Origin of the sequence: Chelativorans sp. YIM 93263, assembly GCF_028767125.1 — a bacterium.
GTDB lineage: Bacteria > Pseudomonadota > Alphaproteobacteria > Rhizobiales > Rhizobiaceae > Chelativorans.
In genome coordinates this window covers 113,718-205,000 of sequence record NZ_JAKCWP010000006.1, presented here as the reverse complement: position 1 = coordinate 205,000, position 91,283 = coordinate 113,718, and the positions used below count along the sequence as shown (strand labels likewise).

Annotated in this window: 76 protein-coding genes, 1 tRNA gene, 2 rRNA genes, 3 pseudogenes and 1 riboswitch (2 of these 83 cut by a window edge); of the genes and pseudogenes, 51 read left to right on the top strand and 31 right to left on the bottom strand. The window is 61.1% G+C overall.

Going from position 1 to position 91,283, the window contains the following annotated elements; translation table 11 throughout:
- From LY631_RS14070 to LY631_RS14060, 3 genes are all read left to right on the top strand, one after another.
- Positions 1 to 2,080: ribosomal RNA gene (locus tag LY631_RS14070) — 23S ribosomal RNA — on the top strand (it extends 722 nt beyond the left edge of the window).
- A gap of 76 nt (positions 2,081 to 2,156) precedes the next feature.
- Positions 2,157 to 2,271, top strand: a 5S ribosomal RNA gene (gene rrf, locus LY631_RS14065).
- A gap of 92 nt (positions 2,272 to 2,363) precedes the next feature.
- Positions 2,364 to 2,440, top strand: a tRNA-Met gene (locus LY631_RS14060).
- A gap of 147 nt (positions 2,441 to 2,587) precedes the next feature.
- Here LY631_RS14060 and LY631_RS14055 read toward each other — a convergent pair.
- The 3 genes and pseudogenes from LY631_RS14055 to LY631_RS14045 form a co-directional block, all read right to left on the bottom strand.
- Positions 2,588 to 3,061, bottom strand: a pseudogene (locus tag LY631_RS14055) (recombinase family protein); the annotation flags it as partial.
- 39 nt (positions 3,062 to 3,100) lie between these two features.
- Positions 3,101 to 3,474, bottom strand: a pseudogene (locus LY631_RS14050) (recombinase family protein); the annotation flags it as partial.
- A gap of 98 nt (positions 3,475 to 3,572) precedes the next feature.
- The gene (locus LY631_RS14045; RefSeq protein ID WP_274426102.1) at positions 3,573 to 3,914 is read right to left on the bottom strand and encodes a transposase; all 342 of its coding nucleotides are present in this window, start codon (positions 3,912 to 3,914) and stop codon (positions 3,573 to 3,575) included.
- A 1,167-nt stretch (positions 3,915 to 5,081) separates the two neighbouring features.
- Between LY631_RS14045 and LY631_RS14040 the strand changes: the two genes are divergently transcribed.
- Positions 5,082 to 5,864, top strand: a complete 783-nt coding sequence (locus tag LY631_RS14040) for an IS5 family transposase (protein ID WP_274426101.1) — start codon at positions 5,082 to 5,084, stop codon at positions 5,862 to 5,864.
- A 14-nt stretch (positions 5,865 to 5,878) separates the two neighbouring features.
- Here the strand turns inward: LY631_RS14040 and LY631_RS14035 are convergent, their stop codons facing one another.
- Positions 5,879 to 7,174 carry a cation:proton antiporter gene (locus LY631_RS14035; protein ID WP_274426100.1) on the bottom strand — a complete coding sequence of 432 codons (1,296 nt, stop codon included), beginning with the start codon at positions 7,172 to 7,174 and terminating at the stop codon, positions 5,879 to 5,881.
- 455 nt (positions 7,175 to 7,629) lie between these two features.
- Between LY631_RS14035 and LY631_RS14030 the strand changes: the two genes are divergently transcribed.
- The 3 genes from LY631_RS14030 to LY631_RS14020 are packed head-to-tail and all read left to right on the top strand — an operon-like array spanning position 7,630 to position 13,134.
- A complete protein-coding gene (locus LY631_RS14030) occupies positions 7,630 to 10,752 on the top strand; it encodes a response regulator (RefSeq protein ID WP_274426099.1) in 3,123 nt (1,040 codons plus the stop codon).
- An 11-nt stretch (positions 10,753 to 10,763) separates the two neighbouring features.
- Positions 10,764 to 11,624, top strand: a complete 861-nt coding sequence (locus LY631_RS14025; RefSeq protein WP_274426098.1) for a CheR family methyltransferase — start codon at positions 10,764 to 10,766, stop codon at positions 11,622 to 11,624.
- Positions 11,584 to 13,134 carry a sensor histidine kinase gene (locus LY631_RS14020; RefSeq protein ID WP_338000437.1) on the top strand — a complete coding sequence of 517 codons (1,551 nt, stop codon included), beginning with the start codon at positions 11,584 to 11,586 and terminating at the stop codon, positions 13,132 to 13,134. Before LY631_RS14025 ends, LY631_RS14020 begins: the two co-directional genes overlap by 41 nt.
- A 224-nt stretch (positions 13,135 to 13,358) precedes the next feature.
- On the opposite strand, the gene LY631_RS14015 is transcribed toward LY631_RS14020, so the two are convergent.
- Entirely contained in the window at positions 13,359 to 14,990 is a 1,632-nt protein-coding gene (locus LY631_RS14015) for a PAS domain-containing hybrid sensor histidine kinase/response regulator (protein WP_274426094.1), read from the bottom strand.
- Between the two features lie 4 nt (positions 14,991 to 14,994).
- On the bottom strand, positions 14,995 to 15,810 hold the full coding sequence (locus tag LY631_RS14010; RefSeq protein ID WP_274426093.1) for an alpha/beta fold hydrolase: 816 nt from the start codon (positions 15,808 to 15,810) through the stop codon (positions 14,995 to 14,997).
- 324 nt (positions 15,811 to 16,134) lie between these two features.
- On the opposite strand from LY631_RS14010, the gene LY631_RS14005 reads away from it, so the two are divergent.
- The 4 genes from LY631_RS14005 (at position 16,135) to LY631_RS13990 (ending at position 21,687) form a co-directional block, all read left to right on the top strand.
- A complete protein-coding gene (locus tag LY631_RS14005; protein ID WP_274426092.1) occupies positions 16,135 to 17,301 on the top strand; it encodes an AI-2E family transporter in 1,167 nt (388 codons plus the stop codon).
- A gap of 75 nt (positions 17,302 to 17,376) precedes the next feature.
- Positions 17,377 to 18,432 (top strand): endonuclease/exonuclease/phosphatase family protein, encoded by a 1,056-nt coding sequence (locus tag LY631_RS14000; protein ID WP_274426091.1) that lies wholly within the window; start codon positions 17,377 to 17,379, stop codon positions 18,430 to 18,432.
- Between the two features lie 129 nt (positions 18,433 to 18,561).
- Positions 18,562 to 20,361, top strand: a complete 1,800-nt coding sequence (locus tag LY631_RS13995) for an alpha-amylase family glycosyl hydrolase (RefSeq protein ID WP_274426090.1) — start codon at positions 18,562 to 18,564, stop codon at positions 20,359 to 20,361.
- Positions 20,362 to 20,400: 39 nt separating this feature from the next.
- Positions 20,401 to 21,687 (top strand): DUF2254 domain-containing protein, encoded by a 1,287-nt coding sequence (locus LY631_RS13990; protein WP_274426089.1) that lies wholly within the window; start codon positions 20,401 to 20,403, stop codon positions 21,685 to 21,687.
- A gap of 277 nt (positions 21,688 to 21,964) precedes the next feature.
- Here the strand turns inward: LY631_RS13990 and LY631_RS13985 are convergent, their stop codons facing one another.
- Complete coding sequence (locus tag LY631_RS13985; protein WP_274426088.1) at positions 21,965 to 22,759, bottom strand: helix-turn-helix transcriptional regulator; 795 nt, start codon at positions 22,757 to 22,759, stop codon at positions 21,965 to 21,967.
- Between the two features lie 91 nt (positions 22,760 to 22,850).
- Between LY631_RS13985 and LY631_RS13980 the strand changes: the two genes are divergently transcribed.
- Positions 22,851 to 24,425, top strand: a complete 1,575-nt coding sequence (locus LY631_RS13980) for an MFS transporter (RefSeq protein WP_274426087.1) — start codon at positions 22,851 to 22,853, stop codon at positions 24,423 to 24,425.
- A gap of 11 nt (positions 24,426 to 24,436) precedes the next feature.
- On the opposite strand, the gene LY631_RS13975 is transcribed toward LY631_RS13980, so the two are convergent.
- Positions 24,437 to 25,546 (bottom strand): FAD-dependent oxidoreductase, encoded by a 1,110-nt coding sequence (locus tag LY631_RS13975; protein ID WP_274426085.1) that lies wholly within the window; start codon positions 25,544 to 25,546, stop codon positions 24,437 to 24,439.
- A gap of 602 nt (positions 25,547 to 26,148) precedes the next feature.
- Between LY631_RS13975 and aztD the strand changes: the two genes are divergently transcribed.
- From aztD to LY631_RS13955, 4 genes are all read left to right on the top strand, one after another.
- On the top strand, positions 26,149 to 27,435 hold the full coding sequence (aztD, locus tag LY631_RS13970; protein WP_274426084.1) for a zinc metallochaperone AztD: 1,287 nt from the start codon (positions 26,149 to 26,151) through the stop codon (positions 27,433 to 27,435).
- A gap of 177 nt (positions 27,436 to 27,612) precedes the next feature.
- Positions 27,613 to 27,804: riboswitch (cobalamin riboswitch) on the top strand.
- A 137-nt stretch (positions 27,805 to 27,941) separates the two neighbouring features.
- On the top strand, positions 27,942 to 28,955 hold the full coding sequence (locus LY631_RS13965; RefSeq protein WP_274426083.1) for an ABC transporter substrate-binding protein: 1,014 nt from the start codon (positions 27,942 to 27,944) through the stop codon (positions 28,953 to 28,955).
- Entirely contained in the window at positions 28,952 to 30,013 is a 1,062-nt protein-coding gene (locus LY631_RS13960; RefSeq protein WP_445082888.1) for a FecCD family ABC transporter permease, read from the top strand. Before LY631_RS13965 ends, LY631_RS13960 begins: the two co-directional genes overlap by 4 nt.
- Positions 30,010 to 30,819, top strand: a complete 810-nt coding sequence (locus tag LY631_RS13955; RefSeq protein ID WP_274426082.1) for an ABC transporter ATP-binding protein — start codon at positions 30,010 to 30,012, stop codon at positions 30,817 to 30,819. Before LY631_RS13960 ends, LY631_RS13955 begins: the two co-directional genes overlap by 4 nt.
- A 4-nt stretch (positions 30,820 to 30,823) precedes the next feature.
- Here LY631_RS13955 and LY631_RS13950 read toward each other — a convergent pair whose 3' ends face one another.
- Complete coding sequence (locus LY631_RS13950) at positions 30,824 to 31,450, bottom strand: TetR/AcrR family transcriptional regulator (protein WP_274426081.1); 627 nt, start codon at positions 31,448 to 31,450, stop codon at positions 30,824 to 30,826.
- Between the two features lie 148 nt (positions 31,451 to 31,598).
- Between LY631_RS13950 and LY631_RS13945 the strand changes: the two genes are divergently transcribed.
- Positions 31,599 to 33,008 (top strand): MFS transporter, encoded by a 1,410-nt coding sequence (locus LY631_RS13945; RefSeq protein ID WP_274426079.1) that lies wholly within the window; start codon positions 31,599 to 31,601, stop codon positions 33,006 to 33,008.
- A gap of 220 nt (positions 33,009 to 33,228) precedes the next feature.
- Positions 33,229 to 33,855 (top strand): methyltransferase, encoded by a 627-nt coding sequence (locus tag LY631_RS13940; RefSeq protein ID WP_274426078.1) that lies wholly within the window; start codon positions 33,229 to 33,231, stop codon positions 33,853 to 33,855.
- 76 nt (positions 33,856 to 33,931) lie between these two features.
- On the opposite strand, the gene LY631_RS13935 is transcribed toward LY631_RS13940, so the two are convergent.
- The 8 genes and pseudogenes from LY631_RS13935 to LY631_RS13900 form a co-directional block, all read right to left on the bottom strand.
- A complete protein-coding gene (locus LY631_RS13935; RefSeq protein ID WP_274426077.1) occupies positions 33,932 to 34,780 on the bottom strand; it encodes a universal stress protein in 849 nt (282 codons plus the stop codon).
- A gap of 13 nt (positions 34,781 to 34,793) precedes the next feature.
- Positions 34,794 to 36,275, bottom strand: a complete 1,482-nt coding sequence (locus LY631_RS13930) for a SulP family inorganic anion transporter (RefSeq protein ID WP_274426076.1) — start codon at positions 36,273 to 36,275, stop codon at positions 34,794 to 34,796.
- Between the two features lie 347 nt (positions 36,276 to 36,622).
- Positions 36,623 to 38,440, bottom strand: coding sequence for a glycoside hydrolase family 15 protein (locus tag LY631_RS13925; RefSeq protein WP_274426170.1), 1,818 nt, complete (start codon positions 38,438 to 38,440; stop codon positions 36,623 to 36,625).
- Positions 38,441 to 38,599: 159 nt separating this feature from the next.
- Positions 38,600 to 39,046, bottom strand: a pseudogene (locus LY631_RS13920) (gluconokinase); the annotation flags it as partial.
- Between the two features lie 96 nt (positions 39,047 to 39,142).
- A complete protein-coding gene (gene zwf / locus LY631_RS13915) occupies positions 39,143 to 40,702 on the bottom strand; it encodes a glucose-6-phosphate dehydrogenase (RefSeq protein WP_274426075.1) in 1,560 nt (519 codons plus the stop codon).
- A gap of 2 nt (positions 40,703 to 40,704) precedes the next feature.
- Positions 40,705 to 40,863, bottom strand: a complete 159-nt coding sequence (locus LY631_RS13910) for a hypothetical protein (RefSeq protein WP_445082887.1) — start codon at positions 40,861 to 40,863, stop codon at positions 40,705 to 40,707.
- 206 nt (positions 40,864 to 41,069) lie between these two features.
- Positions 41,070 to 41,996 carry a DMT family transporter gene (locus LY631_RS13905; RefSeq protein ID WP_274426074.1) on the bottom strand — a complete coding sequence of 309 codons (927 nt, stop codon included), beginning with the start codon at positions 41,994 to 41,996 and terminating at the stop codon, positions 41,070 to 41,072.
- Positions 41,997 to 42,082: 86 nt separating this feature from the next.
- Positions 42,083 to 42,700: a nitroreductase family protein gene (locus LY631_RS13900; RefSeq protein WP_274426073.1), complete on the bottom strand. Its 618-nt coding sequence runs from the start codon at positions 42,698 to 42,700 to the stop codon at positions 42,083 to 42,085.
- A 138-nt stretch (positions 42,701 to 42,838) separates the two neighbouring features.
- Here LY631_RS13900 and LY631_RS13895 point away from each other — a divergent pair, with 138 nt between their 5' ends.
- From LY631_RS13895 to LY631_RS13880, 4 genes are all read left to right on the top strand, one after another.
- A complete protein-coding gene (locus tag LY631_RS13895) occupies positions 42,839 to 43,732 on the top strand; it encodes a LysR family transcriptional regulator (RefSeq protein ID WP_274426072.1) in 894 nt (297 codons plus the stop codon).
- 273 nt (positions 43,733 to 44,005) lie between these two features.
- The gene (locus tag LY631_RS13890) at positions 44,006 to 44,527 is read left to right on the top strand and encodes an invasion associated locus B family protein (RefSeq protein ID WP_274426071.1); all 522 of its coding nucleotides are present in this window, start codon (positions 44,006 to 44,008) and stop codon (positions 44,525 to 44,527) included.
- A 60-nt stretch (positions 44,528 to 44,587) separates the two neighbouring features.
- A complete protein-coding gene (locus LY631_RS13885) occupies positions 44,588 to 45,319 on the top strand; it encodes a spermidine synthase (RefSeq protein WP_274426070.1) in 732 nt (243 codons plus the stop codon).
- A 68-nt stretch (positions 45,320 to 45,387) separates the two neighbouring features.
- On the top strand, positions 45,388 to 45,981 hold the full coding sequence (locus LY631_RS13880) for a class I SAM-dependent methyltransferase (RefSeq protein WP_274426069.1): 594 nt from the start codon (positions 45,388 to 45,390) through the stop codon (positions 45,979 to 45,981).
- Here the strand turns inward: LY631_RS13880 and LY631_RS13875 are convergent.
- Genes LY631_RS13875 through LY631_RS13860 form a run of 4 tightly spaced genes read right to left on the bottom strand, consistent with a single transcriptional unit; the run spans position 45,976 to position 49,863 of the window.
- Positions 45,976 to 46,746, bottom strand: coding sequence for an SDR family NAD(P)-dependent oxidoreductase (locus tag LY631_RS13875; protein ID WP_274426068.1), 771 nt, complete (start codon positions 46,744 to 46,746; stop codon positions 45,976 to 45,978). The genes LY631_RS13880 and LY631_RS13875 overlap by 6 nt on opposite strands.
- Positions 46,747 to 46,771: 25 nt before the next feature.
- Positions 46,772 to 47,341 carry an SIS domain-containing protein gene (locus LY631_RS13870; protein WP_274426067.1) on the bottom strand — a complete coding sequence of 190 codons (570 nt, stop codon included), beginning with the start codon at positions 47,339 to 47,341 and terminating at the stop codon, positions 46,772 to 46,774.
- 15 nt (positions 47,342 to 47,356) lie between these two features.
- A complete protein-coding gene (locus tag LY631_RS13865) occupies positions 47,357 to 48,751 on the bottom strand; it encodes a sn-glycerol-1-phosphate dehydrogenase (RefSeq protein ID WP_274426066.1) in 1,395 nt (464 codons plus the stop codon).
- Positions 48,752 to 48,753: 2 nt separating this feature from the next.
- A complete protein-coding gene (locus tag LY631_RS13860; RefSeq protein ID WP_274426065.1) occupies positions 48,754 to 49,863 on the bottom strand; it encodes an ABC transporter ATP-binding protein in 1,110 nt (369 codons plus the stop codon).
- Positions 49,864 to 50,054: 191 nt separating this feature from the next.
- Here LY631_RS13860 and LY631_RS13855 point away from each other — a divergent pair, with 191 nt between their 5' ends.
- The 12 genes from LY631_RS13855 to LY631_RS13800 all read left to right on the top strand — a co-directional run bounded on the left by LY631_RS13855 (position 50,055) and on the right by LY631_RS13800 (position 63,386).
- On the top strand, positions 50,055 to 51,398 hold the full coding sequence (locus LY631_RS13855; RefSeq protein ID WP_274426064.1) for an ABC transporter substrate-binding protein: 1,344 nt from the start codon (positions 50,055 to 50,057) through the stop codon (positions 51,396 to 51,398).
- A gap of 132 nt (positions 51,399 to 51,530) precedes the next feature.
- Positions 51,531 to 52,478 (top strand): carbohydrate ABC transporter permease, encoded by a 948-nt coding sequence (locus LY631_RS13850; protein WP_274426063.1) that lies wholly within the window; start codon positions 51,531 to 51,533, stop codon positions 52,476 to 52,478.
- A gap of 3 nt (positions 52,479 to 52,481) precedes the next feature.
- Positions 52,482 to 53,312 (top strand): carbohydrate ABC transporter permease, encoded by an 831-nt coding sequence (locus LY631_RS13845; RefSeq protein WP_274426062.1) that lies wholly within the window; start codon positions 52,482 to 52,484, stop codon positions 53,310 to 53,312.
- Positions 53,309 to 54,109, top strand: coding sequence for an HAD-IIB family hydrolase (locus LY631_RS13840; protein WP_338000436.1), 801 nt, complete (start codon positions 53,309 to 53,311; stop codon positions 54,107 to 54,109). The genes LY631_RS13845 and LY631_RS13840 overlap by 4 nt, the downstream gene beginning before the upstream one ends.
- Positions 54,106 to 55,092 (top strand): sugar-binding transcriptional regulator, encoded by a 987-nt coding sequence (locus tag LY631_RS13835; protein ID WP_274426060.1) that lies wholly within the window; start codon positions 54,106 to 54,108, stop codon positions 55,090 to 55,092. The genes LY631_RS13840 and LY631_RS13835 overlap by 4 nt, the downstream gene beginning before the upstream one ends.
- Positions 55,093 to 55,097: 5 nt before the next feature.
- Positions 55,098 to 56,588: a xylulokinase gene (xylB, locus tag LY631_RS13830; protein ID WP_274426059.1), complete on the top strand. Its 1,491-nt coding sequence runs from the start codon at positions 55,098 to 55,100 to the stop codon at positions 56,586 to 56,588.
- A gap of 234 nt (positions 56,589 to 56,822) precedes the next feature.
- Entirely contained in the window at positions 56,823 to 57,881 is a 1,059-nt protein-coding gene (locus tag LY631_RS13825; RefSeq protein WP_274426058.1) for a LacI family DNA-binding transcriptional regulator, read from the top strand.
- Between the two features lie 14 nt (positions 57,882 to 57,895).
- Entirely contained in the window at positions 57,896 to 59,176 is a 1,281-nt protein-coding gene (locus tag LY631_RS13820; protein ID WP_274426057.1) for an ABC transporter substrate-binding protein, read from the top strand.
- A 96-nt stretch (positions 59,177 to 59,272) separates the two neighbouring features.
- Positions 59,273 to 60,118, top strand: coding sequence for a carbohydrate ABC transporter permease (locus LY631_RS13815; RefSeq protein WP_274426056.1), 846 nt, complete (start codon positions 59,273 to 59,275; stop codon positions 60,116 to 60,118).
- Positions 60,115 to 60,963: a carbohydrate ABC transporter permease gene (locus LY631_RS13810; RefSeq protein ID WP_274426055.1), complete on the top strand. Its 849-nt coding sequence runs from the start codon at positions 60,115 to 60,117 to the stop codon at positions 60,961 to 60,963. Before LY631_RS13815 ends, LY631_RS13810 begins: the two co-directional genes overlap by 4 nt.
- 14 nt (positions 60,964 to 60,977) lie before the next feature.
- Positions 60,978 to 62,027 (top strand): ABC transporter ATP-binding protein, encoded by a 1,050-nt coding sequence (locus LY631_RS13805; protein WP_274426053.1) that lies wholly within the window; start codon positions 60,978 to 60,980, stop codon positions 62,025 to 62,027.
- A 60-nt stretch (positions 62,028 to 62,087) separates the two neighbouring features.
- Entirely contained in the window at positions 62,088 to 63,386 is a 1,299-nt protein-coding gene (locus LY631_RS13800; RefSeq protein WP_274426052.1) for an amylo-alpha-1,6-glucosidase, read from the top strand.
- A 2-nt stretch (positions 63,387 to 63,388) separates the two neighbouring features.
- On the opposite strand, the gene LY631_RS13795 is transcribed toward LY631_RS13800, so the two are convergent.
- On the bottom strand, positions 63,389 to 64,174 hold the full coding sequence (locus LY631_RS13795) for a helix-turn-helix transcriptional regulator (RefSeq protein WP_274426051.1): 786 nt from the start codon (positions 64,172 to 64,174) through the stop codon (positions 63,389 to 63,391).
- Positions 64,175 to 64,299: 125 nt separating this feature from the next.
- On the opposite strand from LY631_RS13795, the gene LY631_RS13790 reads away from it, so the two are divergent.
- From LY631_RS13790 to hisD, 5 genes are read left to right on the top strand one after another with little or no spacing between them, the layout of a single operon-like run.
- On the top strand, positions 64,300 to 66,348 hold the full coding sequence (locus LY631_RS13790; RefSeq protein ID WP_274426050.1) for a N,N-dimethylformamidase beta subunit family domain-containing protein: 2,049 nt from the start codon (positions 64,300 to 64,302) through the stop codon (positions 66,346 to 66,348).
- Positions 66,349 to 66,376: 28 nt separating this feature from the next.
- The gene (locus tag LY631_RS13785) at positions 66,377 to 67,336 is read left to right on the top strand and encodes an ABC transporter substrate-binding protein (RefSeq protein WP_274426049.1); all 960 of its coding nucleotides are present in this window, start codon (positions 66,377 to 66,379) and stop codon (positions 67,334 to 67,336) included.
- On the top strand, positions 67,333 to 68,136 hold the full coding sequence (locus LY631_RS13780; RefSeq protein WP_274426048.1) for an ABC transporter permease: 804 nt from the start codon (positions 67,333 to 67,335) through the stop codon (positions 68,134 to 68,136). The genes LY631_RS13785 and LY631_RS13780 overlap by 4 nt, the downstream gene beginning before the upstream one ends.
- On the top strand, positions 68,133 to 68,924 hold the full coding sequence (locus LY631_RS13775) for an ABC transporter ATP-binding protein (protein WP_274426047.1): 792 nt from the start codon (positions 68,133 to 68,135) through the stop codon (positions 68,922 to 68,924). The genes LY631_RS13780 and LY631_RS13775 overlap by 4 nt, the downstream gene beginning before the upstream one ends.
- Before the next feature lie 32 nt (positions 68,925 to 68,956).
- Entirely contained in the window at positions 68,957 to 70,303 is a 1,347-nt protein-coding gene (hisD, locus tag LY631_RS13770; RefSeq protein WP_274426046.1) for a histidinol dehydrogenase, read from the top strand.
- A gap of 11 nt (positions 70,304 to 70,314) precedes the next feature.
- Here the strand turns inward: hisD and LY631_RS13765 are convergent, their stop codons facing one another.
- Genes LY631_RS13765 through hemP form a run of 5 tightly spaced genes read right to left on the bottom strand, consistent with a single transcriptional unit; the run spans position 70,315 to position 74,393 of the window.
- Positions 70,315 to 71,103, bottom strand: a complete 789-nt coding sequence (locus tag LY631_RS13765; RefSeq protein WP_274426045.1) for a heme ABC transporter ATP-binding protein — start codon at positions 71,101 to 71,103, stop codon at positions 70,315 to 70,317.
- 8 nt (positions 71,104 to 71,111) lie between these two features.
- The gene (locus tag LY631_RS13760) at positions 71,112 to 72,203 is read right to left on the bottom strand and encodes a FecCD family ABC transporter permease (protein ID WP_274426044.1); all 1,092 of its coding nucleotides are present in this window, start codon (positions 72,201 to 72,203) and stop codon (positions 71,112 to 71,114) included.
- Between the two features lie 4 nt (positions 72,204 to 72,207).
- Positions 72,208 to 73,119, bottom strand: a complete 912-nt coding sequence (locus LY631_RS13755) for a heme/hemin ABC transporter substrate-binding protein (protein ID WP_274426043.1) — start codon at positions 73,117 to 73,119, stop codon at positions 72,208 to 72,210.
- A 10-nt stretch (positions 73,120 to 73,129) separates the two neighbouring features.
- On the bottom strand, positions 73,130 to 74,188 hold the full coding sequence (locus LY631_RS13750; RefSeq protein ID WP_274426042.1) for a hemin-degrading factor: 1,059 nt from the start codon (positions 74,186 to 74,188) through the stop codon (positions 73,130 to 73,132).
- A 7-nt stretch (positions 74,189 to 74,195) separates the two neighbouring features.
- Positions 74,196 to 74,393, bottom strand: coding sequence for a hemin uptake protein HemP (gene hemP, locus LY631_RS13745; protein WP_445082886.1), 198 nt, complete (start codon positions 74,391 to 74,393; stop codon positions 74,196 to 74,198).
- A 198-nt stretch (positions 74,394 to 74,591) separates the two neighbouring features.
- On the opposite strand from hemP, the gene LY631_RS13740 reads away from it, so the two are divergent.
- The 9 genes from LY631_RS13740 to LY631_RS13700 all read left to right on the top strand — a co-directional run bounded on the left by LY631_RS13740 (position 74,592) and on the right by LY631_RS13700 (position 83,331).
- Positions 74,592 to 76,625 carry a TonB-dependent hemoglobin/transferrin/lactoferrin family receptor gene (locus LY631_RS13740; RefSeq protein WP_274426041.1) on the top strand — a complete coding sequence of 678 codons (2,034 nt, stop codon included), beginning with the start codon at positions 74,592 to 74,594 and terminating at the stop codon, positions 76,623 to 76,625.
- A 382-nt stretch (positions 76,626 to 77,007) separates the two neighbouring features.
- Entirely contained in the window at positions 77,008 to 77,265 is a 258-nt protein-coding gene (locus LY631_RS13735; protein WP_274426040.1) for a hypothetical protein, read from the top strand.
- A gap of 367 nt (positions 77,266 to 77,632) precedes the next feature.
- Positions 77,633 to 77,965, top strand: coding sequence for an ArsR/SmtB family transcription factor (locus LY631_RS13730; RefSeq protein WP_274426039.1), 333 nt, complete (start codon positions 77,633 to 77,635; stop codon positions 77,963 to 77,965).
- Between the two features lie 11 nt (positions 77,966 to 77,976).
- A complete protein-coding gene (locus LY631_RS13725; RefSeq protein WP_274426038.1) occupies positions 77,977 to 78,486 on the top strand; it encodes an arsenate reductase ArsC in 510 nt (169 codons plus the stop codon).
- Positions 78,487 to 78,552: 66 nt separating this feature from the next.
- On the top strand, positions 78,553 to 79,590 hold the full coding sequence (gene arsB / locus LY631_RS13720; RefSeq protein WP_274426167.1) for an ACR3 family arsenite efflux transporter: 1,038 nt from the start codon (positions 78,553 to 78,555) through the stop codon (positions 79,588 to 79,590).
- Between the two features lie 3 nt (positions 79,591 to 79,593).
- Complete coding sequence (chrA, locus tag LY631_RS13715; RefSeq protein ID WP_274426037.1) at positions 79,594 to 80,820, top strand: chromate efflux transporter; 1,227 nt, start codon at positions 79,594 to 79,596, stop codon at positions 80,818 to 80,820.
- 186 nt (positions 80,821 to 81,006) lie between these two features.
- Complete coding sequence (locus LY631_RS13710) at positions 81,007 to 81,807, top strand: TIGR02587 family membrane protein (protein ID WP_274426166.1); 801 nt, start codon at positions 81,007 to 81,009, stop codon at positions 81,805 to 81,807.
- Positions 81,808 to 81,816: 9 nt separating this feature from the next.
- Entirely contained in the window at positions 81,817 to 82,266 is a 450-nt protein-coding gene (locus tag LY631_RS13705) for a TIGR02588 family protein (RefSeq protein ID WP_274426036.1), read from the top strand.
- 141 nt (positions 82,267 to 82,407) lie between these two features.
- Positions 82,408 to 83,331: a sugar kinase gene (locus LY631_RS13700; protein WP_274426035.1), complete on the top strand. Its 924-nt coding sequence runs from the start codon at positions 82,408 to 82,410 to the stop codon at positions 83,329 to 83,331.
- Positions 83,332 to 84,216: 885 nt separating this feature from the next.
- On the opposite strand, the gene LY631_RS13695 is transcribed toward LY631_RS13700, so the two are convergent.
- The 4 genes from LY631_RS13695 to LY631_RS13680 are packed head-to-tail and all read right to left on the bottom strand — an operon-like array spanning position 84,217 to position 88,378.
- Positions 84,217 to 85,017 carry a GntR family transcriptional regulator gene (locus LY631_RS13695; protein WP_274426034.1) on the bottom strand — a complete coding sequence of 267 codons (801 nt, stop codon included), beginning with the start codon at positions 85,015 to 85,017 and terminating at the stop codon, positions 84,217 to 84,219.
- Between the two features lie 2 nt (positions 85,018 to 85,019).
- The gene (locus LY631_RS13690; protein ID WP_274426033.1) at positions 85,020 to 85,850 is read right to left on the bottom strand and encodes an ABC transporter permease; all 831 of its coding nucleotides are present in this window, start codon (positions 85,848 to 85,850) and stop codon (positions 85,020 to 85,022) included.
- On the bottom strand, positions 85,847 to 86,800 hold the full coding sequence (locus tag LY631_RS13685; protein ID WP_274426032.1) for an ABC transporter permease: 954 nt from the start codon (positions 86,798 to 86,800) through the stop codon (positions 85,847 to 85,849). Before LY631_RS13685 ends, LY631_RS13690 begins: the two co-directional genes overlap by 4 nt.
- A gap of 60 nt (positions 86,801 to 86,860) precedes the next feature.
- Positions 86,861 to 88,378: an ABC transporter substrate-binding protein gene (locus tag LY631_RS13680; RefSeq protein WP_274426031.1), complete on the bottom strand. Its 1,518-nt coding sequence runs from the start codon at positions 88,376 to 88,378 to the stop codon at positions 86,861 to 86,863.
- 220 nt (positions 88,379 to 88,598) lie between these two features.
- On the opposite strand from LY631_RS13680, the gene LY631_RS13675 reads away from it, so the two are divergent.
- The 3 genes in view from LY631_RS13675 to LY631_RS13665 are tightly spaced (each overlapping or abutting the next) and all read left to right on the top strand, a layout consistent with a single transcriptional unit that may run on beyond the window.
- Positions 88,599 to 89,564, top strand: coding sequence for an ABC transporter ATP-binding protein (locus LY631_RS13675; protein ID WP_445082885.1), 966 nt, complete (start codon positions 88,599 to 88,601; stop codon positions 89,562 to 89,564).
- A complete protein-coding gene (locus tag LY631_RS13670; protein WP_274426030.1) occupies positions 89,561 to 90,517 on the top strand; it encodes an ABC transporter ATP-binding protein in 957 nt (318 codons plus the stop codon). The genes LY631_RS13675 and LY631_RS13670 overlap by 4 nt, the downstream gene beginning before the upstream one ends.
- Positions 90,514 to 91,283: the 5' portion of a serine hydrolase domain-containing protein gene (locus tag LY631_RS13665; RefSeq protein ID WP_445082884.1), read on the top strand. It continues 235 nt past the right edge of the window; the window shows 770 of its 1,005 coding nt (coding positions 1-770); the start codon lies at positions 90,514 to 90,516; its stop codon lies off the right edge, out of view. The genes LY631_RS13670 and LY631_RS13665 overlap by 4 nt, the downstream gene beginning before the upstream one ends.

Here is a 91,283-nt window from a genome sequence, read left to right as displayed (position 1 = left end):
GAGTGATCTAGCCATGAGCAGGCTGAAGGTACGGTAACACGTACTGGAGGGCCGAACCCATATCTGTTGCAATAGATCGGGATGACTTGTGGCTAGGGGTGAAAGGCCAATCAAACTCGGAAATAGCTGGTTCTCCGCGAAATCTATTTAGGTAGAGCGTCGACCGAATACCCTCGGGGGTAGAGCACTGGATGGGCTAGGGGTCCTCACCGGATTACCAAACCTAACCAAACTCCGAATACCGAGGAGTACTAGTCGGCAGACACACGATGGGTGCTAACGTCCGTCGTGGAGAGGGAAACAACCCTGACCACCAGCTAAGGTCCCCAAGTCATGGCTAAGTGGGAAAGGATGTGAGGACCCCAAAACAACCAGGATGTTGGCTTAGAAGCAGCCATCATTTAAAGAAAGCGTAACAGCTCACTGGTCTAAATAAGGGTCCTTGCGCCGAAAATGTAACGGGGCTAAAGCCATGCACCGAAGCTGTGGGTTCGTCGCAAGACGAGCGGTAGCGGAGCGTTCCGTAAGTCAGTGAAGGAAGACCCGTGAGGGCTTCTGGAGATATCGGAAGTGCGAATGCTGACATGAGTAACGATAAAGGGGGTGAGAGACCCCCTCGCCGAAAGTCCAAGGGTTCCTGCTTAAAGTTAATCTGAGCAGGGTTAGCCGGCCCCTAAGGCGAGGCCGAAAGGCGTAGTCGATGGGAACCACGTTAATATTCGTGGGCCTGGAGGTAGTGACGGATTGCGGACGTTGTCTTTCCTTATCGGATTGGAAGGGCAGCCAAGTGGTTCCGGGAAATAGCTCCTCCGTATAGACCGTACCCGAAACCGACACAGGTGGACTGGTAGAGAATACCAAGGCGCTTGAGAGAACTCTGCTGAAGGAACTCGGCAATTTGCACGCGTAACTTCGGGATAAGCGTGACCTCTTTTCGGGCAACCGAAGGGGGGTGGCACAGACCAGGGGGTAGCGACTGTTTATCAAAAACACAGGGCTCTGCGAAGTCGCAAGACGACGTATAGGGTCTGACGCCTGCCCGGTGCCGGAAGGTTAAGAGGAGGAGTGCAAGCTCTGAATCGAAGCCCCGGTAAACGGCGGCCGTAACTATAACGGTCCTAAGGTAGCGAAATTCCTTGTCGGGTAAGTTCCGACCTGCACGAATGGCGTAACGACTTCCCCGCTGTCTCCAGCAGAGACTCAGTGAAATTGAATTCCCCGTGAAGATGCGGGGTTCCTGCGGTTAGACGGAAAGACCCCGTGCACCTTTACTATAGCTTTACACTGGCATTCGTGTCGACATGTGTAGGATAGGTGGTAGGCTTTGAAGCCAGGGCGCCAGCCTTGGTGGAGCCATCCTTGAAATACCACCCTTGTCGTCATGGATGTCTAACCGCGGCCCGTTATCCGGGCCCGGGACAGTGTATGGTGGGTAGTTTGACTGGGGCGGTCGCCTCCTAAAGAGTAACGGAGGCGCGCGATGGTAGGCTCAGAACGGTCGGAAATCGTTCGTCGAGTGCAATGGCATAAGCCTGCCTGACTGCGAGACAGACAAGTCGAGCAGAGACGAAAGTCGGTCATAGTGATCCGGTGGTCCCATGTGGAAGGGCCATCGCTCAACGGATAAAAGGTACGCCGGGGATAACAGGCTGATGACCCCCAAGAGTCCATATCGACGGGGTTGTTTGGCACCTCGATGTCGACTCATCGCATCCTGGGGCTGGAGCAGGTCCCAAGGGTATGGCTGTTCGCCATTTAAAGCGGTACGTGAGTTGGGTTCAGAACGTCGTGAGACAGTTCGGTCCCTATCTGCCGTGGGTGTAGGAATATTGACAGGATCTGTCCCTAGTACGAGAGGACCGGGATGGACGTACCTCTGGTGGACCTGTTGTGGCGCCAGCCGCATAGCAGGGTAGCTATGTACGGAAGGGATAACCGCTGAAGGCATCTAAGCGGGAAACCCACCTGGAAACGAGTATTCCCTGAGAGTCGTGGTAGACGACCACGTTGATAGGCCGGGTGTGGAAGTGCGGCAACGTACGAAGCTTACCGGTACTAATAGCTCGATCGGCTTGATCATTCTCATTGCTTGTGTCCACTCGTCGTTCGGGTGGCAGAAGAGAACAGCTTCTCGATAGAAACATGCGTTTCGCCGACCTGGTGGTTATGGCGGGGTTGCTGCACCCGTTCCCATTCCGAACACGGCCGTGAAACGCCCCAGCGCCGATGGTACTTCGTCTCAAGACGCGGGAGAGTAGGTCGCTGCCAGGTCTGCTAAGCGCATGTTTTTCTTCTCTTCATGAGCTTTGCCGTGAACGGCGAAACTTAACAAACTGTCCGGTGCAATCGGGTCCTTTTTGTGACGCGGGGTGGAGCAGCCCGGTAGCTCGTCAGGCTCATAACCTGAAGGTCGTAGGTTCAAATCCTACCCCCGCAACCATTGATAGCAGCACCCGTTCATCCGCAGGATGAGCGGGTTTTTTTGTGCCCGAGGCCAGGCTGAGAATGCCCGTCAGATCGCATTCCAGCCAAAGGTTGACCTTGCCGTCCGGGTCGGGTGAAACCATGATCTGGCCGACCAGCCAGGCTGGCGAACAGCTCGATAGCCATAGCTGTTGCCACCGCTGGATTTACCGTCCTCCACACGCCCGCGCAGTCCGCGGCGTGTCTTGTCAGCGAGATCGCTTGAGATAGAGAGCACCCATCCTGCCCTTAAGGCCGATATGGAACTCGCTGATGTCGCCCTCAGACAGCGTGACCATGCGCACGCCAGCGAAGGTCATCCGTGTAGACGGCGGCGATGTCTTCCTGGTCACGGGAAACACGATCGAGCGATTCCGCAAGAACGATGTCGAATCGGCGCTGCTGTGCATCCTGCAGCAGCGCTTGAATTCCCGGACGGATTAGGCTCGCGCCGGAAACTGACCGATCGCTGTAGCCGTCGGCGACCCGCCAAACCCTCGCGCTCGGCTCGTTCGCGGCAGAGGCGAAGTTGGTCCTCGATCGTGGCGTCACGCTGATTATCGGACGAGTAGCGCGCGTAAAGTGCAACGGTCGGCATGGTCAAATCCTCGGAACATCAGAATTTCGAGTCTGAATCCTTTAGCTGGGCGACGGCGCCGAGGACCTGCAGGGAAAACATGCCCTGCGGCGTCGTGGTATCGATGGGATCGCTCAGCGAGCGGAAATACGCGCCTTTGGCGTCAGCTCACCTCGATTACATTGAGCAGGTGGCTCACCGAGCGCGCCAGGCGATCGAGGCGAACCACAACGAGGGTGTCGCCGGCGCCGATCTCGCGAACAAGCCGGGCGAGGGCAGGGCGGGTCCGCGAGCCGCCGGATCCATGCTCCTGGACGATTGCGTCGCATCCGGCCGACCGCAATTCCATCTGCTCGTCCGTGGAGACGCGCGCATAGCCGATAAGTCGGCCCTGTGGGCCGACGAGAGGAGGGTCTACGCGTTGTTTTGGCCATATGGAGAGCCTGAGAGGCGTGTTGAAGCCGAATCTCCAAACATAGAGGATATGGATAACCGATCGTTTGCAAGCGCTGCTTATAGAAGTGGCTGGCAATTACCGCGATGCGGGAGGATGCGGGACGGTGTAAAGGGCACCCGCGCCCCATCCCGGAGGCAGGTCCAGATCGTGTTGACCCCAGAGTGTTAGGGCCCCCGCCTTGTAGGGCTCGCTGTCCATCAACACATCGCTGACCCTGCGCAGCGCCAGCATCAGCGCCTGCACCCCGTCCTGCTGCCGCCATTGGCAGCCTGTGCGCAGCAGATAGAACATCGCGTCGATCACGGAACGAAGGTTGATCCGTCGTCGTCGCCCACGCCGGTTCGTTTCCGGCAGAAGCGGCTCAACAATTGACCATTGTTCATCCGTTACGTTTGATGCGTACCGGCTACCGATCATCCCTCGCCTCCGTTCACCGGGAGGAAGGAACACTGCAATCCTTAATTTCCAAACACCTCCTAATGCCGCCAAGAGTGACCAGCGCCTCGAGTGAAACGCGCGACGGCGGCTCAAGCGAAAACGGCAGAAGAGCCAGGGCGACCGCCCACATCGAAATGGCGGTTATCTTGAACGTGCTGCCCATCTTGCCGATAATGCGATCGGCAGATCGGTGGACGGCATCAAGTGGCGTCTTATCGCCATACTAGCCACTGAGGTGAACGTCCCCATGTAGCCAGCTGCGACGGTTACCTTGACAAGGGGTAGTAAGCCGCGCCCCTGGGCGCTTGAGGTCAAGAGGTTGCCAGTGGCGGAACTGCCAAACGCCTATTCGCATCATCGTTGGCAACTCACTCGGTAAGGTCGTGCCCTACGAGGAGATATTGTCGATCAGCTTCAGTGCTTCGAAATGTTTTCTTGGGTCCGTTGCCAGATCACGGCGTAGATGGCAGGGGCAAAACGGACAGCACGTCAAGGCCAGGGTACGCTTTCCAAGAATGACGTTGCTCGATAATTCCCGTCGGGCGGTTATTAAGGATTGTCTTCCAACTTTCCCGGTAACGCTACATTGAAAGCTCTTTCGACATCGGCGCGCCGATACATCCGAGTGACGCGTCGCGGAGCCACCCTGGGATGCAGTCCTTTCGCATCAAGCTTAATGGCAAGAGGCCCGGTTGGTATTCCGAAGACATCACTCAATTCTGTGATGGTTATGTACGTTTGGCGGAACTGCTGAAGTTCAGTTAAATCCACGTATTTTCGAAAGTAGCGTGTGATCGGATGCTGAACCCTGCAAACGCGGAGTTCGCCGCATCTTGCGAGATGGCCGATTGTTTGGACGCTTGACTTCAGGATCCTAGCTGCTGCTTCCACCCTAGGGTCGGGTACTTCTGTCACCTCAGGTAGGTCCAAATTCCGCCTAACGTCCCCTGGATCCAGCAGCAGCGCACCTAGCCCGACTTTCGTCGGATCTCGACGGGCAGATGTGAGTTTGCCGTCGAGGAAGCCTTGATAAGTTTCGTAAATTCTCCGGCCTATCAAGGAGTAGATTTGCGCGATCGGCTTAAGAGGGTGTTTGGAAATTAAGGATTCCAGTATTCCTTGCCTCCCGGTGAACGGAGGCGAGGGATGAGCGGTAGCCGATACGCATCAAACGTGACGGATGAACAATGGTCGATTGTTGAGCCGCTTCTTCCGAAACCGAAGCGGCGCGGCCGGCGACGACGGATCAGCCTTCGTTCCGTGATCGATGCGATATTCTATCTGCTGCGCACTGGCTGCCAATGGCGGCAGCTGCCGAGAGAGTTTCCAGTCTGGAGCACGGTCTACTGGTACTTCAGGAAATGGCAGCGAGCCGGGATTTGGGTTCGCCTGCAACGTGAGCTCTACAGGCTGACACGCATCCGTTCCGGTCGGCCAGAATGCCCGACGGTCGTGATCATGGATGGGCAGTCGGTGAAGACCACCGAGGTCGGCGGAACACGCGGCTTCGATGCCTTCAAGCGGGTGAAGGGCCGAAAGCGCCACATTCTGGTCGATACACTCGGCCTGCCGATCGCCAATCGCGTCGAGGCTGCCAATGTTTCGGACCGGCGCGCCGGAGGTCTGCTGACGAGCGGACTGAAGGCGATCTTCCCGGCCATCACCACGATTATCGCTGACGCGGGGCATGAGAGCAAGAAACTCGCCCGTGCCCTGGCAGAGCGCCAAAGCTGGCGGCTGGAGATCGTTAAGCGGCGTCAACGCGCCTTCGAGATCACCGGCTTGACCTGGATCGTCGAACGCAGCTTTGCCTGGATCGGGCGCAATCGCAGGCTCAGCAAGGATTATGAATACCGCATCCAGACATCCGAAACGATGATCGACATAGCCAGTACTCGCCTCATGCTCAACAGGCTCGCAAAAGCTTAATTTCCAAACACCCTCTAAGGAGGTGGCCGCTTGGTCGCCCGCAGTTGCCGATGCGGCGATCCCTTCACGGTGCGCAATGAAGTCCGGTAGCGGTCGAGACGCTTCATGATCGGGGTAACCGCGATACCGTGGGTGACGATCGAAAGGAGGACCACGCAACAGACGGTGACCCAGATAATCTGAGCCGCGTCGAATTCGGCCTGACCCAGGGCATAGGCCACATAGTAAAACGAGCCGAGGCCTCGGATGCCGAAGAAGGAGATCGCCAACTTTTCATGATGCGGCGCGGAGTGACCAGTGAGACTGATCCAGCCGGAAAGTGGCCGTAGGACGAGCAAGATCAGGACTGCAACGAATATAACGGGCCAGCTCAGCGCATTGAAAATTGTGCCCTCGGCGATGGCGGCACCGAAGCAGACCAAAAGCACCATCATGACCAGCCGTTCGATCTGCTCGGCAAAGCTATGCAGGTTGCGATGGTAGCGGTGTCGCCGTTCAACCGTACGGAAAGCCACCGCGGCGACAAAGACTGCAAGGAAGCCGTAGCCATTGGCCAGTTCGGTTGTGCCATAAGCAAGGCATGTAATGCCGAGCGCGGCAAAACCGTCATTCGACTGGGCGAGTGCCGCTCTGTTTGGCAGCCGGAATGTGAAATGCCCCATCACCCAACCGCCAACCCAACCGATGGCCACGCCCGCGCCGACTTTCCAAATGACATCGACCAGCAGCCAGTCGGCGAGAAAGGGTTCGCCCGAGGCCTGCGACAGCGCGATCGCGATGGCCAGGTAGACGAATGGAAAGGCCGCGCCGTCGTTCAGGCCCGCTTCCGAGGTGAGCGCAAAACGCACCTCATCCTCCTCACCGGACTGAGGTGGTCCAACTTGTACGTCGCTCGCCAGGACCGGGTCAGTTGGCGCGAGGGCTGCGCCGAGAAGAAGGGCCGCGGCAATGCCCAGGCCGAGGACGGCCCACCCGAGCAGTGCTACCCCCGCGATGGTGATGGGCATGGCAATGAAAAGGAGGCGCCATGTCATTCCCCAATTGCGCCAACCGATCGGTCGATCCAGTTTCAGCCCAGCGCCCATGAGGGAGACGATGACGACAAACTCCGTCATCCGTTCGGTGATGTACCGGTTCTCGAGCGGATTCGCCCAGTCGATCGGCAGAAGCGGTGACCAGGCCAGCAACATCCCCGTGCCGATGAAGGCCATGGGCAGGGATAACGGCAGCTCTTTCAGCAGAAGGGGCAGCCAAGCGGTGAGGAGAACGACGGCGCCAAAAATGGCCAGGGAAACGGCATACCAATCCACTTATATCCACTTTCTCCCTTTGCCGTCCGTCTGTTGCCTGGAACCGTCCTGCCTTCGCCCGAGCTGCCAAGTTCCTGAGGGGCGAGTGCCGTGAACGGAGCTCTGACGCAATCATGACGTTTGGACCGTCCACGCACCATACCGGAATGCATTCACCTCCAGCGGCCCTCTCAACAACCCCGCCGGTGATCCGATCGTTCCTTTCGAGGCACGATCTGGTGGGGACGACGGTTGTTCAGTGACAGCCTGAAAGTTGTGGCAGGCCATGCGCTGCAGGCGAGTCTGATCGAGGAACTAGCGAGCGAATGAATGGCAGAATGTCACGTAGGATGAACAAGCGAGGCTCATGCTGTTGACCTTCCATTTCACCCAGCATAGCTAATGTGCGTTCTCTCCCGGCACACTCTCGTTCTAAGGACAGGTGATCGCGTAGTGATCGGAATCTGGGTAATTTAATGAAAGTCACCGAAAGTAGAATTGAATGGCTGCTGTATGGGGCCATTGTCGGCCTGATGGCGCTGACATTTATTGCAGAACTATTTTTTCCGCTCGGCACTGCGATTTGGGTAATATATCTCTTTCCCGTAGCACTGTGTTACCTCGTCTCAAGGCCAGTCGTGCCGGTGCTCGCTGCAACCGCGATCACTTTCCTGATAGTGATAGGCTTCTTCTATGCGCCGGCCGGCGTGGACGCGGACATCGCCCGTATAAACCGTGTGCTCGGCGCGCTCACGACGTGGATTATCGCGCTGACCGGCTACCTCTTCGTCAGAAACAAGTTGGCCGTTCAAAAGCAGGAGTGGCTTCAAACAGGGCAGGTCCGTCTCGCCCGAAGCGTCAGCGGCAATCAAAAGCTCGAGGAGCTCTGCGGCAACGTCCTCGCCTTCCTCGCCGAATATCTTGATGCGCAGGTCGGAGCGCTTTACGTCCGCGACGGACCGGCATTTCAACGTTGCGGAGTCTACGGCGTGCCAGCCAATGCGTCGGTCCCGGACAGCTTTAAACCGGGAGATGGATTGCTGGGTCAAGCAGTCACGGACAGACGCAGTTTGGTGCTGCGCGACGTGCCCGACGATTATCTTTATTTCGGCTCCAGCCTCGGACAAACCAAGCCACGCCACCTGCTGATCGCGCCGGCCTCCGTTGACGAGGAAATCAATGCCGTTCTGGAAATGGGTTTCCTGAAACATGCGGGCGAGGAGGTGACCGAACTCCTGGAGCGCATCTCCGAACCCATAGCGATAGCAGTGCGTTCGGCCCGATACCGCGCCCAACTGCAGGAGCTTCTGGAAGAGACGCAGCGCCAGGCCGAGGAGCTCCAGACGCAAAGCGAGGAACTTCGCACCACGAACGAGGAACTGGAGAACCAGAGCCACTCGCTTCGGGAGTCTCAGTCACGGCTGGAGGAACAGCAGCAGGAACTCGAACAGAGCAATGCGCAGTTGGAGGAGCAGACGCAGCTTCTGGAAAATCAGCGTGACGAGCTCAGTCGCGCGCAGAGCGCCCTGCAGGAGCAGGCGCGCGATCTCGAGGAGGCAAGCCGCTACAAGTCCGAGTTCCTGGCCAACATGTCGCACGAGTTGCGGACGCCTCTGAACTCGCTCCTTATCATGGCTCGCCTGCTCGCCGACAATCGGGACGGCAATCTCAGCTCCGAGCAGGTGAAATATGCCGAGACGATCGAGACGGCGGGGAACGACCTGCTGAACCTCATCAACGATATCCTCGACATCTCCAAGATCGAGGCAGGCCATGTCGAGCTGCAGTTGGAGAGCGTGCGCATCGAGTCGATGTTTGCGAAGCTGCACGCGACCCTTCACGCTGCAGCCGCGGAAAAGGGCCTTGGCTTCAGAATCGAAACGGCGCCTGGCACGCCCGAGGAACTCGAATCCGACCCCCAGCGGATCGAGCAGGTGCTCAAGAACTTCCTTTCGAACGCCATCAAGTTCACAGACAAAGGCGAGGTCGTGCTGAGCGTCGCGAAGGAAGAGGACGGCCGGCTCGCCTTCGCCGTCCGCGACACTGGGATAGGAATTCCGGAGAAACAGCAGCAGGCGATCTTCGAGGCCTTTCGCCAGGCGGACGGGGCTGTCAACCGCAAATACGGGGGGACGGGCCTTGGCCTTTCCATCTGCAGCGAGCTGGCGCGAATCTTGGGTGGGGAAATTCAGGTCAAAAGCGTAGTCGGGGAAGGCAGTTCCTTCATTCTGATTGTGCCCGAGAGCTACGATGCCGCTAGCGCGGAGCGGCTCGCCGGCGCAGACAATCGGCTCGCCACGGTATTCAGACCCGCCGCGTCCCCGGCCGCTGCACATTCTGAAGCGGAGCCGCCGGATGCCGCCCCCGCACGGCCCCGCAATATCGAGGACGACCGCGACCAGCTGTCAGGCAATCGCGTCATCTTGGTCGTGGAGGATGATCCCGCCTTCGCCGGTATCCTCTTGGACCTCGCGCACGAACTCGGCTTCCAGTGCCTGGTCGCAGAAACGGCGGACGAAGGCGTACTACTCGCCCGCCAGCATCTGCCGGCCGGGGTCATTCTCGATATCGGCCTGCCCGATCACACAGGCCTGTCGGTCCTCGATCGGATCAAGCACGATGCCCGCACGAGGCATATACCTGTCCATGTCGTTTCCGTCAGCGACTATACGCGCACCGCCCTCTCTTTTGGCGCTGCCGGATACATGCTCAAGCCCGTCAAGCGCGAGGCGCTGGAGCGTGCCCTCACGGGGCTTGCAAAGGAGCTCGCGCAGACCGTGCGGCGCGTGCTCATCGTCGAGGACGACGCGACACAGCTCGACGCTCTCCAGCTCCTGCTGTCGTCTCAGGACGTGGAAACCGTTGCCGCGGCGTCGGCAGCCGAATGCTTCGAGAAGCTGAAGACCGAGACATTCGGCTGCATGGTGCTCGACCTGAGCCTGCCGGACGCCTCCGGTTTCGAAGTCCTCGAGCAACTGAGCGCCGACGACGCCTATGCCTTCCCACCCACCATCGTCTACACAGGCCGCGAGCTTACGCCGGACGAGGAACTACGCCTGAGGAAATACTCCAAATCAGTCATCATCAAGGGTGCGAAATCGCCCGAGCGGCTTCTCGATGAGGTGACGCTTTTCCTCCACCAGATGGTCTCCGAACTGCCGGAACAGAAGCGCGAAATGCTTGCCCGGTCGCTCAACCGCGACGCCGCGCTGGAGGGCCGGCGCATTCTCGTCGTGGAGGACGACATCCGGAATGTCTATGCCCTCATGAGCGTTTTCGAAGCGCACGGTGCCGCTGTGCAAATCGCCCGGAACGGACGCGAGGCGCTGCAGGCTCTCGAAAGAGTGGCTAAAGGAGACGATCCTGCTATCGATCTGGTGCTTATGGACGTGATGATGCCGGAGATGGACGGACTGACGGCCACGCGTGAGATCAGGACACGCAAGGAGTGGAGAAACCTGCCGATCATCGTGCTTACGGCCAAGGCCATGGCAGGAGACCAGGAACAATGCCTGGCCGCCGGAGCAAACGATTATCTGCCAAAACCTCTTGATGTGGATAAGCTGCTCTCGCTCGCCCGCGTTTGGATGCCGCGATAGGATTATCAAACATGCCGAAGTCGACGGAGGAAATCGAGATTCATTTACTGCTTGAGGCGATCCGCCAACGCTATCATTATGATTTTAGAGGCTATTCCAGCTCGTCGATTACGCGCCGACTAAAGCGGGCGCAACAGCATTTCGATTGCGGCAGCCTTTCCGAGTTGCAGGACAAGGTGCTGCACGATCCGTCCATCGTCCCGGACCTGCTGAATCAGCTTACGGTGGAGGTCAGCGAAATGTTTCGGGATCCGTCCTTTTTCCGCGCCCTGCGGGAGACGGTAGTACCGCATCTGAAAACCTATCCTTCCCTGAAGGTCTGGGTAGCTGGGTGCGCCGCCGGCGAGGAGCTGTACTCGCTCGCCATACTTTTCCGTGAAGAGGGTCTCCACCAGCGGACTATTTTCTATGCAACTGACATAAATCCGAACTCGTTGCGGAAAGCCGAAGCGGGGATCTACGCGCTGGACCGCATCCCGCTCTTCACCGAAAATCATCGACGATCCGGAAGCAAGGTCTCGTTGTCGGAGTATTATACGGCGGCCTATGGCGCCGCGGTCTTCGACAAGACACTTCGGTCCAGAACAGTTTTCGCCGAGCACAACCTCGCGTCGGATGCTGTTTTCGCGGAGGTGAACCTCGTCTCCTGCAGGAACGTGCTCATCTATTTCGACAGGGAATTACAGGACCGCGCGATCGGTCTGTTCAAGGACTCGCTCGCATACGGCGGCTTCCTGGCGCTCGGGACAAAGGAAAGCCTGCACTTTTCCAACCATAGCGAGACCTTCAGAAAATTCGTCCAGCAGGAGCGAATTTACCGAAAGGCGCCGCATGACATGCTTGCCGGGAAGGTGGACCATGCAGTCGTCTGAAAGCGTCAAGTTCCTACTGGTGGACGATGTCGAGGAGAACCTTCTGGCTCTCGACGGGCTGCTCCGTCGCGACGGGCTCGAATTGTTCAAGGCGCGTTCCGGACGGCAAGCGCTCGAAATGCTTCTGGTCCACGACTTCGCCCTTGCCATCTTCGATGTGCAGATGCCGGAAATGGATGGCTTTGAGCTCGCGGAGCTGATGCGCAGCACCGAGCGCACGCGTAGCGTGCCGATTATTTTCCTGACCGCCGTCGCAACGGACGAGCGGCGCCGCTTCCGCGGCTATGAGGCCGGCGCTGTCGATTATCTGCTGAAACCGATCGACCCGCAGATGCTTCGCAATAAGGCCGAGGTTTTCTTCGAGCTTGCCCGCCAACGACAGGAGGTCGCACGCCAGCGCGACGAATTGCGCCACAGCGCGGAAAGACTGTCCAATGCCCTCAGCGTCCTCCAGGCGCACAGCGACAACTCTCCTTTGGCCATCGTCGAGTTCGACCCCAAATTCCGCTTCAAGTCATGGTCGAAGAGCGCACAGCGCATGTTCGGCTGGAACGCTGAGCAGGTGCTCGGGCGACAAGTGGTCGACTTGGAGTGGCTGCAAGAGGAGGATGTCGCGCGGTTAAGCGATGTGACTGCGAAGATCCTGGCGGAAGGCGAGCCGGGGAGCATATTTTCGTGCCGGAATACTTGTCGGGACGGCAGCGTAATCGAGAGCGAGTGGTATATATCGGTGCTTGCGGATTGGCGCGGCAATCTGATGTCGGTCAACGCTCAGATCCTGGACGTAACGGAACGCAAACGCGCTGAAGCGACACAGCAGTTGCTCATCGGCGAACTCAATCATCGCGTGAAGAATACGCTTGCGACCGTGCAGGCGATCGCCAGCCAGACCTTGCGCCACTCCCAAAATCCGGAAGACTTCAATGCAAGCTTCGCCGGGCGTCTGGAATCGCTGGCGCGCGCCCATTCCCTACTCAGCGAAGCGAACTGGCAGGGTACCAGCCTGATGAAGTTGGTTCGAGATCAGCAACACCTGAGAGCCATAGAGGGAGACAGGTTGTCGGTTTCGGGTCCCGAAGTGCACCTTTCCCCGCAACTGTCGCTGCATCTTGGGCTGATCCTGCACGAACTTGTGACGAACGCTCAGAAACATGGCGCACTGGAAACGCCACGCGGTCACATCGAACTGAGCTGGGATATCGCCGGCGATCTGTTACAGGTCAAATGGGCGGAGAGCGGAGTGGCATTTGCGAAAACCCCTTCATCGCGAAGAGGCTTCGGCTCCAATCTCATTGAACGGAGCACCTCCGCTGAGGGGGGCACCGCACAGATGGCCTATAATCCCGATGGGATTTTTTGGGAGTTTAACTTCGCGCTTTCCCATCAGAATGCATACGTGACCCCGATGAGGAACGAACCAAGGGAAAGACTGACAGATCGACATTCACGTGCCTCCGCAGGATCTGCTGATAAAAGCGAAATGGAGCGTCCTGTCACGAGCGCTGAATAAAGGATGCCTCTCCAAAACTTGCGGCACCGTGGACGCCCGCCCCATTTGGCGCGCGGATGAGGCCGCAGCGCCAGAAAAGATTGTTCTTAACGCCCGGTCGCTTCGGTCAAGGACCTGATCGCCAATCGCTAGCGCCGGCAGGGCGGTGGCTACCGTCTGGAGATCGAGACGCGCGTGGAGGCGGGACAATGAGGGCGATGAGAAGGGGAACCTTGCGGATAGCCCTAGCCATCCAGTACTGTTCTGATTTTCACAGCCAGTTGCTCTAGAGAGGCTGGCTTTTGCAACAGGTTGACGCTGGGGTCGAGCACGCCGTTGTGTTCCACAGCGTTCCGCGTATAGCCGGTTGTAAAAAGGACCTTCAAGTCTGGCCGGCGCTCCAGCGCCTTCTCGGCGAGGCGGCGGCCGTTCATATCGGGCATCACCACATCCGTGAAAAGCAGCCGGATTTCAGGGTGAGCGGAGAGCGCGGCAAGCGCCTCTTCTCCCCCTCGCGCTTCGATCACGCCGTAGCCGAGATCACGCAGCATTTGGGCCGTGAGCGCCAGCACCTGCTCGTCATCCTCCACGACAAGCACCACCTCGGAGTCCGCGCCGCGGGCGAGCGTTCGGGCTTCCAAACGCTTCCGCGTCTCGGCCGCACCATAGTATCGGGGCAGATAGATCTTTATTGACGTGCCCTGGCCGATCTCGGAGTAGATCTTAATGTGGCCTCCGGACTGCTTCACAAAGCCGAAAACCTGACTCAGCCCCAGCCCTGTGCCCTTTCCCGGCCCTTTGGTCGTGAAGAACGGATCGAACGCCTTGGCTACAACGTCGGGTGTCATGCCGGTGCCCGTGTCCGTGACCGCAACCATCACATACTGGCCCGGCTCTACATCGTGCTCGGCGCCATTGGCCTCGTCCAGGTGGCAATTGGCGGTCTCGATGGTGAGCCGGCCGCCTTCAGTCATGGCATCACGTGCGTTGATAGCCAGATTGAGAATGGCGTTCTCGAGCACATTTTTATCCGTCAAAATCTGCCAGAGCCCGCCGGCAAGCACCGTCTCCAACCGGACCGCCTCGCCCAGCGTGCGGCGGAGCAACTCGGACATTTCCGCCACCATCTGATTTGCGTAAAGCGGCTCGGGAGCGAGCGTCTGCTGACGTGAGAAGGCGAGTAGGCGCTGCGTCACTGCCGCGGCACGGGCGGCGCCATCCTTGGCCGCGGCGATGTATCGGGAGATGTCCTCCCCCTTTGCGAGGCGGCGTTCGAGGAGGTTGAGCGCGGAGAGGATGACTGCCAGCATATTGTTGAAGTCGTGGGCAATGCCACCTGTGAGCTGACCGACGGCTTCCATTTTCTGGGCCTGGCGGAGAGCTGCTTCCGACTTCATTCGCGCCTCGACGGCCTCGGCGATGCGCTCCTCCAGTGTGTGGTTGAGCTTCTGGAGCTCGGCATTGGCGTTCTCGGCGGCGCGGCGGGCCTCAAGCAGTTCGCGCTCGTAGCGGCGGCGGTCGGATGCGTTGAAGATGGTGATACGGACGAAGCGCAGCGCGCCCTCCTGGTCGCGGCGCTCCACGGCATTGACGAGTACCGGAAGCCTGCTGCCGTCGGCGTGCACCAGGTCGAGGGCCACCTCATTGAAAAAGCCCTGCATGCGCATGAGCGGTGCGAAATGGGTTTCGTAGTAGATTTTCCCCGCAATGTTCAGGAAATCCTGAAATCGCCGCCCGACGAACTCGGAAGGCTCACGGCCGAGCCAACTGGCGAAGGTGCTGTTAGCCCTGGTGATACGCCCGTCGGGTCCCGCCGAGACATATCCGCAGGGAGCGTTTTCGAACAGATCGTCGAGGTCGTCGATCTCCCGGCTCATGGACTCAAATCTGGCGCTCGCGATCCCTAGCCTCAAGAAATGTCTTCATGGCTGAGATCGTTTCCTCCGGTGCGCTGAGGTTGGGGCAATGGCCGGTGGCTTGCAGGAGGACGAAGGCGCTGTTGGGCAGACACTGGTGGACATATGCACCCACAGCCTGAGGAGCTATCACGTCCTCGGAGCATTGAAGCACGAGGGCGCGAGCGGTAACCAGCGCAAGGTCGGCGCGGTTGTCGGAAAGGAAGGTAACGCGGGCGAAGCGCTTGGCAATTTCCGGGTCCGTCATGCAGAAGGAGTTGGTGAGTTCCGCGCTGAGTTCCGGCCGGTCGGGATTGCCCATGATGACGGGGGCCATGGCCTGCGACCATCCCATGTGGTTGTCGTCGAGAAAATCGAGGAGTTCTTCGATCTGCGCCTCGCTGAAGCCGCCGGTATAATCCTCGTCGTCGATGTAGCGAGGCGAAGGACCGATCATGACGAGGTCGTCGAAGAGCTCGGGCGCCTGAATGGAGGCAACGGCTCCGATCATGGCGCTTACCGAATGGCCGACGAAGATGCCATGCGTGATGTCGAGCTCGCGGCAAATCTCGATAAGGTCATCAGCATAGCCTTCGAGAGAGGCATACTTGCCAACATTGTAGGCCTTCAAATCGGAGCCGCCGCAACCGACATGGTCGAACAGGATAATGCGGTACTCGTCGGCAAAAGTAGGCCAGACAAAGCGCCACATGTTCTGATCGCAGCCGAAGCCATGGGCGAAAACCATTGCTTTCTGGCCGGAGCCCATAATTTGTACGTTGTTCCGCCTCAGTACACCCAAAAACAGACTCCCTCTCGTGCCCACTGGAGACCAACTGTTCGCACAGCGAAGATGATCTCGTTCGTTAAACGGGAAATAGGGCCAAGCGGCGCATTGTTCAATCGATGGACAGCGTCGGCATGGCACTTACCCGCTCGCGTTGCGGTTATCTGCTCTGGTAAAGTGCCGGGAAGGTACCGCTTGGTCCACCAACAATAGACCAAATCTATGCCAGCTTGTGGTGAGGCAAAACTCGCAATTGGAACGAAACCATTCGCCACGATAAAGTTGAGGGCAACGCTTCGCCGGCCTACGAGTTAGGGCTTCAGCAAACAGGTGCATTCCATGCAGGAAGCAGAGCGCGACGAAGCGGCGGCGCCGTCCCATGAGCGTTCGACCGAACAACCCCAGGTCATTGTCGTTGACAAGACCCTGAAGGGGCTAGGGATCGGCACCTTTCTGATCATTCTGGTCGTGGCGCTCTATTTCGGGCGTGATTTCCTCTTGCCCGTAGTGCTTGCCTTCCTCTTCGCCCTTGTTCTTGGGCCGGTGGTACGATCTCTCGCCAGGCGAGGCGTTCCTGAATGGGCCACCGCGATACTGCTCGTGGTCGTACTCTCTGCAATCATCGCATCCGCGCTTTACTCCCTCAGCGGCCCGGTTTCGCAATGGATCGAGGACGCGCCGCGCATCGGCCGCGAAGTGCAAGACCGTATCGCGACACTGCGCCGCCCTGTGGAAGCGGTGGTGGATGCGTCCGAGCAGGTTGAGCAACTCGCCGAGTCCGAGAATCCGGAAGCGCAGCGTGTCGTGCTAAGCGAGCCGGGTCTCATCAGCCGCGCCGCCACCGGAGTGCCCGAGGTCGCCGCACAGATCGGTGTCACCCTTATTCTGCTTCTCTTTCTGCTTTCCTCTGGCGATATGTTCTATGAGAAGCTGGTAAAATCGCTGCCCACGCTCTCGGACAAGAAGCGCGGATTGCGAATTGCGCGGACGGTCGAACGGGATGTTTCGCGCTATCTTTTTACGATCTCGCTCATCAATGTCGGTCTCGGCGCCGCTGTCGTGGTGGGTATGTTTGCGATCGGAATGCCCAATCCCGTGCTCTGGGGCGTGCTGGCCGCGCTGTTGAACTTCATTCCTTATCTCGGAGCCTTGCTCGGCGTGGTGCTTGTTGGTCTGGTCGCCCTCGTGTCCTTCGATGCAATCGGACCCGCGCTCCTTGCGCCGCTGATCTATCTTGCCTGCACCACGGTCGAGGGACAGTTGGTCACCCCCTTGGTCATCGGTCGCCGGCTTGAGATGAACCCGGTCGTGATCTTCTTGGCGATCGCGTTTTGGGGCTGGCTGTGGGGAATAGTCGGCGCGCTGATCGCTGTTCCGCTACTCGTTACTCTGAAGGTGTTCGCCGATCACGTTGATGGCCTGGCGGCCTTAGGAGAGTTCCTGGCTGGGCGCGACGTGCCGCAGGCGCAGGAAGACGAGGAGAACAAAACCGCTGAATCGCCCTAGGTTCCTGCAGACATACGATGCTAGGCTTATGGATCCATTCAACCTGAAGCACCCTTAGGCGGATTCTCAACGCTGATGAAATCCATTCTCGTCGCTTCCGGATGCCTGCTCGTCGCAGTGACGCTACTGTCGTTCGTGAAAAGTGCGAAGTGGTGGATTCGTGGGGCGGACTTTCCGCGCCTGCAGATCGCCTTCGCGAGCGCCATTGTGCTGTGCGTCTACCTGTTCCTCTATGGAGCGGAAGGCACATGGGACTCCATTTTCCTGATCACTCTGGCAGGTTCCCTCGGCTACCAGAGTTTTCGGATATTCCCTTATACGGTTTTGGCGCCCCGAGAAGTTTCGAGGGCTCCTGACAGTGCAGACGCGGAAAACTCAGTCCGCCTGCTGATCGCGAATGTCTTGATGGAGAACCGTGGCGCTCACAGGTTTCTGGCTCTTGTGCAGGAAACCCGGCCGGATATCATCCTGGCGGTGGAGACCGACGCCTGGTGGGACGAGCAGTTGCGCGAGTTGAACGGCGACTATCCGCATTCCGTTAAGCAACCACAAGAAAACCACTACGGGATGCACCTGTTTTCAAAACTGGAACTTGGTTCGCCCGAAGTGCGGTTCCTGGTGGAAGAGGACGTGCCCTCAATTCGTGCTTCCGTGCGCTTGCGATCCGGCCGCTGGATCAAATTTTTCGGCGTGCACCCGCGACCGCCGGAGCCACGAGCCGATACCGAGGAGCGGGACGCTGAAATCGTGATCGTGGGCAAGCAGGTGAAGGCGCAGAACCGGCCCGCTATCGTTGCGGGCGATCTCAACGATGTCGCATGGTCCCACACCACACGTCTCTTCCAGCGCATCAGTGATACTCTCGATCCGCGACGCGGGCGCGGTATGTTCAGTACTTTCCCTGCCCGCTACCCTCTGGTTCGGTGGCCTCTGGACCACATATTTCACGACGCCTCGTACACGCTTGTCCGCCTGCAGCGCCTGCGCGATATCGGTTCAGATCACTTCCCGGTCCTCGCGGAACTGCATTACAGCCCCAGCGCGACCGAAGAGCAGGAAGCACCGGAAGCCGACCAGGCCAACTACGCAGAAGCTCAAGAAAAGATCGCCGAGGGCAAGACTGCGAACTAGACATTCGGCGGCTTCCGAGCAGTGGCGACCGTCAGCAGCATCGGAACCAAACGGCTCGCCGGCTGTTCGGATATGCCGTCGTGTCCGGCCAGCGTTCCGGATAGTGCGTCGGTGCCGCGGAGGTTTTCCATGTCCGAGCCAGTTGTCCGGAAGGGAATGGGCGCCATCGCCCACAACGACGGCGTCGCATTTCGTGTGTGGGTGCCGCATGCCGACGCGGTATTTGTCACCGGCTCATTCAATGGCTGGTCGGATGATGAAGTCACAATGGCGGCGGAGGGGGATGGGATCTGGTACGCCGATGTTGCCGGAGTAAAACCCGGCGACGAATATCGGTTCCTGATACGTAATGGTGAGCAGATCCTGTCGCGCATCGATCCATATGCCCGTGCAGTGACGAGCTCCGTCGGCAACGGAATTGTCGTGGAGCCGGACGACAATTGGCATGATGTCGACTTCCAGACCCCGACCTGGAATGAGATGGTCATCTATGAAATGCATATCGGCACGTTCTATCGCCCGAGCGAGGAACAGCCGGGGACGTTCGAAGACGCGATCGAAAAGCTCGCGCATTTGAAGCGGTTGGGCGTGAACGCGGTGCAGATCATGCCGGCGATGGAGTTCGCCGGCGACATCTCATGGGGCTACAATCCCGCTCACATCTTTGCCGTCGAGAGCGCCTATGGCGGGCCGGACGGTTTGAAGGCCTTCATCAAGGCGGCGCACCAGTACGGAATCGCGGTGATCCTCGACGTGGTCTACAACCACTTCGGCCCGAGCGACCTCGATCTCTGGCAGTTCGACGGCTGGAGTGAAGATGGCAAGGGCGGAATCTACTTCTACAATGACTGGCGCAGCGAAACCCCCTGGGGCGAGACACGCCCTGACTACGGCCGCGGCGAGGTACGGCAGTTCATCCGGGACAACGCCCTCTTCTGGCTCGAGGAATACCACCTCGACGGGCTGCGCTTCGACATGACGCTCTATATCCGCAACGTGCGTGGAGATGAGGCAGACGAAGGCGACGCCCTTCCGGAAGGCTGGAGCCTTATGCAGTGGATCAACGGCGAGATCCGCGAACGCTTTCCGGGCCGCATAACCATAGCCGAGGACCTGCGCAACAAGGCGGAGATCACAGCGGCGGTCGAGCAAGGCGGTGCGGCCTTCGGCGCTCAATGGGACTCGGAGTTCGTGCACCCCATCCGCCAGGTTTTGATCGCCGGTGACGACGAAGCGCGCCACATGGCGACAGTCGCCCATGCGCTCCAGCATTCCTACAACGGCGATCCGTTCCAGCGGGTGGTTTATACTGAATCGCACGACGAGGTGGCCAATGGCCGGGCGCGCGTTCCCCATGAGATCGCTCCGGACGATTCCTCCCACTGGGCGGCACAGAAGCGCTCGACCCTCGGGGCGGCGCTGACGTTTACTGCGCCGGGCATTCCGATGCTCTTCCAGGGCCAGGAATTTTTGCAGGGCGAGTGGTTCCAGGACACCGTGCCGCTCGACTGGGATCAGAGCGACGAATTCAGCGGCATCGTTCGGCTCTATCGCGACCTCATTCGTCTCCGCCTCAACCATTCTGCCGTCACCCGAGGCCTGCTCGGACGCAATATGAAGATCCTTCGCATCGACGAAGAGCGGAAGCTTCTCACCTTCCATCGGTCGGCGGAAAGTGGGCCAGGGGATGATGTGGTTGTTGTCGCGAGCTTCAGCCACGCGCCGCGAGAGGCCCACCACATTGGCTTTCCCCGTCAAGGCCTCTGGAAACTCCGCCTAAACACCGATTGGGTCGGCTACAGTGCCGATTTCGGTGATTTCTCCAGCCATGATGCCATCGCTGAACCCGGCGAATGCGACGGTCTGGCGTGGTCAGGAGAGATCGCGGTCGGGCCCTACAGCGCACTCATTTTCTCGCAGGACGAGTAGCCGGGCCATCTAAGATGCTTATACGACCTGGAGCTTATAGTGATTGCTCGCTTTAGGACCTTGTGGGAGAGCGTTAGCACCAGCTTGTGGTTCGTTCCCGGCCTGATGGTTTTCGGTGCCGTCCTGCTCGCTTGGTCTGCGTCATCTATCGACGTCGATACGGGAGGTACCGCCACCCGGTGGTTGCACAGTGGCAGTGCCGAGGACGCATCGACATTGCTTTCGGCACTTCTTCCCGCGATGATCAGTATGGCTACACTGGTGATTTCAATCACCATGGTGGTCCTGGTTCTGGCGGCTGGCCAGCTCGGACCGCGACTGATCCGAAATTTCATGGCCAGCGTGCCAACGCAACTCATGCTGGGCTTTTTCCTGGCTACGGTCTTCTATCTTATCCTTGTGCTCCGCCTTCTGAACGATGGCCGTCAGGACGGCGGCGCGCCTCATCTGGCTATAACGATCGCGACCGCGCTTGTGCTGGTGTGCGTGATCTTGCTGCTGCTCTTCGTCCATCATCTCGCGCGGTCGATCGTTTCCGACACGGTTATCGAGCGGGTCGGGCGCGATCTCGATGCAGCCATCCTTGGGCTGCTGCCCGAGGCGAAGGTCGACAGCCTCCAGCACGAACGGCCGCCGCTCCAGGGAGGCATCAATCTGAGTTTACCGAATGGCGGCTATGTGCAGGCCATAGACTATAAGGGACTGGTCTCCTGTGCGCGTAAGGCGGGTGCCGTCATCGATCTGGGCTTCCGCCCAGGGCAGTTCCTCCTTGCGCAGGGAGACCATGGGCGGGTTCATGACGTTTCTGCGTTGGACGAAGAGATGCTGGACAACATTTCGGAGTATGTCGTCATCGGCAATCAGCGAACTGCCACCCAGGACGTCGAATTCGCTGTTCGGCAGTTGGTCGAAGTTGCCCTGCGAGCACTCTCGCCGGGGATCAACGATCCCTTTACGGCCGTTGCGGCGATCGATCGGCTCGCGCTTTCACTGGCGCTCGTCATGCGCCGCGGCCGAGCACAGACGGCCTGGAGCGATGAGGATGGGACCATCCGGGTAACAGGCAAAGTCACCACCTTTGACGGGATCGTCGACGCGGCCTTCAATCAGATACGGCAATCGACAACTCAACCTGCCGTCCTTATCCGGCTGATGACGGCGCTGGTATTGTTAGCGGAGCAGGTTCGCCGTGAAGAGCACCGCGAAGCGCTTCTAAGGCACGTTGAACTGGTGCTTGCAGCTGGCTCAAGGTCCATCGAGGATGCCGTTGATCTGGATGCATTGAAAAAGCGCGGTGCTCTCGCACGCGCTCGGCTAGAGATGTAGTCGCGGATCGCCGAACAGTTGTCGTCGCTTCCACAGGTCCAGACTTAAGCCTACGCGCTGCGCAAAGACAATGAATGCAATCCGGCGCGGCATCGAACGGGGGAAAGCGGCGCTGCCCGCCTCTGTTGCGTTCGGCTGAGATTAGACCAAGGCCTTCGGGGTAGCGAAGCGGCGATGCCTCAACGCCGCTGCGCGTCACCATCTGCTACATGGGCAGAACCGTTTCCATTCAGGAAGCGTTGGGCGGGTGATGGCGACGCTGACTGCACCGCTATGACTACACGCTCGATGCGAAGTACACCACCATGCGCAGGTGCCGGTGCTCGTCCACGGTGAACACCTCGTGCTGATATGAGGTGGAACGGGATCCGGTGGCAATGGTCTCAAAGCCACGGCACGGAGTGTGTTGGGGCGTGGCCTCCCACCAGCGTCGGAAGTCAGGGGAGAGCTTTTTCAGGTCCTCAATGAGTGACAGCATGGGGGGATCCTTAGGCACGAGCGCGAGATCGCACCGGAAGTTCTCCAGCAGGCGCGGGGCTTCGCTGCGCCAGGCGATGAGCCGCCGACGCAGATCGGGATCGGCGAAAGCCATGCGCAGCATGTTGCGTGCGGAGGGCTCCTTGCCGGAGAAGCCGAACAGGCGATCGGCCGCCGCATTCCAGGCAATGACATCCCAGCGCAAATTGGTGACATAGGCCGGCCGCGTCGTAAGATCGTCCATCATCTGCTGGACGTGCGGCGAGACGGACGGCCAATGATGTGCCGCCGGCGGCGGAGGGCGCTGATGCGCCAGGAGAAAGAGATGGCAGCACTCGGCATCGTCGAGCTTCAAAATTTTCGAGAGCCGGAGGAGAAAATCCTCCGACACGCCGATCTCGCGCCCCTGCTCGAGCCATGTGTACCAGGTGATGCCGACACCGGCCAGTGCAGCGACCTCCTCGCGCCGCAGACCTGGGGTGCGGCGGCGGCCGCTGCTCGGCAATCCGACATCGGCGGGCGTCAGCCGCTCGCGATGCTTTCGCAGAAACGCCGAGAGGTCCGTTCGGGTGCGTTCGAGCGTTCGGGCGGACATGACAGTGTTGCCTTTTGTAACAGCATAAACAGCTAGATTGTAACACTTAAAATTCGATGAGAGAAAGCCCTCCGATTCAAAAGGAGGCGGCATGTCCATCGATTGCGATCAGAACCTCATCGACGTCCCGGCGGCGCGTTCAGAAAAGACCGGTTTTGAGTGCCGGCAGAAGGCCGGACCGGCCGAATGGGGCGGGCTCGCGGTCCTGGCGCTACCGACGGCCCTACTCGGGCTGGATGTGACGCTGCTCTATCTCGCGCTGCCGGCGCTCGCGGCGGACCTCAAGCCGAGCAGCACCCAGGCGTTGTGGATCATGGATGCCTACGGCTTCATGATCGCCGGCTTCCTTATCACCATGGGCACCGTGGGCGACCGGATTGGCCGCCGGCGCCTGTTGATGATCGGCAGTGCGGCCTTCGGCCTTGCCTCGGTCCTGGCCGCCTATTCCACCAGTGCCGGCATGCTGATCGCGGCACGTGCTGTACTGGGTTTGGCCGGCGCGACCCTGATGCCTTCAACGCTGGCGCTGATCAGCAACATGTTTCCCGACGCGCGCGAGCGTTCGCTGGCGATCGGTGTCTGGGCGACCATGTTCGCACTCGGGATGGCGGCGGGGCCGCTGGTCGGGGGCATACTCCTTGAGCGTTTCTGGTGGGGCTCCGCCTTCCTGGTAGCGGTTCCCGTGGTGGCTGTCGTGCTGATTTCGGCACCGCTATTGTTGCCGGAATATCGCGCGCGTAAGAGCGGGCGCTTCGACCTTCTCAGCGTGATGCTCTCGCTCGCCGCCATCCTGCCGGTGATCTATTTCGTCAAGGAAAGCGCGAAGGCCGGCCTCTCACTCGGCACGGTGGCTGCGCTGATGCTCGGTGTGGTCTTCGGGATTGTCTTCGTCAGGCGGCAGCGCCTTCTGTCGGACCCGTTGCTTGATGTCGGCCTCTTCCGGAACGGCGCCTTCAGCGTGGCCTTGAGCATCCTGCTCATTGGCCTCGTGGCCGTCGGCGGCGCCATGCTTTTGGTCACGCAATATCTGCAACTGGTGATGGGGCTGGCGCCGGTTGCGGCCGGCCTGTGGTTGGGCCCGCCGGCGCTGATGATGCTGGTGGCGGGAGTGGCGGCCCCGCTCCTCGCACGGCGCGTACGTCCGGGCTTCGTCATGGCCGGTGCGCTCGGGCTGTCGGCGGTGGGCTATGCACTGCTGGCACTGCTTCCGCACATGGCCGGCATCGAATTGGTCGTGGCTGGCTACTCGCTCGTCTATCTCGGCCTCGGCACAATCGCCGCGTTAGGCACGGATCTCGTGGTCAGCACCGCACCACCCGAAAAAGCCGGTTCCGCTTCGGCTATGTCGGAAACCGTTCAGGAACTCGGAGTGGCGGTGGGTGTCGCCACGCTCGGCAGTCTCACCACGGCGGTGTACCGCAGTGCTATTCTTGAGCACATCCCGGCCGATCTGCCAGCGGGCGTCGTGCGTGCGGCTGAAGACAGCCTCTGGGCGGTTTCATCGGCTTCCGAACAGGTCCCACAGTCGCTGGTCGATCACGCGAAGGCAGCCTTTGTCTCCGGGCTCAGTGTTTCGGCCACTGTGGCCATGATCGGCATTGTCGCGCTTGCGGTGCTGTCGGCTGTCGCACTGCGGCACATCGGAATTATTGGCGGCGATCAGTAGGCTCGATATCTTCATGCAAGATCCAGCAATGCCAAAAGCTCTCGTGCGGCAGCCCCGCCTGCACGGTTTGCACCGATGGTGGATGCGGAGGGGCCATAGCCCACCAGATGCACGCGCGGGTCCTTGGCGACCTGTGTCGCCAGACGGCCCGTCATGGTGATGCCCCCGCCTTCCTCGCGCAGCATCAGTGGCGCGAGGTGGTCGAGCGAGCTGCGAAAGCCGGTGCACCAGAGGATCACATCTGCACGAAGCGCTCTTCCGTCCGGCCAGCGAATGCCGTCCCTCGCAACCTCGCTAAACATGGGAAGCCGGTTCAAAACGCCGCGCGCCCGCATTTCTTCAATGACGGGAGTGGCGGGAATCCCGGTCACAGACACGACGGACGCGGGCGGCAGGCCGCGGCGCACCCGGTCTTCCACCATTGCCACGGCGGCGCGGCCGGCCTCAGCGTCGAAGCGACCCTGCCGAAATCGCGGAGGCCGCCGCGTGACCCAACTTGTCGTGGTTACCTGAGAGATCTCGTCGAGCAACTGGATCGCCGAGATGCCACCTCCCACGACGACGACATGCTGGCCCTTGAACTCATTGGCCGTGCGGTAGTCCTTCGTGTGCAGCTGCCTGCCCTTGAACTGCTCGCGCCCGGGGACGTCGGGAATATAGGGGCTCTCCCAGGTTCCCGTGGCGTTTATGAGCCCGCGTGCGGAGAACTGGACGCGGTCCGTTTCAATCCTGAAGCGGTCGCCTCGGCCGCAAACGACCTTTACGGTTACCGGCCGGTAGACGGGAAGCGCGAACCTTTTCTCGTAGGCAGCGAAATAGGCCGGCACGGCGGTGCTGGCCTGCACCTCGGTTGCGTCGGTGTTGACCGTCTCGGAAAAGGGCAGTCCCGGCAGGTCGTGAATGCGATTTACGGTGCTGAGCGTCAGCGAAGGCCACCGGTGCTGCCATGCGCCGCCCGGCTCCGGTGACCTGTCAAGAACCACGAAGTCTTTATGCGGGGCCAAGCCCCGCCTCTTCAGATGATAGGCGGCTGAGAGCCCAGCTTGGCCGGCGCCAACGACCACGATCTGAACCTTGATGACGGCGGTCGGCTCGGTGGTGGCAGGTTGGGGCTCAGACATAAGCAGTCCTGTGTTTCGGCAGGCATGGCACACAAGCCGAAGCTCGACCAGCCGTCGTCGCTGCCCGTGTTAAAACGTACTTCATCAAGAGAAGACGCGTCCTGCCCAGTTCCTTGCAATCTGCTCGGGACTGTTCATGAGAACGGAATCCACGGTTCAACTTAGGTGGTGAAGAAGAACCCGTCCAGCCTTGGGTGGCGGCCCGCTCGACGTCTCCGGCCAGCCGTTCCTTGGCGGAAGCGTTGCGCATATTGGCTCCCACTGCCGTGCGATTGCTGTGTAATAGCATTACGTGGTTATTGACGAACGTAATAACATAACATATTCGGCCGTCGTGAGCGTAGCTCGTGGGTGGGAATGGATGAATGATGGCCTGTCCGACTTTTCGCGACCTGAGACTTGGCTATGGCTGTCTCCAGCACGGACGGCTGATCAGCAGTGGTGGGGGCGAACGGCTCCGGCAAGTCGTCGTGATTGGCATAGCGGGCATGCTGAGCCCGTGACGGACCCCGCGCCGCTTCGATCCCCGTGATGCGTCACATGCACGATCACGAACGCGTACGCGCTCGCCAATAGAGATCAACCGAAAGAAGGAGATATCGATGACACATCATGGGTTGAAAGCCCTGGGAGCATCGCTGCTATTGACGGCGCTCTTGAGTCCGGCGCTTGCCGATGAGGGGGTGACCGCCTGGCGCCTTTTCGTCTCCGATCATGAGCGCGGCGTCGTGTCCGTGGTCGATCCGGACGCGCGCGAGACACTTGCTTCTTTCGATATCCACGGTCCAGCATCTCTCTACCGCTCCGACAGCGGTGAGACAGTCTTTGCCGTCCAGGGCGCGGCCGACAGGGTTACGGCGATCGCCAGCGGCATCTCCTTTGACGATCACGGGGATCATGCCGACATCGAGGTCGAGGATGCGCGCCTGCTCGATGTCGCCTTCGAGGGCGGCAAGCCGTCCCATTTCGTTGAACACGGTGGCGACATCGCCATCTTTTTCGACGGCGATGGCAGGGCTATGACCACCACTGAACGCGCTATTCTCGATGGCTCGGCCGAGGTCCTTGAATTCGACAGTGGGGCGCCGCACCATGGCGCGGCGGCGGCTTTTGCAAACCACGTTCTGATCACCGAGCCCCATCCGGAAGACCCGTCCAACCTGCCCGTCGGTGTGAGGGTTCTGGCGATGTCGGGCGAGGCCATCGGCGATCTCCATGAGTGCCCCGACCTTCATGGTGAGGCTTCCACGGGCAACATTATGGCGTTCGCCTGTGCCAAGGGCCTCCTCATCGTTCAGTCACAGAATAACCAACCGCACATCGAGCAGCTCGCCTATTCCGACGACCTGCCGGAAGGCAAGGTCACGATACTGATTGGCGGGCGGGGATTGCAGTATTTCCTGGGCAATTACGGTGCGAGCGCCGTCGTGCTGATTGACCCGATGGACGACGACGCTTTCCGTCTCGTTGAGTTGCTGACGCGGCGGGTTCATTTCGCCGTCGATCCCATTCGCGCCAAGTTCGCATATGTCTTCACCGAGGATGGCGCGCTGCATCAGATCGATGTGCTTGCCGGCAAGATCGTGAACACGGCCTCGCTGACGGAACCCTATTCGATGGACGGTCACTGGAGCGATCCGCGCCCGCGCGTGGCGGTGGCCGGTGATCACGTCGTCGTCACCGATCCGCTTGCCGGGAAGCTCCATCTCGTTGAACGCGACGGTCTCGAGAAGGCCGGAGAGATCGAAGTTGAGGGCAAGCCCTTCAACATCGTCTCGGTCGGCGGAACCGGCGCGGTCGATGACGACGGCGACCACGATCACGAGGCCTCCGCCAGCCACGACCATGCGCATGAGGATGACGAGGCCGAAGAGCATCGTCACGACTGAGGGCTGCAGGGCGGTCCGGTCCCCCCTCGGACCGTCATTTTTCAACAGATGTGGGAGCCGCATGGCCATGTGCAGCGATAAAACCTGCACCAGAAAGATTGCCTTGGAAGATCGGTCGATCGAGAGATCATGTCGCCAAGTTTTGCGTCGCCAAGGATTGCCCGATTGCGTGCGCTCATCTACGAATAGCGTGTCGGTTTCCGTAAGGAAGTAACAGGGAATTCGCGACGGCTCCAGCCGTTAAACGAAACTGCCCCCGCAACTGTAGGCGGCGAGCGATCCCCAGTTCCACTGGACGCATGCGTTCGGGAAGGAGGGGAGATGCAGCGACCCGTCAGTCAGGAGACCTACCGACAGCTTGAACGTTAACACCGGCGGGGTGCCCGGTCAGAAGCGGTATCTGTTGTTCGAATGGTCATGGTGAGAGTTTCAACCGTGGCTAGCGACTTCCGAAATCCTTCGCCTGCACCCCATCCGCCGGATTATCCGATCGGAGGGATCGTCCAGTGAAGTTTGAACAACTTGCCTTTCTTCTTGCCGTCACGCCCGCCTTCACACAGCCAGCTCCAGCTGCGGCAGCCGACTACCCGCTGACGCTCGAGAATTGTGGCTCCGAAGTTACGTTCGATGCACCGCCGGAACGTGTGGTGACGGTCGGCCAGTCGGCCACCGAGATGCTCTATGCGCTGGGTCTCAGCGACGCGGTCGTCGGCACCTCGGTCTGGTTCAATGACATTCCCGGCGAGTTTGCCGAAGAGAATGCGGACGTCCCGCGCCTGGCCGACAACGAGCCAAGTCTCGAAAGTGTTGTGGCGAAGCATCCGCAGCTCGTTGTTGCGCAATTTGGAAGCCAGGTTGGCGTTCAGGGGACGGTCAGCACGCGCGAGCAACTCCATGAACTCGGCATCCAGACCTATGTCATGCCGGCCGATTGCCTCGGCAAGGACAATCGCGCGGGCGATGGCGTGCGCTCAACGGACTTTTCCGTCGGTACGGTTTATCAGGCCGTGGAAGAGCTTGCCACCATCTTCAATGTCGAGGAGCGTGGTGAGGCGCTCTCGGCCAAGCTCCGCGGGCGGCAGGAGGAAGCCATGGCGGATGCCACTGCGCTCGCTCTCGGTGATGTGACAGGCGTCTTCTGGTTTTCCAGCGCGCAGGACGGCTCCGATCCCTTCGTCGCCGGACAACGCGGCATCCCCGCCTTCATGATGAACGCGCTCGGCATGCGCAACGTTATCGAATCGGACGAGGAATGGCCAACGGTCGGCTGGGAGACCATTGCACGCGCCGATCCCGACGTGATCATGATCGCGCGTATGGACCGTCGCCGCTATGCAGCCGACAATCACGAAAAGAAGATCGCATTTCTGCGCTCCGATCCTGTGACAAGTCAGATGACTGCGGTCAAGGAAGGCCGGATCGTTGTCGTCGATGCCCATGCCGTTCACGCGTCTGTGCGCATGTTCGACGGCATGGAAACGATCGTCGAGGCGCTGGAAGCCTCGACGCTGTTGCAATGACGCTGTCCGCGGCCAGCTTTCCGCGACGCCCCGCTCTGCGTCGCTTGGCGCCCTTCGCGGTTGTGCCCTTGGCGATGCTGGCCGCTATCCTGTTGGGGACGGCGATCGGCGAGACGAACATTCCTTTCGAGACCGTCATCGCGACGCTCGGAAACCGGCTCTTCGGCGGCGCTCACCCGATCGCCCCGATCGATGAAGGTATCGTTTGGAACTATCGCCTGACGCGTGCAATCGTTGCCCTTAGCTGCGGTGCGGCGCTTGCCGTCTCTGGTCTCGTTCTGCAGTCGCTTCTCAGAAATGCGCTTGCCGACCCCTATATTCTCGGGATTTCGGCCGGCGCCTCGACCGGCGCTGTCGGTGTCCTGGTGATCGGCCTTGGTGCCGGCGTGCTGAGCGTCTCGCTTGGAGCCTTCGCCGGCGCGATAGTCGCCTTCGCGTTTGTCGCTCTTCTCGCCCGCGCCGCTGGTGGTGGGACGACGCGAATGGCGGCGGGGCATATCATTCTGGCCGGTGTAGCCGGTTCACAACTCTTCAATGCGCTCACCTCTTTCATTATCACCCATTCGGCGAGCGCAGAGGAGGTGCGTGGGATCATGTTCTGGCTCCTCGGGAATCTCAGCGCTGTACGCTGGCCCGACGTGCGCCTCGCCGTTCCGGTGGCGCTGTGCGGCGTACTCCTGTGCCTGTGGTATCGTCGCGAGCTCGATGCCTTTGCCTTCGGGGCGGATTCGGCTGCCTCTCTCGGCGTGCCGGTTCGCCGGGTGCAGGTTATCCTTATAGGCGCGGTCGCCTTGATGACGGCCTGCATGGTCTCCATCGTTGGCTCGATCGGCTTCGTCGGCCTCGTCATCCCGCATGCCGCCCGTTTTTTGGTTGGTGTCCGCCACGCCCGCCTCTTGCCCGTCGCGGCGGTAACGGGAGGTATTTTTCTGGTGCTGGCCGACATCGTTTCGAGGACGATTATACCCGGTCAGGTGCTGCCGATCGGCGTTGTCACCGCCCTGGTCGGAGCACCAGCCTTCGCGATCATTCTCGTGCGTGCGCGGAGGGCGGGATGATCCTTTCCACGCGCAACCTTGGTTGGGGTATCCGGGGTAAGCCGATCGTCGATTCCATCACCCTCAATGTGATTGAAGGTGAGACGCTCGGCCTGATTGGGCCTAACGGATCGGGCAAGTCGACCCTACTGCGCCTTCTGCCGGGTATTCTGCCGCCGCACGACGGCGAGGTGTTTCTGGAGGGTCGACCGCTGCATGCCTATTCGCGGAGAGAGGCCGCCCAACGGCTCGCGCTTGTTGAACAGCAGGCGGAGACTGGAGAGCGTCTGAGCGCACGCGACGCCGTTGAGCTTGGTCGCACGCCTTGGCTTTCGGCGCCGCAGCCCTGGTCGGAGCATGACGATGAAATCGTATCGGAGGCTCTTGCAGCCGTGGATATGACATCATTTTCCGAGCGCTTGTGGCACACACTCTCGGGTGGCGAGCGTCAGCGGCTTCACATTGCGCGTGCGCTCGCTCAGGAGCCACGGCTGCTTTTGCTCGATGAGCCGACCAATCATCTCGATATTGAGCACCAGATGAGCATTCTCCGGCTCGTCCGCAAACTGCCGGTGACCACGGTCATCGCCATGCATGATCTCAATCAGGCAATGGAATGCGATCGGGTCTGTGTGCTTCATCGCGGCCGGATGGTCGCATTGGGCGAGCCTTCCGACATTCTTACTGTCGATATTCTGCGTGAGGTGTTCCGGGTGAGAGCGCGATTTCTGCACGACCCCGAAGATGGCACCAGCGTCATGCGTTTCGTGCCTCTCGAGACCTCAATCGCAAGCGGCAGGGTTCATTCCTTGCGGGTGGAAGGATGAATTATCAAGAGAGTGCTCTCTCCTCCCGAGTTCGCTGAAACAACTCGTCGAGGTGCTGCTGCATGATGGACATCGCGTTCTCCGCCGAGCGCTGGCCCACCAGTACACTCGTGCCGAGCCCATGGCTAAGCGTCAGCAGCCGCGCGGCTTCGTACGCAGGATCGAGATCCGCGGCAAGTTTGCCTGCGGCCCGTCCTTGCTTCAGGGCATCCGCGAGTTGTCGCTCGAGACGATTGGGTCCCTCAACGAAAGGCTGCTCCGACAGTTCGGGATCGGTCATCGCCAGGATGGCATACGAGGTCCAGACAAGATGAAAGGTGCGACTTTCGCCATCTTCGGGCAGAGCCTCGGCTAGAAAAGCCTCGAGGTAGTCACGCAAGTCCACGGGCTGCTGTAGGCGCGCCAGTCGATTGTCCCACCTTTCCTGGCTCCGCCGTTCGAGACGCTGCAGGGTGGCTTGCATCAACTGTCCTTTAGATTTGAAGTAGTACTGTACGAGGCGGAGCGAGACGCCTGCTTCGGCCGCTACCGCACGCATCGTCACGGTATGCAGCCCCTCACGCGCAGCCAATAGAACAAGGGCATCGGCAATCTGTGCGCGACGTTCTTCGTGATCGACTGTTTTCGGCACGGTTCCCTCTTACAGGCTTGCATCTCGATTTTATGATACGTATGTATCATAAAAGGGCGGCAACATAAGCATATTGGCGCTCCAGCCGAAATCACCGTCCTTTCCGGTATTCTTCGAACTGACGGCGTGGCCAACGAGACATAGCACAATGAGCACTTGCAGAATGCAGCAAGCGGCGGAATCCGGCTGGGGAGATCTTCTGTCGGAAGGGCGGTTACCGCGATTCGTACTGATCTGCCTTGGCGTGTGGCTGGGTGCGGTCGAGAGTCTGATCACGGCGACGATCATGCCGAGCGTGGCTGGCGAACTTGGCGGCCATACTTATTTCGGATGGGCCGTGGCCGGGTTTCTGGTGGGAACGGTTCTGGCGGTTGCCAGTGCCGGTCGGCTTTCGGAGATCCTGGGCTTACGAACGGCCACCGCTCTTGCGGGTCTGATCTTGGCTGCCGGCTGTATCCTGAGTGCTGCGGCACCAAACATGGGCGTCTTTCTGACAGGCCGTCTGCTACAGGGGATGGGCAGCGGCTGGATTGCTGGGTTTGTCATGGTCGCCGCGGCTCTCGTTTTTCCCGAGCGGCATCTTGCGCGCGTCTTCGCCTCGGCAACGGCCATCTGGGGCGTTGCCACGGTACTTGGCCCTTTGATAGGTGGACTGCTTGCGCAGGCCGGAGACTGGCGGGCCGTTTTCTGGATCTTTACCCTGCAGGCATTGTTGTTCTCGGCTGCCTCGGTCCGGCTCTTGAAAAATCCGACCACATCGTCGGAGCGCACGCCGGGTGTCCCTTGGCGCCAGCTATGCGTCCTTGGCTTGGGTGTTAGCGCGATCGCGCTTGCCGATATGGCGGCGTCATCAGCGACGGCAGCTGCTTTTCTGGTTTTGGCAGGCCTTACAGGCGTTGGTCTCGTTTTGCGTATAGACGGGCGTGCGCCGGTGCGCCTTCTGCCGCGCGGGGCGGGCAATCTGAAGACGATCTGCGGATCCGGTTATGCGTCTCTGTTTGCCTTGACGGCGGCTTCAATGGGACTCATCGTCTATGGTCCCGCAATTCTTCAGACTGTGCGGGGTTTGTCTCCGCTTTCGGCAGGCTATGTGGTTGCGGTCCAGGCGATGGCATGGACCGTTGTCGGCCTCGCCGTTTCCGGCGCCTCACAGGAGCGTGAGCGCCGCTGGATCCGGCTTGGCGGTAGCTGTATCCTGGCAGGCGTCGCGCTCCTGGCGTTGTTGATGCGGGAAGCGGAACCCGGTGCCGTAATCGTTGGAGCTGCCGTGATCGGCGCTGGCTTCGGCCTTTCCTCAAGCCTCACGAATCGGCGGATTCTGCGCGCGCTTGCCGACGAGGATCGTGCGATCGGCTCGTCCGCTCTCATCGCGGTCAGGCAGACGGGCGCCGCCGTTGGCGCCGCGATTGCCGGCGTGGCGGCAAACCTCGCAGGACTTGGCTACGGATTGACGCTGGCCTCGGCGCAATCCGTCTCGGTCTGGGTATTCGTTGCCGCATTGCCACTTGCGCTTGCGGGCGCCTGGGCGGCATGGCGGCTAACCGGAACCGCAGCCTGATCAACACCCTTACACGTGTCCCTGCGGATGCATTCAGATGAAGATGTTTTCTTGATTTTTCCCCGATCACTGATAGAGGCAATCATCCTACAAGTATTTTTGGGTCTGACCGTCGGCTCGCCGGGAAGGTTCGAGAGCCGCGTGCGCTTGACATTGAGGACTGCGTTGGTCGTGAGCATCTGGCTCGGATGCAGAGACATCGGCTTTGCGGAGGTAGCGCATGACAACATGGTTGCATGAGCAGCGGTTGGAGGCGGTGCGCCAGATCGTCCTTGAGAGCGGAGCGACCAGCGTGCTTGATCTTGGGTGCGGCGATGGCGATCTGCTCGTCCGTCTGGTGTTGGAACCGCAGATAGAGCGCATCGTCGGCATCGATCTCTGCCATGTCTCCCTCGGCCGCCTTCGCACACGGTTGAGCGCAATGAAAGAGGAAGCAACGGCAAGGGTCGATCTTGTTCTCGGCTCGATGATCGAGAGACATTCCGGGCTGACCGGGTTTGATCTCGCCATCCTGATCGAGACGATCGAGCACATCGCGCCCGACCGATTGTCGACCTTGGAACAGGCCATTTTTAGCCACATGCGCCCGGGTGGCGTGGTCGTGACGACGCCGAACGCGGAGTTCAATCCGCTGCTCGGCGTTCCGTCCGGCCGATTTCGTCACCCCGACCATCGCTTCGAATGGGATCGGATAAAATTCCAGCAGTGGGCACGCGGTGTTGCCTTGAGAAACGGCTATGATGTCGTTTTCCAGGATATCGCCGGGCGGCATCCCGCCTATGGCGGCGCAAGCCAGATGGCGGTCTTCAAGGTCGCTGGCTGCTCGGCCGACCGTCTCGCTGCCTGAGGAAGCAAATCGAAGTGAAGTGCTCTTTCGTCTACGCTGCTGGTAGGCGTGTACCGAAATCACCCGTGATTATGGATCAGCGAAACATCAAGACCGGAATTTTGCAGCGCCGCACCATCTCGGTCGTGGTGCTTCCGATGATCAAGCTGCGGATCCGGGAATGACCGTAGGCGCCCATGACGAGCAAGCCAATGTTTTCGGCTTCGACCTTTGTGCCGATGATCTCTTCCGGTTCTCCATTCAAGAGCTGCGCGTCAACGTCGAAACCTGCGCTTTTGAGCCGTAAGGTTGGAGCTTCGAGCCGGGAACGGTTCTCGGGCGTATCCGCACCGACCGACAGGATGGTGCACCGCATGCCCTCCAAGAGCGGACTGGCAACGACGTAGTCGACAGCACGATTGGCGCTTTTGCCGCCATCATAAGCAATGAGAAAATGGTTGAACGGGGTGTAGGCGCGCGCAGCCACTAGGACCGGCACCTTCGCGCTGCGGACCACCCGCTCAAGGTTTGAGCCGAGATGCAGTTTGGCGAAATCGGCGGCTTCTCCGCGTTTCCCGATCACGACGATTTCCGTATCGACCTCAAGATCGGCCAGCGCCTCCAACAGGTCTCCGCGGCGCAGGGTTGTTTCCACCTTCGCAACGCCGGCGCCGTCGAGCGCCGTCTTAGTGGCCTCGAGCAGGGCGCGGCCCTTCTGTTGGGCAAGCTTGCCGTGCTGTTCATCGAGGCGGGTGTATTCCTCCAGCAGTGCGGAGCGTTCGCCTGGTTCAAGCCCTCCGCTGAGATCGAAACTGCTGGACATGCGGCGTCCGAGGACGTGGACGACCTCGACGGGAAGACCGGTTCGCGTTGCCGCCCAGCCGGTTATCCCGCAAACGCTGTCAGCATAGATCGACCCATCGACCAGGGCCAGTATCTTGGACACGCGGATTCCTCCCTCAATGGCCCATGAGGCGTTCGAATGCGCCGGGCTTGTCATGGATGGCGAGCTTGTCGACGAGTGTCGCACTCGCTTCGTTCATTCCGGTCAGTTCGACGTCAGTGCCTTCGCGGCGGAACTTCAAGACTACCGTGTCGAGCGCGGCAACGCCGGTCAAGTCCCATATGTGCGAGCGTCCGACATCGATGCGGACCCGCTCCAATGCTTCCTTGAAATCGAAAGCTTCAACGAACGCATCCGCCGAGGCGAAGAATACCTGGCCTTCGACCACATAGAAACGCTCTTTCCGGTCTTCAGAGAGCGTCGAGGACACGCGGAAGATCTGCGCCACCTTCGATGCGAAGAAGAGTCCCGACAGGAGCACCCCGACAAGCACGCCGATCGCGAGATTATGCGTGAAGACCACGGTCACCACGGTCGCGATCATCACGGTCGAAGAGCGGCGCGGGTGGTCGCGCAGGTTTTTTATCGAGGCCCATGAGAAGGTGCCGATGGAAACCATGATCATGATGGCAACCAGCGCAGCCATCGGTATGATGCTGACCCAATCGCCCAGTACCACGATCAGGAAGAGCAGGAAAACGCCGGCGGCGAAGGTCGAGAGGCGCCCGCGTCCACCGGATTTGATGTTGATCACGGACTGACCGATCATCGCGCAGCCCGCCATGCCGCCGAGGAAGCCGGTCGCCACGTTGGCAACGCCCTGGCCGACACATTCGCGGTTCTTGTCGCTCGGGCTGTCCGTCAGCTCGTCGACGATGGAGGCCGTCATCAGGGACTCGAGTAGCCCTACGACGGCAACCGCCGCTGAATAGGGAAGGATGATTGTCAGAGTCTCGAGGCTAATCGGAATGTTTGGGAGCAGGAAAACAGGCAACGTGGAAGGCAACTCGCCCATGTCGCCAACGGTCCTCAGATCCATGTTGAAGTAAAGAGCCACCGCCGTCAGCGCCACGATACAGACGAGAGGCGAGGGAATTGCCTTGGTCAGGCGCGGGAACAGATAGATGATCGCCAACCCGCCGGCCACCATCACATATGTCATGTGTGGTACTCCGACGAGTTCCGGGATCTGGGCCATGAAGATGAGGATGGCCAGCGCGTTGACGAAACCGGTGATCACGGAGCGCGAGACGAAGCGCATCAGATCCCCGAGGCGGAAGAGTCCGGCGGCGACCTGCAACACGCCGGCAAGAACCGTCGCCGCCAGCAGATATTGCAGCCCGTGATCTTTGACGAGCGTGACCATGAGGACGGCGGTGGCCGCCGTTGCCGCCGAGATCATTCCAGGGCGCCCGCCGGTAAAGGCAATGATTACGGCAATCGAAAACGACGCGTAAAGGCCGACCTTCGGGTCGACGCCAGCGATGATGGAGAAAGCAATGGCCTCCGGAATGAGGGCGAGGGCAACGACCAGCCCGGCGAGAAGATCACCGCGAATGTTTCCAAACCACTCATCGCGGACCCTGGAAAAGAACATTAAAGAGAAACCTCTAATACAAAGGAGCGCTCCAGTGCCGAGGCAGTGGAACCAGGAGGGATGTCGGAGCGCTCTCACGCAGCGCCGCGGCTCCACAGGTGTGAGCGGAAAGCGCGAGACACGCGACATTGAGACCGCAGGAGGAGATGGTTGTTGCAGCGCAACACCCCGTCCTTTAACCATCGACGCCTTATTTTGAAAGCCGTAGATGTAGCTGCATGGCTGCCTTGCAAAAATGCCGCAATGAGCGTGCTCATTCCTACCCCTCTGTCCGGCAGGCAGAGGTCGTGAAGGGCGCTGACCACCCTGAATGCCGCTAATGCCAGGCCAGAATTCGGCCGCCGCGATTACGAAGATCCGGACGTAGTCCTCGACCCGCGACGGCGCTTTTGTGCCGGGCCGATGTCATGCAGGTTCAACGCCGTTCCGACCAGGGCGAGATGGGAAAAGGCCTGCGGGAAGTTGCCGACTTGCCTCTTAAGGCGCGGGTCGTATTCCTCGGCGAGCAGCCCGACATCGTTGCGCAGCGCCAAAAGGCGCTCGAACAAGTCCCGAGCCTCGGCATCGCGGTTCTGCAGGGCGTAGTTGTCGGCCAGCCAGAAGCTGCAGGGCAGAAAGGCGCCCTCACCGGGCGGCAGGCCATCGACGCCCTGCTGTGTGCGGTAACGCAAGACAAAGCCGTCCACCACCAGTTCGCGCTCGATAGCGGCAACGGTCCCGAGGACCCGAGGATCGTCGGGCGGCAGGAAGCCGACGGTCGGGATCAGAAGAAGGCTGGCATCGAGTTCCTCGCTGCCGAAGCTCTGCGTGAAGGTGTTTCGGCGGCTGTCGAAGCCCTGCTCGCAGATGGTTGCGTGCATGCGGTCGCGAACCGCCCGCCAACGCTCGGTGGGTGCTTCGAGCCTGAAACGTTCGGCGTCGCGCAAGGCGCGATCGAGCGCCACCCATGCCATCACTTTGGAATAGGTGAAATGGCGCTGTCCGCCTCTGACCTCCCAGATGCCTTCATCAGGCTCTTCCCAGATCGCCTCCAGATGCTGGATTAGCGCCTCCTGCAGGGCCCAGCCCGACGGGGCAGGCGCGAGGCCGTGATTGCGCGCCTGATGGAGGGCATCAAGGAGTTCGCCGTAGACGTCGAGCTGCATTTGGTTCGATGCCGCATTGCCGATGCGCACGGGGCTGGAGCCTTGGTAGCCCGCCAGCCACGGCACCTGCCATTCGTTTAACTGCCGCTCGCCCGCCACGCCATACATGATCTGTATCTGCTCGGGACTGCCGGCAGCACTGCGCATCAGCCAGTCGCGCCAGGCTCGTGCTTCGTCCACATAGCCGGCCGACATGAACGCGATGAGCGTCATGGTGGCGTCACGCAGCCAGCAATAGCGGTAATCCCAGTTGCGCGGGCCGCCGATCTGCTCGGGCAACGAGGTGGTAGGGGCGGCGATGATGCCGCCAGTGGGAGAATAGGTGAGCGCCTTCAGAGTAAGCAGTGAGCGTTGCACTGGCTCTTTCCATGCGCCTTCATAGGTGCACTGGTTGCACCAGTCCCGCCAGAAAGTCTCCGTCGCTTTCAATGCTGTCTGCCAGTCGAAGGCCGGGGGTGGGGGCAGGTGAGATGGCCCGTAGGTCAGCACGAAAGGGACGCATTCGCCTTGGGCAACGGTGAATTCCGCCACGGTGGCGAGGTTCTCGCCGCGCAATCCGATCGGCGTGCGCAGGGCAACGGCATTCGGCCCCGCGACGGCGTTGAGGCCCGAGCCGTCCTCGAGCCGGGTCACCCACGGAACCGAAGAGCCGTAATCGAAGCGGAGTCTCAGGTCGAGCCGCATCGTTACCTTGCCGGACCGCCCCTCGACCAGCCTGACCACGGAGGAGTTCAGCTGTCCGGGCGGCATGAAATCGATGAGGGCAACCTCGCCCTCGGACGTTTCGAAGACGGTTTCCAGAACCATGGTGCCGTCGCGGTAGGCGCGGCGTGCGCGAGCCGCCGAATCGGCGGGGGAAATCCGCCAGCGCCCGTTCTGTGCCGTACCAAGCAGGGCCGCAAAGCAGGCACCGCTGTCGAAGCGCGGCCAGCACAACCAATCGATTGAACCATTGCGGCCGACAAGCGCGGCCGTCGTGCAGTCGCCGATCAGTGCATAGTCTTCGATGGGGAGCGGCAGGTCCGGCCCGGTTTGAGAACCCTTTTCGACAGAGGGATGCCGATGTTCGAGCTTGGGGTCGTCGATGGAGACGGTGGGAGGCCGGTCGGGCTTTCCGGTCGCCTCGGCAGAGGAATCGTGCACGTCCTCCTGCCCCAGTTCGCCCATGATCCGGGCAACGACAGCTTCGGTGGGTGAAGCGATGTCGACTGCAATCGCGGGCTCATCCGGCGAAGGCGCCTCAAGCGTCGCCATCTGGCTGGTGAGCAGGTCGGGCGGCATGAAATGGTCCTTGCGGGCGGCAAGCCTCGCCGAAATCAGTATCTGCTCGCCGCGCAGATACACGAACTGAACCTCCGGCCGACCGCGGGCGAGAAGGTCGCGATAGCTGCGCTTCAGCGCTGAGCATGTGATGACGCCGGCACGGCCGGCCTCCCGCCAACCGTCAATCCGAGCCGCGATTTTTTCGAGCCAGGGCTTGCGGTCGGCATCGGTGAGCGGGATGTGGGCGCGCATCTTTTCGACATTGACTGAAGGATGCAAATCGTCGCCCTCTTCGAAAGGCCAATTCAGCCGTTCAGCGAGCGCCTTGCCGATGGTCGTCTTGCCGGCGCCCGAGACTCCCATCAAGATGATAATGGGATTCGGCCGCTCAGAGGCAGCCATGGGTGCTGCGTTTCCAGTGGCGATCTCGGCTAGTTCGGTCATTCTCTCCAATTCCCTTCACGCACCAGGGTTGAGCGGCAGCCAGGCGCGGCCGTCGCGCTTCATGAGTGCATCGGCCGCGGTCGGCCCGCTGCCTCCGGATTTATAAAGATGCACACCGTCTCCGGCCTGGGCCCAACTGTCCAGGAATGGCTGGACCGCGCTCCATCCCGCCTCGATGTTGTCGGCGCGCTGGAAGAGGGTCGGATCGCCGATCAGGCAGTCGTAGATCAGCGTCTCGTAGCCGGTGGAAGGTTCTGCGGCGAAATAGTCCGAATAGCTGAAATCCATATCCACTTCACCGAGCCGCACCGTGCGTCCTGGCACTTTGGCCGCAAAGCGCAGCGACACGCCCTCGCTCGGCTGGATGCGGAAGACCAAGAGGTTCGGATCGGGCATGCCAGCCGGCGTGTCGCGGAAGAGGATGCTTGGGGCCCGCTTGAACTGTATGGCGATTTCGGTGCGCCGGACGGACATCGACTTGCCGGTCCTTATGTAGAAGGGCACGCCCGCCCAGCGCCAGTTGTCGATCATCAGTTTGAGGGCGACATATGTCTCGGTGTTGCTGTCGGGCGAGACGTCAGGTTCCTTCGTATAGGGACGCACGGGTTGGCCGCGTACTGTGCCAGCGTCGTACTGGCCGCGGACGGAGTTCTTCACGGCCTCCTCGGGCGACCATCTGCGGACCGCCTCGATCACCTTCGCCTTTTCCGAGCGCACCGCGTCCGCGCCGAAGGAGTTCGGCGCCTCCATGGCGGTCATGGCAAGGAGCTGGAACATGTGGTTCGGCACCATGTCCTTCAGCGCGCCGGTGGCCTCGTAGAAGCGCCCGCGGTGCTCGACGCCGACGGTCTCGGCGGCAGTGATCTGCACGTGGTCGATATGATCGCGGTTCCACAGCGGCTCGAAGAAGCCGTTGGCAAAGCGCAGAACCATGATGTTCTGGACCGTTTCCTTGCCCAGGAAATGGTCGATCCGGTAGAGCTGGCTCTCTCCGGCGACCTTCAGGATGCGGCGGTTGAGTGCCTCGGCGGAGGCCAGATCGGAACCGAAAGGCTTTTCGATGACGATGCGCCGGAAGCCCTGCTCCGTCTCTTTGATGAGCCCGGCATCGCCCAACTGTTCGCTCACCATGCCGAAGAAGCGCGGCGCGGTGGCGAGGTAGAAGACCGCGTTTGAATGGCCGCTCTCTCCGGCACGCTTGTCCAAGCGCTCGCCGAGGCGGCGATAGGTCTCGGGATCCTCGAAGTCGCCCGCAAGATAGCCAAGCCGCCCGGCAATCCAGTTCCAGGCCTCCATATCGAGCGCTTTCGCTTCGAACTCCCCGCCGCCTTCGCTCACAAGCGCCTGCATCGACTTGGTGAGATAGGTGCGGAATTCATCCTCGCTGCGCTCGATATGGTCGACGCCGATCACCTCGAAGGCCGGATCGAGGGACTTTTCCCTGGCGAGATTGTAGAGGGCCGGCATCAGAAGCCGTTTGGTCAGGTCGCCGGAAGCGCCGAAGATGATGAGTGTGCTGGGTGGCGCCGGTTCGGCGCTGTCGGGGAGTCGGCGGGCTGGGGCAGGGGACTTCATGATCAACCTCCTGAAGGACGCTCGACGTGGCCGCCGACCTTAAAGCGCATCGCCGAGAGAAGCCGAGCATAGAGGGCGGCGGACAAGGCCTCGGCAGGGCTAGATTCCTCTATTGCTCCCATGACTGTCCAGCGACCGAGGTCCATAACTCCCAGTTGCATGTTTGTTTTCCCAGCTTTGTCAAAGGGTCGTCGTGTGCAGACTGACATCCCGGAGTGTCGCTTCCGTTAAGCCGATATTTACATGCCGATCTTCTCGCCCAACGGACGAGTAACCAGTTCGCAGGAACGATAGCCCAGCGAAGGCCGACTCGCACGGGAACCCCCATCACGATATGCATTGGCACTATCTTAGCTGAACTCTACGTTCACCGCACCCGCGCGGGGACTGCAGACTGCTCCCCTGCATTACGGGAGAGCAGAGCAATCGCCGTGATTACGAGCAGGCTGCCCGGCAGCCAATGCCAGCCGATGACGTCTGGACGGGTCACGAACAGCACCAGCATCGAAACGAACGGAACGAGATAGCTGTACGCCGTCACCGCGCCCGGCGTGAGCACGCCGGTCCCACGCTGCATCAGCCAGAAGGTCACACCGCTTGAAAAGACACCGAGATAGGCAACCAGCAACACGTCTCCAAACCCCATCCGCGACATTGCGGCAACCGGTTCGGCGACAAACCCGGCAATGGCGATCAGAACGCCGCCGAGCGCCAGACTCCAGAAGGTGCGCACGGCCGCGTCGGTCGACAGAATGCCCCGTGCCAGCCCCCACTTGGACAGGACCGGATAAAGTGCCGACGCGATGCATCCCAGGAAGAACGCGGCCTCGCTCCAGCCGAGTTGCAACCTTGTCAAATCACCACCGCTCTGGGCGAGCGCCAGCGCCAGGGCTCCCACCGCCCCCAGGGCGAGGATGGCGAGTAGGCGATGGGCGCGCGCTTCCACACCGAGAGCCCGGCCAAGCCCATAAGCCAAGAGCGGCATGGAAACGAACAAGGCTGACATGGAAAGCGCGCTCACCCGATGGGCAGCCCAGAACATGACGCCGAAGAAGCCGGCGAGGCACAGTCCCATGACGGCGTAAAGCAACATGCCCCGCAGGTTCGGCACCGCCGGCCCCGCACGCCACGCCATCGGCAGCATCGCAAGTGCCGCGATTGCAAAGCGCATCGCCGTCAGAAGCAGCGGCGGGAGCCCGTCGCTCAGGAGACCGACGACCGGAAAGGACGCACCGACGATCAAGGCCCAGAGCAGCATTCCCAAATGCGCGCCCGTCACACTAGTGTAGTTCACTGTTCTTCTCCTTTATCGAACGCGCGGCCCGGTCATGCCCTTTGGCCGGTGGGGACTGTAATCGTGGAAAAGCGACGCCGGATGGCTCAGATGGTCTCCAGGACGCGTGAAATCGGCAGTCTCGGTTTTTGCGGCCAGTTGCCTTGGCGAGCATGTCCCACCGCGAGCAGCACAACCGGGATTTCGTGGGCGGCAAGACCGAATTCGCGTGCGACCGCCGCTGGGTCGAAGCCAACCATCGGCCCGGTGGCAAGCCCATGGGCTTCCGCAGCGAACATCAGAAAGGCGGCGCCCAACGTTGCCGTGCGAATCGCCTCGTCACGTTGCATTTGCGGATTGTCGCCATAGGTGCTTTCCACTGCCTCCGACCAGGCGTCGATCATCTGCGCTGGCATGAAACCCGCCTCGACGGAGGGACGGAGGCACTCTTCCATGACCGTGTGCGAGGGTAGCTGCCCACAGACGATGTAGGTGACCGCTGCTTCACTCACCTTGGCTTGCCCGTATGCGGCGGCCTGAAGGCGCGCTTTCGCCTCGGGCGTTCTGACGGCGATGAAGCGCCAGTTCTGGAGATTGTAGGCGGTGGGTGCGCGCGTTGCGAGCCTTGTAAGCTCCTCGATATGCTCAGGGTCGAGTACCTTTTCGGAATCGAACAGGTTTGTGGAGACACGGCTTTCGATGGCGGCAATGATCGGATTCTTCATCTTTATCGACCTCTATAACGCGGGAGATTCCCGTTTTGTCGTGGCGAACGCGCCGCTGACGAAGCCAAGATATTTCGTTACAAGTATCGCCATAATCCGCTATCTTGTGTCGGAACTCGTAACTGGTAGTGAATAATCATGGACCAATTGCAGGCCATAAGGGTATTTCGCCAAGCCGTGGAACTGGGCTCCTTCGCGGAAGCCGCGCGCCGGATGGCGCTTTCACCGGCTGCCGTCAGCAAGAATATCCGGGAATTGGAGGCGCATTTACACGTGCGCCTGCTCAATCGCACTACGCGCAGAATGAGCCTGACGGAAGCCGGCGAGCGCTACTTTGAGCAGATCGCCCGCATTCTCGACGACCTTTCAGAAGCCGACAGTTCGCTTGGCCCCATGCAGCGCATGCCGAGCGGTCTCCTGCGTGTCAGCGCGCCGATGGCCTTCACGTTGACGCGCCTGTCGGATGCGATCGTCGGCTTTCTTGACCGCTATCCCGATCTGACACTCGACCTGAAGCTCGAGGATCGCCGGGTGGACCTCGTCAAGGAGGGAGTTGACCTTGCCATTCGCGGCAGCGACCGGCTGGAGGATTCCAGCCTGATTGCGCGCAAGCTGATGACGCTACGCCATGTGGTCTGCGCTTCGCCCGACTATTTCGCTCGTGCCGGTCGGCCGCGCGAGCCGGAGAATCTGCGTTCGCACAATTGCGTGCAATTCACGCTCTCCGGCCATGTTCAAGAATGGTCTTTCACGCGACACGGTCGCACTGTGCGGGTGGTGATCAGCGGCCGCTACAAGGTCACGACCAGCCTCGCGGTTCGCGACGCTCTGCTTGCCGGCTTCGGACTGAGCCTCATTCCGCGAATCTATGTGGAAAAGGACATCGCGGAAGGAAGGCTTACGACAGCGCTGGATGACTGGGCGCCGGTCGAGACCTCGATCTATGTGGTTTATCCTTCCCGCCAGTATGTCTTGCCCAAAGTGCGTTCTTTTGTGGATTTCCTGATCGAGGAAACGCGGTTGGAAAAATGAATGTCTCGATTTGTGTCGAGGACACTCTAACACGCATATATTGGCCTTTATCTCTTATACGACTTGCGCCTTTCCTCCAGGATAACAGTGACATTTTACCGTCGCGCCATCTCGGTCGCGGGTCTTGTAACGATCAACGGTTCGTCATGACGTTTTCCACCCTTCAGTTATAATTGACCACTGATGAAGCCGAATCGGAAAGTAAACTGTAATGAACGGACCCGAGATATTGGCTTTTGCAAATGCACGTCCTCCGAATTTAAAGGTTTCCTGATGCGCAGATGTCTTCTTGCCGTTGCCTCGCTGGCGATTGGGCTTGTTTTCGCCGTTTCCTCTATCGCAGCTCCGCTTCCCGGTGGCGCCGGGTCGCTGGTCGAGACCTACGAAGACTGGGTGGTGTCCTGTGCGGCGCCGGAAGGAGAGACCGTTTGCGTCATGCGACAGAGTCAGAATAACCAGGAGACGGGGCAGCATATACTCACAGCCGAGCTGCGAACGGGAACCGACGGCGCGGTGGAAGGAACACTTCTCATGCCGTTCGGTCTTGCGCTGGCGCAGGGCATTGCACTGGCAATCGATGAAACGGAGGGGCCGACGTTCCCTTTCCTCACCTGTTTGCCCCAGGGCTGTGTTGCGCCCGTGAACTTTGATCACAGTAGTCTCGAGAATCTCAAGACAGGTGATGCGCTGAAAATCACGGTGCATGCCGTAAATGCGGAACAGCGCATTGCATTTACAGTCTCCCTTAACGGCTTTACTGCTGCGCTCAATAGGATGACCGAGCTGATGCAATAGTGAGCGGAAAGGCAGGCGATGCCTTTCTACGGCTCGGTCCAGTAGGGAAGGCAAGGGGTTTTGAGCGCGTATTTCCAGGAGCTCGACTATCAGATCACCTCGCTTGGCGGGCTCTCCCTCCGCCGGCGCCGTGATCTAGCCAGCGGCGAGGATATCTACGAGATCAAGCTGAACGAAGATTTCCTGATGTCGTCGCAGTTCACGACGTCGGAAAAGGCGCTGGCGACGCTTGGGCTCGGCGAACTGTCCGGGGGCGGTTTCGATGTCGTGGTTGGCGGCCTCGGGCTCGGCTATACGGCCGCCGCAGCGCTGGAAAAACAGGAAGTGCAATCGCTCGTAGTCGTTGACGCGCTCAGGCCCGTTATCGAATGGCACGAGCAAGGGATGCTGCCGCTCGGCAGCACGATTGCCTCAGACTCGCGATGCCGGCTCGTGCATGGAGATTTCTTCGCCATGGCACGCGAACCCGAAACCGGCTTCGATCCGCATGAACCGGGCCGGCGGTTCGATGCAATTTTGCTCGATATCGATCATTCGCCGCGTCATGTTCTGGATCCGGAGAATGCTACCCTCTATACGCCGCAAGGGCTGAAAACGCTTTCTGACCATCTCACGTCCGGCGGTGTCTTCGCGCTGTGGTCCAACGAACCTGAAGACCTCGGCTTTACGGCTGAGCTTCAAGGCGTGTTTGAGCAGGCCCGCGCCGAACGTGTGGTGTTTTACAACCCGCTCCAGGAACGGGAGGTGCAGCAGGCTGTCTACCTGGCGCGGAAGGGCAAAGGTGACGCGTGAGCGCTTCCACCGCGGGGTCGAATGAACTCATCTGCCGCGTTTGTCTTTCATCCCCGCTGCGTCGATTCATGACCGTTGACGAAAAACATTACTGGCGTTGCGCGGTATGCGAGGCCGTTTTGCTGGACGATACGGACCTGCCGCCGCCTGACCGGGAAAAGGCGCATTATCTCAACCATGAGAACGATCCGGACGACCCGCACTACCGGCGTTTCCTGTCAAAGCTTGCTGAACCGCTTGCCGCCCGGCTGTATCCGGAAAGCTCGGGGCTCGACTACGGCTGCGGGCCGGGTCCCGCCCTTGCAGCCATGTTGCGGGAGCGGGGCCATCGCATGCGCACCTACGACCCGTTCTTCGCGCCGGACGCCGACGCGCTGGCCGAAACCTATGACTTCGTCACGTGCAGCGAGGTGGCGGAGCATTTTCACAACCCGGCTGCCGAGTTCGAGCGGATCGACGGGCTTTTGAAGCCGGGCGGCTGGGTCGGCGTCATGACCTGCTTCCGCACGCAAGATGATCGTTTTGCCGCCTGGCATTATCGACGCGATCCCACGCATGTCGTCTTCTACAAGGAGGAGACGATGCGGCATATCGGTTGCCGCTTCGGGTGGGACTGCGAGATCCCGGCCAAGGACGTGGCGCTTTTTGGCAAGCCGTTATAGCGACGTGTAGCCGCCTTCCGCCATGATGAGTGCCCCGTTGATCAGGTCTGAGGCGGGTGACGCCAGGTAAAGCGCGCAATCGGCAATCTCCACCGGTTCGCCAAAGCGGCCGGCGGGCGTCTTGGCCAGCATGGGATCGCGTTTTTCTGGCGGGCCCCAGACCCTGCGGCCCATAGGCGTCATCACCACCGTGGGGCAGATCGCGTTTACTTGGATGTTATGGCGGGCCCACTCGGCGGTCATGGATTTGGTGAGCGCGTTCAAAGCCCCCTTGGAGCTCGCATAGGCGGCGTGATCTTCCATCGCAATAACCCCAGTCTGCGAGGAAATATTGATGATTTTACCAGCCTCGCGCTCTATCATTCCAGGCGCGACGGCGCGCGCCAGAAGGAAGGGCGCGCGTAGATTGACGTTCATCGTCAGGTCCCAATCTCCCACAGAAGCCTGCAGGATCGGATCGGTCAGCGCAACTCCCGCGCTGTTCACCAGAATGTCAATCCGGCCGAAATGCTCAAGCGCGCGCTTCGCCGCCGCTTGCGGACCGTCGGCAGTGGAAAGATCTGCCTTGATGGCGAAATAATCCCGGCCCGTGTCAGCCGCCGCCCGGCGCCCCGCCTCGAAACCCTCGTGGTCGCGCCCGACAGCCGCCACATCGGCGCCCGCCTGCATGAATACGTGCGCGATCTCAGCGCCGATTCCTTTGGTCGCCCCGGTTACCAGAGCCTTCCTGCCGGCGATGGAAAACCGCTCCTGCCACGTGCTCACGGCTATTGTCCTCCCTTGCCGCGCCTTACTCCAGATTGGTGTGCCGCGCGCGCATCGTCTTGGCCGTCTCTCCCAGTCGGTCCCTCAGCTTCAGGACTAATAGTTCGAAAGCCACATATTGCACACCTTCATAGAGGCTACCCATCGGCAGCACCGAAACTGCCTGGCTTTCCGCCGGCACATCGTCGGCCATGGTCTGGGCCGGAAGGAGCAGGGTAGCGTCCGCGGCACGCGCGCTCTCACCCTCGGCTTGCGCGGTGATGCAAAGCGTTTTCGCGCCCGCCTCGCGCGCCACCTTGAGGAGCGCCGAGACTGTCGAGAACTGTCCGGGTCCCGCGCTGACGATCAGAAGATCGCCGGAGTCCAGCGGCGGCGTGGTCATGTCGCCTGCCACATGGGCGTCCAGCCCGAGGTGAAAGAGGCGCATGGTGAGTGCTTTCATCATCAGGCCCTCACGGCCGACACCGTAAAGCGCGATCGTTCGCGCCCCGGCAATCATGTCTATTGCCCGGTCGATGTCTTTTCCGGAAACCCTTGAGAGAACTTCGGCGATTTCGGCCGTGGCCTTGGCGCCTAAATGGGAAAAGTCAGACATCGGCTTTCCTCCCGTTCACGCGTAGAGCGGGTGCCCGTCGTGCAGGCTTTCGGCTATGGCGCGTTCGAGCAGGCCCGCCTCGCCAAGAATGTCGAGCACGGTATAGCGTTTCCGGATCCATCGCGCCTTGCGCACCGTCGCGCGGTGGCGCTCCGGCGACAGACCGATATCGCGTACGCGAACCGGCGCGCCGGCGGTGGAAAGAAGTTCCCGCATATCCGGCTCCCGCATTAGATGCCGCTTCAGGCGCTCCTGCAGGACGGGCCAGGTTTCCTTCATTTTCTCCAGTCGGTCGACGAGTACCGCGCCAGACACCCATTTCTCTTGCATTTCCTCCAGTGCCCTGGCGGCAATGGTGCCATTGGCGAAAGCCGCTTGGACTATCCCCTCCAATCCAGTCCAATTGGGCGCGTGCGAGGCTGTGGCTTCGGCATCGATCGTGGTAAGGTCCTGCCGGATCAGCCAATCGAAAAGCGTGAGCACCGTCAGCCCGCCGATTGCCACACAGGCGCCGTGTGAGACCTTTTCGCCCCGGTGGGAAAGGTCTTCCATTTCCCAGATATGGGCGATCTGGTGATCGGCGCCCGATGCCGGGCGGGAGGATCCGTATAGCTCCATTGCTACGCCGGTGGCGGCGAGGCCGATGAAAAGTTCGGCCAGGGCTGCCCGCTCCCCGCGCCGTACGCCCTCTGGCATCGAAAGCCAGCCGCGGAGATTGTCCTGCACAAGCGGCCAGACCGTCCCGTCGAGCGGCTCAATCCCGAGTTCGTCGGCGACCAGCCAGTCACCGCCTGCCGGTATCTTGCCGGCCAGATCCCCATAACCCCAGCCGCTCATCTCCGCCGGCGCGGTGGCCAGGATGTTCAGATCAGCGAGGATGACACGCGGCGGCGCGCATTGGATGGTGATCTTGAAACCTTTATCGACCAGCGGGGCTCCGGCGCTCGTGTAGCCGTCCATCGAGACGGCGGTGGGAACGCTCATGAATGCGGTTTCGGCGTTGAACGCGGCATAACGCGTAAGGTCGTTAACGACGCCGGAGCCGACAGCCACCGGAACTGGCCGGGAGCCGGAGGACTTGGCGTCGAGCTCCCTTATCCTGACCGCAATAGCATCGCCGCGCTCGCGGTCGGGAGCAAGCCGAGATCGGGCGGGAAGAATTTCAGTGTGTGTTTCTACATCTGCCGCCGAGAGGCGCTCGTATACTTCTGCGCCGGCAGCCTGATAGGTCGACTCATCGGCGATGATGAGCGCGGGGGCATCGCCGAAGTGGTCGTGAAATATCTGCGCGGTATCCTCCAGTGCCGATTCACCGACGACGAGCCGGTCTATAGAGGCGGACCGGTCGATGCCGGGGACCGTATAAAGCCGTTTGCGCGTTGCCTCGCCCTCGGAACTGGCCCTGTCCATTCTTACCGCCCGCAGTTCGTGATTGTTGTCCCCTCGGCGTCGAAGAGATGAATGCGCTGCAGCGGCAGGGCGAGGCTTATGCGGGTGTCACGGTCGATATCCGTATCACCGTCCGTCTTCAGGGTGATGCGGTCTCCCTCGTTCGTATCGATGTGCAGGATTGTTTCGCCACCCAGCGTCTCCCTCACTATCACCTGTCCTTCGATCCGGCCCGCGGTTCCCTCCTTTTCGCCGCCGGCTGGAGCAAGCTTGAGGTGCTCGGGTCGTACACCAAGTGTGACCGTCTCCCGGTCGGTTAGATCGATGGTGGTTTGCGGGAGCCTGATTTCCGACCTGCCGTAGCGTGCGACCGGCGCGTTCTCCTTGCCTTCCGCGAGGGAAACGGAGAGGAAATTCATGGAGGGAGAGCCGATGAAATCGGCTACGAAACGGGTAGCCGGGCGGTGGTAAAGGTCCATCGGGGTACCGACCTGCTCGATACGTCCGCCATTCAGCACCACGATCTTGTCGGCCATGGTCATGGCCTCGACCTGATCGTGCGTGACGTAGATCATGGTGGCATCGAGCTTTCTATGCAGGTTCTCCAGTTCGATGCGCATCTGCACGCGCAGCTTGGCGTCGAGATTGGAGAGCGGCTCGTCGAAGAGGAAGACCTTCGGTTCGCGTACGATCGCCCGCCCGATCGCGACGCGCTGGCGCTGGCCGCCCGAAAGGTGCGCCGGCTTCCGGTCGAGATAGTCCTCGAGTTGGAGAATGTGTGCTGCCTTCAGGATGCGCTCTTCGCGCTCGGGCTTGGCAACCTTGTTGACGCGCATTCCGAAATCCATGTTGTCGCGCACGCTCATGTGCGGATAAAGCGCGTAAGACTGAAACACCATCGCCACGCCCCGGTCGGATGGTGCCGCCCGGCTGACATCCTCATCGCCGATTTCGATGAGCCCGGTGTAGCTGCCTTCCAGTCCGGCGATGGTTCGTAAAAGGGTTGATTTCCCACAGCCCGAGGGGCCGACAAAGACCACGAACTCGCCATCCGCGATGTCGAGGTCAATTGCGGTCAGCGCCTGAAAGCTCCCGTAGTATTTGTTGATATTGCGCAGTTTTACCGCAGCCACCCGCAATCCTCCCTGCCGTCCTGCTCGCTGGAGACGTTCGCCTCCATCGGCTTCAGCGTGTTTCTCGTTCTTTCCTGCTCGCAGCGGAACGCATTTTGCAACCCCCGTGGCGAACCGATTGACTTTTACAAATGTAAATGAAAAGATAAAAATGTAAAGTCCATCAAAGCGATGTCCTTGGGAGGAACCAGATGCTTCAAAAAAACAGACTCAAGGCCCTTGCCGCGGGCGCGGCGATGTCCCTTGTTCTTTATCCGGCCACTGCTTCGGCATGGTCGTTGGAAGAGGCGGCGGAGCCCTATGCGGGAACGACGATCGACGTCGTTTTCCTGCTGCGTCCGGGTTACGAGGCGGCCAAGGAAATGATTCCGGAATTCGAAGAGAAGACCGGAATTACCGTCAATGTCACGGATATGCCGTATGAGAACGCGCTGGGCGAGCAAGTCCGCGATTTTGTCGCTGGCGGCGATCTCGACATCGCTCTTATCGACCTCGTCTGGATCGGCAATTTCGCCGAGAACGAGTGGATCGTCCCGGCGGAGAAATTCATGAATGATCCGGAACTGGCCGACCCGGAACTCGATCTTGAGGATTTCTTCCCGCTCACCCTCGACGCGTTCGGCTCCTGGGATGGCAGAGTCTACGGGCTGCCGTTCGACAATTATTCCGGCCTGCTGTTTTATAACAGCTGCATGCTCGAGGAGGCCGGTTTCGACGGCCCGCCGGAGACCTGGGGAGAACTGAAGGATGAATACGGCCCGTCCCTGACGCAGGACGGCCAACATGCCTTCGCGCTTCAATCAAAGCGCAACGAGACTCAGTCGGCCGACAGCTTTGCACGCATGATCTGGCCTTTCGGAGGCTCGTTCCTGGATGAAGAGTTCCGCTCGAACCTCACCTCGGAGGAAAGCCTCACTGGGCTGGAGTTTCGTCAGGACCTGATGCAATACATGCCCGAAGGTATTGTCGCCTATGACCATGCCGAGGCGGTGAATGCGCTGGCTCAGGGCGATGTTGCGATGATTACCGAGTGGTCCTCGTTCTATCCCACGCTCGCCAATCCCGAGACCTCCGCAATCGTCGACTGCCTCGGCGTTGCCCCGGAGCCGGAAGGACCGGCCGGCCGCAAGCCCGCGCTTGGCGGTTTCTCGCTCGCGGTCGCGTCCCAGGCGGACGAGGAGGAACAAGCCGCCGCATGGCTCTTCATCCAGTGGATCACCTCAAAGGAAAACGCCAAGCAGTATCTCGATCTCGGCGGCGTTCCGGCGCGTCAGTCTGTCTATGAGATGGAAGGTGTGGCTGAGGAGCATCCGTTCGTGCCGGCACTGGTCGAAAGCTGGCAGGAGGGTGTACCGGAGTTCCGTCCGCGCTTCGCCGAATGGCCGCAGATCACCGAAATCGTGCAGGAATGGGGCACACGGATGATGCTCGGCGAGGTCTCTGTCGAGGAAGGCGCCAGCGAGATCAGCGAGCGTATGGAAGCAGTGCTCGAGGAAGCCGGTTACTACGACGGTGACAAGCCGCTCCTCCAGTAACAACCGGCATTTGCCCGCGCGGTCTTGGACTGCGCGGGCCTTCCAATCGTGTAGAAATGGAGCCTGGGGCATCGACGAAAGAGCCGCGGTACATGCGGCGCCCCATTGGCTTGCGGGAGGCGCATTGAGGCGATGCAAAAGCTCAGGCAGGAAACTCAGGGATTCGGGCAGGCCGTCCCGCCGGCACAATCCGCCGAACTGATTCACACCAACACCATTTCCCGCGGCACAAAATTCGGCTTTCTGGGGCCGGCGGTCATCTCTCTTGCGGTGATCGGGCTCGCGCCGCTTGCGTTTGCGATCTGGACGTCTCTTTACAACTACAACCTGACGAAGCTCGCCAGCATGCGCTTCATCGGCCTGGCGAACTACGCAAACGTCTTTTCCGATTCCGCATTCTGGCAGGCCATGGGCCGCACCTTCACGCTGCTCATCATTGCGTTGCCGGTTCAGATCGCGGTGGGCATGGGCATCGCGCTTCTGTTGCACCGGCCGGGGATTGGCTTCCTTAAAACGATCACCCGCCTGTCTCTGGTCATTCCAATGGCGACGACCTATGCGGTCGTCGGGCTTCTCGGCCAGGTGATGTTCAACCTCAAATATGGCGTGGTGAACCAGCTTCTGGGCTTCACCGGCGTCAGCCCGATCAATTGGCTGGGCGTTCCAGAATTCGCCTTTGCCACGATCATTTTCTGGGACATCTGGCAGTGGACACCGTTCTGCGCGCTGGTGTTCCTGGCCGGGTTGACCACGGTTCCGCCGGAAGTGGAAGAGGCGGCACGGCTGGAGACCAAGAACTGGTGGACCATCTTGCGTAACGTACAATTGCCATTTCTCATCCCCGGCCTCACGGCGGTGCTCATCCTGCGCACGGCGGACACGCTGAAGCAGTTCGACATGGTCTTCACCATGACACGCGGCGGGCCCGGATCGTCAACGGAACTGATTAGTCTCCTGATTCAACGCGTCGGCTTTCGCGCCTTCGACCAGGGACTGGCATCGGCGCAAGCAATGGTGCTTCTGGTGATCACCATTGTGCTGAGCCGCCTTTATATCCGCTTCTTCTATCGGGAGGTTTGATCAATGGGCGAAGGTACGACAACCAGATCCTCCCTTTTTTCCCAGGTGCTGCTTCTGGCGGCGGTCATTCTCTTCTGTCTCTTCCCGTTCTACTGGATGGTTCTCACCAGCCTGAAGACTCATCTCGTCGCGCTTCAGACACCGCCGGCGTGGATATTCGATGTCTCCTTTTCGAACTACTCGGAGGTGTTGTTCGAGGACAATGTCGGTCGGAGTCTTGTGAATTCACTGATCGTGGCCGTTTGCACGACTATCCTGGCGATTGGCCTCGGCGCGCCAGCGGCCTATGCGCTCGCCCGCTTCGAGTTCAAGGGAAAGAAAGAACTGTGGTTCTGGTTCATCACGAACAGGATGGTAAGCCCCATCGTGCTGGCCCTGCCATTCTTTCTGATCGTGCGCAGCCTGGACATGCTCGACACGCATCTCGTGCTGATCCTGATCTATCTCACCTTCAACCTGCCGATCGTCATCTGGATCTGCACGGACCAGTTCCGCTCTATTCCGCGTGAAATCGATGAGGCGGCAATCCTGGAGGGCGCGTCGCAATGGCGGATATTCCGATCGCTGTGTCTGCCGCTCGCCGCACCCGGTATCGCGGTTTCAGCGATCTTTTCGTTTATCTTCTCGTGGAATGAACTGATGTATGCCCTCGTGCTGACACGCAACCAGGCCAAGACTGCGCCGGCCATGGCCGTCTCCTTCATGGAGGGCTACTCGCTGCCTTACGGCAAGATCATGGCGACTTCCACGCTGATCGTGGTGCCGGTCATCATCTTTGCGCTAATCGCTTCCAAGCAACTCGTGCGGGGCCTCACCATGGGCGCCGTGAAATGATGCAGCCAATTGCGGAATTTCCCGCTGCCGAGCGTGCCGCGGTCGACTTTGTGCTCACGGATATCGACGACACGCTGACGAGCGATGGCATACTGCCTTCGGCCAGCCTTGCGGCGCTGGAGGAACTCTCACGCGCGGGGCTGAAGGTCATACCGGTGACCGGGCGTCCGGCCGGCTGGTGCGACCACATCGCCCGCATGTGGCCGGTCGACGCCGTTGTCGGCGAGAACGGCGCGTTCTGGTTCGCTTATGACCGGGAGCGGCGAAAGATGCTAAGCGGCTTCGCCAAAACGCCAGAGGAAAGGCATGACGACCGGGCGCGGCTGGAGCGGCTGCGGGCACGCATTCTCGAAGAGGTGCAGGGGAGCGGGATTGCCTCCGACCAGGAATTCCGGATCGCCGATCTCGCCATCGACTATCGCGAGGACGTTTCGCCACTCGGAGAAGATGACGTCCGGCGGATCGTTGCCATGTTCGAGGAAGAGGGCGCGACGGCGAAGGTGTCGTCCATCCACGTCAATGGATGGTTCGGCTGCTACGACAAGCTGTCGATGGCCAGGGCGTGCCTGAAAGAGAATTTCGATGTCGATATCGACGATCCGGCGGTGAATGCGACCATCGTCTTTCTTGGCGACAGCCCCAACGATCAGCCCATGTTCGCGTTTTTTCGCAACGGCATCGGTGTGGCCAATGTCCGGAACTATCGCTTGGAAACGCCGCCGCGCTGGATTACCAACGCTCCAGGCGCGGCCGGTTTCTGCGAGGCCGCCAAGCTGCTTCTGGAGGCGAGGGGATGACCGACATGGTATTGCCGGAGGACGACGGGCTCGATGAAGAGGCACATTTCCTCGCCCGTGTCGCCTGGCACTATTACGTGGAAGGCATCAACCAGCAGGCGGTGGCCGACCGTCTCGGCACTAATCGGTTGAGGATCAATCAGGCGCTGCGCGATGCCCGCAAGGAAGGGATCGTGCGGATTACAATCGAGTCCCCCTTTCTGAACTCGGTCGAACTCGAGGCACAGCTGCGTGAGCGCTTTGGCCTTTCGCGCGTGCGGATCGTGCCGAGCCCTCAGGATCCCAGGAAAGTGCAGGCAACGGTCGGGGCGGCTCTTGCCATGGAGATTTCACCCCTGATCGCGGACCCGAAGATCAAGCGATTCGGGCTGTCCTGGGGGATGACGGTCTACAATGCCTCGCGTTTCTTCCGCCCCGCTCCGCGCCCCGATCTCGAGTTCGTCTCGCTGCTCGGCGGCATCGCGCAAGGCTCTGACGTTAATTCGTTCGACATCATCAAGGCTTTCGCTGCCCAATGCGATGCGCGGCGGACCTATTTCACCGCGCCGATCTACGCGCCGTCGAAAACGGCGCGCGATGCCATTCTCGGAACCGACTTCTTCGACGATATTCTCGAACGCATACGCTCCGTCGATGCGTGTGTGATCGGTGCCGGCGACATGTCCACCGATTCACTGCTGATCCGCTATGCTGTTCCCTCCGACATCAATGTTCCGGAGCTGGTCGAAGCGGGTGCTGTCGGCGACATTCAGGGGCAGTTCCTGAGCTCCGAGGGCAAACTCATCGACCATGAGATCAATGACCGGGCGATCGGCATCGGGATTGGCGACGTGGCGAATCTCGGCGGGACAATTTTGGCGGCCGGCGGTTCGGGGAAAGTTCCGATCATCCGGGCGGCGTTGAAGACGGGCGCGTTTCGCTGTCTCGTCACTGATCACGACACAGCAGCAGCCGTGCTGGCCTATGATACAGGCGAGGGCTGACGCGCATGTTCGCGGGCGTCGACATCGGGACGTCGGGTCTCAAGGCCATTCTAACTGATGAGGATCAGAATGTCGTCGCGACCGCAACGCGGCCCCTTGCGCTGAGCCGACCTTACAACGGCTGGAGCGAGCAGCACCCGGATCTCTGGTGGGAGGCCTTTTGCGAGGTCTTCGATGAGTTGGCGCAAAGGCACCCGCGCGAACTTTCCGCCCTGAAAGGCATTGGTCTGTCCGGCCAGATGCTCGGCACAGTCCTGCTCGACCGAGACGACAAGCCGCTGCGTCCGGCAATCCTGTGGAATGACGGGCGGGCGTGGCGTGAGGCGCGAGAGCTAGACGAGGTCGTGCCGGGGTTGGGCACGCGCTCCTGCATCGATCCCGATCCAGGTTTCGGCGCGCCCAAGCTCATGTGGCTGAACAAGCATGAACCGGAGATCATCGAGAAAACCACCTGCCTGCTCTTGCCCAAGGACTATGTCAGTCTGAAGCTTACCGGCGAACGCGCGAGCGAACCGAGCGATGCAAGCGGGACTCTGCTCTTCGACAACATTACAATGCGCTTTGCCTCGGATTTGGTCGAGGCAGCAGGCTTCTCGATGGAAAAGCTGCCTCAGCTCATGAACGCGTGGGAGGCGGCCGGGGACCTTTTACCCGCGCTGAAACAGCGGTGGGGAATAGACGGTCGCGTGGTGGTTGCCGGCGGGGCCGGCGACAATCTGGCCTGCAAGCTGGGCGTGGGCGCGGCGCGGCCCGGACGCGGGGTGCTGACCATCGGCACGTCCGGTGTACTGTGTGTTTCCACGGCTGAATTCCTGCCCATTCCCGGAAAAGGCGTGCAGACGCCGCCGCATGCCGCTCCCGGACAATTTTCCTCGCAAGGCGTCGTGATGAGTGCCACGAGCGCTCTCGACTGGTTGGCGCGCCTGCTTGGTGCCTGTGCGGGCGATCTGGACATCGAGGCCGCACAGCTTCTGTCCTCGCCGGAAGGTCGTGCCAGAATCGGCGGTGCACCGATCATCGCGCCCTATCTCGACGGTGTGCGTACGCCTCACCGGAACACAGGCCTGCGCGGGCTTGCCAGTGCGCTGTCGCTCTCGACCACGCGCCAGGATCTAGCATGGTCGCTTTTCGAGGGTGTGGCCTTTCACTTTGCCGAGGTCGTGGAAACGCAACGTCGCCACGGCATCGTCTGCGAGCGGCTGCAGCTTGTCGGCGGCGGGGCACGATCGGTCCTCTGGCCGCGTCTGATTGCGGCCCTCTTCGATGTACCCCTGAACCTGCCGAAGCGGCGGGAAAACGCCGCCGCGATCGGTGCCGCGCGGTTGGCGATGACTGCCGTCGCAGGCGGGGACCCGCTGGAGATACTGGCGGTGGAGCCCGCCTCCGAGCGGCTCGTTGAACCGGAAGAAGATCTCGCTGAACTACTGGCGGAACGGCGGCAACGGTATGAAACCGCTTCCCGGCTGGCGATAGAAGCGGGGATTCGTGAGCGCTGATCAAGTATCTTTCGGGCTGGCGCCTGCTCGGGATAGAACGTTTCCAACGCGTACCCGCTGAAGAGCGCTCGATAAGAGCTTTTCGACTTGTCTCATAAACCTGAAGCCGGCGTGCCTTTGGCCGGCCGTGACCGGGATTGACGCGGCCGTATTTTTGCGGCACATTTTCTAAAACGTTTTAGAAGTCACGTACTCGAGTTCTAAAACGTTTTGGGAATGCTGGGGAGGATTTTCTTGCGTCGCAGGAGCACTCTGAAAGAGGTTGCGGCCGCGCTTGATCTATCGGTGGCCACCGTATCGCGGGCGCTGGGGGGATATGAGGACATCGCTCCCCAGACGAGGCAGCGCGTGGCGGAGAAAGCGCGCGAGCTCGGTTATGTGCCCAATACGGCCGGCCGCATGCTGGTTTCCGGCCGCAGCGGCTTTGTCGGTCTGGTGCTGCCCGTCCGCGGTCCCAACTTCGTCGATTCCTTTCTCGGCCAGTTCGTCACCGGGCTCGGCGAGGGGTTTGTCGCCAAGGGCGTCGACCTGATGATCGCCACGGCATCGCCCGGCCAGTCGGAACTCGACGTGTTGAAACATCTGGTCCACTCCGGGCGCGCCGACGGCGTGGTGCTGACGCGTATCGCCGAGGAGGACGAGCGCGTGAAGTTTCTGCTGGAGCAGCGCTTTCCGTTCGTCCTGCACGGCCGGCTGAGCAGTGACAGCGCTCACTATAGCTGGCTGGATACAAGCGGCGAGGCGGCTTTCGCGCAGGCTTTTCAGGAGCTTTACGCCCTTGGTCACCGGCATTTCGGCCTTGTGACCATTGAAGAATCCATGACATTCCGGCGAGACCGCGAGAGCGGGTTGCAAATGGCGATTGCGGAGGCGGACGACCCCACGGTGAGGCTCAGTGTGGCCCGTTCACCGCGTTTCGATGAAGAGAGCCACCGCGCCGCCATTTCCGAGCTTCTGGAGAGAGAGGACCGCCCGACGGCGATTATCGGCCTGTTCGATGAGCTGGCGCTCATGGTGATGCGGCAAGCTCAGGAACTGGGTTTGTCCATTCCGGAAGAGCTTTCGGTGGTCGGTTTCGACGACGTGCCCGCGGCGAGCTATTCGGCGCCGGGGCTCACAACGTTTGATCAGGCAACGCGCGAAAGCGCCCGTGAAATCGCTGACATGCTGGCCCGTCTGGTGGGAGGAGAGGCGCAGGCGCCCCTCTCACGCCTCAAGGTTCCGCGCTTCATCGCGCGCGGCAGCCATGGCCCGGCGCCACAAGGCGCCCGTCCGCGTATTCGGCAAATCTAAAAGGGAGAGAGACAATGAAAGCTATGATTCCACGACTCACAAGCGCCGTGCTGGCGGCCGGAGCAGTTGTCGGTACCGCTGCGACTGCAAACGCCGATATCCTGTTCTGGTCCACGCAGGCGGCACCTTTGGAAGAGACGCAGGCAATGCGCGAGCAGGTTTTGTCTGGCTTCAACGAGACGGTCGATTATCAGGCAACGGACGATCGCGGCCCGTGGCTCACGCGGATCGAGGCGGAGCTGGAAGCCGGCTCCGGCACGATCGGTCTTTTGGGCGCTCTGCACGGCGAGTTCGTCTCGCTTTCGGACAACCTCATCGATATGTCCGACATCGATCTCGGCGACGTCACGGTCAATCCCACGTTCCAGGAACTCGGCAAGCTTGGCACGGACGAGCAGAAATACCTGCCCTGGATGCAGGCAACCTACATCATGGCGGCCAACCGGGAGGCGCTGGACTATCTGCCCGAGGGCGCCGACGTGAATGCGCTTACCTATGATGAGCTTATCGAGTGGGCGCGGGTGATGGCGGAAGAGACCGGTTCGCCGAAATTCGGCTTTCCCGCCGGCCCGAGCGGGCTCAAGCACCGCTTCTTCCAGGGGTATCTCTATCCGTCTTACACGGATTCGGCGGTGACAAAGTTCCGTTCGCCGGAAGCCGAGGAAGCCTGGAACAAATTCAAGGAGCTGTGGGAGTACACAAACCCCGCCTCAACCGGCTACGGATTCATGCAAGAGCAGCTTTTGACGGGCGATGTCTGGGTCGCCTGGGACCATACCGCACGACTGGCGGATGCCTTCAACCAGCGGCCGGACGATTTTGTCGCCTTTCCGGCACCGGCGGGCCCCACGGGGCGAGGTTTCATGCCGGTAATTGCCGGTTTCGCTATCCCTGAAACCGCTCCCGACGTGGAGGCGGCCAAAGAACTTGCCGCCTACATGCTGCGGCCGGAGACACAGATAGCGACGCTGGAGGCGACAAACTTCTTCCCCGTGGTCGAGGTGGATCTGCCCGACGACATGCCGGATTCCGTGCGTCTATCAGGGACAGCCATCGCCGCAATGTCGGGCGCTGATGATGCCAATCCGAGCCTCTTGCCCGTCGGTCTCGGCGAGAACAACGGCAAATTCAACCAGGTCTTCAACGATACGTTCGAGCGCATCGTGCTGGCCGGTCAGGATGTGCGCACGGTGCTGGACGAGCAGGCCGATGTGCTCCGCGACATCATGGAGGAATCCGGCGCATCCTGTTGGGCTCCGGACGAGCCGTCCGAGGGTGCCTGCCCGGTCGAATAGCCGCAGCAACCCCACCGCCTTCCCGAACGCGTTCGGGAAGGCACCTTTCCCTCGCGAGGGAAGGAAGTTCGGCGGCTGGCAAGGAAGGAATAGACAATGGAACAGCGCGTATTGCCGTATCTGCTGCTTTTGCCGGCGACGCTCTTCCTGTGCGTGTTTTTCATCTATCCGTTTCTTCTGGTTGCTTGGCAGGCGTTTTCCGAGGGCGGTAGCTTCACGCTCGAGCACTTCCAGACCATGGCTGGGCACTGGAAGTTCTCCACCGCTTTCTGGAACACCATGCTGCTTGCGCTGGCGGTTGTGCCGGTCCAGATCGCGCTGGCGCTTCTCATGGCCACGCTGGTCACTCGGATGGGAAGCGGCCGCGACCTCATCCTCTATATCTGGACGATCCCGCTCGGCATCTCCGACCTTGCCGCCGGGATCATCTGGCTCGCCATTTTCGAGCAGACAGGCTTTCTCAACAGCATGCTCGCCGGGTTAGGCATCATCGAGCAGCCGATCACGTGGCTTAGCTACCAGAACAAATCCACCATTTTCCTGGCGGTGGTGCTAGCGGAAATCTGGCGTGCGACGGCCATCGTTCTGGTCATCCTCGTTGCCGGCATGGGGCTCATCCCGAAAGAATACTACGAGGCGGCCGAGGTGTTCGGCGCCGGCCCGTGGAAACGCTTCGTGCGCATCACTTTGCCCATGTTGCGCCCCAGCCTGCAAACGGCGCTCATCCTGCGCACAATTCTGGCCTTTGAGGTATTTGCAGTGGTTATGGCGCTCGGTGGCACCAATCTGCCGGTGCTGATGGGCGAAACTTATGTCTGGCAGTTCGATCTGCAGGACCGTAACGTCGCGGCAGCCTACGCCCTTGTGATCCTTGGCATTTCCATCGCCTTCACGCTAGTTTTCTTGCGCACGTTACGCGTGCCGAGGGAGGCGCAGCCATGACCGCGGTCACCGCCACCGAGGCGGCAAGGCCCGCCGCCGATATCCGCAGTCGCGGCCGGCTCGTCTTCGTCACTGTGATTGTCATCCTGTGCGTTTGGGTGTTGGTGCCGATCTATCTGCTCGCGATCAACGCTTTTTCCTCACCGGATCAGGTGAACGCGTTTCCGAAGAGCTTCGTGCCTGGGTTCGAGACTGACAACATCAACTTCTTTCTTGGCTTTGCCGGGGTGGGAAAGGCGCTCTTCAATTCCATTCTGGTGGCCGGCATTACCATGGTCCTGTCCATCCTTCTCGGCGCGCCGGCGGGCTATGCCTTGTCGCGATTCGACTTTCACGGCAAGGATACTTTCCGGGTTCTCGTACTCATGACACGCGCCTTTCCGCTGCCGCTTCTGGCGCTGCCGCTCGCGGTGATGTTCATCCGTACGGGACTCGACGATACGGCCTTCGGATTGGCGCTTGTGCACACAACACTGGCGCTGCCCTTTGCGGTGCTGATTACCTTCTCGCTCTTTTCCGGCATTCCGGTGGAGCTTGAGGAGGCGGCGTGGACGCTCGGGTGCACGCGCTTCCAGGCGTTTTATAAGGTGGTGCTGCCGCTGATCCTGCCGGGCATTGCGGCTTCGGCCGTCTTCGCCTTTGTCATCTCCTGGAACGAGGTTTTCGCCGCGGCGGTGCTGACGATCGAGAACCGAACGCTGACGGCCTTCCTGCTCCAGAGCCTCGATGTCTCACCGCTGCACCTCAAATTTGCAGGCGGCGCCGTATTGGTGGCGCCCGCGCTCATCTTCATTTTTGTGGTGCGCCGATACCTCTTCGCCATGTGGGGCATCGCCAACAGATGAACGGGAACTGAGTCATGGCTGAAATCTCCATCAGGAACGTCGCAAAGCGCTTCGGCGACTTCACAGCGCTCGATTCCATCGACCTCACCGTGGCCGACCGGGAGTTCATGGTTCTTCTGGGTGCATCGGGCTGCGGCAAGACCACGCTTTTGCGCATTATCGCCGGGCTGGAAACGCCGTCTGAAGGCGAGGTATGGATCGGGAGCCGGCGGGTCGACCATCTTCCGCCGCGCCAGCGTGGCATCGCAATGGTGTTCCAGAACTATGCCGTCTTCCCGCACCTGACGGTCTTCGAGAACATCGCCTTTGGCCTGCGCATGCAGAAGCTGCCGGAGGCCGAAATCAAGCGCCGTGTCGGCCGCACGGCGGAACTGATGCATATCGGCCAGCTTCTAAAGCGCTATTCCGGGCAATTGTCCGGTGGGCAGCGCCAGCGTGTGGCGGTAGCCCGGGCGATGGCGATGGAACCCGATGTCATACTGATGGACGAGCCGCTGTCCAACCTCGACGCGCTTCTCAGGCTGGAAATGCGCGCCGAACTCAAGGGCGTTTTGGCCGAGAGCAAGACCACGACCATCTACGTCACCCACGACCAGGTGGAGGCGATGAGCCTGGCCGACCGCATCGCGGTCATGGACAAGGGCCGCATTGTCCAGGCCGAGCGCCCCATCGAGGTCTACCGGAACCCCGCCGCGCGCTTTGTCGGCTCCTTCATCGGCAATCCGCCCATGAATTTCCTCCCAGCGCGGAAAGCCGATAACGGCGCTTGGCGCGTGGCGGGGGTCACCTTCGAAGGTCCGGCCAGCGAGCGCGATGAGATCGCCTTTGCCATCCGCCCGGAGGACCTTGCCCCCGCGGATGACGGTCTTCCGGCTGAAGTTCGCGTGGTCGAGCCGCTCGGGCCGCATATGCTGGTCACCTGCGACGTGGAGGGTCAACTTTTCCGCGCCGTGCTGGACAGCGATATCGACCTGTCACGGGGCGACCTGTTGCGGCTTGCGCCCGCGCCGGAGCGCATTCGCTGGTTCGATCCCGAGACCGAACAATCCCTGCGGATGCATTAGAGTGGAGATACCGCTTACCGCTCCATTTCACGAACTCTACCGCCCATCAGAAGACCCCTCATGACCCCTAACGAACGTACCCGCCTTGCGAGACAAGCATCCGAGATCCTTATCGACAACGACCGCGGTGACTATACCGTGCCGACCAAGGGTCTCTATCCTTTTCAGTGGAACTGGGATTCCTGCCTCAGCGCACTCGGCCTCGCCGCGCTCGACGAGGATCGTGCCTGGCGGGAGATGGAGACGCTTTTTGCCCACCAATGGCCTGATGGCATGGTGCCGCATATCATCTTTCACCAGGCGGACGAGGGCTATTTCCCCGGTCCGGAAATCTGGCAGACGGGCCGACCGGTACCGACCTCCGGCATCACCCAGCCCCCGGTGGCCGGCTTTGCCGCACGGCGCATTTTCGAGCGTTCGCAGGACCGGACAGCCTATGCACCGCGCGTACGCTCCCTGATCGAAAAGATCGACCGCTGGCACGCATTCCTTTATGACGCGCGGGACCCGCAAGGGGAGGGGCTCGTTGCCGTCATCCACCCTTGGGAGTCCGGCCGGGACAATACGATCGATTGGGACGAACCGTTCCGGCACGTGCCGCGCGAGGGCATCACTCCCTATCGGCGACGCGATGTCGAGCACGCCGATCCAGCCCACCGACCGACAAAGGCACAGTACGATCGCTATATCTGGCTGGTTGAGCACTTCCGCGGCCATGCGTGGAATAATGCAGTGCTCCATAATGCCTCGCCGTTTCGCGTCGTTGATCCGGCTTTCAACGCCATCCTCATCCGCTCCTGCGCCGATCTGTCGGAGTTGGCGGGCATGCTCGGTGCCGAGGACATTGCCGAGGCCAACCGCTCCCGCGCCGAAAAGGGGCTTGCGGCGCTGGAAAGCCTCTGGAGTGAAGCGGACGGCCAGTATCTCTGTCTTGATCGTACAACCGGCCGCCTTGTTCGGAGCTTGTCGGTGGGCGGTTTGCTGGGCGTTCTCGCTGCCATCCCGCAGGAACGGGCACGCGCCATCGGTGATCGCATCGCAGCGCTTATGACGCGCTGTGCCTATCCGGTGCCGAGTCACGACCCGTCCGACCCGCTCTTCGATGCCAAGCGCTATTGGCGTGGTCCGGTCTGGCTGATCGTCAACTATCTGCTTGCCGACGGTTTGAAGGCGGCCGGGCTCTCGGAACAGGCGGCAAGCCTGCGCGCGGGCAGTCTCGCGCTGATAGAAAAGAGCGGCTTTGCCGAGTATTACGATCCGCTGACCGGCGAGCCCTGCGGCGGGGACCGTTTCACCTGGACCGCCGCAATGGTGCTGGAATTCCTGCGCGGCGCGGACGGGGAGTTGGGGAGGATCTGACGCTACCCGCGCGGGCGCTCCAGCATCGGCATCATCAGGCTGAAGAGCTCGGCCTGGGAGGAGATGTAGCACTTCCGGTAGAGCTGTTTGCGGAAGACTTTCACGGTTTGCGTGCTGATGCCGAGGTGCAGCCCGATCGAGGGTGAGGAGTGGCCTTGAAGGATGAGCAGCGCCACCTCGGCCTGCCGTCTCGTGAGGGTGACGTCCTTGTGTGTGCGCATGGCGGCGATCAGGCTGTCGACGATGGATGCGGAATCAAGGCGCTGACGCTCCGGCTGCTCTTGCGCCTGCCAATGTTTCTTCAGCAGTGGCATGATCACCGGTTCGTGCGCACGCAGGCCTTCTTCGTCACGCGCGGAAAAGTGCTGACCCGAAGATCCGTCCCGGCCCATTGAGATCGTGATGGTGGTGTTGTCTTCCACGGGCAGCAAGACCGAGATTTCGTCGATGATGCCGATGCGGCCGTAATACCATTTGAAATAGCGGCTGCGGCGGAAATTATCCGGAGCAATGTCGAGCAGGCGATAAATGCCCGGCCGGCGCTGGTTCAGGTGGAAATGATAGACCGGGTCGAGGAGATAGGCAGCCGGAAGATAGTCCCGCTCCAGATAGCTAAAGACATCCGGACCGCGTATCCAGCTATAGGCGACCACCGGCCGCTCGGCGCCATTGTAGAGGATCACGATGATGTTGTCGAAATCCATGCAATGGCGCAGATAGCGGGCCATGGCGGCGTAGAATTCATCGCTGCCTGCCGTGCCGATCGTCTCGCCAAGGGCCTTGAGCATCCCTGCGTTCTCCCATACCCCGATGGAGGTATATACCCCTTATCGTTGTTTTTATAGCGTGTGATGCAGCACTTCGAGGGGTATTCGGTTATGCCGAAGCTGCAGCCATTGCAAAGGCGCATCCGATGAGGCGCGCGGTCGCCCACGATGCCATGCCCGTGGCGGGCTACACCACGCCATGGAGCGTGCGGTCCGGCGCGGTGCTAGACCTTCACCTCTCCAGCGCGGCTCCTGTCGAGGCCGTGCGTGTCTTGCGCCTCGATCTGCCGGATGAAAAGCGGGTCGACTGGCCCGTTTCAGAATTGGAGAAGCCAGCGCATCGCACTTTCGAGCAGGGCTCGTATCTGCGCTTGAGCGCGGGAGAGATGGCGAAAGCCGGAGCGGTGCGGGCGATCGCCTTCGAGCTCTTATTGACACACAATCCGGGCCGCCGGACCGTCCTTGCGGTCGGGGAGTTGCGCCTGGAATTGGAGGATGGCGCTCTTTCGCTGAAGACCGGTGGCCGACTTCTGCTTGGCCCGGAACCTGTTCCCCAAAATGTCTGGATCGATTTCGATCTCGTCTGGGGTGACGGGGGGTTGCGCCTATCGGCGCGCTCGCACGACCGGCTGGCGCCGTGGCGGTGGGAGCGTTCCCTTGATCCGATCCCACAGAATGCGTCTCCCGAGCCGGTTCTCTTCGGCAGTTCGGCGGATGAGGACGCGCCGACGCTCAACGCGAAATGGGGGCGGATCCGTCTACAGGCGAATGGAGGCGATTACTTATGGCGCTTTCCGACGCGGCTGCATCACGGCGCCCTTGCGCCCGAGGGCGGGGCGGGGCCGAAGCTCGACATTCTCAACCAGCCTACCTTCTGCGTCACGTCACCCCGATGGGACGGGAGCAGCTTTGATCCGCGTCTCGTGCCGGATCATTACGACGCCGTGCATTGCCACGACGACGATATGGCACCGCTGGAGTGGCCGGCTTCGTTCCGGGCGGAAGTTCCGGAAGAGGCGGAGCCCGGCATCTATGCCTTCGAGGTCGCGACCCGGCAGGGATCCGAGCGGATCGTTTTCTTCGTCCGCTCCAGCCGGCCCAAGGCACCCATTGTCTTTCTCGTGCCTACGGCCACCTATCTCGCCTATGCAGACGAAGCTTTGCCGCCGCATCTTTTCGAGTGGAAATGCAGCGACCGGGGCCATGTCTTCGCCCGCGAGAACGGGTTGCGCTCGCTTTACGATTATCACAACGACCTGAGCGGTGTGTCGATCACCTCCTACAGGAAGCCCAAGGGGACGCTGCGCGATGACTACCGTTATCCGCTGTGCGGCTGTCCGCACAATCTGCCGGTCGATCTCCATCTGCTGCGGTTTTGTCATGAGAACGGGATCGCCTTCGATCTCGTGACCGACCATGACCTGCATGCGGACGGTCTGGCCTGCCTCGAAGGCCATCAGGCGCTGATGACGGGAAGCCATCCCGAATACATGTCAGTTGAGATGGAAGAGGCGATACGTGCATTTACCGCGGCTGGCGGCAGCATCGCCTATCTCGGAGGAAATGGGTTTGCCAATACTGCTGCCTTCGATGGGGATCTGATGGAGCTCAGGCGCTCACCGCTGGAAGCGGGGCGTACCTGGGATGGCTCCGTCGCCGAGCAGGCGCTTTCCATCACCAATGAGCCCGGCGGCTTCCTGCGCCACCGCGGGCGCGGCGAGTTTTCGCTGGTGGGTGTCGCGATTTCGCTGATGGGGTTTGAGGCGGCCCGGAGCTTTACCCGCACGGAGGAGAGCCGGCGGCCCGAATGCACCTGGCTTTTCGAAGGGGTTGGCGGCGAGAACTTCGGCGGGGAAGGCATGGTGCTCGGCGGGGCGGCGGGTTACGAGGTTGACGCAACTGACCTGCATCTGGGCACACATCCCGACACGCTGGTGATTGCGCGGGCCGATGGTTTTCCGCAAAGCTATCTTCACGATCCCACGCGCTGGTATTCGGGCGGCGAAACGGAAGAAGCGGAACGCCGCTGCGCCGAGATGACCCTGCGACATCTGCCCAACGGCGCGATAATCTTCTCGGCAAGCTCGGTCGCCTGGTGCGGTGCGCTGCCGGAAAACGGACGAATGAACGACGTAGGGCGGATAACCTGCAACCTGCTCCGCCGCCTGTCGCAGGGGCAGGCGGCCAAAAACTGAAAACCAAACGAAAGAGGAGAACACGAAAATGCTCAAGAAACTGCTTTTTGCCTTGCTGGCAACGTCCGCGACGGTCTCGATGGCTTCGGCCGAGCCCGTCCGCATCGGTCTTCAGCCGTGGCTCGGTTACGGGCCTCTGTGGGTCGCCGCCGAGAAAGGTTATTTCGAAGATCGTGGTGTCGAGGTCGAACTTATCAACTTCAACTGGGACCAGGACGTCAATGCGGCGCTGGTCAGCGGCAACATCGAGGTTCAGGCCGCGGCCACCAACACCATGATCAACCTCCTGAACAGCGGCATCGAGCTAAAGGGCTTCATGATCATGGACGCCGCCTACGAAGCCGATGCGATCATCGCTGGTGAGGGCGTCGACAGCGTCTCCGATCTCGAGGGCAAGAGCGTTGCGTATGAATTGGGCGCGACGAGCGACCTTCTGCTCAATTATGCGCTGCGCGAGAACGATCTGTCGATCGACGATATCGATCCGGTGCCGATGGGCGCCTCCGAGGCGGGTCTGGCAGCCATTGCCGGCCGTGTGGATGCCGCGGTGTCCTACGAACCCTATATCTCGACGGCTCTTGCCGAGGACAACAACTTTAAGGTGATCTATGACGCCAGCGCCGCACCTGGTCTGATCAGCGATCTGCTCGTGGCAGAAACGTCCTACATCGAAGAGAACAAGGACACGTTGGCGGCCATAGTAAAGGCTTGGGACGACGCGGTCTCCTTCATCCGTGATAATCCGGACGAGGGCGGACAGATCATCGCCAATGCTGTCGGCAGCCCCATTGACCAATTCCAGGTGGCGTTCGAGGGCGTGCGCCTGTTCAATCTCGAGGAGAATATCGAACAGTTCTCCGGCCCTTTCCAGGAGGCCTATGACTCCATTGGCTCCATCATGATGGAGATCAACCCGGATAACGTCCCGAGCTATCCGAATGTCTCGGAGGCGCTGGACACATCCATTGTCGATCTGGCGGCGGAATGACACGGAGAAGCTCTTCACTCATGCGCCTCAGGGCGCCGATCTCGCGCCGGCTATATGTCGGCGCGAGCATCGCGTTTCCACTCGTTCTGCTGATCGCCTGGTGGTGGGTGACGACGGCCGGCTATGTCCGGCCACTTTTCCTTCCCTCGCCGCAATCGGTCGTCGCGGAAGGATGGCGGCAGATCGAGGAGGGCATCCTCTGGCGCGACGCCTCCGTCTCGATCTACCGGATCGTTGCAGGGTGGTCCGCTGCTACGGTGCTAGCTCTTCCCATCGGCATTTTGATGGGGAATTATCGGCTTGTCGAAGGCGCGCTGGAACCACTCGTTTCCACCATCCGCTACATGCCGGTGGTGGCGCTGATCCCGCTTTCCATCTTGTGGGCGGGCATCGGTGATGCGCAGAAAATCCTGATCCTGTTCATTGGCACATTTTTCCAGCAGGTGCTGATGATCATGAACAACACCAAAGCCGTCGACATGACCCTCATCAGGGCCGGTCAGACGCTCGGTTTCTCCAATGGCGAGATCCTCCGGCGCATCGTCCTGCCTGCCTCCATGCCGGGAATCTGGGATACGTTCCGGATCACGATCGGCTGGACATGGACCTATCTGGTGGTTGCGGAGCTCGTCGCCGCACAGGACGGGCTGGGGCGGCGCATCATGGATGCGCAGCGCTATTTCGCAACCGATACGATTATCTTCGGGACGATCTTTATCGGCCTTCTCGGCTTCGCCACCGATTATCTGTTCAAGGTCGGCGGACGAAAGATGTTCGGCTGGGCGGAGACGACGCGATGAAACCGAAACTGTCCATACGCGACCTCAACATGGTGTTCGAGGCCGAGGGCGGTCCGCTCACCGTTATCGATGGGCTCAACCTCGACGTGGCGACGAACGAGTTCGTGGCCATCGTGGGGACCTCGGGCTGCGGAAAATCGACGTTGTTGTCGATCGTCGGCGGCCTTACCGAGCCCACATCCGGCACGCTTCTTCTGGACGACAGGCCGATCATCGGGCCTGGCCGCGACCGCGGTTTCGTCTTCCAGAATTACTCGCTCTTCGAGTGGATGACGGTGGAGCGTAACATCGACTTCGCGCTGGAGAAGAGCCGGATGGGCCGTGCCGAGCGGCGCGAGCTTGTTTCGGAATACATTCAGACCGTTGGGCTCGCCGGGTTCGAGAAGGCGCTGCCGAAGCAGCTCTCCGGCGGAATGCGCCAGCGCGTCGCCATTGCGCGGGCGCTGGTCTACCGCCCGTCCGTGCTTTTGATGGACGAGCCCTTCGGCGCACTCGACGCACAGACGCGAGGCATGATGCAGGAGCTTCTGCTCAAGGTCTGGGATGAGCACAAATCGACGGTTCTTTTCGTGACGCACGACGTCGACGAGGCGCTGTTCCTGGCAGATCGGGTGGTGGTACTGTCGTCAAGGCCCGGGCGCATCAAGAACGACCTCAACGTCGATATACCGCGTCCGCGGCCCTACGAGGTGATCACCGAATCCCACTTTGCGGAGCTGAAACGCGGGGTGCTGCATGACATCCGCGAAGAGACGCTGAAAATGATGGCGATCGAAGGCGCGTCGTAGCGCGCCTTCGCCAATTCACTGGAAGGAATGGCATGAACGCGAAACGCCTTACAGCCGATGATGTGGCGCTCCATGTGCTGGCGGAGCTTTCTCCGGATCAGCGGGCTGAACTGCTCGTCCGTCCGGAAGAAGACCTGCAGGACTATCTGGACAAGGTTGCTCCGGTCGTGGACGCCGTGCGCGCGGAAGGCGATGCGGCGGTGATACGCTTTGCCCGGAAATTCGATGGTGCGGACCTCGACGCGGGGAGCATTGCCGCTGGGCCGGAGGATTTCGCGCGCGCCCGCGCCGCCTTGGACCCGGACCTGATCCGAACCCTGGAATATGCGGCAGACAATATCCGCCGCTATCACGAGGCGCAGCGGCCGCAGGAAATGTGGATGAAGGAGATCCGGCCGGGCGTGCTCGTGGGCGGGCGGCATACGCCGGTCGACAGCGCCGCGCTCTATGTGCCGCGCGGCAAGGGCTCCTTTCCTTCCGTCGCACTGATGACGGCGATCCCCGCAGTTGTCGCGGGAGTGAAGCAGCCGATCATGCTGACGCCGCCCAAGCCCGATGGCGGCATAGACGACGCGACGCTGGTTGCGGCCGAGATTGCCGGCATCACGCATGTCTACAAGGCCGGTGGGGCGGTGGCTGTCGCGGCGGCGGCGTACGGCACCGAGACGATACCGCGTTGCGTCAAGTTCGAAGGCCCGGGCAGCCCCTGGGTGGTCGCGGCGAAACGGTTTTTGCAGGGGCGGATCGCCTCGCGTGTGCCGGCGGGGCCGAGCGAGAGCATTGTGCTGGCGGATGCGACCACGAGCCCGGAACTCGCCGCGCTCGACCTCCTGATCGAGTCCGAGCATGGGGCGGACAGCGCCGTCTATCTGGTGACGTGGGACGCGGATTTCGCGGCGGCGGCGCGGGCAGCCATCCCCGGATACTGGCGGGAGATGGGGGCAGGGCGCGTCGAGTTTTCCAGAGCAGTGCTGGGTGGCACCAATGGCGGCATCGTACTGGCCGGTTCGCCTGAGGAGGCGTACGCCTTCGTCAACGATTACGCGCCGGAACACCTGCAGATTCTCTCGCAGGTGCCTTTCGAGCACCTCAACCATATCAATAATGCCTCGGAGATCCTGCTCGGCGAGCATGCGGCGGGCTCCATCGCGAATTATGTCATGGGGCCGAATGCCGTCCTACCGACGGCGGGGGCCGCGCGGTTCGGCTCGCCGCTTGGCGTTTACGATTTCATGAAGAGCGCCTCGGTGGGGCACGTCTCGGCTACGGGATATGCGGAGATGGCGCCGCATACCCACCGCTTCGCAGTTTACGAAGGTTTCGATGGGCACGCGAACGCCGTTTCGCCGCTACGGGAAAAAGCGCTCGGGCGGCGATAGGCAGCGGCTGCCTAAATGGAGGCCGCCTGCGGCAACAGGAAAGGTGTTACCCCGGTAGGGACGGTGCCGACCTTTAATCGGCACTCGAAAACCTCCGACAGAAGTTCGTCCTGCATCACCTCCTGGGGTGAGCCGGCGGCCACGCTTTGCCCATGCTGCATGAGGATCGCTCGGTCGGAGAAAGCCGCCATGAGGTTGAGGTCGTGGAGGACCGCGACCACACCTCCGCCCTGTTGGGCGAATTCGCGCGCGATGCGCATCACCAGGAGCTGGTGCTTGATGTCCAGGCTGGAGACCGGCTCGTCGAGCAGGAGATAGCGCGGGCTACCCTCCAGCACGGGCGCCCAGACCTGGCAGAGAACGCGTGCGAGTTGAACGCGCTGCTGTTCACCGCCGGAAAGCTCCTGATACAACCTGCCCGCAAATCCTGCGAGATCCACCCGCGCGAGCGCGCGCTCGGGCAGATCTGCCAGCCCGTGGGGCGCTCCCGAACGCCCGCCCAAGAGCCCGAGCCGTACCACCTCGTGCACCGTGTAGGGAAAGGAAAGTGTCGTCGCCTGCGGCAACACGGCACGCAGGGCGGCCGCCTCGCCCGTGCGCATCTCGGCCAGGTCCCGGCCGTTGAAGCTGATTGTGCCCGAATAGGTTATGTCCCCCGAGAGCGCCTTGATCAGCGTGGATTTGCCGGAGCCGTTCGGGCCGACGATAGCCGTTATCTCGCCCGGCGCGGTGGAAGCGTTCACGCCCCGCAGGATAGGCTTGCGGCCAATGGAAACGCTCACATTCTTTGCTTCGATCATGTACGCCCTCACAAATCGAGCATGTCGCGCCGGCGCAACAGCACCCATAGGAAAAAGGGTGCGCCGAAGACGGCTGTGACGATGCCGATAGGCAGTTCCGCAGGCGCAACGATGGTGCGGCTGACGGCATCGGCAAGCAAGAGAAGGCTCGCGCCCAAAAGCGCGGACCCTGGAAGCAGATAGCGATGGTCGGGGCCGATGATGAGCCGGAGAAGATGCGGTACGACGATCCCGACGAAGCCGATTCCGCCGGACACGGCGACAGCCGCGCCGGTGGCCGCCGCGACAGACAGGATCGCCGCGGCTTTCATGCGTTGCACCGGTATGCCCAAATGCCTTGCGGAAGCTTCGCCCAACGAGAGCGCATCGAGGCTCCGGGCCAGAAAGGGTGTCGTCACCAGCGCGGCGAGAATGATCGGGCCGGCGGCCCAGATCTTGGTCCAGGTGGCGCCGCCGAGGGAGCCGAGACCCCAAAAGGTGAGATCGCGCAGTTGCCGGTCGTCAGCAAGGTAGATGAGGATGCCGGAAAGCGCGCCGGAGAGCGCAGCAAGCGCTATGCCGGCCAGAAGCATCGTGGCGACAGAGGTTTGCCCGCGCCGGGTTGCCACACGGTAGAGAAGCAGGGTTGTTATCAGCCCGCCAGCGAATGCCGCCAGCGGCAGGGTATAGATGCCCAGGAGCGCGACCACCGGTCCCAACACCGTACCGCCCAGTACGATCACGGTGATGGCGCCGAGCCCGGCGCCGGCGGACACGCCTATGATGCCCGGATCAGCCAGCGGATTGCGGAACAGTCCCTGCATCAGCGCGCCGGATACTGCGAGTGACGCGCCGACCAGAATGCCGAGCACGATGCGCGGCAGGCGGATGTCATAGATGATGAGGCGGTCGCGCGTTGAAAGCGCGGTTTCCTGGGTTTCAAGGAACCAGCTTTCGACCACGGAAAGTGCGGAGGCATCGGACGCGCCGGTGGCAATGCTCAGCCCTGCAACGGCGGCAAGCAGGAGCAAAAGCAGCCCCAGAACGAGACGCGCCAGCGCCGAGCGGTCGCCTTCCGGTGCCCCGGCGAGTTGCCGCGAGAGGAGCATTTGCATTGCCATGGCTTCAGTTTGCCAACGTCTTCGTATCGTAAAGCGCGGTGGCCAGATCGCGGACAGCGCCAGCCGTGCGCGGACCGAAGCCGAGCAGGTAGCTGCCGTCCATGCGCACGACGGCCTTGTTCTGCCCGGCCGGTGTGCCGGCAAGCGCCGGGTTTGCAAACAGCTCCTCGTCGCCCGTATCGAAATCGCCCCCGCGATCCATCAACAGCACGACGTCCGGACGCGCCTCGACGACCGCCTCGTCGGTAAGCTGCTTGTAACCGGGAAAGACACCGACCGCATTGATGCCGCCGGCCATGGCGATGATCCCGTCAGCGGCGGTGCCCGTGCCGGAGGCGAGCAGGCGCCCGCCTTCCATGCTGAGAACGAACAGCACGCGTTTGCGCTCGGTAACGTTTTCGGTCTGCCGCTGTGCGGCAGCTATTTCCTGCGATACGTCGGCTGCAAGCTCCTCCGCTTCATCCTGCGCATTGAGGGCCGCGCCAACGAAGCGGATCTTGTCCAATATACCTTCGCGGTGGAAGCTTTCCGGCACGATCACCATCGGTACGCTGGCCTTTTCCAGCACGTCCACCGTTTCGGGCGGACCGCTTCCTTCCAGCGCGAGAATGGCTGTCGGGGAGACTGACAGAACCCCCTCGGGCGAAAGCTGACGCATATAGCCGATATCGGGCAATTCTGCCGCCTCGGGCGGGAAAGTGCTGGTGGAGTCTCGCGCCACCAGATTTTCCTCCTCGCCAAGCGCATAGACGATCTCCGTCAGGGAGCCGCCTATGACAACCAGTCTGGAAGGGTCCTCGAACGGTTGCGGCAAATCTTCGGCGGCCCAGGCGTGTGCGCTCAAAAGCAGGGCCGAGAAGAATACGCAGGGGCCCTGGCCTATGATGGAGGAGAGTGCGCGGAAAGGCGACTTCATTTCACTACTCCTAGGCGGCTGAACTGCGCGCGATACGGGGCAGGTCCTCCATGAGCGTGCGCCAGTCCGCCAGCTCGTCCTGGCCCTCGTGCCGCTTGCCGAAGAACTGGATAACCATGCGACCGTTTGCGTCGTAGGCCTCCAGCGAAGTCACATGGCCTTCCTTCACAGGTTTGCGCACGGCCCATAGCTCCATCAGATGGTCCAGCCTCAGATGGAGATGGAAGGTCGGATCCATCACATTCAGCCATGGCCCCAGAGGCTTCACGTTCGCCACCGGTCCGGAATGAATCTGAATGCAGCCGCGGTTGCCGACGAAGCACATGATGGGCGTTTCCTGCTCGGCTGCCCGCTCGAACATGACCGGTACCGAAACACCATCGAGCGGCCAGGCGAATTCCTCCCCGACCAAGTGCACCGCCTGGCGGCGCGTGAGATTGAGCGTGCGCAGAATGCCGACAAACTGGTGCACATCCTGCATCTTGCTCCAGCGCTCGCGCAGCACCTCCGAAACCGAACCATCGGCCTCTTCAGCCTTGCCGTCAGTCGAAATCGGCTGGACTGTGATCCCCGGCTCCTGGTTAGGCGAAATCAGCTTGTCGACCAGTGCGCGATAGGCTTCAAAGTTCGATTCGGGGCGCAGATGCACCTTGTGGACGGCGTCGCCCGCCTCGTCGAAGAATTGCAGGCTATGGCGCGTGGTGTCCTCAACGCGTTTCTCCACGGCGAAGGCATGCGCCCACTGCTTGGGAAAGATCCTGAGATCGATGTCTTTGCCCAGAACGATCGCGTTTCTCTCGGAAGCCGACGCGTTCTCGTAGACACCGATTTTCTCATGCACCGCACTTTCGTTGCGCGTCAGCGCCATGACGCTGCCTACGGCTTCCATGCCGTTCAGGAACTCCGGTACGCGCGGTTCTATGCGGGTCGCACTGACGCCGCAATGCGCCGCTATCAGCTCGGCCTCGGAGATACCCAGCGTGCGGGCGAGGTCGCGCTCGCGCATCTTCGGATTATCGGCACGCTTCTTCCGGATTCCCTCCGGACTCACTGCCATTTCGCCTGTCATTTCGCCCTCACTTATTCAAAATCAGCTTGCCTTGACGCGTAATCTTCAATCGATAGAGCGAGCCGGCATGTTCGATGGTGAGTTCAGTGGCGCCGCGAAACAGCTCCTCGCTGGTCACGGTGCGTGGTCCCGTCCTCCTGCGCAGACTTTCGTCTTCGCCCCTCCCCGGGGCTGGAGTGTGGTCCAGAGGAATCTCAGTGTTCACGTTTCCTTGCCCTCATTTGACGCGCCTGGCTGGCAAGGGCTGGCTGGGCGAAGTCGCGTTCTGATTTCTTGACATTGATAATCAACTTAAATAGTCAGCGCAATACTTGATAAACAAAGTCAACATTCAGCCCGGCAGGGCAACGCCAGCGAGCCACGAGAGCCAGCCAGCAAACATCACCAGCAACAGGGGTTTTGCATGAAGGGATCTCGTATAAGAGCGCTGCTTTACGGAGCGGCGGTTCCGGTGTTCATTGTTCCTCACGGGGCGCTGGCTCAGGAGCTAGAGGTCGATCCGGGGGCGGCTACAACGCTTCTGGACAGGATCACGGTTCTCAGCCGCACGGGCGAGACACCGATGGAATCTCTGGCTTCCGTCAGCCGTGTAGACGAGGAGCAGCTCGAACGGCGCATGGCGACAACACCCAGCGAGATGCTGTTCGGCACGCCGGGCGTCAGCATTTATTCGGACGGGCATCCGTCAGTGACCAATGTGAACATTCGCGGGCTCCAGGACTCCGGCCGTGTCTCCGTCATCATCGATGGCGCGCGCCAGAACTTTCATAAGAGCGGGCACGGCGCGTCGAGAATGTTCTGGCTCGACCCGGCGCTAGTCGAGGAGGTTGACGTCCAGCGCGGGCCGAGCGCCAACACGTTCGGCTCAGGCGCGATCGGCGGCGTGGTCTATTTCGATACGAAAGATCCGAACGATTTCCTTCGTGACGACGAAACCTATGCGCTTTCGACTACAGCGCGCTACGAGTCGAACGGCTCCGGCTGGACGACGAGCGCGACGGGCGCCTACCGCTTCACCGACTATGCTGCCGTTCTCGGCAATGTCGTCTGGCGGGACTACGGCAGTTACAAGGACGGTGCAGGCAATACGGTCGAGCACTCCAGCTTCGATGTCCTGAGCGGACATGTCAAAGGTACATTCAACCCCACTGAGTTGAGCGAAGTGACGCTGGGCTGGACGGGTTCCCGGAATGAGTGGTCCACATCTCCCACGAGCGACAGTGAGATCAAAGACAACACCTTCACTGGAGAGTTCACTCTTTCTGACGAAGAGGAGAAGTGGCTCAACCTCAATGTGAAGGGAGCGACTAATACGATCGATCTAACGGAAACCGAGTCGGGCGATGCCACCAACTACGACCTTCGCACATCGAGCCTCGATGTCTGGAATAGCTCCTATTTTGATACGGGTTTGATCCAGCACGAGCTTACGGTCGGCGGCGACTGGGTTTACGACGATTTCGAATCGCGCACGCCTTCAGGCGGCGGTGACCTCTTCAACCCGTCGGGTAAGCGGACGGTCTGGGGCGCTTATGTCCAGGACAGGCTGACCTATGACTGGCTAGAGGTGGTCGCGGGACTGCGATACGATTCTTACGAACTGGAATCGTCGGAGAAAAGCTCCGACGATCGCTTGTCGCCGCGCATCAGCGTGGGTGTATCGCCTTTCGATAAAGGTGCGCTTGCCGGGTTGCAGGTCTACGGATCGTATGCGGAAGGATATCGCGCGCCGACGACGGCAGAGGCATTTATCAGCGGAATGCATACGATTCCGCCCTTTCCGTTCCTGCCCAATCCGGGCCTGAAGCCTGAGACCGGCAAGACCTGGGAAGCGGGGATCAACTACACCATGGAGGACATTGCCCGGCCCGGCGACGCATTGCGGTTGAAGGCAGCCTACTTCCACAACGACGTGGATAACTTCATAACGACGACTTCCCTGCCGGTGATACCGGGCACGCAATGCTCATTCTCGCCTATGGGATTCTGCGTTCAGTACCAGAATGTCCTGGCCGCCGAGATCCGCGGTTTCGAACTGGAATCCTATTATGATGCCAACCAATATTATGGCGGCCTGAGCCTGTCGGTCATTGACGGCCATGAGGTTGAACAGGACGGAACCCGTTCGGAACTTGCAACCATTCCGCCGACCAGCGTCACCGCCGATTTCGGAATGCGCTTCCTGCAAAAGCGGCTGACGCTCGGCGGTGAAGTTCAGTATAACAAGGCGCCGAAGGGATCGGAGTTTGCGGAGGACTATACGCTCGTGAACCTCTATGCGAACTACAAGCCGACCGAAGATCTCCGGCTCGATTTCCGCGTCGATAATGTCTTTGACGAAGAGTACATTCACCCTGTAGCCGATACGGCAGGCGGCGCCATCTATCAGCCGGGCGTAAGCTTCAAGGTCGGTGCCACGCTTCGCTTCGGCGGCTGAGCCCGGTTTGAAAGGCGAGGGCGGCTTGCCGCCGCCCCGCCGCCAGCATTTCAGACGATCCCGCCGCCGCTGCTGGATGCGGCGGGGCGGGTCTCGGCCATTCGCCGTCGGTAACCGCTTCGCGATAGACGGTTAGATAGACGGTTAGGGGATCGGCTGCCGCGCCTGCCTCTACCCGCGCCATGGCGAGGATCGGTAGCCGATCGCGTGACACACCCCCTGAAACCCTTGTTAGCCCAAGCTTAGAGCCATGGAGGTCGAGTCCAGGCGCCTTGCAAAGAGTCTGAATGTGTGGCATCCAGTATTTGGTTGATGTACGATCAGGCTCATCTTAGAGCTTAAAGTCAATGAATATAGTATCAGAGTCTTAGGAGTGATCGTCATGATTAGATTTGCAAGCGTTGCCATTGTCCTGCTCTCCGCAAACAGCATAGCGATCGCTGCCAGCAATAATTTCGGCGACCTGCAAGTGAGTGCTGATTCCATTGAAGTTGATACCAACGACGTGATGCGCGCTTCCGGCAATGTTGTCATCGTCGATGGAGAAACAACTATCAAATTAGATAGCGCTTCCATTTCCAAGGAGAATGGCGGGGTTGTGATCGAAGCAGATACGGTCGAAAATTCTACTCAGGAGTAAGCCGTATTTTAGCTGCCTCTCTATTTAGCCGATAAGGTAAGCACTTTCTGGCAAAGTTCTGTCAGTGTCCCTTCGGGGTACCCCTGCGGGCTCGCGCTTCTCTCGGGCATCGGCCTGTTGGCCCTTTAACCATGGGGTCAGAAGAAACAAACAAAACCATCTTGAGATCGGCCTTGCGCCTTCGAGCAGGTCCTGCGGCGTTACGATGGCGCTTGTGGCTGACAGAGGGGGGTGCTCGTACCTCCGTTCTATCCCGCAAATGCCTGTCCGCTCGTTGACGTGACATGGCCTCGATCTTCGCAGCCCCCGCCCTTTACAGGTTTGTGCCCTAATGCTAGATACCCGTTACATCGGGATTTGACGATATATGGAAAAGACACCCGCTCTCGCCGCGCTGGCTGCGCTCGGTCAGGAAACCCGGCTCGACATTTTCCGGCTTTTGGTGAGGGCGGGCTCAGAGGGGCTGCCGGCCGGCGAGATCGTCGCGCGTTTGGGGGCAGTGCAAAACACCGTATCGACCCATCTCAAGATCCTCACCCATGCCGGACTGGTTCGCGCCGAGCGGGAGGGCCGCGTTATCCGCTATTTCGCCGACATGACCGGGTTCCGCGACTTGCTTGCCTATCTCATGGAGGATTGCTGCAACGGCGCGCCGGAGCTTTGCCGGCCTGTTATCGAGGCCGTGACCTGCGAGTGCTAGAGGGACATCCCATGAGCGTGAAATCCTACAACGTGCTGTTTCTGTGCACCGGCAACTCGGCGCGTTCCATTCTGGCCGAAGCCATTCTCAACCAATTGGGGGCGGGGCGGTTCAAGGCCTACTCGGCCGGCTCGCAGCCGAAGGGCGAGGTGCATCCCTATGCGCTGGAGCTCCTACGTTCGCTCAACCACGACACCTCTTTCGCCCGCTCGAAGAGCTGGGAGGAGTTTGCCGGGGCTGATGCGCCGAAGATGGATTTTGTCTTTACCGTCTGCGACAGCGCGGCCGCCGAGTCCTGCCCTGTCTGGCCGGGCCACCCGATGACGGCGCATTGGGGCATTCCCGATCCCGCGGCGGCGGAGGGCACGGAAGCGGAGAAGCACTTTGCATTCGCCGACGCCTATCGCATGCTTAACAATCGCATCGCCATCTTCACCAATCTGCCGCTCGGATCCCTCGACAATCTGCCGCTGCAGCGGCGGCTGCAGGAGATCGGTCGCAGCATGCCGAAGGCCGGCTGAGCCGAAAGAACAGGAACCGTCATGACCGACCGAACCATGGAGACCGCGGAAGCGGCTCCGGCTGGGATCAGCTTTTTTGAAAAATATCTCACCCTCTGGGTGGCGTTGTGCATTGTGGCCGGTATCGCACTCGGTCATGCTCTGCCCGGTCTCTTCGGGGTGATAGCCGCTGCGGAGGTCGCGCAGGTCAATCTGCCCGTGGCGGTGCTGATCTGGATGATGATCGTGCCGATGCTGCTCAAGGTGGATTTCGCCTCTCTCGCGCAAGTCGGTGCGCATTGGCGCGGCATCAGTGTGACGCTGCTGGTCAACTGGGCCATCAAACCCTTTTCCATGGCACTTCTGGGATGGCTTTTCATTGGCTGGCTTTTCCGCCCGCTCCTGCCGGCAGGTCAGATCGAGTCCTATATCGCCGGGCTCATCCTTCTTGGGGCAGCGCCCTGTACGGCGATGGTCTTTGTCTGGTCGAACCTCACGCGCGGCGAGCCGAATTTCACGCTCTCCCAGGTCGCGCTCAACGACACGATCATGATCTTCGCCTTTGCGCCGATCGTCGGGCTGCTTCTCGGTCTTTCGGCCATAACGGTTCCGTGGGAGACGCTTTTTCTGTCGGTGGTGCTTTACATCGTCCTGCCGGTGATTGTGGCCCAGTTCCTGCGCCGCAGGCTATTGGAAACAGGTGGGCAGGCTTCGCTCGACGCCTTTCTGGACCGGATCCAGCCCGTGTCGCTCATCGCTCTGCTGGCGACGCTCGTGCTTCTCTTCGGCTTCCAGGGTGAGCAGATCATCGCCCAGCCGCTGGTGATCGCACTTCTGGCCGTACCGATCCTCATCCAGGTCTATTTCACCTTCGGGGTCGCCTATCTGCTCAACCGGGTGACCGGCGAGCAGCATTGCGTGGCGGGTCCATCGGCGTTGATCGGCGCGTCCAATTTCTTTGAACTCGCGGTCGCCGCGGCCATCGTGCTGTTCGGGCTGAACTCGGGCGCCGCACTTGCCACCGTGGTGGGTGTGCTGGTCGAAGTGCCGGTGATGCTTTCACTCGTCTGGATCGTCAATCGCAGCCAAGGCTGGTATGAAGGCACTTTGCGGACCAGGCACTGACGGATGAATGACTCGGTGATCAAGGCGGCAGCCGGCGATGACGATCGGAGGGGGCGTGCCGGAGAAGTCTTTTCCGCTTTCCTGAAGCTGGGGCTGACCTCCTTCGGCGGCCCCATCGCCCATCTCGGCTATTTCCGTGACGAGCTGGTGGTCCGTCGGCGCTGGATCGATGAGAAAGGCTATGCGGATCTGGTTGCGCTCAGCCAGTTTCTACCGGGGCCGGCGTCGAGCCAGGTTGGGTTTGCGCTGGGGCTACTGCGCGGCGGTTCGCTCGGTGCAGCGGCGGCCTGGACGGCCTTCACCTTGCCTTCGGCAATCCTGCTCGTGCTGTTCGCCTATGGGGCGCACATGCTGGAAGGGCCGGTCGGCTCCGGCATCATTCACGGGTTGAAGGTGGTCGCCGTGGCCATCATCGCACAGGCCGTGTGGGGCATGGCGAGGAATCTCACCCCCGACCGGCAGCGCGCCAGCATTGCGCTCTCGGCGGTGCTGATCGTTGTTCTTACCGCGAGCGCGGTCGGGCAGGTCGCAGCGATCTTCATTGGCGGGCTGGCCGGCCTGTGGTTGTGCCGATCCCAGGGGGAGGCTGTGAGCGGGCATGTCAGCTTTCCGGTCTCGCACACCGTGGGCGCGCTCGCGCTCGCGGCGTTCTTCCTGTTGCTCGTCGGCCTGCCGTTAGTCGCTGGAGCGCTCTCGCTTCAGTGGGTTGCCGTCTTCGATGCTTTTTATCGCACGGGGGCGCTCGTTTTTGGTGGTGGGCACGTCGTGCTACCGCTTCTGGAGGCCGAAGTGGTCCGTTCGGGGTGGGTTTCGGCGGATGAATTTCTTGCGGGGTATGGCGCAGCACAGGCCATTCCCGGCCCGCTGTTCACCTTCGCGGCCTATCTCGGTACGGTGCTCGGGCCGCAGCCTAACGGCTTGGCCGGTGCTGCTACCGCGCTCGTGGCCATTTTCCTGCCGGGCTTTCTGCTGCTTATCGGCGTTATCCCGTTCTGGGATGCCTTTCGCGCCCGGCCGGCGGCGCAGGCGTTCATGCGCGGCGCCAATGCCGCGGTCGTCGGCATTCTTGGCGCGGCGCTCTATCAGCCGGTCTGGACGAGCGCGATCATCGGTCCATATGAATTTGCGTTGGCGCTGACCTGTTTCGTCCTGCTCGCAGCCTGGAAATGCCCGCCGTGGGTCGTGGTCATAGTCGCCGCCACCGGGGGAGTGCTGATCGGGCTGACCTGAGCCGACAAAATTCGCCGTCGCGCGAATCCCGGAACCTGAACACGCCCGAGACTGTTTCGAGTACGAAATAGTTCCCAGCGTCCCGCAACGCGTTGCGGGCTGGTACTGAAAGGTTCGGTTGTGCGGCACCAGGACGACACGTCTTCCGTCAACGAGGAAGGGCGCGGCGGGTTTAGCCTCCCCGCAGTGGCCGCTACCGGCCTGGCGAGGGGGCTCGGCGGTGCGCTGATCTTCTCGCTACCGATGCTGATGACAATGGAGATGTGGTGGCTCGGCTTTTACCTCGACCGTTTCCGGCTGGTCCTGCTGCTCATCCTGAACATCCCGCTTTTGACATTGCTTTCGCACCAGGCGGGTTTTGAAGAAACCTCCGAATGGCGGGATGATCTGCGCGATGCAGCCACCGCTTACGGCATCGGCATTGTCTCCAGCACCCTCGTGTTGACCGGTTTCGGGATCATCACCGTCGGCATGCCGCTCGACGAAATCGTCGGCAAAATCGCCATCCAGTCCGTTCCGGCCAGCATCGGCGCGCTCCTGGGGCGCAGCCAGCTCGGCGGAGGCAAGGCGAAGCTGCCGCAAGGCTCTGAGGAGGAGGCCTATGGGGGCGAGTTGTTGCTGATGGCCGTGGGAGCCCTTTTCCTGGGACTAAACGTGGCGCCGACGGAGGAAATGATCCTGATTTCCTACAAGATGACAGAGTGGCACGCCATTGCCATTATCGCGGTTTCGATCCTCCTCATGCACGGCTTTGTCTACGCGCTTGAATTCAAGGGCGAGAGCCCGCTTTACCCGGACACGCCTTGGTGGAGCGCATTCCTGCGATTTACGGTGGTGGGCTACGCCATTGCCGCTCTCGTCAGCCTTTATGTCCTTTGGACGTTCGGGCGCACGGAGGACGTCTCGCTGTCCCAGATCCTGATGTCTGTGACCGTTCTGGGCTTTCCCACGTCAATCGGCGCCGCGGCTGCCCGGCTCATTCTATAAGGGGCGAAAATGGATGCCCGTCTGAAAAAGCAAAACGAGAACGGGAAGTCTCAAGCCCAGCAGGCTCCAAAGGATGGCGGGAGCTCCCAGCCGAGCATCATTGAATGGATTGTCGGCACCGTATCCGCGCTGCTAACTCTCGCGATGATAGGATTCCTATCTTACCATGCGTTTGAGAAGCAAAATACAATCCCGCAGCTCGCCGTCGTGGTGGAGGAAATCCGTCCGGTCGATGATGTCTATCATGCCGCGTTCCGCATCGTGAACGAGGGGAACGCCACTGCGGCCGGCGTTCTCGTGGTGGGAGAACTAAGGAGCGGCGGGGAGGTCGTGGAAGAACGGGAAGTCACGTTCGATTATGTGCCGTCCCTTTCCGAACGGCAGGGCGCGCTTATCTTCGAGAACGATCCGAGCACCCACAACCTGCAGATCGAGCCGCACGGCTACTCGGAGCCATAGCCGGCCCTCACGATATGGTGCTTAACGCCCAAGGGGTGCTTGCCGCGGCGTGAGAAATCGATTTGAAAGGGGTGCGTGAACTCGACGCTTCGAGGCCGCTCCACAACCGCATCGCCGCACCCGAAGAAGAAAGAAGCCGACATGTCCGATCCGCAAATCCTTTGCATGGGAGAGCCATTAGCTGAATTCAACCAAGTGGATACGAAGGGGCATTATCTTTACGGTCATGGCGGCGACACTTCTAATTGCGCTATAGCAGCTGCCCGCGCCGGCGCTTCGGTGGGCTATGTCACCGCTTTGGGGCAGGATGAATTCGGCGACAGCTTTATTCGCCTGTGGCGCGAGAACGGCGTGGATGCCACTCATGTGCTGCGCGATCCGGAGGCCCACACGGGCATTTATTTCGTCACCCATGGCGAGGCGGGGCATGTGTTCTCCTACCTTCGCGCCGGATCGGCGGCGAGCCGTTACAGCCCGCGGGACCTGCCGCGCGCGGCGATCGAGAATGCCGAAATCCTGCACGTCTCGGGCATTTCCATGGCGATCAGCGCCAGCGCGACGGATGCCGTTCTCGAGGCTATCGAGATCGCCCGTCAGGCTGGCACGAAGGTCTCGTTTGATACCAATCTGCGGCTCAAGCTGTGGCCGCTGGCCAGGGCGCGCGCTCTGATCGGCGCGGCTCTCAGCATGACCGATATCGCGCTGCCTGGGCTTGAGGATGCCGAGCAGTTGCTGGGCTTGAGCGATCCTGACGCCATTGCGGACTATTGCCTCGGACAGGGTGCGGAGGTCATGGCGCTGACGCTGGGCAAGGATGGCTGTCTCGTGGCAACGAAGGAAGAGCGCCGGCGCGTTCCGGGCATCGCGGTCGAGGCCGTGGACGCCACGGGCGCCGGGGATACCTTCGACGGCAATTTCCTGGCGGAGCTTGTCCGCCATGGCGACCCATTCGAGGCGGCGCGCTTCGCCAATGCCGCCGCCGCGCTGTCCACCCGCGGCTACGGCGCTGTCGCTCCCATGCCGAAGCGGCAGGATGTGCTGGATGCTTTGGCAGCGGCGGAGTGATACACGGCCCAAGAATGGTGGCGCCGGCGTAGTCCCTCCCCTCAAGGGGGGAGGAGGAGGCGCGCGTCATCGTCGCCACGCCCGGCTTGTCACCGTCTGGCCATTTCAAAGATCGGGAAACGGGGCGCGTGGTCCGTGCCTCTCTATTAATTTAAGTGGCGCGTTCCACGCGCCCCGTCGGCCGCTGTCCCACGGTTGGCCGGTCACTCGGGCCTCCCCTCCGTCCCGGCTGCACCCAATTAGGGGGGGGTCTTGGCCGGGCCGAAGAAGAAGCCCTAGCGGCTTCTCCGCGGCTGCCCGGCTCCGTCTCTCACCCGGTGCCCGGTTTTTCCGGCGATGCTGTCTGTCACACAGCACCCCGGCGCCGCCGGACTGTTGCGGGCCCTCACATGCCTCCAGGTACCGGATCCCTGGAGGGGGAGGCTGCCGCCGCCCTCCCGAACACCCGGTGCGCATCCGGGTCCCGCGAGAGCGATGGGTTGGATGATAGAGCGGCTGGGCGTTGTAGGATAAAATCAGCCGAAAAAAATCCGAACTTTTTTCTGATATCGAGCAAAAACAATTGCTTATCTGCCGAGAAAATGTCTAAGGCGCCATTTTTTATCCCCGCACTGGGTGCTTATCCGGAAGCGCCGGCACGTTTCGTCTCCGCTCAGGCATGGATACCAAGGTCGAGCCTTGGTATGACGAGGGCGGGGATGGCGGCGCTAATCTCGAGCGTCGGCGATTGGCCGAAACGTCCTCCACCTCGTCATACCAGGGCGTCGACCCTGGTATCTATGCCTGAGCCCTTCCGCGTGGCACCACGCTGTTGAATGGCTTCCGGGAAGAAAGTCTGGAGCACCGGTGCGTTTCCGGGGGGAACGGAGGGCCCGATCGGTCGCCTTACTGCTCCACCTTCAATTCGGCGATGAAGTCGTAGCGGTCGCCGCGGTAGGCGGAGTTGGTGACCTCGATCGGGCGGCCGTTGGCGAAGAAGGAGCGGCGTTCGATGTGGAGGATTGGGCTGCCGGAAGCGATGCCCAGAAGCTCGGCTTCGCGTTCGTCGGCGATGGCTGAGCGGAGGCGCTGGAGAGCTCGGACGGGGAAGTTGCCCTTTTCACGCAGGGCCTCGTAGAGGGAATCACCCATATTGTCGGGATCGATGGCGCTGAGCGGCACCACGGCGTTTTCGATGGCCAACGGCTCGCCGTTGGACAGGCGGACTCGGGAGAGACGGAAGACCTGATCGTTGGGCGACAGCCCGAGTTTGAGGATTTCGTCGGGGCTCGGCAGGCCGCTCGTCTTTTCCAGGACGATGGAGGAGCTTTCCGCGCCCCGCCGGGCCATGTCGGCAGTGAAGCCGATGAGGACGGAGAGCGGCTGGTCGATATAGCGCGAGACGTAGGTGCCGGCGCCGTGGCGCTTTGAGATCAGGCCTTCGCGGGCCAGATCCTTCATGGCGTTGCGCACAGTGATGCGGGAAAGGCCGGTGGCCTTGACCAACTCGCGCTCCGAGGGCAGCGCCTGCTCACCGCGCAGGACGCCCGTTTCGATGAGGCTGCGGATGGCTTTTGAAAGCCGCTGATAGAGTGGACCGGAAGAGCCGCCATAAACCGGGAGCCGGTCGGCGATTTCCTGAAGAAGGACGGAAACCTCCTCGTTTTCCTGCTCCTCGTGCTCGTCGTTCACGTCGGTTTTCAGCATGCTCAAGCCTCCTGTCCGCGCAGGCGGGGATCGAGCGTGTCACGCAGCGCGTCCCCCAGAAGATTAAAACCAAAGGATAGAAACAGGATCGCGAAGCCGGCGAAAATGGCCGGCCAGGGCGACAGCATCAGGAAATTGCGACCTTCCGAAAGCATGAGGCCGAGCGAGGGCACGGGCGGTTGCGCGCCGAGCCCGAGGAAGGAAAGTGAGGCTTCCACGAGAATCGCGGCCGAAAGCAGCAGGCTCGTCTGGACCAGCAGGACGGACGAGAGGTTCGGCAGGATGTGCGCAAAGATGATGCGGGCATCCGAAGCGCCGATGGCGCGCGCACCCATGGCGTATTCGCTCTCGCAGATCACCAGCGCCGGGCCACGCAAAAGGCGCGCGAAAATGGGCGTGTAGACAATGGCGATGGCGAAAGCCGCGCTCCAGGTGCTGGGGCCGAGGATGGCGATGATGCCGATCGCCAGCAGCAGAATGGGGAAGGCGAAGAGCACGTCCATCAGGCGCATGACAATGCGGTCGAACCAGCCCTTGTAGTATGCAGCGAGCATGCCCAGCGTGCCGCCCAGAACAAGGGCTATAAGGACCGCTGTACCGCAGGTCAGAAGCGATGTGCGGTAGCCAAAGAGAATGCGGGCCAGCACGTCGCGGCCGAGCTGGTCAGTGCCCAGCCAGTGGAGCATGCTTGGCCCCTGCATACGCTCAGCCATCACCTGGTTGAAGGGATCGTAGGGCGCCAGAAGCGGCGCGAAGCCGGCCAGCAGCACCTGCAGCACCACGAAGCCAAAGGCGAATGAGAGAAGCCGGTTTTGCTTGAGGAAGGGTATCATTTGCGCGCCACCCTCGGATCGATCACCGCATAGAGCAGGTCGACCAGGAAATTCACGAAGACGAAAGCGAAGGTCATGACGAGGATGGTCGCCTGCACAAGCGGATAGTTGCGCTCCGAGATGGCGCCGAGGACGAGACGGCCGAGGCCGGGAATGGCAAAGACCTGCTCCACCACGATGGCCCCGCCCAGCATGTAGCCGGTGAGAACGCCGACGGAGGTGATGAAAGGAATGAGCGCGTTGCGCAGGGCGTGCTTGTAGATCAGGCGGCGGTGGCCGGCGCCCTTGGCCCTGGCGGTGCGGATATAATCCTGTCCCAGTGCGTCCAGCATGGCCGAGCGCACCAGGCGCGATAGGTTGGCGAGCATGGGCAGGCTGAGCGCGATGACAGGCAGGATCATGCGCTGGAGATTGCCGAGGGGATCTTCCGTGAAGGGCACGTAGCCGAGCGCGGAGACGCCGGGCAGAAGCTTGGAAACCAGGAAGATCGAGACGATGCCGAGCCAGAAGGAGGGGATGGTCAGCCCCGCGATGGCGCCGATGCGCACAGCGACTTCCGAGCTTCTGCCGCGTGCCTCTGCCATGAAACAGCCGATCGGAATGGACAGCCCCGCCCCGACGAGAACCGACAGGAGAGTGAGTTCCAGCGTCGGCCAGACATGGGCGGCGATTTCGGTGGCCACCGGGCGGCCGGTCCACACGGAAGTTCCGAAATCTCCACGGAAAATGCCGCCGATCCAGTCCAGATATTGCATGTAGAACGGTTGATCCAGTCCGAGCCGAGCGCGTAACTCCGCCACCCGCTCGGGCGTGATGTCGGTGTTCGCGCCCAGCATGATGGCCACGGCGTCGCCGGGGATCAGGCGGATCATCAAAAAGACGACGATCGACACGCCGAACAGCACGAAGAGGAGGTCGACCAGTCGATTCAGGATGAAGCGGCTTTGCATGTCCGATCCGGAAGGGGTTCCGGCGCGAGCGCGCCCGTCGCCGGAACCCGGTTTCGATGATTACTGCGCGAGGGTCACGTCCGCGAGGCTTCTCAGGCGCATGTTGGCATAGATCTCGAAGCCGTCGACCTCGTCGGAAACGGCCGTATAGAGGTTTCCGTAAGCCAGATGCGCGATCGGTCCCTCGCAGGCGAGCTTGCGCTGCAATTGATCGTAGATCGACTTGCGGTCGGCATACTCCCGTTCGCGCCGTCCGGCATCGAGCAGCTCGTCGACGGAGGAATCATCATAGCCGAAAACGTTCGTCGAGCCGCCGCCATAGAAAGTGCGATAGAAATATTCGTCCGGATCGGGGCTGCCGCCATTGGCCGAAACGAAGAGATCGAAGTCAGAATTACGCCAGTCCTGCACGAACTGCCCGATCTCCTGGTTGAGCAGTTCGATCTCGAAGGCGCCAGCCACCTGCTGCTGGACGATCTGGGCGATGTCGCGCGTGTCCTGCCGGGGCAGGACGTTCATGGTCAGTTTGACGGGCGTCTCGACGCCGGCCTCTTCGAGCATCTCCATGGCGCCTTCGCGGTCGGTTTCGTAGCAGGCGAACTCGGAGGCATCGAGCGCCCAGTTGACGAGGGCGGGCGAGAGCGGGCCGGCGGGAATCCCGGCGCCGAAGAGCGCGCCGTCGATGATTTCCTGCCGGTCGAGCAGCATGTTGAAGGCGGTGCGCACCTCCGCCTTGTCGAAAGGCTCGCGCGTCGTGTTCATGCCGATGAGCGTGTAGGAGAGATCACGCGTTTCCTGGACGGTGACATTGGGCTGGCCCTGAAGCTGCAGCGCCGTTGCGGGATCGAGGCCGGGAAGGAGGTGGTAGTCACCGGCCTGAATGCCCACCTGGCGGGTGGCCGACTCGGGCACGAAATTGAAGCGCGCCGCGTCAAGATGCGGCTTGCCGTCTTCGCGATAATCCTCAAACCGGGTGAGCTCGATATAGCTGTTGGGCTGCCACTCGGAGAAAGCGAAGGGGCCGGTGCCGACCGGCTCCTGCTGAAGGGAATCGACATCGTCCTCGTACTCCGACGGGACAATCGCGATAGTCGCTAGCGACGAGAGGATCGGCGCGAACGGCTCTTCCAGTTTGAAGACGATTTCGTTGGGCCCGACGATCTCCGTCTCGATGATCGGGGAGACGCGGCTGGCCAGCGGCGAACCCGTCTTCTCGGCCTGGACGCGCTCGATAGAGGCGGCCACGTCCTCGGCGGTGAATTCCGATCCGTCATGGAAAGTGACGCCCTCGGCGAGGGTGAAGGTGTAGGTCAGTCCGTCATCGGAGACCTCCCAGTTCTCGGCAAGACCCGGCACCACCGAAAGGTCCTGGTCGATGGCCGTCAGCCCCTCGTAAATGGTGTTCTGGACAACCACCACCGAGTTGAACGCGGTGATCAAGTGCGGGTCAAGGCCCGCCGGTGCGGAATCGATGGCGATCTGAAGCTTTCCACCGTTGTCCGCCGCCGCTGCAAGCGTGCCGGCCAGAAGCCCGGCTGCCGCGAGCGCCTGTGCTCCGCCGATCTTTCTCATTGTCATGAAGCCCTCCGAAATTGCGCAGGAAACAGCCTGTGCCATTCTGCTATCGTTTTGCGTTCCGGTCCGCGCAGATGGCATAATTGCTCCAGTCTGGCGATAGCCCACTTTGTTACCAATCTGGACTTTTTCTACGCTATGGTATTAGGGTCATCCTGGCAATACGGGATTGATCCTGACCTTTATTCATGCCTGAAGCGAAGCCATTCCGGCGGGAGACATCGTGCGCGATACGGCAGAAACGCCCTTGCTTTCCATTGACCGACTGACCGTCGCGGCGGGCGGCAGCACGATCGTCGAGGACGTCTCGTTTGTCATTCATGAAGGCGAGACGCTGGGGCTGGTGGGCGAATCGGGCTGCGGCAAGTCCGTGACCGCACTTTCGGTGATGCGGCTTCTGCCGGAGCCGCCCATGCGCTTTACCTCGGGCAGCATTCGGCTGAAAGACAAGGACCTGCTGTCGCTTCGCGAAGAAGAGCTGCGGGCCATCCGTGGCGATCAGGTTTCCATGATTTTCCAGGAGCCCATGACCTCGCTCAATCCGGTCTTCACCATCGGAAACCAGATCAGCGAGGCGGTTCTTCTGCACCGGGATGTGAGCCGGGAACAGGCCGAAGCGCGGGCAGTGGAGCTTTTGGACCGGGTGGGAATCCCCGCAGCCAGATCCGCGCTTACGCGCTATCCCCACGAGCTTTCGGGCGGTCAGCGCCAGCGCGTCATGATCGCCATGGCACTTGCTTGCGACCCCGAGCTTCTGATCGCGGATGAGCCGACGACAGCGCTCGACGTAACCGTGCAGGCGCAGATTCTTGAACTGCTCGATGATCTGCGGCGCAATACGGGAATGGCGGTGCTGCTGATCACGCACGATCTTGGCGTGGTCTCGCAATACTGCGACCGCGTGGCGGTGATGTATGGCGGCCGCATCGTCGAGCAGGCGAGCGCGGAGACGCTGTTCGCCGCACCGCAGCACCGCTATACGGAAGCGCTGCTGGCGACGATCCCGGCCAGCAATCCCCCCGGCACCCGATTGCCTGCCATTTCCGGCACCGTGCCGCCGCCGGGCAAGCGCCCGCCGGGCTGCAGCTTTCATCCGCGCTGCCAGGCCAAGATCGACATCTGTGCCCGCGAGCTTCCGGAGCTTTCGGGTGAGGAGCACCTGACCCGTTGCTGGAATCCCGCCACATGAGCCTTCTCGAGATCCAGAATCTTTCCAAGACCTATCCGGGGGCGGAGGGAAAACCCGTGCAGGCCGTTTCCGACGTATCGCTTTCGGTGGAGCCGGGTGAGGTGGTCGGCATTGTGGGCGAGTCGGGCTGCGGGAAATCGACGCTCGGTCGCTCGCTGCTGCGGCTGATCCAACCGTCGGGCGGGCGTATCCTGTTCGAGGGCAAGGACATCACCGACCTCTCGCGCCACCAGCTCAAGACCTTTCGGCGCGACATGCAGATCGTCTTTCAGGATCCCTTCGGCTCGCTCAACCCGCGCCATACGGTCGGGACCATCATCTCCGAGCCGCTGAAGGTGCACGGCATCGGCACACGCGAGAAGCAGAAGGCGCGTGTGGATGAACTGCTGTCCATTGTCGGCCTGCCGGAGGATGCGGCTTCGCGCTATCCGCACAAGTTTTCCGGCGGGCAGCGCCAGCGTATCGCGATCGCGCGGGCACTCGCATTGGAGCCCAAGCTGCTGGTGGCCGACGAGGCGGTCTCGGCGCTGGACGTCTCCATCCAGTCCCAGATCATCAATCTGATCGCCGATCTGCAGAAGCGGCTTTCGCTCGCCATTCTCTTCATCAGCCACGACCTTTCCGTCATCCGGCATGTGAGCGACCGGATTGCGGTCATGTATCTGGGGCGGATCGTGGAGATCGGCCCCGCCGAGGAGATCATGAATGCGCCGAAGCATCCTTACACGCAGGCGCTGATTTCGGCCATTCCGCGGCCCAATGTGCCGCGTGCCGAGCGCGTGGTGCTGAAGGGCGAACTGCCGGACCCTTCCGACCCGCCGACGGGCTGCGCCTTCCATGCGCGCTGCCCCAAGGTGATGGAGATCTGCAAGACGAAACGCCCGGAACTGATCAAACGGGCGACCGGCGGCGGACAAAGGGAAACGGCCTGTCATCTCTACGAGGCCGCATGATGGACGCGTTGCTCGACCACGCTTTTTCACCGATCGCGGAAGCCGTCGAGAGCAGGCGGATCCCCGGCGCTGTGCTGGGGATCGTTGATGCAGAAGGCGCGCGGGCGGTACGCGTAACCGGGGCCGCTCAGAAAGTGCCGCATCACCGGCCCATGCAGCGGGAGACGTGGTTCGATCTCGCCTCGCTCACCAAGGTGATCTTCACGACGCCGCGTATTTTGGAACTGGCGAAAGAGGGGATTATAGATCTCGATGCGCCGCTCATTTCCGTTCTGCCGGATCTGCGCCAGTACGCGCCGGAGGCGTGGGAGCGGAAGGTGACTTTTCGCCAATGCCTGGGGCATCAGACGCCGTTTCCGGCAGTGGTGCCGATCTATACCTATGGCCGCGACCCGGACCTGCTGCGCGCCTTTGTCCTGCAGCACGAGTGGACGGCCGGGCCGGCGGTCTATTCCGACATCAACTTCATTCTGCTGGGGCTGGCGCTCGAGCGCATTCACAAGGTCCGCCGCATGCGGGAGCTCGATCCCGGCGCGGGCTTTGCCTGGAGCGCCGCGCCGGAGGAGAGTGCCGCGACCGAGGATTGCACCTGGCGCTATCAGATCATGTGCGGGACGGTCCATGACGACAATTGCCACGCGCTGGAAGGGTCGGGGCATGCAGGGCTTTTCGGGACCGTCGATTCGGTGCTCGATTTCGCATTGGGCCTTCTGAATGGCACCGGCGCCTCTTCCATCGAACTAGCGCGTACTCCTTTGTCGGATAT

What these genes read in the sequence shown, in the direction of transcription:
- LY631_RS14045 (WP_274426102.1), bottom strand. Translation starts at nt 3,914, where the DNA reads ATGATCGGTAGCCGGTACGCATCAAACGTAACGGATGAACAATGGTCA.
- LY631_RS14040 (WP_274426101.1), top strand. Translation starts at nt 5,082, where the DNA reads ATGAGCGGTAGCCGATACGCATCAAACGTGACGGATGAACAATGGTCG.
- LY631_RS14030 (WP_274426099.1), top strand. Translation starts at nt 7,630, where the DNA reads ATGAAAGTCACCGAAAGTAGAATTGAATGGCTGCTGTATGGGGCCATT.
- LY631_RS14025 (WP_274426098.1), top strand. Translation starts at nt 10,764, where the DNA reads ATGCCGAAGTCGACGGAGGAAATCGAGATTCATTTACTGCTTGAGGCG.
- LY631_RS14020 (WP_338000437.1), top strand. Translation starts at nt 11,584, where the DNA reads ATGACATGCTTGCCGGGAAGGTGGACCATGCAGTCGTCTGAAAGCGTC.
- LY631_RS14015 (WP_274426094.1), bottom strand. Translation starts at nt 14,990, where the DNA reads ATGAGCCGGGAGATCGACGACCTCGACGATCTGTTCGAAAACGCTCCC.
- LY631_RS14005 (WP_274426092.1), top strand. Translation starts at nt 16,135, where the DNA reads ATGCAGGAAGCAGAGCGCGACGAAGCGGCGGCGCCGTCCCATGAGCGT.
- LY631_RS14000 (WP_274426091.1), top strand. Translation starts at nt 17,377, where the DNA reads ATGAAATCCATTCTCGTCGCTTCCGGATGCCTGCTCGTCGCAGTGACG.
- LY631_RS13995 (WP_274426090.1), top strand. Translation starts at nt 18,562, where the DNA reads ATGTCCGAGCCAGTTGTCCGGAAGGGAATGGGCGCCATCGCCCACAAC.
- LY631_RS13985 (WP_274426088.1), bottom strand. Translation starts at nt 22,759, where the DNA reads ATGTCCGCCCGAACGCTCGAACGCACCCGAACGGACCTCTCGGCGTTT.
- LY631_RS13980 (WP_274426087.1), top strand. Translation starts at nt 22,851, where the DNA reads ATGTCCATCGATTGCGATCAGAACCTCATCGACGTCCCGGCGGCGCGT.
- LY631_RS13975 (WP_274426085.1), bottom strand. Translation starts at nt 25,546, where the DNA reads ATGTCTGAGCCCCAACCTGCCACCACCGAGCCGACCGCCGTCATCAAG.
- aztD (WP_274426084.1), top strand. Translation starts at nt 26,149, where the DNA reads ATGACACATCATGGGTTGAAAGCCCTGGGAGCATCGCTGCTATTGACG.
- LY631_RS13960 (WP_445082888.1), top strand. Translation starts at nt 28,952, where the DNA reads ATGACGCTGTCCGCGGCCAGCTTTCCGCGACGCCCCGCTCTGCGTCGC.
- LY631_RS13955 (WP_274426082.1), top strand. Translation starts at nt 30,010, where the DNA reads ATGATCCTTTCCACGCGCAACCTTGGTTGGGGTATCCGGGGTAAGCCG.
- LY631_RS13945 (WP_274426079.1), top strand. Translation starts at nt 31,599, where the DNA reads ATGAGCACTTGCAGAATGCAGCAAGCGGCGGAATCCGGCTGGGGAGAT.
- LY631_RS13940 (WP_274426078.1), top strand. Translation starts at nt 33,229, where the DNA reads ATGACAACATGGTTGCATGAGCAGCGGTTGGAGGCGGTGCGCCAGATC.
- LY631_RS13930 (WP_274426076.1), bottom strand. Translation starts at nt 36,275, where the DNA reads ATGTTCTTTTCCAGGGTCCGCGATGAGTGGTTTGGAAACATTCGCGGT.
- zwf (WP_274426075.1), bottom strand. Translation starts at nt 40,702, where the DNA reads ATGAAGTCCCCTGCCCCAGCCCGCCGACTCCCCGACAGCGCCGAACCG.
- LY631_RS13910 (WP_445082887.1), bottom strand. Translation starts at nt 40,863, where the DNA reads ATGCAACTGGGAGTTATGGACCTCGGTCGCTGGACAGTCATGGGAGCA.
- LY631_RS13900 (WP_274426073.1), bottom strand. Translation starts at nt 42,700, where the DNA reads ATGAAGAATCCGATCATTGCCGCCATCGAAAGCCGTGTCTCCACAAAC.
- LY631_RS13895 (WP_274426072.1), top strand. Translation starts at nt 42,839, where the DNA reads ATGGACCAATTGCAGGCCATAAGGGTATTTCGCCAAGCCGTGGAACTG.
- LY631_RS13890 (WP_274426071.1), top strand. Translation starts at nt 44,006, where the DNA reads ATGCGCAGATGTCTTCTTGCCGTTGCCTCGCTGGCGATTGGGCTTGTT.
- LY631_RS13880 (WP_274426069.1), top strand. Translation starts at nt 45,388, where the DNA reads ATGACCGTTGACGAAAAACATTACTGGCGTTGCGCGGTATGCGAGGCC.
- LY631_RS13870 (WP_274426067.1), bottom strand. Translation starts at nt 47,341, where the DNA reads ATGTCTGACTTTTCCCATTTAGGCGCCAAGGCCACGGCCGAAATCGCC.
- LY631_RS13865 (WP_274426066.1), bottom strand. Translation starts at nt 48,751, where the DNA reads ATGGACAGGGCCAGTTCCGAGGGCGAGGCAACGCGCAAACGGCTTTAT.
- LY631_RS13855 (WP_274426064.1), top strand. Translation starts at nt 50,055, where the DNA reads ATGCTTCAAAAAAACAGACTCAAGGCCCTTGCCGCGGGCGCGGCGATG.
- LY631_RS13850 (WP_274426063.1), top strand. Translation starts at nt 51,531, where the DNA reads ATGCAAAAGCTCAGGCAGGAAACTCAGGGATTCGGGCAGGCCGTCCCG.
- LY631_RS13845 (WP_274426062.1), top strand. Translation starts at nt 52,482, where the DNA reads ATGGGCGAAGGTACGACAACCAGATCCTCCCTTTTTTCCCAGGTGCTG.
- LY631_RS13840 (WP_338000436.1), top strand. Translation starts at nt 53,309, where the DNA reads ATGATGCAGCCAATTGCGGAATTTCCCGCTGCCGAGCGTGCCGCGGTC.
- LY631_RS13835 (WP_274426060.1), top strand. Translation starts at nt 54,106, where the DNA reads ATGACCGACATGGTATTGCCGGAGGACGACGGGCTCGATGAAGAGGCA.
- xylB (WP_274426059.1), top strand. Translation starts at nt 55,098, where the DNA reads ATGTTCGCGGGCGTCGACATCGGGACGTCGGGTCTCAAGGCCATTCTA.
- LY631_RS13820 (WP_274426057.1), top strand. Translation starts at nt 57,896, where the DNA reads ATGAAAGCTATGATTCCACGACTCACAAGCGCCGTGCTGGCGGCCGGA.
- LY631_RS13815 (WP_274426056.1), top strand. Translation starts at nt 59,273, where the DNA reads ATGGAACAGCGCGTATTGCCGTATCTGCTGCTTTTGCCGGCGACGCTC.
- LY631_RS13810 (WP_274426055.1), top strand. Translation starts at nt 60,115, where the DNA reads ATGACCGCGGTCACCGCCACCGAGGCGGCAAGGCCCGCCGCCGATATC.
- LY631_RS13805 (WP_274426053.1), top strand. Translation starts at nt 60,978, where the DNA reads ATGGCTGAAATCTCCATCAGGAACGTCGCAAAGCGCTTCGGCGACTTC.
- LY631_RS13800 (WP_274426052.1), top strand. Translation starts at nt 62,088, where the DNA reads ATGACCCCTAACGAACGTACCCGCCTTGCGAGACAAGCATCCGAGATC.
- LY631_RS13795 (WP_274426051.1), bottom strand. Translation starts at nt 64,174, where the DNA reads ATGCTCAAGGCCCTTGGCGAGACGATCGGCACGGCAGGCAGCGATGAA.
- LY631_RS13790 (WP_274426050.1), top strand. Translation starts at nt 64,300, where the DNA reads ATGAGGCGCGCGGTCGCCCACGATGCCATGCCCGTGGCGGGCTACACC.
- LY631_RS13785 (WP_274426049.1), top strand. Translation starts at nt 66,377, where the DNA reads ATGCTCAAGAAACTGCTTTTTGCCTTGCTGGCAACGTCCGCGACGGTC.
- LY631_RS13780 (WP_274426048.1), top strand. Translation starts at nt 67,333, where the DNA reads ATGACACGGAGAAGCTCTTCACTCATGCGCCTCAGGGCGCCGATCTCG.
- LY631_RS13775 (WP_274426047.1), top strand. Translation starts at nt 68,133, where the DNA reads ATGAAACCGAAACTGTCCATACGCGACCTCAACATGGTGTTCGAGGCC.
- hisD (WP_274426046.1), top strand. Translation starts at nt 68,957, where the DNA reads ATGAACGCGAAACGCCTTACAGCCGATGATGTGGCGCTCCATGTGCTG.
- LY631_RS13765 (WP_274426045.1), bottom strand. Translation starts at nt 71,103, where the DNA reads ATGATCGAAGCAAAGAATGTGAGCGTTTCCATTGGCCGCAAGCCTATC.
- LY631_RS13760 (WP_274426044.1), bottom strand. Translation starts at nt 72,203, where the DNA reads ATGGCAATGCAAATGCTCCTCTCGCGGCAACTCGCCGGGGCACCGGAA.
- LY631_RS13755 (WP_274426043.1), bottom strand. Translation starts at nt 73,119, where the DNA reads ATGAAGTCGCCTTTCCGCGCACTCTCCTCCATCATAGGCCAGGGCCCC.
- LY631_RS13750 (WP_274426042.1), bottom strand. Translation starts at nt 74,188, where the DNA reads ATGACAGGCGAAATGGCAGTGAGTCCGGAGGGAATCCGGAAGAAGCGT.
- LY631_RS13740 (WP_274426041.1), top strand. Translation starts at nt 74,592, where the DNA reads ATGAAGGGATCTCGTATAAGAGCGCTGCTTTACGGAGCGGCGGTTCCG.
- LY631_RS13735 (WP_274426040.1), top strand. Translation starts at nt 77,008, where the DNA reads ATGATTAGATTTGCAAGCGTTGCCATTGTCCTGCTCTCCGCAAACAGC.
- LY631_RS13730 (WP_274426039.1), top strand. Translation starts at nt 77,633, where the DNA reads ATGGAAAAGACACCCGCTCTCGCCGCGCTGGCTGCGCTCGGTCAGGAA.
- LY631_RS13725 (WP_274426038.1), top strand. Translation starts at nt 77,977, where the DNA reads ATGAGCGTGAAATCCTACAACGTGCTGTTTCTGTGCACCGGCAACTCG.
- chrA (WP_274426037.1), top strand. Translation starts at nt 79,594, where the DNA reads ATGAATGACTCGGTGATCAAGGCGGCAGCCGGCGATGACGATCGGAGG.
- LY631_RS13705 (WP_274426036.1), top strand. Translation starts at nt 81,817, where the DNA reads ATGGATGCCCGTCTGAAAAAGCAAAACGAGAACGGGAAGTCTCAAGCC.
- LY631_RS13700 (WP_274426035.1), top strand. Translation starts at nt 82,408, where the DNA reads ATGTCCGATCCGCAAATCCTTTGCATGGGAGAGCCATTAGCTGAATTC.
- LY631_RS13695 (WP_274426034.1), bottom strand. Translation starts at nt 85,017, where the DNA reads ATGCTGAAAACCGACGTGAACGACGAGCACGAGGAGCAGGAAAACGAG.
- LY631_RS13690 (WP_274426033.1), bottom strand. Translation starts at nt 85,850, where the DNA reads ATGATACCCTTCCTCAAGCAAAACCGGCTTCTCTCATTCGCCTTTGGC.
- LY631_RS13685 (WP_274426032.1), bottom strand. Translation starts at nt 86,800, where the DNA reads ATGCAAAGCCGCTTCATCCTGAATCGACTGGTCGACCTCCTCTTCGTG.
- LY631_RS13680 (WP_274426031.1), bottom strand. Translation starts at nt 88,378, where the DNA reads ATGACAATGAGAAAGATCGGCGGAGCACAGGCGCTCGCGGCAGCCGGG.
- LY631_RS13670 (WP_274426030.1), top strand. Translation starts at nt 89,561, where the DNA reads ATGAGCCTTCTCGAGATCCAGAATCTTTCCAAGACCTATCCGGGGGCG.